Source organism: Halalkalibacter sp. APA_J-10(15), assembly GCF_023017105.1.
Classification (GTDB): Bacteria; Bacillota; Bacilli; order Bacillales; family Bacillaceae_D; genus Halalkalibacter.
Genome location: NZ_JALKEV010000004.1, coordinates 115,344 through 230,686, shown reverse-complemented (window position 1 = coordinate 230,686; position 115,343 = coordinate 115,344). Strand labels below are relative to the sequence as shown.

Below are 115,343 nucleotides of genomic sequence, written 5' to 3'. Positions count from 1 at the left end.
AAAGTGTTATTTTCTCAAGCGGCAGCAAATCTAGACGGCATCGGTTTTCATTTAGGGTATTTATTTGAGCAAATGACCCATCAGGCGAAAATTTCTGCTGTTGGAACGTTATCGATTAATGAATGGAATGGTCACATAAAGCCACAATTAATGCTAGAGGATTTGGCGGTTCATACCTGGCAGCTATTTGATTGGCGAAGTGCACAACAGGCTAAGTTGAAGGAGAGACTTGAGGGAATAGCTGAAGAAGAACGCTTGTTAGTCGTATTTCAAAATGAGACGATTGATGATTTAGCTCTTCATGACTTAGACGTGACGCTTGCTCAAAATGTGAGAACGACTGATGATCGTTATCTCGTATTACTTGATGCTCCTAAACATTTGCAACAGTTAAAGGAATTACTTAAAAAAGGGAAGCCGAACAGGATTTATGTTGTTTTTCATCAAAAAGAGGATCATTTTTTCTCAACTCAGCCTAACCGTGAACAGTTTAAATGGTTTTATGCTTTTTTAATCAAACGAACGATATTTCCATTAAATCAGAGCCATGATTTGGCGAAGCATAAAGGCTGGTCCAAGGATACGGTAGAGTTTATGATAAAAGTGTTTTGTGAGCTAGGATTTGCTACAATAGAAGGTGAGAGCTTATCAGTTGTTTCGAATCCAGAAAAGAAGCATTTAGAGGATTCTGCTAGCTTTAGACATAGATTAGAGCAAACGAAAATTGAAAATGAGCTTATTTATTCTTCCTACGATCAATTAAAGCTATGGTTTGAACAAGAATTGGAATATGATCAAATGAAAATCAAGGAGACGGTGTAAGATGGATTTTAAACAATTTATTACGATTGTCGAGGACTATCCAAAAGAAGGTATTCGTTTCAAGGATATTACAACATTAATGCAAAACGGTGAAGCTTATAAGAAGGCCATTGATGAAATGGTTCAATTTGCTTCGCAGAAAAAGGCAGATGTCATTGTTGGACCTGAGGCGCGAGGGTTTGTGGTTGGGTGTCCTATGTCCTATGCGCTTGAAGCCGGGTTTGTTCCTGTGCGCAAACCAGGGAAGTTACCACGTGAAGTGATTTCGCAAGGCTATGGACTTGAATATGGGAAAGACGAATTAACACTACATCGCGACTCGATTCAGAAAGGACAACGTGTTGTGATTGCGGATGATTTATTGGCAACAGGTGGTACGATTGAAGCAACGGTTAAATTAGTCGAGCAACTCGGCGGTGAAGTCGTTGGGATTGCGTTTATGATTGAATTAGGTTATCTAAATGGTAGACAACGATTAGATGGGTATGACGTATTCTCATTAATGACATACAACTAAGAAATGAAGGAAAGGTTCCGCAATTGTGGTGCCTTTTTCTTGTATACATGTTGGTATTGTAACGTTTTGGTTAGAATCTTGAAACGTTCTTAAAGAATAGTATGTGAATGAAAAGGCGAACTTCATAATTGTTTTCGATTTTTCTCTTTACATAAGCGACAAACTTCACCATAATATAAAGAAATATCGAATCGTAAAAAATTAGGTGATTCCATGACTTTAGATCAAGTATTAGAGCAAGCGGGTCTTTATTTAAATGAAAAAGATGTCGCTTTTATACGAAAGGCCTATGAATTTGCTGAAAGAGCCCATGAAGGTCAATATCGTAAATCAGGTGAACCATATATTCTTCATCCTATTCAGGTGGCAGGCATTGTCGTTGATCTTCAACTTGATCCGAACTCAGTGGCAGCAGCATTTCTCCATGATGTTGTTGAAGATACGGATATTACCGTTGAGAAGATTGAAGAGGAATTTAACGATCAAGTGGCTATGCTCGTTGATGGTGTAACGAAGCTGAAGAAGTTTAAGTACAAGTCAAAAGAAGAGCAGCAAGCAGAAAACCATCGTAAAATGCTGATTGCCATGGCAAAGGATATACGCGTCATTATGATTAAACTTGCTGATCGCCTTCATAATATGAGAACGTTGAAGTTTATGCCACCACATAAACAGCAAATTACGTCAAATGAAACGTTAGAAATCTTTGCGCCACTTGCTCATCGATTAGGGATTTCGAAAATAAAGTGGGAGCTTGAAGATACCGCACTTCGCTATTTAGACCCTCAACAATACTATCGGATCGTTAATCTAATGAAACGAAAACGCGCGGAACGAGAGCAGTACCTTTCTGAAGTCATGGATACAATTAATGAAAATTTAGATGACGTACATGTAAAGGCAGAAATATCGGGACGGCCGAAGCATCTTTATAGTATTTATCGAAAAATGAATTTGCAGCATAAACAATTTAACGAAATCTATGATTTGTTAGCTGTTCGCATTATCGTTGGAAGTATAAAGGACTGCTATGCCGTTCTTGGCGTAATCCATACATCATGGAAGCCAATGCCTGGTCGCTTTAAGGATTATATTGCGATGCCAAAGGCGAATATGTATCAGTCCATTCATACGACCGTTGTCGGTCCATATGGTGATCCATTAGAGGTTCAAATCAGAACTCAGGATATGCATCAAATAGCAGAATTCGGGGTTGCTGCTCACTGGGCTTATAAGGAAGGCAAGACGATTAACCCAAATAAGAATACATTTGAGGATCGATTGACATGGTTTAGAGATGTAATTGAATCACAAACGGATACGAATGATGCACAGGAATTTATGGAATCATTAAAGATGGATTTGTTCTCAGATATGGTATTTGTCTTTACACCAAATGGTGATGTAATGGAGCTTCCACAAGGCTCGATTCCAATCGATTTTGCCTACCGCATTCATAGTGAGATCGGAAATCGCTGCATTGGAGCGAAGGTAAATGGCAAGATGGTTCCGCTTGATCACGAGTTAAATACCGGTGATATTATTGAAGTGATGACATCGAAGCATTCATACGGGCCAAGTCAGGATTGGTTGAAAATTGCTAAGTCGTCACATGCGAAAAATAAAATAAGACAATGGTTTAAAAAGGAACGTCGTGAAGAAAATATTGAAAAAGGTCGCGAATTAATCGAAAAGGAAATACGCGAACGTGATTTTGATGTGAAGGTCGTTCTGACGGAAGAAAATATTGCTGATGCCGCTCATAAGTTTAGCTTTGTTGGTGAAGAGGATATGTTTGCTGCAACTGGTTATGGCGGTGTAAGTGTTAAGCAAATTGTTAATCGATTAACGGAAAAGCTTCAAAAGCAAATCGATCAAGAGCAAGAAGAACAATCATTAGCTGAAGCGATCTCTGATGTGCAAACGAAAGGGACGCAAAAAAAAGCAACCTCAGGTGTTCGTGTGAAAGGCGTAGACAATTTATTGACACGCTTATCACGGTGCTGTACCCCCGTACCCGGTGATGATATCATTGGGTACATAACAAAAGGTCGTGGTGTATCTGTTCACCGGGCAGATTGTCCTAATATTCAAAATGAGTCAGAGGAACGATTACTAGAAGTGGAGTGGGAAGGTAATCAACGCGAAGGAAAAGCCTATAATGTTGACATTGAAATAACAGGCTTTGATCGCAATGGATTATTAAATGAAATCTTATATGCTGTGTCTGAATCACGAACACCGATTAATAAAGTGTCGGGACAATCAGATAATCGACAAAAGCTCGCAACAGTTCATTTAACGATTTCAATTACAAACATAGATCACTTGCATAAGATTGTTGAAAAGATTAAACAGCTACGGGATATCTACTCAGTTCGCAGAGTGACACATTAAGGTAAGGTTTTGTGTCGTAAGGAGAAGGAACGATGAAGGTTGTATTACAACGTACGAAGGAAGCAGCAGTACATGTTGATGGAGAATGTGTTGGCCGCATCAAACGTGGGGTGATGCTTTTAGTCGGAGTAACCCATGAAGACACGATCGCGGATGCAGCGTATTTAGCTGAAAAAATTGCCCATCTTCGTATATTTGAAGATGAAAATGGAAAAATGAATCATTCTTTAAAGAATGTAGGAGGAGAAGCGTTATCTGTTTCGCAATTCACATTGTATGGTGATACTCGCAAAGGTAGAAGACCAAATTTTATGAATGCAGCAAAGCCTGATTGTGCTAAAGAATTATACAAGCATTTTAATCAGCTTTTGCAAGAAAAGGGCATACATGTAGAAACAGGAACGTTCGGAGCTATGATGGATGTTTCATTAGTTAATGATGGGCCTGTTACATTAATTTTAGAAAGTAAATAGAATGTAACTTTCCTCTGTTTTTGGGCAAGCTAGTAAAAAACGGAGGAATGAGAATGCGCTCTAATAAAAGACAGCTTGCTCAACAAAAGGCCGGACCATTGTTTCAAATGAATGCTCATAACGAGAAGCAAGATTGTCATGTAGAACTGACTTGTGAGTTGGGTTTGTCACGAGAAGAAGTTCAGCTATTGAAAAATCAGCTATCTCGTAATTAAGCATTGACAGTTGATTGGACAATTCGTATGATGTATACATCATCATTTTGAATCCATTGAAGAGGAATAGTAATTAAGAGATCAAGTAGTCTAGAGAGGAAAGGTCGTGGCTGAGAGCCTTCCCTATTTGTCTTAATGAAAGAACACCTCTGAGGAGTTTCTCTGAACGACTTCTAGCTAGTAGGAGAAAACGTGAACAGGCGTTAACTGTTTAAAGTGGAAGCGTAGGCTTCAAGTAAGGGTGGCACCACGGGTATAACTCTCGTCCCTGATGTATGTTAGGCATCAGTGGCGGGAGTTTTTTATATTTTTGAAAAAGAGGAGTGAGAGGATGAGTATTCATATTCCACGTGGGACACAGGATATTCTACCTGGTGACGTAGAGTTATGGCAATACATAGAAGCGAAGGCAAAAGAGGTGTGTCGTACGTATCATTATAAAGAAATTCGTACACCAATATTTGAACATACGGAGCTGTTTCAACGTGGTGTCGGTGACACGACAGATATTGTTCAAAAGGAGATGTACACATTCACTGATCGTGGTGATCGGAGTCTGACCCTTCGTCCTGAGGGAACTGCAGGAGTTGCACGGTCATTTGTTGAGAAGAAAATGTTTGGAAACCCGAATCAGCCTGTTAAGCTATATTACCAAGGGCCTATGTTCCGCTATGAACGTCCTCAATCAGGAAGAATGCGGCAGTTTGTTCAATTTGGTGTTGAAGCGATTGGCAGTTCAGATCCGACGATTGATGCGGAGGTTTTGGCACTAGCGATGAGTATTTATGAAGAGCTTGGATTAACAGATGTCAAGCTCGTCTTAAATAGCTTAGGTGATAAGGAAAGTCGTGATGCGCATCGACAGGCTTTAATCGATCATTTTAAACCAAACATACACGAGTTTTGTGAAGATTGTCAATCAAGATTGGAGAAAAATCCGTTACGTATTCTTGATTGTAAGAAGGATCGTGAGCACCCATTAATGCAAACAGCGCCTTCAATTCTCGATCATCTTAATGATGAATCAAGAGCTTACTTTGAAAAGGTTCGTAATATTTTAGATCAATTAGGCATTCAGTATGAGGTGGACCCAACACTCGTTCGAGGGCTTGATTATTATTATCATACAGCTTTTGAAATTATGGCTGATGGTGAAGGATTTGGTGCCATTACGACACTATGCGGTGGTGGTCGTTACACTGGACTAGTTGAGGATTTAGGTGGGCCGTCTGCACCAGGAATTGGGTTTGCTTTTAGTATTGAACGTTTGATTATGGCTTTAAAAGCCAAAGGGTTGGACAAGCCGTCTGTTGAAACGCTTGATTGCTTTATTGTAGCACTTGGTGATGAGGCGAAGGATAAAGCAGCAGAGCTTCTCTATCAATTGCGCAAAGCTGGAGTGAGCTGTGATAAAGACTATCTCGATCGCAAAATGAAAGCACAATTTAAATCGGCAGATCGCTATCAAGCTCGTTATACAGCTATTCTAGGTGAAAATGAATTAAAGCAAGGTCTTATTAACGTAAAAGTAATGGAATCAGGTGAACAAAAAGCAGTAGCTTTAACAGAGTTTATTCAATATATGCAGGATCAACGATAAATAAGGGGGAAGAAGAATGAGTCAAAGAACACATCATTGTGGTAACATTCGTGAAGAACAAGTTGGAGAAGTCGTATCGTTAAAAGGGTGGGTCCAACGTCGTCGTGACCTAGGACAAGTCGTATTTTTAGATTTACGTGATCGTTCGGGAATTGTTCAAGTTGTATTTAGCCCAGAAGTAGATAAGGATGCCCTAGCTATTGCTGATCGTGTTCGAAATGAATATGTATTAGAACTAGAGGGCAAGGTTGTGAAGCGTGATCCAAGTACGGTTAATGAGAAGCTCGAAACAGGTACGGTTGAGGTTCATGCGACATCTGTGGCTATTTTGAATGCTTCAAAATCATTACCGTTCCAAATTGAAGCCGATACAGATGCTTCAGAAGATATTCGGTTAAAATACCGCTATTTGGATTTACGACGTCCTGATATGCAAGAGACGATGATCTTACGTCATAAGACGACAAAGCTTATACGTGATTTCTTGGATGAGAAAGCGTTCCTTGAAATTGAAACACCGATGCTAACGAAAAGCACACCAGAAGGAGCGCGTGATTATTTAGTTCCGAGTCGTGTGCACCATGGTGAATTTTATGCGTTACCACAATCGCCGCAGCTTTTTAAACAAATGCTGATGGTTTCAGGGTTTGAGCGTTACTTCCAAGTTGTTCGCTGTTTCCGTGATGAAGATTTACGAGCAGATCGTCAGCCTGAATTTACACAAGTGGATATTGAGACATCCTTTATGGATAAGGAAGAGCTACTAGCGATGGCTGAAGAAATGATGGCAAAAGTATTAAAAGAGCTAAAAGGAGTAGAGGTAACAACGCCATTTCCACGATTAACGTATGATGAAGCCATGAATCGATATGGATCAGATAAGCCTGACGTTCGTTTTGACATGGAGCTTGTTGAGTTATCTGAGATTGTGAAGGATGCTAACTTTAAAGTATTCCAAGGAGCCATTTCTAGTGGAGGAATTGTAAAAGGGTTAAACTTAAAAGGCGGTGCGGATAAGCTTTCTCGTAAAGAAATTGATGGACTAACGGATTTTGTGAAGCAATACGGAGCAAAAGGGTTAGCCTGGCTAAAAGTCGAAGAGGATGGCCTAAAAGGACCGATTGCGAAATTCTTTGAAGAAGACGTACAAGAAGCGATGAAGGCCGCGTTAAATGCTGAAGCTGGTGACTTATTGTTCTTTGGTGCTGACAAGCATCAAATTGTTTTCGATAGCTTAGGAGCTCTTCGTCTACGCTTCGGGAAAGAGTTTGGTTTGATTGATAAAACGAGATTCAATTTCCTATGGGTCGTAGATTTTCCATTAGTCGAGTATGATGAAGCAGCAAAGCGCTATGTAGCATTGCACCACCCATTCACAAGTCCACGAAAAGAAGACCTTGAATTGCTTGAAACAGATCCAGCAAGTGTTCGAGCAAATGCGTATGACCTTGTCTTAAATGGATATGAGCTTGGTGGTGGATCACAACGTATTTATCAGCGTAATGTACAAGAGCAGATGTTTAAGGCGCTAGGTTTTACGGAGGAACAAGCGAAAGAAGAATTTGGTTTCTTACTTGAGGCATTTGAATACGGTACACCTCCACATGGAGGCATTGCCTTTGGATTAGATCGCCTTGTTATGTTGCTTGCTGGACGGACAAACTTACGAGATACGATTGCTTTCCCGAAAACAGCAAGTGCGAGTGATTTATTAACGGATGCTCCTGGTGAAGTAAGTGTTGAACAATTAATTGATTTAAATTTATCAATTATTGGTAAGAAGGTTGAGCGTACAGAAGGATAATCGTGTAGAAGTAGTTGTCTCATTTGCTCTAAGGTTGGAGTAATGAGACAACTTCTTTCAAGTTTTGAGTGCACAGATAGAGAAACGTGTAGCAGAGGTAGGGGATTATCGATGATACAAGTGGGGTTAATTGGCTATGGGACTGTTGGGAGCGGTGTTTATGAGCGTATACATCAGTCAGAGGAATTAGAATTATTACTTGGTGAGCCAGTTGAAGTGAAGGCTATTTTAGTGAAAGATCGGCAAAAGCAGAGAGCGATTCATATTCCAGCTATCGTGACGTCAGAGTGGGAGCAGTTTTGTGAAGTGGCTCATTATGATGTTATTTTTGAGGCAATCGGTGGAATTGAGTCTGCTTATTTATATACAAAGCATTGGCTTCAAAAAGGGGTTCCAGTCATAACAGCTAATAAGAAGCTCGTAGCCGAGAAAGGAAAAGAGCTTGAGGTATTGGCTAGCAATCAACATACGTATTACGGGTATGAAGCATCGGTTGGTGGTGGTATTCCGATTATTAATGCATTAAAGGGAACGTTGAGCGCAACTGCCATTTCACGCGTTTCAGGAATCTTAAATGGGACAACTAACTATGTACTTACGGAGATGACTGAGCATAATCGTTTATTAGCAGAAGCGTTAGAGGATGCTAGAGAAAAAGGCTATACAGAATCAAATCCGAGTGAAGATTTAGACGGGTATGATTCATGGTATAAAATTCGTATATTAAGCCGGCTTTGCTTTGGAGAGTGGCCGAATGGGTTGCAGCTAATCCGTCAGGGGATATCAGAATTAGAGGATTGGCATGTTGAAGCTGGAGAAAAGTTTGGTTTTACAATAAAGCTAATAGGTGAAGCCTGGAAACAGGGCAGCTCGATTGTTGGTGGCGTATATCCTGCTTTCCTATGTCAATCGGAGCAGCTTACTTATGTGAATGGAGTCACAAATGGAATATCGATTGAAGGAGAACAAATCGACCAGTTATTGTTTATCGGTCCGGGTGCCGGAAAGGGTGCAACAGCTAATAGCATGATTGAAGATTTTCTTTTCCACCATCGGTTCGGTCAATGGCAGCGTTCGTATTCATCTTCAGCCCTATTAGAGCACCCATATTCACATATGTTAGTTTGTGTAACACACACCCAAAGGGAAAAGGCTCTGCAATGGGTGAAGGAAACTGGCATTGAAGTGTTAGATACGTATACGCATCATGATGGTGAAGGCTGGATTATCGCCAATTGGAATAAAGGTGATCTGCCATATCCGCATTATCCAATTTACGGTGATGTTTCTTTAAGAAAACGAGTCAAAGCCTTATATTCAGCGCAATTCGGGACGATCTAACTTAAGTTGTTGATAAGCACTTAATAATGAGGTCGGTTCTTCTTTAATATAGAAAGTCCGTACTCCATTTGCAGTGTGTAAATAAAGAAAGCCCATATCTTGCGAGTGAGGCTTCTTTCGATACGAAATATCAAAAATCGAAGTAAGTGGGAAACGCTCTTGTTTGACGGTTATACATTCATCGTATAATTTCATTTCATAGACCGTTTCAACTGTGACTTTCTCTGTCCACTTTATTTGTTGTTCAATTTCAATACAATGCTGAGTAGCTAGCAAATCCATGAATGACACCTCACTGAATGATTGTTCTACTGTAAGTGTATCATAACTTAAAATGGATTGCTTTTTTTGACACGATGGAAATGTTACATAATAAGGGATGAAAGGAGAATAGAATGTTACATCAATTTTCACGAAATGAACTGGCGATTGGTCATGATGGTTTAGAACGCTTAAAAGGAAGTACGGTAGCAGTATTAGGGATTGGAGGTGTTGGTTCCTTTTCAGCAGAGGCGTTAGCACGTTCAGGAGTTGGCAAGCTTGTACTCGTTGATAAGGATGATGTAGATATTACGAATGTGAATCGTCAAATTCATGCATTACTATCAACAGTTGGAAAGCAAAAGGTTGAATTAATGAAAGAGCGTATTATGGATATTAACTCAGAATGCGAAGTCGTCGCTTTGAAAATGTTTTATACGGAGGAAACGTATGAACAATTCTTCAGCTATGATATAGATTATGTGATTGATGCAAGTGATACGATTTCGTATAAAATTCACTTAATGAAGGAATGTCTTAATCGAAACATCCCAATCATTTCTAGCATGGGGGCAGCAAATAAAATGGACCCAACACGTTTGCGAATTACGGATATTTCCAAGACTACTCATGATCCGATTGCAAAAGTGATTCGAACGAGACTACGTAAGGAAGGGATTCGAAAAGGAATTGAAGTTGTGTATTCGGATGAGCAACCTATTCGAATTCGTGAGGACATTCGAAAAGAGATTGTCCCAGAAGCAGCAGAAGCAGGAAAGATTCGTAAGGCCAAAATGCCTCCATCATCAAATGCATTTGTTCCTTCAGTAGCCGGACTTATAATGGCTGGTCATGTTGTTACGAATTTGCTTGCAGGAATAGAAATTAATAGAGGATGAAGTGAGCATTCTCTTTTCTGTGGATTGAAAGTAATGAGGAGCTATATGTCAGGCCTGTTATTCTAGTTCGTAACAGACCTGACATTTGTTTGTCTTCTGTTTATTTAATGGGGCTCTTTGTGAGTTGCCATATTTCTGATGCGTACTGTTGAATGGTTCGATCGCTCGAGAACTTTCCAGAATAAGCAATGTTTGTAATGCTTTTATTAAGCCATATTGAACGATCGCGGTAAGCTTGCTCTACAAGCTCGTGAGTTTCAATATAGGGATCGAAATCCTTTAAAACAAAGTATGGATCATTATGATATAAAATATTATAGTAGAGGTCCTTAAATTCCATTTCTTGTTCACCAAATACACCACTGTTTAACTGATCTAGGATTCGACTAATTCGATCATCGGTATTATAAATGTCTCGTGCCGAATAACCTCCATGCTCATAATAGTGGAGTACTTCATCAGAAGTAAGTCCGAACATAAAAATGTGTTGATCTCCTACTAAATCACGTATTTCAATATTCGCTCCATCCATCGTGCCTACTGTTAATGCTCCGTTCATCATCATTTTCATATTCCCAGTACCAGAAGCTTCCTTACTAGCGGTGGAAATTTGTTCACTAATATCCGCTGCCGGTATAATTTTTTCCGCTAAACTAACATTATAGTTTTCTAAAAAAATTACCTTAATTCTATCCGCAACGTCAGGGTCATGGTTTACTAAAGAAGCGACCGTATGAATGAGTTTAATGACTTCTTTTGCAAGATGATAGCTAGGAGCCGCTTTTGCTCCAAAAATAAAGGTACGTGGTGTAAGGTCAAGCTTGGGATTATCCTTTAATTCATTGTATAAGTAAATGACATGGAAAATGTTCAAAAGCTGACGCTTGTATTCATGAAGTCGTTTAATTTGAACATCAAAGATGGACTTCTCGTTCACTTTTATTCCCATTCTGTCATAAATAAATTGAGCTAGTGTTCGTTTGTTTTGTAATTTGACCTGCTCTATTTGTTGGAGAAAGGCTGCATCGTTCGAATAACGAAGTAAGCTAATAAGCTGATTTGGACGTTTAATCCATGCTGGACCGATGACATCTGTTATGACGTTAGCTAGGTGCGGGTTCACTTGAAGAAGCCATCTTCTGTGTGTAATGCCGTTTGTTTTATTATTAAATCGTTTCGGGAAAAGCTGATAAAAAAGCTTCATTTCTTTCTTCTTTAAAATCTCTGTATGGAGCCTAGCAACACCGTTAACACTATAGCTTCCAACGATAGCTAAACGTGCCATGTGAATTTGTTCATCAGCGATAATCGCTAGCTCGGGAATATGGTCTCGTAACTCAGGATAATCAAACCATAAGCCTTGGCAAAAACGTTCATTTATTTCATCAATAATCATGTATATTCTTGGAAGAAGGCTTTGAACCATCCCTTTTGGCCACTTTTCGAGGGCTTCACTTAGTGTTGTATGATTTGTATAAGCAATCGTCTTATGAGTTGTTTCCCACGCTTGGTCCCAATCAAGATCGTAAATATCCATTAACAGTCTCATTAACTCAGGAATCGCTAAACTAGGGTGTGTATCATTAATTTGAATGACAATATGATCGGATAATTGTGTAAGTGAGCCGCGTCCTTCGTTTAAGTATTGACGTAATATATTCTGAATACTTGCTGAAACGAGAAAGTATTGCTGTTTCAAACGAAGCTCTTTACCCTCATAGCTCGAGTCGTCAGGATATAAGAAACCGGATATTTGGTCAATGGAGTGAGTATGATCAAGCGCATGATAATATTGATCATTGTGATTTGCGACACCATTTCTATCTTGTGATTCGGCACTCCAGAGTCGTAACGTATTAACCGTATGATTATGATAACCACTGATCGGAATGTCGTATGGAACAGCAATAACTTCATCGGTATTTTCGTAACGGAATTCTAAAGAACCGTTTGCACGATGATGCATGTGTACACTCCCACCAAAATAAACATAAATACGCTCTTCTGACTTTCGAGTTTCCCAAGGATACTCTTCTTTTAACCAGTAGTCAGGCAATTCGATTTGATGGCCATGAATGATCCGTTGTTCAAATAACCCATAACGGTAACGAATGCCGCAGCCGTGTCCTGGATATTGAAGTGAGGCAAGTGAATCGAGAAAGCAGGCGGCTAAACGTCCTAAGCCACCATTTCCAAGTCCAGCATCATGCTCATGAATAAATACCGCATCTCGTGTAAAACCAAGTTTTTTCAAAGCGTTGTTCGTAATATCTAGAAGCCCACAATTTAGTAAATTGCTTTCAAGAAGTCGACCGATCAAGAACTCCATTGATAAGTAATAGACCTTTTTTACTTTTTTTTGCTCGTAATGCCCATTTGTTTTATGCCAATGGGGATGCATTTCATCGTTGACGATGGATGCAAGAGCATAATAGAGGTCTTTTTCGTTAACGTCGTTTAACTCTTTATCGAAAAGTGTGCGAATCTTTTCAGTTATTTGGCTGATGAATTCATCCACATTTTGATAGGTCAATTTTGACTCACTCCTTGTTCTGTCAACACTTTTGTGTATAAACGAGTATATTCAGCTGCTGAATGCTTCCAGTCGTATTTGCATTTGTTTATGTTTTTACATAGTTGCTTCCAATTTCCGTCATCGTGAAAGATTCGCAATGAGTAGTGAAGAACGGTTAGCAAATCATGGGCATTATAATTAGTGAAACTAAATCCATTTCCTTCACCTGTAAGTTCATTATAAGAAGAAACCGTATCCTTTAAGCCACCCGTTTCTCTAACGATTGGTACCGTCTTATACTGGAGAGCGATAAGCTGAGATAATCCACACGGTTCAAATAGAGAAGGCATGAGAAAAAAGTCAGCGCTGGCATATAACTTGCGTGAGAGAGCCTCATCAAAGGTTAAAATTGCTGCTGACTTGGATGGGTATTTATTAGCTAGATAAGAAAAGTAATGTTCAAATTCTCGTTCACCGGTTCCTAATACGATAAATTGAATGTCCTCTTGTAAAAACTCTTCTAAAATACATTGAATTAAGTGAAGTCCTTTTTGCTCAACTAAACGTGTAACCATAACATATAACGGTTTTTCTTCACTCATTTGAAGATTAAGCTCCTCTTGAAGAGCTAACTTATTTAATTTCTTCTTTGCACGGGAGTAGCTATATGGTACATCTACATGTGGATCCTTTAGTGGATTATACTCATCCGTATTAATACCATTTAAAATTCCACAGAAGTCAGCTTTACGATCATTTAATAAAGGATGAAGTCCTTCACTATAGTAAGGGTTTTTCAGTTCATTCGCGTAGCTCGGGCTAACGGTTGTTATTTTATCAGCATGAAACATACCTGCTTTTAAACAATTCAGCATTCCATTCCATTCCATCCCTCCGATATGCTCTCTCGGTAGAGAAAAGAAATCTTCATACATATCAAGTGGTATCAGACCTTGATATTTCATATTGTGTATAGTGAAAACCGTTTTCATCTCTTCAATAGGCTGATAAATTTTTGCGAAGGCTATTGCTAGCCCCGCTTGCCAATCATGAGCATGGAGAATATTAGGGACGAAATCTAAGTAATCAAGTGATGAAATGACAGCCTTGCTAAAGAATAAGAATCTTTCACCATCATCATAGTAGCCATAGACCCCTTTTCTTTCATAATAAAATGTGTTTGCTAGGAAGTAATAGTGTACACCTTCATAATTTAAACAATAAAGCTCAGCTGTTTGATTGCGCCAACCAATTTCTACAGGGACAATCGCTTTAAATTCCATTTGATTCTTCCAATCTTGAGAGATTTCATCATAAAGTGGAAGAATGACGCTAACATTCAGGTGTTCATGAGTTTTTAATGCATGTGGAAGAGATCCTATTACATCAGCTAATCCTCCGGTTTTAATAAAGGGCGTACATTCAGAAGCGACAAATAATACATGATTCATCCGATCTCTTCTCCTTTCAGAATAAGTTTAATGTTGTTTATTACTGATTAAATGATTTTTCGTTTCGGGACAACATATGGTTTATCAACACTTCCCACTAATGTTTGACCGTCTGATATGTTGACATCTTTATCGAGAATAACATTTTCTAAATAGGCGTTAGCTTGAACAGTACAGTTTTGCATAATAATTGAGTTTTTAATCGTCGCTCCTTCTTGAACTTTTACGCCTCGAAATAAGACACTGTTCTTAATATTTCCTTTAATGTCACAACCGTTAGCAAGTAAAGATGATATGACCTTTGCTTCATTACGATACTTAGTCGGAGGTTCATTGCTAATTTTTGTTAAAACAAAAGGTTTTTGATAAAAGAGACTTTTATAATGGTCTGTAGAGAGTAAATTCATGTTATGACGATAATAGCTTTCAATTGAATCGATAAAAGAGCTATATCCTCTATGTTTGTAAGATTGAACAATTAATGAATCTAGGTTGGCAATGATCCCATTAGTGAAAAGGTTCTCTTTATGATAAGCAATACATTGATCTACAAGTTTCATTAAGCACTTTTTCGTTATAATATATACACCAGTAAATAACTGTGGGTTTGTCGTATCGTGTGTCATATGGGTGACACGATTATGCTCGTCTTGTTCGATACGCATACAAGCTTGATGTTCAGGCTTATCTTCTGCTACATATGTAGTAATAAGCGTTACATCGGCATTTGCTTCTAAATGTAGTTGAAAGGCTTCTTTATAATCACATGTTGCAACAAATTGACTGCCACTTATTAAGATATAATCTGAATTGCTTCGTTCAAAATAATCACGATTGTTATGGAAATGCCTAAGATCGCCTTTTGAAATATCAGTTGGATCATTCCAGTCTGGAGGAAGGATGAATAGGCCTCCATATCTGCGGTCAAGGTTCCAATCAGCACCTGTTCCAAGATGATCCATAAGAGAGCGGTACTTATTTCGTGTGAAGATGGCGACCTCTGTTATATCAGATTGGACCATGTTTGAAAGAGTAAAATCGATTAGGCGATATCGACCGGCAAAAGGAACAGCTGCACCGCAACGGAAATAGGTTAATTCATTTAAAAAATCTCGTTCATTCTCTAAGTTTATAACACCCATCATCGTTTCTATTTGAATTCCTCCTTACAGTTTATTATGATTTCGACATCATTAATTCTAAACTAGATTGGTCTATGACAAGTGGCTCGTTATGAGGAATAGATGAAATGTGAAACCCTTCAGGAATAACGGTATTTTCCATAACGATGACGCGTTCAAGTGTAACATTTTTTCCTACTGTAACATTCGGGTGTAAAATGGATTGTTTGATGGAGCTTTCAATATCAATGGAAACATTTTTTGAAATAATGGAGTGATCAATCGAACCACAAATCCAGCATCCAGAATTGATCAATGAATGTTTTACAACAGCATTTTCTCCTAAAAACTGTGGTGGGAAATTTGAGTCTTGCGTATATGTTCGCCAATTTTTATGGTTTAAGGACAAGGTTAAATCATCATCAAGTAAGTCCATGTTTGCTTCCCAGTAGCTTTGAACCGTACCGACATCTTTCCAATAACCATCAAATCGATATGCATAGAGAGACTGATTATGAAGGAGCATGGAAGGAATAATATTTTTTCCGAAGTCATGAGAAGAATCTTGTTTTATTTGATCATCGAGTAAATATTTTTTTAATGTTTGCCAATTGAATATATAAATTCCCATTGAAGCTAAGTTGCTTTTTGGAGTAGCTGGTTTTTCGTCAAATTCATAAATTCGCAAGTTGTCCATTGTATTTAAGATTCCGAAACGTGAAGCCTCAGCCCAATTCACTTCCATTACGGAGATGGTCGCATCAGCACCAGTCTCTTTATGCTGCTGGAGCATCTCTTGATAATTCATTTGGTAAATATGATCACCTGATATGACTAATAAGTACTCTGGATCATATTGTTCAATATAATGAATGTTTTTATAGATGGCATCAGCCGTACCTGAATACCAGCTTCCACCACCTTTTGCTGTGTAAGGTGATAGGATTGAAACACCATCGTGCTGCCGGTCCAAATCCCAAGGTTTGCCGATTCCAATGTGCTTGTTTAATTCAAATGGAGAATATTGAGTTAATACGCCAACCGTATGAATACCTGAATTCGTACAATTGCTTAACGTAAAATCAATAATTCGATATTTTCCTCCAAAGTGTACGGCTGGCTTTGCTACATTCTTCGTTAATAGTCCTAAACGTTTGCCTTCTCCTCCTGCCAATAGCATCCCGATACATTCTTTTTTCATCCAATATCCTCCTCAAGTACTGACTCCCTTAGATGGTGTTGAAAAAACAGATATGGCTAATGGTGGAATTTTGATTTTGATATGTTGGTTATGACCATGCCACTTCTCAGGGAAGCTGAAATAACGACCAACATTTAATTGATTAGATCCTCCATATTTATCCGCATCTGAATTGAACACCTCTTTATATGTACCTGGGTATGGTACACCGATCTTATAGTCATAATAGACATTCGGGGTGAAATTACAAACAATAATAAGCTCTTCATTAGAAAAATCACCTCGCCTCAAAAAGACTATGATACTTTGATCGATATTATGAGGGTCAATCCAATCAAATCCGTGCACTTCGTGATCACATTCGTATAGAGAGGGTTCGTGCTTATAAAAATGGTTTAGGTCCTTTACGAAATCGAACATCGCTTTATGCAATGGATAGTCGAGTAAATGCCAATCAAGTTGCTCCTTGTCTTTCCATTCAGAGTAAAGGCCTAGCTCTCCACCCATGAATAGTAGCTTCTTACCTGGATGTGTCATCATATAGCCGTATAACAATCTAAGGTTTGCGAATTGTTGCCATTGGTCACCAGGCATTTTGTTCAATAATGATTTCTTTCCATGTACAACTTCATCGTGCGAAAGAGGAAGAAGAAAATTCTCTGAGTACGTGTACATAATTGGGAATGTTAAGCATTGATGATGCCATTTTCGATAAACAGGGTCACACTCCATAAAGTCAAGCGTGTCATTCATCCAGCCCATGTTCCATTTGAAATTGAATCCGAGTCCACCAGAATAAGTGGGGCTTGTTATAAGTGGAATATCTGTACTGTCTTCTGCCATCATCAAGGTGTGAGGTTTATAGTCGAAAACGACTTCATTTAACTTTCTTAAAAAAGCAGCTGCTTCAAGATTTTCTTCTCCACCATAGCTGTTGTACAATTTCTCTTCTTCATCGTAATTGTCAAAGTTTAAGTAGAGCATGCTGGCAACGGCATCGACTCTAAGTCCATCAATATGAAATTCCTTTAACCAAAAGAGAGCGTTTGATATTAAAAAGCTTTGTACTTCTGGTCTGCCAAAATCAAAAGTAAGTGTCCCCCAATTCCGTTTCTCAGCTTTACGTGGATCGGCATATTCGTAGGTTGGGGTTCCATCAAATAGGCGTAAGCCATGATCATCTTTACAAAAGTGCCCCGGTACCCAGTCTAAAATGACACCAATCTCATTTAAGTGGCATTCATTTATAAAGTATTTCAAATCATTAGGATGACCATAGCGTGATGTGACAGAATAATAGCCTGTTTGTTGGTATCCCCAAGACAAATCAAATGGATGTTCACCAAGTGGAAGTAGCTCGATATGGGTGTAGCCGAGAGATTTCACATAAGGAATTAATTCTTTTGCAAGCTCTTTATAGCTGTAAAGTGTACCATCTGCATGTGTTCTCCAAGATCCTATATGGACTTCATAAATATTAATCGGCTTTTTTAAAGGATTGGTTTCTTCTTGTAATAGTTTCCACTGTTTATCATCCCATTGAAATGTTGAATCAGTTGTCAAAATCGAAGCTGTCGCAGGTCTAACCTCAGATTGAAACGCATACGGGTCTGCTTTTAAAAATGGAATATCTGATTCTGAGAGTATTTCATACTTGTATGAAGAACCAGCAGGAATAGAAGGGAAAAAACGATGCCACAGTCCTTGATTAGAAATTTTTTCAAGCTTGAAATGAGAACCTTCCCATTTGTTAAAATCACCGACTACCCTTACTTCCGAGGCGTTTGGAGCCCAAACGGTGAAAAAATATCCTTTTTTAAAATCAACTGTAGCTGGATGTGATCCAAGAAATTGGTAACTTAAGTAATGTGTACCTTGGTGAAATAAGTAGATGTCATGTTCCGTGATGAACTCGTTCATGAAGCAAGAATCTCCTTTCATAGACGAATGTTTACGATTTTTATGGGATTTTTACAATTTAACATGAATCTTGAAAGAAAATGATACGTAGTCGTAGTCGTAGTTGTTTATTGTAGGTATTGTTATGATGAGACTAGAGGTGACAAGCTTGTTTTCAAGTTGATATGAATACATTATAAAGGAAGTTGAAAGAAATGTAAGAAAAAGTGTTAGACAATTTAACGCAGGAATTTAGGGGGTTGTGTCCATTTATGACGAACAAATTATTGAGAAATAGCACTAAATAAAATGATTAAAAATTGAAACAATGTCCAAAATGAAAATAGAAATCTAATCCACTTAATGATGAATTTTGAGAATGAATAACATTAATGAAGTTTTATGAATAACGTAATGTGAGATAAATAAATAAGAAAAGAGGTGTGTCCAGTGTCTTCTACGATCGCTTGGTTAGATGATGTTCATGATTTGAGACTAACGTCAGAAGGGTTAGAGGAGCTATCATTTAATACCCCTCTTCTTATAAAAGGGAAGAAGCAAAATTTTTCTGTGCAATTTGTCGGTATAGAAGGAGAGAACACAGCAAAATTTCATGTGGAAGAACCCCTTCCATTAGGAGAAGAACTATCCCTATACATCGAAGGAAAGCGTTTTCGAATCTATCCTAGAAAAATTATTAGAACGGATTGGTTTGAGCAAAATTATACGAACATTAACATTGAATTAGGAGCAATATGCACGAAAGATGACACTAAATTTAGATTATGGGCACCGACAGCTACATCAGTTAAGTTATATATAAATAATATTATTATGTCACTAAAAAAATATGAAAATGGCATTTGGCAAGAAGAGATTCAAGGAGACATGCATGGGATCCCTTATGAATATGAGCTTGTCGTGAATGGAGAAGTGGTTCGAGCTATTGATCCATACACTAAGGCATTACTTGCTAATAGCGAAAAAGGAGTGGTTGTAGATCTAAAAAGGTTAAAAGGATCAACTAAAGTAGAGAGGAACTGTCACGAAATAGCAGTATTGAATGATGCGATCATTTATGAGATTCACGTTCGGGATGCAACGATTTCTGAAAAGAGTGGAGTTAGGGAAAAGGGCAAATTCATTGGATTAACAGAAACAAAAACAACTACCCCAAACGGATTCTCGACAGGAATATCATATATAAAGGATTTAGGAATCACACATGTGCAATTACTACCAATTAACGATTTTGCTCGGGTGAATGAGCTTGAACCAGAAGAGAGCTATAACTGGGGGTATGACCCATTATTTTTTCAAGTACCCGAAGGTAGCTATTCAACCGATGTTCAAAATCCGATTACTCGACTGGAAGAATGTAAAGAAATGATCTCATCTTTTCATAAGGAAGGATTGGGTGTGATTGTAGATGTCGTCTTTAATCATGTATACATTCGAGAAGAATCCTCATTTGAAAAGATCGTTCCAGGTTATTACTTTAGGTATGATGATAATGGAGAGGTTAGTAATGGAACAGGTGTTGGAAATGATTTTGCAACAGAACGAATAATGGCAAGGAAATTCATATTAGATTCTATTGAATATTGGCTTCAAGAATATCAAGTTGATGGTTTTCGTTTTGATTTAATGGGAGCAATGGATGTAGAAACGATAAAGGCGATTGAAAAAAGGTGTCAAAAAGAAGAGCGCCCGATTCTTTTACTTGGAGAAGGCTGGGATTTACCTACTGCATTACGATACGAATTGAAAACAACACCTGATAAAGCCAAGCAACTACGAAAGGTTGGTTTTTTTAATGATTTATTCCGAGATTCGTTAAAAGGTCAACTATTCAGTGATCAAGATCAAGGCTATGTGAATGGAGAAGGCATTTTTGTAGAAAGGCTACCACACCTTATAACAGGTTCTGTTTTAGAAGAGTATGGAATACCATTTGTTTCAGAGCCGAGTCAATCTATTAATTATGTTGAATGTCATGACAATCATACACTTTGGGACCGTCTCGAAAATACTAATCCCATACACAATGAAGAAACACGAAAACGAATGCACCAATTGGCAACTGGAATCACACTTCTAAGCCAAGGAATCCCATTTCTCCATGCAGGTCAGGAATGGTTCCGTACAAAGCATGGTGATGAAAATAGCTATATATCAGGAGACAAAGTAAATAAGCTTGATTGGGAAAAAAGAGAGGTAGAAGCCGAAAATATAGAATTTATACGAAGGTTAATGACAATAAGAAAAAAATATCCTGTTTTTCGTTTACGTTCGAAGGAACAAATACGCAAACAAATTCATTTTTTGAAAGTGAAATCGCCTATTTTAGGATATATTCTATTAGATGTAAATACAGATTTAGTCGTATTTGTGAATCCGACTGATCAAAAGCACCGTTTGCGTTTGCCTTCTTCAGCATCATGGGAAGTAATAGCATCGAATGATAATCAGGATGATGTCATTTATAAAGGCGAATTTGCAATGATTAAGCCATTTGAGCTATGTGTATTGGAAAAATCACGATTGTAAGAGTGTGAAATATAAATAGTTCTTTACAAAACACGAAGAGGTTGGGACTGAAACAAAATTGCCCCACCTCCTTCGTGTTTTATGATTCTACAAACGTTTAATCAGCATAATAAAGTGAGTTGAAATTTGGATAAGACTAATAATGAAGATTCTCAGGAGGAAAGTAATGCATATTTCCCTTATTAGACATGGGGAATCATACATTAACGAAAAGGTAAGGTAAATAGCGATCAATTTTCTGAATGGATTAAAAAAAATGATCTAGCAAGTGTTAAAAGAGAGGGAGATTCCCCTCCAGCACTTTGGAGGAGGTTGGTCATGCTAAGTAATTATAACTAGCATTCTCTTACGTTCGATTCAATTTGCGAACTTGTTAACGATGGATCGAAGCTATTACTCTGATTCACTATATCGTGAAGTAGAGATGCCAATATTTCCGTGGAAATGGAAATAGTTAAAAATAAAGACGAAGTTGTGATCTGTTCTTATGAGAATTTGTTGTTTTTTTGAGTATTCAAAAGAATGGGGATGTTGTTTTAATTGGTCATGTTTTTTTATCGTTTTGTTGGTAAGGAATTAGTGAAAAGAGGGTGGAGTGGTTCCAGTAAGCCAAGTTCAATCCCTGGAATTGTACATCTTATAACTGTAAACTTAAGAAATGAACAAAGTGAGTGATTCGTGTATAGTGGAATAAGTAAATATGAAGTTAGAAACGCTTTTACTTCTCGAAGCTGTATTTAAATAGTCTAGATGAACTACTATTACTCAATCGATATAGGTGTAATAAACTAGGATAATTTTGATTAAAATAAGACTTGTTTGACCTGTAATGTTTTTGTTGTTTATTAATAGTTTTTGAACATTTTTAGTATATCGTTTCACTTCACATCTTTGTATAATGTACACACTTCTTAGATTACACATTAATAAATTGTAAGCGTTTTAAAGGAGGCACAGTTCATATTGCGTTTTAGAATCCATACTGAGCCAAACGTGTAATGAAAAAGAAGGAGTATGATAGAAAAGGAGTCTTGCCATTTTTATGTTATTTTCAATGTTTTCTAGTGTAGGATCAAGTACTTCAGCTGAAAGTAATGAAGGTGTGAATGATTTAGAAGTGACTCATATAACGGATCATTCGGTCACTTTGAAGTGGTCTGCTTATCATAAAGCTGATGAATATGCTATTTATTGGGCAAATAAAGATACTGAAAACATGCAGTATCAACGTGTCGATACGGTAATGAGCACATCTTATCTATTTGAACGTTCCACACATGTGCCACATTACTTTAAAGTAGCTGCTGTTGTTGGCGAAGAAGAAGTCGCTACTTCTCATACGGTACGATCAGAAATAAAAAAGCAATTTTCAGTTCAATTAGAAGATTTAGATCGTGGTTTAGTAGCAGCCTCAACCTCAGAAGGAGTGTTTCTAAGCTGGCGCCTGCTAGCGGATGAAGTGACAGGTTATTCTGACTTCGGCTTGAGAGGTACTAATTTTCATGTGTATCGTGACGGTGAAAGGATGGCTACTGTTACAAATAGTACAAATTATTTAGATACAGAAGGAACGGATTCTTCACAATATTATGTGAGCGCTGTTGTTGATGGAGAAGAAATTGGTGATGTAAGTGAAGTGGTCACACCTTGGGAACACTCTTATTATGATATACCATTGCAAAAGCCAGAGGACGGTGTGACACCTGTTGGGGAGACTTATACGTATTCAGCAAATGATATGAGTGTTGGTGACGTAAATGGTGACGGTCAGTATGAGTATATTGTTAAATGGGACCCTTCTAATTCCAAGGATGTGTCTCAAGTTGGTTATACAGGCAATACGTATATTGATACGTACAAGCTCGATGGAACGCTTTTGTACAGAATTGATCTAGGTGTTAATATTCGTTCAGGTGCTCATTACACTCAATTTCTCGTGTATGACTTTGATGGGAACGGAAAAGCAGAAATAATGTTCAAGACAGCTCCAGGAACGAAAGTCATTCACTATGATGAGGACGGTAACGTGGTTTCTGAAGAATACATTTCGATACCACAAGGTGATATAGATGCTGGATATAGTCATGAGGATGATTACCGTTTTAGTTCTGAAGATTATTATGAACATGTTGTTGAAATGTTCTTAGGTTGGCATGAGCATGCTGAAGTTGTGGCTGGAAATTGGCCAGCTACTTTAGAAGAAAGTTTCGGGATAGACATTCAATATGAATATCCACTATCTCGTGAGGATGCGGAAGCATTAACGGACTACTTTATGGATGTTTATGCGCCGAGTAGAAGTGAGCGTAATGATTTACGGAATTTTGAAGGGTTTGTTGTAACAGGCCCTGAATATTTGTCCGTGTTTGCTGGTGATACAGGTGCTGAGTTAGAAACGATTCGTTATGAACCTGGACGTGGCGATGATGGTTTATTGTGGGGTGATTATGCTTATCCGCACATTGAACCTGGCAATCGTGTTGATCGATTTAATGCTGGGGTTGCTTACTTAGATGGAGAACGACCATCGGCTTTCTTTAATCGAGGTTATTATACTCGTGCTGTGTTTGCGGCATATAACTGGAATGGCCACCATTTAGAAAAATTATGGATTGCAGATAGTGGTCACGTCGTAATGGAGAACCCATTTAATAGTGGTCCACATGGTGGACCAGGTGCAAATGATCCATTAGCTAGGTTAGCTGGACAAGGTAACCATGCCATTAGTGTTGCGGATGTTGATGGTGATGGCAAGCATGAAATTATTCACGGTGGTGCGACTTTAGATCATGATGGATCATTGTTATACAGTTCAATGGAGGACTTACCAGAAGGAAGCGGGGCACCTGGTGATTATGTCATTTTTGGACATGGTGATGCACTTCATGTCGCGGATGTAAATCCTGATCGGCCAGGGTTGGAAATCTATTCCGTGTTTGAAGCAGGTCCTTGGGCCCCTTATGGCTTTGCGCTTAGAAGTGCCGAAGACGGAGAGGTCCTTTACGGTGAGCACACTGGAGATGACACTGGTCGTGGAATGATTGGTGATGTTGTTCGCGGTGAGAGAGGTCTTGAAACATGGGCTATTAGTCTTCGAACAGCTGATGGCCGTGTATTGGGCGCTAGCCGTCCAGGGACGAATATGAATATCAAGTGGGCCGGAGATATGTCTACGCAAATTATCAATGGTTCTGGAAATCATACTCCTACAATTGATGACTGGGAAGTTGGACGTATGCTGACAGCAGAAGGGACATTGACGAATAACGGTACAAAAGGGAATCCTTCCTTAGTTGCTGATGTCTTTGGAGATTGGCGTGAAGAGTTGCTCGTACGGACGGCGGATAGTACTGCTATTCGGATTTATATGAATACTGAAGTAACTGACCGGAAGCTTTATACGTTAATGCATGATAGTCAATACCGTACGGGAATTGCTTGGCAAAATTCAAGTTACAATCAACCTTCTTATCCAAGCTTCTACTTTGCATCAGATATCGATTGGGGATATGTCCCGATTCCTAATTTCTATGGTGATATAGAGTATATGGAAGAGGAAGGACCTGATTTAGATAAATCAAGGCTTGAAAGCAAGGATGAGGACTTCGTATAGGAGCTGGCAGAAGCATTAGCATGATGATCAGTCACATCCTCAAACCGTAACTAATCTATTTAATGTTTGATTATTGGGTTAATAGTCCTGAAAGCGGGCTTTAGTTTATTATTTGCATGTAAGCGATTTGTGAGATAACAGTGATTATGAAATGAACGTAATAGGGTCGTGCTTAGTTGGTGCCTTAAGAGGTTTGTTGGAACCTTGTAAAGGCACCTTCTTTTAGCATGATAACGGGGCATCAAAGAAGGTAGCTTTTGTAGCGATATAACGTACCTAGTAAATGAATAAGTCTTTTTGCTTATGACAGAAAAAAAACTAGTTAAATAGATGGATGTTTATTAAATTTATGGGATTTAAAGGTATCTATATGTATAATGATATGTAAATAGAAAGAATAAACATCTATCTCATACTTTACTAGACTGATAAAGCTTTCTTGCAGTATTTAAGCTAGTCCTAACTGAAGGGAATGAAAGGTAATGAGTGTACACAAGGATCCCCCATACATTCGTATCTCAAAGCATTACTGTCAGCAAGCAGGGATGAATCCAAATGATGTGAAGCAACCAAATATTGTCATGACAAGTGAAGAATTAATGGAAAAGAGAGAAGAATACAATGAAATACTAGAAGTTGTAAGTTTCTTTTCATATAAATTGTTAAAGGCACTTGAAGGGACACCTATATTGCTTGTTATGTCAGACAAGGATGGATTCATCTTAGATATTGTTGGGGACGAGTCGATTAAAGAAATGGTCACAAAGCTTGGTATTTGTTTGGGAGCCCAATTTACTGAGGAAGAAATGGGTACAAATGTCATTAGTTTAGCTTTAAAGCATCGACATCCAATTCAATTAATTGGTGATGATCACTATTATCGCTTTTTACATGATACAGCATGCTATGGTGTTTCGTTTCATTATACGGACATTGATAATCTTTTAGGAAGCCTCTCCATAATGACAACGACAGAGCAACAAAATCCACTGTTCTTGAATATGCTATCCAATGTTGTCGACTCCATTGAAAGAGAATTACTTCTACGAAAGCAAAATCGAAAGCTCAATATTTTAAATCAAATTATGTTAAGAAGAACGAGAAACGCCATTATCATTACGAATGAAGATGGGACAGTAACTGAATTTAATCAGTTTGCTGAAACGATATCGGGAAATAATCGCGATGATATAATTGGACGGAATATTCTTGATTCCTCTATACTCGGATTGTACTTTGAAAAAGTAATTGAAGATGAACATGTCTTTAAAGACGTGGAGTTGAAATTTACAAATCAAAAAGGCGAGGACATTGTTGCCCTGTTTGATGCTCAACCGATATATGATCATAAAAATGCTAAGATGATAGGATCATTTGCCCAACTTCGTGATATAACCGAACGCTACATGATGGAAGAGAAATACAATTATTTAGCCTATCATGATGAATTAACGGGCCTTCCGAATCGTCGTTACTTTCATACGGAGGTTAGAACGACACTCGAAGAAAAAAATCGAGATGAAGAAATTGCTCTTCTCTTAATTGATTTAGATCGATTCAAATCGATTAATGATACATTTGGCCATAGTAATGGTGATAAATTACTTATTTCTGTAACTGAACGAGTGAAGCGTTGCTTACGGCAAGAGGATATGTTAGCGAGAATAAGTGGTGATGAATTTATCGTCCTGCTTAAAAATATAGGAGGTGAGGATGAAGCAAAAAAAGTAGCTAGTCGTATTATAGAAGAGTTTCAACAACCATTTATTATTAATCATTTTCATTTTCACACAACAGCAAGTATTGGAATAGCTTTATACCCGAAAGAAAATATTGATATTGAAGATTTTATGGTACAGGTCGATCTAGCTATGTATCAAGCGAAGGCGCATGGTAAGAATGGTTATGTTTTTTATAAAAATGATATGCATCAAGATGCAAGTGATGAATTCTCACTTGAAAACCATTTAAGAAAGGCACTTGAACAAAATGAGTTTGAATTGTTCTATCAAGCGCAAATCAATAGTCAAACAGGTGAAGTGATAGGTGTTGAGGCGTTATTACGTTGGAATCACCCTGAACTAGGAATGATTTTGCCGAATATTTTTATCCCATTAGCTGAGAAAATCGGATTGATTGTTCCAATCGGCGAGTGGGTCATTATGGAAGCTTGCAGGCAAAATAAAATGTGGCAAGAAAATGGTCTTCCTTATATGAAAGTGAGTGTGAATTTATCAACACAGCAATTTTTAAAGCAAAACCTAGTTGATGTCGTTCAACAAGTATTGCAATCAACACAATTAAATCCACAATTTCTAGAGCTTGAAATTACTGAATCGATGGCTATGGATTATAAATATGCTCGTAAAGTTATTGATCAATTGAGAGGTTTAGGAGTAGCTGTTAGTATTGATGATTTTGGTACTGGATACAGTTCGTTAAAAAACTTGAAGTGCTTCGCGATCAATCGTATTAAAATCGATAAGTGCTTTGTTATGAATGTTCTTCATAATCAAAATGATGAACAAATTGTTAGCGCGATTATAGCTATGGCTCATGGATTAGGGGTGAATGTCGTTGCTGAAGGTGTCGAAAATGAGGAACAGCTTCATTATCTACACTCTCAGGAATGCTATAACATACAAGGTTATTATTTTATGAAACCACTACCTGCCTATGAATTCACAGATCAATATCCACAATTGGTAGAGGAATTCAAAAAGAAAAAGGAGATTATTCATGAAAAAAGTAGCCACTATTTTAGCTGAGCAGTTTAGGAGTTGGGGAGTCTCACATGTTTTTGGTATTCCAGGGAAAGCAGTCGTTCCACTAGCAGTTGAGATTGATAAAGCGGGCTTATCATTTGTCGCAAGCAGACATGAATGTGGAGCAGGGTATGAAGCTACTGGATTTTCATTACTTAGTGAGAAGTTGGGTGTAGCAGTTGGAACGTCTGGTCCAGGTGGAACGAATTTAATTACAGCAGCGGGACAAGCTATGGCGTCTCATATTCCGCTACTCATTATTACGGGGCATCCTTCTATGAGTGATACGGGTAAGGCCTTAGGGCAAGATTCTACAGCATTTGGTACAGATGTTGTAGAAATGTTTAAGCCTGTAACTAAGTTTAGTGCAAGAATTGAACGCTCAGACTTAGTTGAATCGTATGTAAGACATGCATTAGAAAAAGCATTTATTGGTATAAAAGGCCCTGTTCACTTATCGATTCCAGCCGACGTACTGCTTGCTGAGATCGAATCATTTCAACTAGACCTTCCAAAGGAACAGCATGTGATATCACCGAATTTAGAAGAGGTGATAGATCTATTAGAACAAGCCGAACGGCCACTCTTATTTTTAGGTAAAGGTGTTCATTCAAGTAAGGCATATGAAGAAGTTCAAGTATTTGCTGAAACTTGGAATATTCCCGTTATGACTACACCAGGAGGTAAAGGATCCTTTGTCAGCTATCATTCCTTGTCATTAGGTGCGTTTGGATTAGGTGGTCATGAACAAGCCCATAGCTATTTGGAGGAAGGCGTTGATGTGATGGTTGTTATGGGGACCAAATTAAGTGATATGTCAGTGGCTGGATTATCAGAAGAGCATTTTCCAGAAAAAGTAATTCAATTTGACTACGATCCAATGTTTGTTGGGAAAACCATTACAGTGCCAACCTTATTTATTTATGGAGATCTTAAAATGAATGTGGCCACATTACTGCAAAAGAAAGGAATTGAATTGTTACAAAGGCAGGAGATTGTAGGGGTCGAGAGTGTAGAGCATTTGGGGTATCGCAAGCTTGAGCTGCATGATTTTCCGTTTAGTGATGAGTGGCAAAGGTCCGCAGTACAAACAAAGGAAGAACATTTCTTCCATGAGGATGCAACATCTGAAGAAAGTGGGCAAGCTCTTGCATTAAAGGAACGAGAGCAGGAGTTTATGTCGTCAGCTCATGCTCTTACGATTTTGGACAACTATTTACCTGCAAACACGATTATGTTCGGTGATGCTGGTAGCCACTCATTTTATGCGATTAAGCACTATGGAATTAAAAAACATGGGACGTTCTTCTTTGATGATGTTTTTGGAGCAATGGGTCATGCGATTGGCTATTCGATCGGTGCTAAGCTAGCTGCACCTGAAGTTCCCATTGTTTGTTTAACTGGAGATGGCTGCTTTATGATGCATGGAACGGAGCTTTCGACAGCTGTAAATGCTGGCTCAAATGTACTGTTTATTATTTTAAATAATGAAGGGTTGGACATGGTTGATAAAGGGATGAAGGCTCATGTTGGGAGGTCTGTTGGGACAATGCTTGACCATCCGGTTGATATCCAACAATTTGCTCATTCTTTTGGGGCAAATGCATACAAATGTCGCACAGAAGAAGAGTTAACATTTGCTTTAAATCAAGTTATTACGGCTGAGTTTAGTGAACCGAATGTGATTGAAGTGATAGTGGACACAAATGAAATCCCGCCAACTATGAGAAGGGGCTAAAGGAGTGAGTGGTGTGAGTATACGAGATGAAAGCTATGAAAAAGGGATGGATATATTAAGACAGATTAGAGGCGAGCAAGGGATAGATCAAGTTCAACGCTTTCAAAGTATTCATCCTGCTTTTGAGGAAATGATGATGTCATTTGGGTATGGTGAGGTTTGGTCGCGAACAGAGCTTGATCATAAACAACGAGCGCTCATCACATTGTCGTCACTTGTGACACAAGGAATTCCAGAAGCATTAAGGTTTCATGTTCATACTGCTATTCATGTAGGTGTGACACCGAAAGAGATTTTAGAGCTTGTTTTACATTGTGCCGCGTATGCTGGTTTTCCGAAATCAGTGGCTGCTTTTCCAGTTATATTAGAAGTCTTTGAAGAAATTGGTGTGGAAGTAGACTGGTGACAAGTTAAAGGTTTACAAGGGGGCTCAAGCTTTTGGGCGCCCTTTCTTACATTAAATAGTAGTCATAGGAAGCTTTATATAACATCCTTGTTTATCAATTCATAAGAAACGTTTATACTAAAGATGTAGAAATTACTTCAGACACAGGGAATGAAGTCGTATGGTAGAGAAGGTCTTAATTGTAGAAGGTACCAATGATCGTAAAAGAGTGAAAAAGGTGTTACATGAAAAGGTTACGATTATTTGTACACATGGTACATTAAGTAACGAGAAGCTTGAGGAATTCATTTTACCAATAGAGAATGAAGATGTGTATGTTTTAGTTGATGCGGATGATTCAGGGGATAAGATTCGGAAGCAATTGAAGCGTGAATTACCGAATGCTGTTCATCTTTATACGATAAGAGAATATGGTCAAGTTGAAACGACACCCCTTGACTATTTAGCACAAATACTGAGAGCCCACTTTCAAGTGAAAGAAAAGGTGGAAAAGAAGTTTACAAGTAGGAGCCTCGAATGAAAGTCGTCCCCTTTCATTCGAGGTTCTCATTCATACATACTTTTATGATTGCTTATACGGATCAATGGTTTGAATGGTTCCGTCTTCGTTGTAATGGAGCTCAGTAAATTTGACAGAGCGTTTATGATTGACGCCATCAGACAACGAACAGTCATGATAGAATAAATACCACTTATTATTAAATTCGACGATTGAATGATGAGTCGTCCAACCAATGACAGGATTTAAAATCGTTCCTTTGAACTCAAAAGGCCCCTCTGGACTTTTGCTTATTGCGTAAACAATTTTATGAGTCGTTCCTGTTGAATAGGATAAATAATAATAGTCATTATACTTATGAATCCAAGGGCCTTCGAAGTAACGTCGGTCCTCATCACCTGCTACAATAGGCTTTCCATCTTCATCGACAATTGAAATTTCTTTAGGTTCTGTCTTAAATGAAAGCATGTCCTCGCTTAATTCGGCAACGCGTGGTCCAATTGCTGGTTGATCTATTGCGGGGCCTTCTTCTACATGTGGAAGGAAGGTTCCTGTTTGCCACTTTTCTAATTGGCCTCCCCACAAACCACCGAAGTAACAGTATGCTCGATTATCTTGATCAACAAATACAGCAGGATCGATACTATAGCTTCCTTCAATGTAATTCTCTTCAGGCTTAAATGGTCCCGTTGGTGATTGGCTTGTTGCGACACCAATTCGAAAAACTCCATCATGATCTCGAGCTGGGAAGTAAAAATAGTATGTTCCATTTTTGTAAGCAGCATCAGGAGCCCACATTTGCTTTGATGCCCATGGAACATCACGAACATGAAGCGCTTCATCGTGATCTTCAACAGGGCCGTCAATCGATTTCATTGATAAAACGTGATAATCCTCCATGCGGTATTGGTCACCATTATCATTATCTGGCCCATCATGATCGAGGTCATGCGAAGGATAAATGTACAATTTACCATCAAATACATGGGCAGATGGGTCTGCTGTGTACAAATGAGTTACAATTGGTTCATTTTGATGTACTTTTTTCGTCACTGCACGTCTCTCCTATCGATTAAGAAGTTTATACAGTGCCTAATTATAAGGAGGGTGTAACACAATGTAAACGGTTAAACTATAGATTTTATCTAAAAAAGAATAGATGGAAACGAGTAACGTATGAGACCACTGAAATGTTATGAAAACTTTTTCAGTGGCCACCCTGAATTGAATATATAAGAGGGCGTCAAGTAACCATCCTAACCATGTTGAGATAAGGACATCTTTGTCTTTTCTCATTATTGTGCTCCTTCCCTACTCTTCAAATGAAAGGTTAATCGGTTCATGGTTTACTTGTGAAGTATAATCAATATTTGTGGTCGGGGTTCGGTTATCAACAATACTAAGCGATAGACTATCCATCCATAATTGACCTTTACCAGATAGAAGAGCTCCAAAAGAAATGATCCCACTATCTTGAGGAACATCTAATACAATTGAATGATGATTCCAATCACAGTCCGTTGTAATGGGACGATCTGCCATGTTATCAAATTGCAATATGTCTCCGTAGGTACTGTCTACTCTCATCCAAAAACCACAGAAACCTTCAATATCCTTTGCCTTTAAAAATCCAGAAAATTTCAATCGCTTATTTCGATAATGGTCAGCTTTCACTTGCTGCATAATGGTCGCGAATTCGTGCTCTGACTCTGTTGAAATTGATTTTAATGTGGCTGAGCGTCTACCTTGATGAAAGACTTCTTCGTCTATATCGATTTTGAAGTGAAACGGGTGACTTCCACTTAAAAACCAACCTTTTATTTTTTGTGGCTCCATTGAGGTATTCTCCTTTTTTTGTAATTTTAATTTTGACATGAGCTTTCGATATTGTCCAGGTGGCAGGTGATAGGCTTTTTTAAAGGATCGAGTAAAGGATTCCTGTGATTCAAAGCGAAAATAAAAGGCGATATCAATAATTTTCTCGTCAGACTGTAATAAAAGATGAGCTGCATTTGCAAGTCGACGAGATCGTACATAGTCCATGACAGATTGCCCGATTTCCTTATAAAAAAGACGATGAAAATGATATTTAGAAAAGCCAGCATGTTTAGCAATGGACTCTAGAGAAAGTCGCTCATGTAAGTTGTTTTCGATGAATGCGATGATTTGTTTACTGATTGTATAATGGTTCATCATGACCTCCTGTATGATTAATGTACCATAATGTACCGTTTGATTTTTGACCTGTATTGCTTTATGAATTGAAGTATCTGTATAAAAATTGTGTTGAAAAACGTCAAGAGTAAAAGAATTGATGAAAAAAGATGAGTTTTTTTATAACTTACCTAACTTTTCTTCATTTTAATGTAAGCGATTACAAAATAGAATAGAAGTATCACAAGAAAGGGGGAAATATGATGAAGAAGCTCATGTATGTGTTTGGAATCTGTTTGTTTTTACTATTGATTGCAGCTTGTAATTCACAAAGTGAAGAGGCTGATGCACCGTCAACAGGAGGGGAAGAGGAAATACCTAATGAAGAGGTACAAACAAATGGTGATGAGGAAGAAATTGAACTAAGGATTACTTGGTGGGGCGGACAAGAGAGACATGATCGTACGTTGAAGGTCATTGAGTTGTATGAAGAACAGAATCCGCATGTCACGATTGTACCCGAATATTCTGGGTTTGATGGGTATTTTGATAAGCTTTCAACACAGCTTGCAGCAGGAAATGCACCTGATATTGTTCAGTATGGAGGTAATTTAAACGACTTCGTTGCTCGTGGTACAGTACTTCCACTAGATGATTATGTTGGAAATGAGCTTGATTTAAGTCAGCATGATCAAAGTATGATTGACGCTGCTACATTTGATGGACAGTTTTATGGAGTAACATTGGGGACGAATGCAAGAGGGGTTCTGTTAAATAAAACGTTATTCGATGAAGCTGGTGTAGCGCTTCCGAGTGAAGATTGGTCATGGGAAGATTTTCATGAGATTGCTAATGAGTTATCAGCAGCGTTGGATGGTATTTATGGGACGGCTGACTTTGAAGAGGATGGGTTTGGAACCTTTTTAGCACAACGGGATAAATGGACATATTTAGATGGTGAGATTGGTTTTGAATCACAAGATGTAAAGGATTGGTTTTCACTTTGGAAGGAGTTAAGAGAAGCTGGAGGTGCTGCAATTCCAGAGGTTCAAGTAACAGCGACTCAGACACCAGAACAGTCATTAATTGTGCAACGTACCGTAGCAATGGAAGCGATTGCGAGTAATCAGCTAGGGGCCTATCAAGGTGCCACTGAAGATGAGTTGATCTTATTTATTAATCCTTACAATAGTGAATCAGGTCAGAATGGAGTAGGGCTAAGGCCAAGTCAATTTTTAGCAGGTACAAATACGACCGATCACCCGGAAGAGGTGGCTAAGTTCTTAGGTTTCTTTGTCAATGATTTAGAGGCAACTGAAATTCTCGGGAATGATCGTGGAGCACCGGTCAATGCCGAAGTTCGTGACTCTCTCTTAGATTCAGGGGATGTTGTAGATCAAGAAATATTTGCTTATATTGACTGGGTTAGCTCAACATCGGATGCACCATATATTCCGAATTTACCTGGCTACAACGAGAATACTCAACTTTTTCAAGAGACAGCTGAGCGAATCTACTTTGAACAATCGACTGTTGAAGAGGCTTCAGAAAATTACTTCAATGAATTAATAGCTAATATTGAACGGTATTCGGAAGAATAATAGAATGATCGAGTGGCTCAGGTTCAATCTAATAATGAGAGTGAAGTGGAGCCACTCTCAACATGTAATAAAGAAATTTGAATTCGTTTAAAAAATAGAGAGTAGGAGGGATCGTTGTGGAGAACCCTACGGAAAAGATAAATCCGATTATCCAAATAAAAGCAGTAACGAAACAAAAACGAGATCGAAAGCATAGCTTCATTGCATATATGTTTTTATTACCATGGCTAATTGGCTTTTTCGGATTAGTATTAGGCCCGATGATTAGTTCATTGTACTTGTCATTTACTCGCTTCGACTTAATGAATCCACCGCGATGGATTGGTCTAGCCAATTATCAAAATCTCTTTCAAGATCAACGTTTTTGGGATTCTGTGCAAGTGACAGCTACGTTTGTGATTATTGCTGTCCCAACCCAGCTAATAGCTGCTTTGTTAGTAGCTATTTTGTTGAATCGTAGTATGAAAGGGATTGGCATTTATCGAACCGTTTATTATATTCCTTCGTTATTAGGAGGAAGTGTTGCGATAGCTTTATTATGGAAAAATATTTTTGGCATTGATGGTTTAGTGAATCAAGTACTTGCTTTTTTAAATATTACGGGAAAGGGTTGGGTTGCTCACCCGGACTTTGCATTAGGAACATTAATCATTTTAGCAACGTGGCAGTTCGGTGCCTCGATGGTGATCTTTCTTGCGGGCTTGAAGCAAATTCCGTCCGAGCTTTATGAAGCAGCATCGGTTGATGGAGCGAACAATATAAGTAAGTTTTTTAAGATTACATTACCACTGTTAACTCCTGTATTGTTCTTTAACTTAGTCATTGAGCTCATTAAATCGATTCAAGTATTCACCTCTTCCTACATTATTAGTGAAGGGACAGGTGGGCCAATTAACTCGACTTTGTTCTACACACTGTATTTATATCAAAAAGGGTTTTCTCATTTTGAAATGGGATACGCTTCAGCAATGGCTTGGATTCTAGTTATGGTACTAGGAACATTGACTGCGTTTATCTTTATCTCATCTAAATATTGGGTCTACTATGAGGATGGAGGGAAATCATAAATGAGGAGAAAAGTTAGTGGAAAGCGAATCGTCGTTCATATATTTATCATTTCCTTCGGTCTTCTTATGCTCTATCCTGTTTTATGGATGATTTCAAGCTCGTTAAAGCCAGAGTATTTAATTTTCTCATCACCAGGGCTATGGCCGACAGAAATAACGCTCGATAATTATTTAAATGGTTGGAATGTTGTAAGAGATGTGACCTTTGGCTCTTTTTTCAAAAATTCCTTCTTAATTAGTTCAATTAGCGTCATTGCGAATATTGTTACGTGTTCAATGGCAGCATACGCCTTTTCTCGTTTGAAATTCCCGTTAAAGAAGCTGTTGTTTGCATGTATGCTGATGACCATTATGCTACCGGCTCACGTTACATTAGTACCGCAATATACGATCTTTCATCAGCTTGATTGGATTAATACAATCTTACCATTAACAGTACCAAAGCTATTAGCAACGGATGCTTTCTTTATCTTTTTAATGGTGCAGTTCTTCCGAGGAATTCCTCGTGAATTAGATGAAAGTGCAACGATGGATGGATGTGGTATCATTCAAATTTATTTTCGAATTATCATTCCACTAGCGTTGCCTGTGTTAATTACAACAGCGATCTTTACCTTTATTTGGACATGGGATGATTTCTTTAGTCAAATTCTTTATTTAAATACGATTGATCAATTTACGGTGCCCTTAGGCCTACGTCTTTTCTTAGATTCACAAGGACAATCCTCTTGGGGGGCAGTGTTTGCGATGTCTGTTCTTTCTTTAATACCTATTTCTACGGTCTTCTTTATCTTTCAAAAGTATATTGTTGAAGGGATTGCGACAACAGGTCTGAAAGGGTAGAATGCAAGAAAGCGTTTTCTTTGCTAAATAAAGAAAAAAGGATGGCCATCTCTAATGTTCAAAAAATTAACGACGATAATGGTAATAAGTTTTGTATTAGTGAATGGAGTTTTTCTCGCGGCACTTAGCATGGCTTCTTATCGCTCCTTTTTTAACTTTACGTCCGAGGAAATTAGTGAAACGAGACTGACATTGTTGAATGAAAGTGCTAAAAAGCTTGCTGGATTTATTTCAAGTGTCAGTGAGGCAGGTGTATACATTGCTATTAATCGTAACGTTATTGAAATGTTTTCTGATGAGCCAGACAATGCTTATGACGCGATAAGTGATCAACGAGAATTAATTAGCATTATGAATGGTGTCACAAGTATGAAGACTTTTATTCATTCTATCGAAGTTTACACAAACCATTATGAGGACTATCCAATTGTTTCTAGTGAAGTGGTTCAACCGATTAATCATGTGATGAATGAAAAGTGGTTCCCTTCTCTTTTTTCAAAAGCAGATTATGCATGGATTCCTAAGCATGAATCCATTTATTCGAATGAGGAGTTCATTAGTTATATGCATAGACTGATGAATCAACGTGGTGAGACAGTTGGTTATATTAAAGTGAATGTAACAGCCGAAGCGTTTTTTGAATATATGTCGGATAAAGAGTTGCTAAATCAAACGAGTGAACCTCTTATTCTTGTAAATACGGGTAGCAGAATTGTAGCGGAGACTCACACATCAGAAGCGTTTCCTGTCCTTGATCGAGTAGTCTCATCTATGAAAGATGAACCGTTCTCAACATTAACAGAAGACTATCAACAAATAACGAATCATCATGAGTTAATTAGGTATGATAATGACTACTTTCTATTGTTGTTATCAGAGCCTAATTATGATCAGTGGAGGTTAGCCCAAGTAATTCCGGTCGATGGTTTATATACAGAAACGAGACAAATGGGTATTATGATCTTTGCTATGGGCTTACTCGGCCTGTTGATTTCCATACCGATTGTTTACTGGATCGGAAAACGGTTTTCTCTACCAATCTCAAATTTAATTAAAGGAATGAGAAGTATTGAAAAAGGAGATTTCAATCAGAAGGTTGGGCCTTATTACATTGAAGAATATGATGTTCTTGCTTCTAATTTCAACAGAATGACAAAGGAATTGAATGAATCTGTTAAACGGTTGAAAGCTGAAAGCGGTTATAGGAGAGAGGCGGAAATCCGTGCCTTACAAAGTCAAATTATGCCTCATTTCTTATATAACACGCTAGATATGATCAGATGGAAGGCGATGGACCATCGTGCAGATGATATTAGTGATATGGTCAATCAGCTCAGCAGAATGCTACGAATTGGATTGAGTGGTGGTAATAAGTTTATCCTGCTTCGTGATGAATTAGAGCATGTGAAAAGCTATATTCAAATACAGCAGACAAGGCTTACAAGCCAGGTTCATTATCATGAAAGAGTAAAGGCGTCATTGAAGGATTTATATGTCCCGAAAATCATTTTACAGCCTTTCATCGAAAATAGTATAAGACACGGGTATCCATCATCGTATAAAGAAACGATTCATATTGGGGTAGAAGGAAGGATAATTGAAGAAGATCATCAACCCATGTTAGAGTTATTTGTTTCAGATAAGGGAATTGGACTTGCAGATGAGTGGAGCATTGAGACATGTACTGGAATTGGAATTAAAAATGTAGAAGAACGGATTTGGATGTATTGTGGAGATCCTTATCGGATTCAAATTCGAAATCGATGTGAGGGAGGGGTAGGCGTTCAAATCGTCTTACCGATTATTGAAGGGGAACATGCGTTACAGCAATGGATATGTAAGCAGCAAGAATGGCTTGATGGTTATAAGGGAGGTCAGTCATGAAGACGGTATATATTATCGATGATGATAAAGTAATTCGTGATGGCTTAGTTAAGCATGTACGCTGGCAAGAGCTTGGCTTTGAAATTGTGGAAACAGCTAAGGATGGCTTAGAGGCATTACACAAAATTGAACATAATCCTCCTGATGTCGTCATTACTGATATATATATGCCAAACATGACTGGACTAGAATTAACGAAAAAGTTATACGATCAATTTCCATCTATTCAAATCATTATCCAAAGTGGTTATGATCATTTTGAGAATGCACGTGAAGCGATTCAATATGGTGTTAAACACTTTTTCTTAAAGCCAGCCCCTATTCAAGAAATTGAGAACGTCTTAATTGAAATTAAACAAAAAATAGAAAGTGAAGAAAAGCAAAGAAAGCTACTAGCAAGCTATGAGAATCAACGTACGGAATATTTAATTTATACAAAAGATGCTCTTATTCGTGACATGTTAACGAAGCGATATAAGAAGGGAGCGATCCCGACAGAGAAACTTAAACTTTTACATATATCTCCTTTACAAAAAGTCATTGTTAGTACGTTAACGGTTATTCGTCCAGCCTATTTAACGAAAGCCCATGAGCGTGATTGGCAGCTAATGAAATTCAGTGTTCAAAATATCATTACAGAGTTAATTGAAACGGATAAGCGGACGAATAAGGTTGACCTTCATGTTGTCGACTATTCAGATTCAACATTTGTTCTCGTAGTTTTTGAGAATGAATATAAGGACTGCCTTGAGAAGTTATGTGAGGAGCTTGCGAATGAATTGATGAGTACATTGCTTTTCTATTTGAAGGTTTCAGTCATAATCGGAATTGGTCGTGTGAAACAAGGAATTCACGAGATGATCGACTCTTATCTTGAGAGTCAGCGAGCGTTAGAGGCTGCTGAGTATCAAGAGGTGAATAAAGTGTTCACTCTGTCTGAGGTTGAAACATATGGGTCTTCTCCGGTATATTCGTATCCATTTGAGATGATCACATCGATTCAAAGTGCTATTCAACAAAAAGATACAGAGCTTGTCTATTCTATTTGGATGAAGTTTACAGAAGAAATAAAAAGTGAACAAAGCATTCCATTGCTGATCGTTCAAAATGTATGTGTAACGATTTTGAATGCACTCATGTTTGATGCACAGCTTCGTGAACAATGGCACAGTAAGGATTTGTCCAAATTAATTGGAACAGTGTATGCTCATCGTACGATTCATCAGTTGACTGAATGGATGAACCTGCACATAGAAGAATGGATTCAGCAGGTGAAGGAAGAATTAACTGGACGTAAAAGCTATAAATTAATCGTTGGTGTGAAGGGGTATGTGCATGAGTATTATGATCAGGAGATTACATTGGCTGAAATTGCAGAGTCATTGTATGTGAACCGGAATTATTTGTCCCAGTTATTTAAGAAGGTGACAGGTGAGACATTTGTAAACTACCTTAATCATTTTCGAATTGAAAAAGCAAAGGACTACTTGCGTCAAAAAAAGTATATGGTCTATGAAGTGAGTGAAATGGTAGGCTATCAAAATCCTACTTATTTCAGTCAAGTATTTAAGTCGATGACAGGCGTAAGCCCATCAGAATATCACTAAGAGGAGGATCGTATGGTCAAAAAAGAAGAGATTCAGCTACGAGATCCGTTTGTTTTTGTTGATAATGAAACGAATAAATACTACTTGTTTGGTAGTACTGATCCTAATATTTGGGAAGAGGGTATTGGATTTGATGTCTATATAAGTGAGGATTTAGAATATTGGGATGGACCATTTCCTGTTTTTCGTCCCAGTGATACGTTTTATTCTAAGGAGAATTTTTGGGCACCTGAAGTACATGAGCATAAGGGAAAATATTTTACGTTTGCGACGTTTCTAAGAAAGGGGAGCAGAATACGTGGTACAGGAATTCTTTGCTCTAACTCGTTAACAGGTCCGTTCTTACCCCATAGCGAAGGTCCAGTTACACCGGAGGATTGGCACTGTCTAGATGGTACATTACATGTTGATGGTGCAGGAGAACCTTGGATTGTTTTTTGTCATGAATGGGTTCAAATTGCCGATGGTGAGTTATGTGCTCAAAGGTTATCAACAAATTTGAAACATACGATTGGAAAACCTATTACGTTATTTAAAGCATCTGAAGCACCATGGACAACCGCTTTTAAACATCGTAGATTTCCGAACAGAAATAATTATGTAACAGATGGTCCGTATTTGTTTCACTCTCAAAGTGGTGAACTGATGATGCTATGGTCGAGCTTCATTGATCATGTTTACGCACAAGGGATTGCTAGGTCAACAACTGGACAAGTGTTAGGACCGTGGGTGCAAGAGGAGGAGGCGTTGCTTAGTAATGATGGTGGCCATGGAATGGTCTTTTCGACTTTTGAAGGGCAACGAATGTTAACCCTACATACGCCTAATAAAACGCCATTGGAGCGTCCGATTTTCATTAAGCTAGACGAAGTAAATGGGCAAATAGTCGTGAGGAGGGACTAGTATGGCAATTGATCGAAAAGAAGTCGTACAACGACATTTTCCGAAAGTGACAGAAGTAGTTCCCCATTCGCCACTTAGTGTTGGGAATGGTGAGTTTGCCTTCACGGCAGATATAACAGGATTACAATCATTTCCAGATGCGTATGAAGTTCCATTAAGTACGCAGTCGAATTGGGGCTGGCATTCATCAAATGGGCATCATGTATATACGATTGATGATGTCGATCAACAAGAGTTGCATACGAATGGACGATTTGTTAAATATCCATTGTATCCAGGTCAAACACTTGAAGCTTATCACTGGTTACGCCAAAATCCACATCGACTACAGTTAGGGCAGCTTTCCTTTCAATTTTGTAAAGAGGATGGCACTTTAGCAAAGATAGAAGATATAAAGCAGATCGAGCAAACACTAAATATATGGGAGGGGTGTTTATATAGCTATTTCACTATTGAAGGTTATCCTGTCAAAGTGAAGACTGTCTGTCATCCATCGAAGGATGAATTAGCTATAAAAGTCGAATCCCCTCTATTAAAGACAAGACGCTTATGTGTTCAATTAACGTTTCCCAATCCTGAAGTTGCCTCAAATGAATGGGATCAAGCCATTGATCTGAGGTGGGATCATCCAGAACGCCATCGCACAAATGTCATTCAGCAACTTGCTAATGAGCTTTTGCTACGAAGATGTATGGATGATGATCATTATGATGTTCGATTAAGGTGGAATGTTGGAGAAATCGAACAAACTTCCGTTCATCAATTCTCACTTAGGCCAACTACTGGAGATCAGCTTGATTTATGTGTGGCATTTGGTCTATCTGAGGTTGCGGTTAGTCGTACGGTAAATGATGCCATTCAAGCAAGTCAAGTTTATTGGCAAAAATTTTGGCTAAAGGGAGGCATGCTTGATTTTTCAAAGTGTACGGATAAACGAGCACCTGAACTAGAAAGGCGAGTTATTTTATCCCAGTTTTTATTAGCGATTCATTCAAGTGGGAGTGTTCCACCTCAAGAGACGGGCTTTATGTACAATAGTTGGTTCGGTAAATTTCATCTTGAAATGCATTATTGGCATGCAGCACACTTTCCATTGTGGGGCAGAGGGGAGCTGTTAGAGAAGAGTTTAGGTTGGTATAAAAGGATATTGCCAAAAGCGAAAGAGCTAGCTCAATCACAGGGATATGCAGGGGCACGATGGCCGAAGATGGTTGGACCTGATGGAAACCAAAGCCCTTCACCAATTGCAGTCGCTCTTATTTGGCAACAGCCGCATCCAATTACGTTAGCTGAGCTTTGTTATCGTGTGAATAAACGAGATGATTTTTTAAAGGAGTATAAGGATCTCGTTTTTGAATCGGCTCATTTTATGGCGTCTTTTGCTGAATGGGATGTAGGGAGAGCTCAGTACGTCCTTGGACCACCACTTATTCCTGCACAAGAAAACCATCAACCAGAAGTTAGTATAAATCCTCCATATGAACTTGAATATTGGAAGTATGGGTTAGATTTAGCGATACAGTGGGCAGAGCGATTAAACGAGCCAGTGCCAAAGAAGTGGGAGGAAGTTGCAAACCATTTAGCTGATTCACCACATAAAGAGGGTGTCTATTTAGCACATGAGCAATGTCCATCGACTTTTACACAGTTTCAACATGATCATCCGTCGATGGTGGCATCGTTAGGGGTGTTACCAGGAGAGCGGATCAACCACCCTCGTATGAGACAAACGTTAAAAAAAGTAAAAGATGAGTGGGATTGGGATAGTGCTTGGGGATGGGATTTCCCAATGTGTGCAATGACAGCAGCAAGGTTAGGTGAGACGGAATGGGCAGTCGATTTTTTGTTAATGGATGGGATGAAAAATACGTATTTACAAAATGGACATAACTATCAACGTATAGGGCTAACGAGTTACTTACCAGGGAATGGAGCGCTCTTATTAGCAGTTGCCATGATGGCTGCAGGCTATGATGGGCATGAGGAGACGTTACTCGGGTTTCCGAAAAATGGTGAATGGAAAGTTGAGATGGAGGGGATACACCCGATTTTATAAGCAGTGCTAATTGAATCAGCGAATGTTTCGATAAAATCATAAACAGAAGAACATGGGTGTTGGCGCATCACTGGTCTTAATTGAATAGTTTTGAAAATAATCCACCTAGCCTGTCAGACCAAGGGTGGGTTATTTTTACCTTTGTAAGCTAATAGAGTGTGACTAACGAAGCATAGATAAAGCGAGATAGATTCAAGAAGGTCATATGGCATCCCCTTTTAGTTTAGGTTGCTACCCATTCGAGAGAAGTCATATTCTACTAGTTCGTGATCGTATAGTAGAGATTTCACACAAGTTCTTTTTAGGGTGTTTAACTTTATGTTAGAATGGCCTCATAGGGGGGAGATGTATTTTGAATCCTATGAAAGGGTTATTCGGATTATTGGTCGTTAGTGTGCTTATTAATATTTATTTAGTAGTGAATATAAATCAATTATCGAACGAGGTCGAGCATTTAATTGGTCTTCATTTCAATAATGAACGGAATATGGAGAACCGATTATCTTCTATTGATCGTGAGTTACTTGAATTAAATGAACAGAACCAGTGGGTAACAAATATGAGGTTTCGTCCAGAAGTTGAAGAATCGTCTTCAGAAGAAATTGTGTTGCAGAGTGAATGGACATTTCGTGAAATAGGAGAAGACGCTCATGTTACAATGATGTATAGAAAAGAGAATAGTAGTAACTGGAATGAAGCAGAGGCGACATTAGAAGCAGGCACAATTTATTCAAGTGAATTACGATTAAATCCAAATGAAAGTTATGTCTATCAAATCGTTTCAGAGGGGGGAATGAACAGAACGACAAATGAGGAAAGAATTCCAGAACACGTATATCAAAGACAATCACTTCAACTGAGTAAATCAACATCGCGTGGTGGAGCTAATATACCAATGTTGTTTAGTGCAACCATTCATGAGAGTGAGGCACTCTTTCCATTCTATGAAATTGAATCCGCTACCGCGACGTTTCGGTTAGAAGATGGAAGCGAAATAATCGAACCATTTCTAAAGAACCCGAACGAATCAGAAATGAATTCACAAAACGAATCATCAAGGTATACATCCACTTCCGTAACATCTTCCTCTTCATTACAAACAGATACTGCTATAGATGAAGGTGTAGTTGAAGAAGCAAACATATGGTATGTACAATTACAAGAAGTAGGGATAGGTTCAGTTGAAATTGAAGTGACCTATGTCGATGGGTATAAGCTTAGTGAGACGTATCATAAGTAATAGGAAGCGAAAAAGCGTTCAACGTATATTATTTGAACGCTTTTTCTTGATGAATGTGAATCCGATGTGTCAAATGGGCTCTTTATGAGCTTTTGTAATGGCTTCCGTACAACGCAATTAAGAAAAGACGCTGTCGCGTTTTTCTTATAAAATCGTATAGTCAATTTCCTGAAAACGTTCAACTTCTACTTTCCAGCGTTCTTCTACGAAAGAGACATGGCTAGGATGATTGTTATATGTATCGTAATCTTCTTGATTAGCAAATTCCATAGAAAAGCCGAAATCAAAGTCCGTTTTTGGGCTCGTCTGTCGTAATACTTCAAAATTATTTACGACAGGGATTGCACTTAGAATGGCTTGGCCATCTTTTAAAAATGTTTCTGTTGCTTGGTCGCTAAGAGAGTGTTTAAGGGTGAAAAATGCCATATGCTTGATTGTGCCTTTTTCCATATCGATCGCTCCTTCAAAGTAGTTTAATCTTATTATTGCATAAATTTAGAAGATTAGCGATTTATTTGATTTGATGTATATGTCGAACGGAGTGCTATAGAACTAGCACTCTGTTATAAACGTACTAGTATTTGTAGGAAATGGGTTAAATTGAAGTGGAATCAGAGGGTTATTGTCTTTTTATTTTTGCAATTTCTCTTTCGTTTCGAGAAGCTTTCTCCCAAATATGGTCTTGATCTGCTTCAATACTATCTAATCGCTGTATAACTTCTTTGTATTGAGACCTTGTTTCTTCTCTATGTGCTTGGATGTCCGCACGTAGCAAAGTCTGCCCTTCTTTTAAAGAACAAATATCTTCACGCATTGAAGATTGCTCCTTCTTTATGAAGGAGAGTTCCTGTTGCATTGAAGCCTGTCCGTGCTTTATAGAGGCTTGTTCTTCTTTCATAGATTGGAGTTCTGAATTTGTTTTTCCGACTGATGTGACGAGTTGTGTTAGTAAGTTTTCCATTCGATCAAGCTGTTCTTTTGACATTTGTGTCACCTCCTTTTCTTTTATTATAATTTACTCATTGACGCATGGCTAGAAAGAGATAAGTCCCCTTAGTTGATTATTTGTTCATTTTGATTGATGATTAAGGAGCGCTATTAATTTGATATAGAAATATTGGAGGGATATAGATGGAAATAGGAATTAGTACATTTGTCGAGACGACACCAACATTAAAAGATGGGAAAGCGCCGAGTCATGCTGAGCGGATTAGAGAAGTTGTGGAGGAAATCGTGTTAGCTGACCAAGTTGGACTGGATGTATTTGGTGTAGGTGAGCATCATCGTCACGATTTTGCTGCGTCTTCGCCTGCGGTTGTTTTAGCAGCAGCAGCGGCTCAGACAGAGAGGATTCGTTTAACAAGTGCGGTAACTGTACTTTCTTCCGCTGACCCTGTTCGGGTATTTCAAGATTTTGCAACCGTTGATGCGATCTCGAATGGTCGAGCTGAGATTATGGCAGGTAGAGGTTCTTTTATCGAATCATTTCCACTCTTCGGTTATGACTTGAATGATTATAATGAGCTGTTTGATGAAAAGCTAGAGCTTTTGTTAAAAATTCGTGAATCTGAAAAAGTAACATGGAGTGGGAAACATCGCTCAGCTATTCAAGGATTAGGTGTTTACCCTAGACCCGTACAAGAGCCGCTTCCTGTTTGGATAGGCAGTGGAGGGAATTCAGAATCGGTTGTGCGTGCTGGAGTTCTCGGGTTGCCGCTCGTATTAGCAATCATAGGCGGTAGTCCGCTACAGTTTGAACCGCTTGTCCGATTATATAAACGAGCAGCCGAGCATGCAGGACATGATGTATCAAAACTACCAGTTGCTTCGCATTCACATGGCTTTATTGCTGAGACGAATGCTGCAGCAGCAGATGATTTTTATCCATCAACAAAGTATGTCATGAGTCAACTAGGGCGTGAACGAGGCTGGCCCCCATATACGAGGGATACGTTTGATGCAGCGAGGAGCTTTGAAGGGGCTTTATATGTAGGTGATGTGCAAACCGTTGCGAAAAAAATTATTCATTTACGTAAAGAGGTTGGCATCACTCGTTTTATGTTACATGTTCCAGTCGGATCGATGCCACATGAAAAAGTGATGAGAGCGATTGAGCTATTAGGAAAAGAAGTTGCACCGCTTGTCCAAGAAGAGATTAAGAAGTGGGAGGAGAATGTCGGTCAATAAGTGCTTTGATTTGATTTTGTTAGAAAAAAGCTTTATTAACTCAAATAGAGTGTCTATAAAGTCATGTATACTTTGAGACACTTTTTTTGAGTACAAAAAAGAACAATGAGTTACATACATCAGGATAGTGTTCTTACGCAATAAGAGTTTTAGGAATTAGCTAACTGGAATTCGTTTCTTAGATAATTTAATGTAAGAGTTAACGAACTGTGTTTTATACTATCGGTTTTATCGATTAAATATGTATATAAACACTTCGAAAGAGTAGTTTCAGCCGTTCATAACCAATGCTCTGGTGTTGTAACGGTTTGTGGCAGCTTAGTATTTTTATCACCATTTGCTGATTGCACTTGTGCCTGTGTTAAGAAGAGACAGTCTCTTAGATCAGCTCCACAGATATTCGCGTCTCGTAAATCAGCGCCGATCATGTCTGCCATACGTAAGTCTGCTTTACGCAAATCTGCAGCAATTAATAAGGCACCTCTAAAATTAAAACCGCTTAAATTAGCTCCACGTAATTTAGCACCTATTAGATCATGGCCTTTCTTGATATTTGGATGAGTGTTCTTACGTTTTACTTTGGCACGAAATCGTTCACTTGTTTGCAATAGTACATCATTCACATTGGCTCTATGTTTAGAAATATCAAGTGCTAGAATATTAGTTGGAGAGAGGTTTGTTAGCTGATTTATTTCGTGAATGGCTAGCTTAATATCATGATGGAATGGTTTAGCTATCTCTAGGCCAAAGGCTTCATGTAAATACCGTAGCATTTCATGTAGTTGCTGCATAATCGGAAAGACTTCAAACATTTCGTTAGCTGTATCACCGTTTGTTCTCCAATCGTTTTGACTGTATGTTTGCTGTGAAACTTTCTGACCAGCACCGAAGCATTCATAGACCGAGCAGCCACGAAAGCCTTCTTCTCTTAACTGGTCATGTATACGACAGCGATAATTGCCAAGTAAATGGCGACAAGGTTCTCCGCTATCCTTATGAAAAGGGAAATCTGCTGACTTCGCATATGGTAAAGCAACGCAGCATAATCCAAAACAATTGTTGCAATCAGAGCTTAAGCTTTCAGGGATCGGAAATTCTGTTGAACGATTCAATGTGTTCAACTCCTTATGACTAAAATGAACTTTTACTAGTTTGTGTTTAGTGTAGCATAATTTCATAGAGAATGGATTTGTGTGAGAAAAAAGGAAATCTCTATTTAACTTACATAGTATCCTAATTTTGACTAAACCCTATCTTCCTCTTCAATTCTTTTAGAAAAGGCGTTGCTATCGATCTTGCATTTTCAGCTCCCTGTAACAAAATTTCATCTAATTTATGCGGTGATGCAATCAGCTCTTTGTATTTTTCTCTCGGTTCTTCTAAAAATCGATTTAAGACATGGAATAACTCTGCTTTCACTTCGCCCCAGCTTACACCAGTTTGATAGCTTTCTCTCATGCTTTCCACTTCTAAAGGAGTAGCAAACTCTTTATAAAGAGTAAATAAACTTGACGTAGTTGAGTTCTTAGGTGCTTCTGGCGGGAGAGAATCGGTTTTAATTTTGTTAATTAGCTTTTGTAGTTTGTTTGGATGAATAAATAGCGGAATCGTATTATGATAGCTTTTGCTCATCTTACGTCCGTCTAGGCCTGGTAGTATGGCTGTATGTTGTTGAACCTTGTATTCGGGTAGTTTTAATGTTTGTCCGTATTGGTGGTTGAATACTTCAGCAATATCTCTTGCGATTTCGATATGTTGAATTTGGTCTTTTCCAACGGGTACGATGTCAGCTTGGAGCATTAATATATCTGCAGCCATTAATATGGGGTAGGTGAATGTCCCCATGTTGACTCCGTAATCATTATCTCTTTCCAGTTCGTTATTTTGATCGACTAGCGCTTTATACGCATGAGCACGATTCATTAGTCCCTTAGATGAAAAGCACGATAATATCCAAGTTAGCTCAAAGATTTCTGGAATGTCGCTCTGGCGATAAAAAATAACTTTACTTGGATCGAGTCCGAGAGCTAACCAAGTGGCAGCAACTCCATAGGATAGTTGTTTAAGCTCATTCTGATCATGGATTTTCGTTAACCCATGGTAATCGGCAATGAAATAAGCTGGCTGATAGTCAGCAGCTTTCGCTAGTTCTAATGCTGGCTTAATAGCCCCGATATAATTGCCTAAATGAATTTGTCCTGTCGGTTTAATTCCGGTTAGTACGGTTTTTTTCATGACTTCCTCCCACCTTAAATATAAAATTAAAAGACAAAAAGGGCTACTCATCCATCAAAAGGACGAGTAACCCGTGGTGCCACCTTCATTCGTTTATGTTCATACCATAAACGCACTTAATTTGTACGGAAACAAAATAGAAGTTTCGATACATAGTCTTTTTTATCGGTAAGACATCCGCTAGACCTACTGTTCGTTCAGTCTAGGAGCTCAGAAACCCATTCAACATAAACGCTGTACGAATTTTCACCACCCATTCGCTCTCTGAAACGTTGTCCATGCCTACTCTTTTTCTTCATTGCTCGAAATATTATGTTGATTTTAAAGGAGGAAAATGGAAAAGTCAAGTGTTTATATGCTCCATTTCAAAAGAATGCCAGAATAAGCTAAGCCGCCACCGAATCCAAAGAGTAGCATCGTATCTCCTTTTTTTATTTTTCCATCATCTACACCCTGATCTAAAGCTAATGGAATGGTCGCAGCAGAGGTGTTTCCGTAGTAAACGAGGCTGTGTAAGGTCTTATCAATAGGGAACGGGCTTTTTTCACAAATAGATTCAATCATACGCAAATTAGCGCTATGTGGGATAAACCAATCTATATCATTCAGAGTATAGGATGTATGATGGAGTAAGGATCTCATTCCTTTCGGTACTGTATTGACAGCCCATTTGTATACGTCACGACCATTTTGTACAACCTTCCCTGATGAGGATAAAGCTTCGTCTGACATTTTTGTAGAAAGGTTCGTCGCGTATAAATGCTTCCCCATTTCCCCTTCAGATCCTAAATGAGAGGCAAGAAAGCTATCTGCTTGTTCATGATGTTCGACAAGTACGGCTCCGCCTCCGTCCCCAAATAATATACAAGTCGTTCGGTCAGTATAATCAACGATTTTAGATAACGTTTCTGCCCCGATAACAAGCACCTTTTTGTTTAAGCCTGCTGTAATTAAACCATTGGCGATATGCAGTCCATAGGTGAAGCCTGCACAGGCAGCGTTTAAGTCGATGGCACCTGTGTGTGGTATGCCTAGTTTCGCTTGAACGAGTGAGGCAACACTAGGTGTTTTGAAGTCAGGCGTTAGTGTGCAGACAATGATCATATCGACATCATTGATTGCTTTATCATATTTTGTGATTAAATTCTCAACAGCTTTCACACAAATGTCACTAGTAAATTCATCGTCATTAGCGATGCGTCTTTCCTTAATGCCCGTTCGTTTGACGATCCATTCATCATTTGTTTTGACTAGCTTCTCTAAATCAGCATTCGTTAATCGTTTCGCTGGAACATATGAGCCAATTGCGGTAATACGCGCTTTCGATTGCATTCATTTCACCTCATTAATTATTGGATTGAATTAATTATAGCACTAGATATTAGTATCTGGTACTAAAACGAGTTGATAAAAAGGAATTTCTGTGAGAAGAGAGAATCATTCATGATGCTGTAAATATGAAAAAGGAAGGATTGAAGGTCATATGAGTAAAAAGCGATTACATGTCATTATTACAGTATGTATGCTCATCTTTGGATTGTATATCGTATATCAATGGAATGTCGCTAATGAAAACTTGATGGGCAAAGTAACTAATATACATATAGAAGGGGAGGAGGTTCTAGGTGTTGAAATTAAGGCAAATTTGTTTTCAAAATATAATCAAGTTACGATCATAATCGATCATGAAACGAAATTAATTTCAGATGGGAGTACTATTTCATTCGTAGAGTTAAGAGATACAATGGATATTGGTGATCGAATCAAGGTAGAGACAACGGAAACGACTTTGCTATCAGATCCACCAATTGTTCGTGCTCTAAGTGTGGAGCTTTGATAGTTTGAATGTTGCTCATCGTGATAATAATCGACTAGTAGGAGAAGGCACTGAAAAAGTTGATATATCCTTTTTCAGTGCCTTAATATGTTTATAGATGTCGCCTATGATCAATCCTCAAATAATTCCTTTAGCATACGCTCTCGATTTTGTAAAAAGTAGCTCGTAACTTGATAATGATCAGTTTGCTCGTATTCTACTTCCTGGATCGTATGACTGTCGAAGCTTAAAATAGTCGCATTTGGATAGCCTAGCAGAATGGGTGAATGTGTAGCGATGATAAACTGACTATTCCCTGATGTGACAAGGTCATGAATCATTCGTAAAAAGGAAAGCTGGCGTTGTGGCGAGAGTGCTGCCTCAGGCTCATCTAATAAATAGAGAGCATTCCCGTTAAAACGATTTGTGAAAAGGGAAAAAAACGATTCTCCATGAGATTGCTCATGCAATGAGAGCCCACCATATGAGTCAGTGGCGCCAATGTCATCAATGTGTGAAGCGAATTGGTAAAATGATTCGGCCCGAAGAAAGAAACCCTTTGTTGCTTTTGGCATCCATGAAAGCCTAACGTACGGTCCGAGTGCTGATTGAGAAGCGTGTAAATCGTATGTATGATTTCTTCCACCACCTGCTGTATTAAATTCACACTTATCCGCTATCGCTTCTAGTAAAGTTGATTTTCCTGAACCATTCTCCCCGACGAAAAAGGTCACGTCGTTCGTAATTTCGAGTAGATTGAAGTTTTTTATAGTAGGTATGGAAAAAGGATATTGTCTAAAAGAATCGATTTTTTCACGCTGAAGCTGAACCCTTTTTAAAAACATTGGATCACCTGTTTGTCTTTTTTCTTATCGTAACATGTAAGAGGTGATTCATCTATGCATAACGAAACCTTTTTTATCCATAATAATCATGACTAATCATTAGGAGATGAAGTGATGAAAAAGAGTGGATGGTTTGTTGTAATCGCCATGTTTGTTTTTGGATTACTATTGTCAGGTGGTGTGTTTGCAAATGAGGATATGGATCAGCAGTTTTGGTGGAAGAAGGATCGTGAAAAGGAGGATTTCCCTGATTTAAGAGGAGGACCAGAAGATCCTGAACGAAATCGTCAGCAACCGGTAGACATGAACGTATTGCAGCAACAGTATCCAGATACATTTATTCAACAAGGACCGACTGAATCAAATCGAATCGCACTGACATTTGATGATGGTCCAGATCCTCGCTTCTCGGAGGATGTGCTGAATGTTCTAAGTGAATATAATGTGCCAGCTACGTTTTTTGTTTTAGGATCTCGTGCTGTTGCTTATCCTGAAATTGTTGAGAGGATGAATAATGAAGGTCACGTGATCGCTAATCATACATATTTCCACCCTAATCTCGTGAAAGAGGGCGACATTCCAACGTTAGAGCGTGAAGTGACGAGAACGGAGGATGCACTTAATGAGATCGTTGGATATCGAACAAGCCTATTCCGTCCACCGTATGGATTTTTGTATGGAGAATTAGTTGAAAAGCTAGCAGAAATGCAATATCTTGTCATTGGTTGGTCGGTTGATTCGTTGGATTGGCAAGAGGAACCACCAGAGGTCATTGCAACAAATGTTATTGATAATGTCGGACCAGGGGCGATTATCTTAATGCATGATGGAGCAGATTGGGATGGTGATCGAACAAATACGATCGAATCATTGCGACAGATTATCCCGACATTACAAGAACAAGGGTATGAATTTGTGACAGTACCTGAATTGTTGAATGTTCCCTTTGCACGATGATTATTCAACTTAGGAATCAGAATTTATAATTATGGTAGAAATAAGCAGGGAAGTATTGAGAAATGTAGGCGAATCTACATGGTGTTGGCCTCGTGCGTTACAACGTTTTTAAGATATGAAAAAGCGTAGAGAAAAGTCTCTATGCTTTTTTGAATGCGAAAAACATGCAATGCTGAATAGACTTTCACTACTATGATAAGATGGAAGAGGTTATCAGTAACATGATACAAAAATTTCGGAGGGGATACATTGGTCAAGGCGGTTTTGTTTGATTTAGATGGGACGTTATTAAATCGAGATGAATCGGTAACTCGATTCATTCAACATCAATACGAAAGACTAGTGAAGCATGTTGGGCATATTCCAAAGGATCAGTACATTAGTAGGTTCATCGAGCTAGATCAACGTGGGTACGTATGGAAAGATCGAGTATATCAGCAATTAGTCGAAGAATATTCGATTAATAGCCTGTCAGCAGAGGAACTGCTGCAAGATTATGTAAGTGAATTCAAGCATCATTGCGTTCCATTTGCAAATGTACGGGCAATGCTAGATGACTTAAAACGTAATAATTTCATATTAGGCATGATTACAAATGGTTATGGCTCCTTTCAAATGGCTAACATTCGTGCTTTAGAAATTGAAGGTTATTTTGAAGCGATCTTCGTATCGGAATGGGAAGGAATGAAGAAGCCTGAACCTAGAATATTTAAGAAAGCGATTAAGCGATTTGGTGTTCAAGCGAGTGAATGTATATTTGTTGGTGACCATCCACTAAATGATGTGAAGGCAGCTCAGCAAGTAGGGATGAAAGCAATTTGGAAAAAGGATGATCAATGGGAGGATGTTCAAGCAGATGCGGTTGTTCATGATTTAGCTGATGTGATTGATATGGTGAATAGTCTATGATTAAAAATCACCACTATTTAAAATACGGTGCATTTCTATTTGTCTGTAGTCCCATGTTAGCCATTGCGCTTCTCTTTGATGGTATGCAAAATGGACTAATGATTTTTGTCGTGCTCCTATTTTTTACTACGATTAGGGCTATTACCTTGATGTTATTTGGTTATTATAAAGGGACTTCCACAAATTGATCGTGAGAGTCCCTTAAGTGTTACAATTTTTTTTGAGTTTGCTGTAAGATGAAAATTAATACAATTCCGCTGACAAATGTAATCAGCGACGCGAGGATGACTTGACTATTTATTACCCCATCAAGCTCGTTTAATATAGCAAAGATCGATCCACTTACGAGCCCCACCATTGCTGAATATGTTTCAGACGTATAATGCTTTAACAAGTAGCGAATGAGCTTACTTGTTAACAATACTCCTAGAAGAATCCCTGAACCAACTGCAAAAAGAATCGGCCAATTTAATGCGATGAGAGAGGCGGTCATTGCTTCATATAAGCCTAAAATAGTTAAAATTAGCGCACCACTAATTCCAGGAAGGACGAGAGCTGTACTAGCAATGAATCCGGCGATTATAAAGAATACATAATCGAAAAAGGTTAAGTGATTCCAATCAATGAAATGAAGGCTACCTAACACTTGTGAGCCTACTACAATCCCAAAAAAGAACAGCATGATGACATAATGTTTTACTCGTAATTTTGATTGAGCGTGTTTAATGGTATCGTGCCAAAGGTACGGTAAAAATCCGACGATAATACCGACGAAAAAAAGGAAAGTAGGTGTGCGATACGTTTCTAATAAAAACTTAATGATAAATATCGAGCAACCAAACCCTAATACCATTCCAACACCAAAGGTTAAAAGGAATGGTATAGCTTCTTTTCTTTTATTTGTTGTAAGGATGCTTAATGAATAAATCAATCGTTCATATATACCGACAATCATCGCAACAGTACTACCACTAATACCAGGTACAGTTTCGGTCATGCCGACAGCCATTCCGCGAAGAATTAATTTCACCATACATTTTCCACCTATCTTAAAAGAATATTTCCTGTTTAACTTTACCATAGGAAGGTGCTTTTGTGGGAAGGATATTTTGTATTTTTGTGGAAATTTATAATAAAGAGATAACTTGGTTCACCGATGTATATCAGCATGTTAAGAGTTGTAAAATGCTCTATTTGTAAAGATTTATCTGTTCTGGTGAGTATTTTTATATATATGAGAATTTTAGAAAACTATTTTTATGTATAGTCCATAAAGAAAGGAAGGTTTATATGCAATTGGGGAAGCGAATAGGTGAGGGTAGTAACTCAGAAGTGTCTGAGTGGGGTGACGGGAACAAAGTTATTAAACTAGGCAATGAGAATACAAGCAAACGAGATTTTGAAAGAGAGTATCATCATCACCTTATAGCTTGGAGGATTGGTTTGCCTGTTCCACAACCTTTTAAATTAGTAGAGTTTGATAATCGGCCTGGTATTGTGTTTGAACGTATTTATGGAGAAACGTTGACAGAGCATTTATTCAAACGATTAATGGATCAGCATCATAGGAGAGAAAGGGTTTTTGATTGGCATAATGTTCGATTAACAGCACGACTATTAAGTGAAATCCATCAGCTAACTAATAATGACATGTCGCCACAAAAAGAATTTTTAATCTATCAGATAAATAGTGTGAATGAATTTGAAGAGAGCGAAAAGAATGCTGTCATAGCTCTTCTGAACGATTTGCCTGTTAAAAATCAAGTCTGTCATGGTGATCCTAATCCGAACAATATCCTTATTCATAATGAAAAACCGGTACTGATAGATTGGTCAAATGCTGCTAGAGGTAATCCTGAAGTGGACATAGCTGAATATGTGCTTATGATTCGATATGCCGTCTTACCTTCTGATACGCCACAAGTGTTAATGAATTTTTTTGATGCTAATAGGGAGATCATTATTAATGAATTTATGAAAGAGTATAGCTTTCACACTGGTATGACCTATGAAGAGATCGAACCTTGGATAGTTCCAATTGCTGCACGAAAACTCTCTGGAGACGGAATAATTGAGGAAGAAAAGCAATTATTACTAAAGGAGATCCGATCAAAGTTAAAGGAAATTGGAAAATAAGGGTGCGGTTGTGAGTCATAATTGTTCTGATTAAGTAGAGAATATACATACTACCAAATGAAAAAGATGTTAAGCCAAGGGTTACTATCCTTGGCTTTTTAGTTGGTTTGAAGCTACTAAAAGGCGAACTCATAGAATCAGACCACATTCCTATCGTATTAATGCTCCAGTATATATAGGGGGAGGATAGTAACCATGTAATCGAGAAAAATACTTCGTTCGACCGAATACAAAAAGTAGATGATTTTTTATAAATATCATTCTACAATTAATCACTACTTAGTATGGTGTATATACTTATTTCACCAACATTTAGAAAATGTTAATAACATTCATTGACATTTTTCATCTCACTGACATATACTTATATACATAACTATATAACCATATAAATGAGTGGGGTGTGGTTGAGAAAAAGGTGGTGAGGATGGTTGAGTCAATTTCACGATAAGAAGCCGATCTTTTTGCAAATTAAAGAAAAGATCGAGGATCAGATTTTTAAGGGGCAATTGCAGGAGCATGAACAGATTCCATCAACGACACAAATGGTTCATTTTTACAAGGTGAATCATATTACCATTTCTAAAGGGATCAATTTATTAGTGGATGAAGGGATTATTTATAAGAAAAGAGGTGTCGGTATGTTTGTCGCAGAGGGAGCCAAGGAGCAGTTAGTCGAACAACGTAAAGGGTTATTTGAAAGTCAATACGTCTTACCGATGATAGAAGAAGCTGAAAAATTAGATTTAACAGAAGCGGAAATAAATCGAATGATTCGCAAAGTAAAGGAGCGTGAAAGTAAATGAATCTTAATGTAAAAGCAACCAACCTCTCACTTCAATATAAAGAATTCGAAGCATTAAAGGATGTCTCATTTTCACTTGAACAAGGCAAAATATATGGCTTGATTGGTAGGAATGGGGCGGGAAAGACGACTTTGCTTTCGATCCTATCTTCATTCATGGAACGATCATCAGGGACTCTTGAGATTGGTGGAGAAGATCCATTTGAAAATAGAAGGATCATGCCCCATGTCAATTTTGTCTATGAAACAGATTATAGTGAGGAATATGAGCCAATTAAGCGCTATTTTGATTTCGCAGAGCGTTATCGATTAACCTTTGATCGAGAGTATGCGAAGGATTTGGCTGCTCGATTTAAATTACCTTTGGATAAACCTATTAAGAAGCTGTCGAGTGGGATGCAGTCCGCCTTAAATGTGACGATTGGGTTAGCTAGCCGTTCACCTATTACGATTTTTGATGAATCCTACCGTGGAATGGATGCACCTACGAGAGAATTATTTTATAAAGAAGTCTTAGAGGAACAAGCACGACATCCACGAATAATGATTTTGTCGACACATCTCGTCTCGGAGATGGATTATTTATTTGATCATGTGCTGATTCTAGATCGAGGAGCTTTACTAGTAGATGAACCCTACGACGAGATCATTAGTCGTGGGGCATCTATAACAGGTGAGGCGAACAACGTTGATCAGTTTGTAAATGGAATGAATCAGCTAAGTAGGAAGCAGCTTGGAAGTACAAAATCAGTAATGGTGTACGGAGAGTTAACTGAAAAGGAAGTACGTTTAGCTGAAGAGCTTGGTCTTGAGATTGGCCCCGTTTCTCTTCAGGAGCTATTTATTCATTTAACAGAAGAGGAGGGGCATCATGAAAACAAACAGTAAAGAAGTTATTGCTAAGTTGTCACAAGATATTTTCTCCATTCAAATGAAATGGTCTTTATGGTATATGCCAATTGTTCTTCTCATTTATTTTGGTAGTATGTTCTTTCCGGACGTTCGAGAAGCGAATATAGGACTGATGAATTTCTATTATGAGCCATCAAAGATTTACATGCTTGTCATTGGTATTATTTTTCCTTTGGCTATGCTTAGTCATTTTGTGAGGTATGGAATGACTCGAAAAGACTATATGATCAGTTCGGCCATTGCCTCTGTAGGTATAGCCTTTAGTCTAATGATCATCGCAGCTATATTATCAGCTATTTTACAATTATTTGAAACGTTTTCAGGAGCTAACGATGTCTCTTTTATTGAGTCTCAATCAAGTTGGCTCATTCCAATAGTTGTGCTAAGTTTAATCTTAATTTGCTATAATATTGCTGGCTGGATGATTGCGATGGGGTTCTATCGATTTGGTGCTTGGGGTGGTATGGGCTTCGTTGTCATTGCGCTTGTCTTTATTGCACTAATTGATATTCTATGGGAAAGAGAATTAAGCGAATTAGCGACGACTTATCTACCTTTTTCCATTCCGGATCTTTCAATAGGGTGGTCCATTATCGGAACGGCTGTATTAATTGGAGTTGGATTAACCATTATTCGCCGTATAATGAAACGGGTAAGGATTAAGTTGGAATAGATGGACAAAGCTAAATCGTTCGGAGATAGATGAGCCGAACGATTTTTTTGTTTAGGAAAATAAAACATAATCTTGTGGATAACTAGTGTTTTAATATAGTTTTGACAAAGTAATTGTATACATTCCTTGTTACTTTAAAGCTAATGCTACATATTTAAGTTATTAATGGTTTGAATATGATTTCGTTTGAATGACTTCTGTTTTAACAATAAGATCATACAGGGATTGCTTCTTGTTCGTAAAGATGGCAGTTAATAAATAAGCAAAAATAAGTGCATAGATAAGAATACCGATTATTGTATATAAAAAAGGTATATCACCATCACCTATATAGATTAGTCGATAAACAAGAAAGTGAGATAGCTCCCATGGTAAAAACTTCAAAATGACTCGTAAAGCTGACTGTGAAAGTGAGATAGCTTCCCCGTAATGATTGACTACTTTTATACCGAGCTTCTTCTTACCAATAGACTGCCCGACTATGTTCGAATCAAAAATGATAAAGTAGACTGACACGGGAACGGTGAGCATAAAAAAACCAGTGAGTTGAGCTGAGAATAGTGAATGTGTATAAAGCTCTTGAATGTTAGGAAATAGAAACGTACTAATGATAAAAAGTGTAGCCATGTATATAAGGATAAATAAATAATCAATCATAAATGCTTTTAACCGGAGGGGAAATGTAGCGTTTAATTGTTGTCTTGGAATCATTTATTTGAACTCCTCTCATAGCATGGATTGATGGTTTTATTTTATCACGACTAGGTAGATAAAACGATATTGGCTTAAAGATCGTAAATGTTTAAAGGATTTCGGAAGGGGTTTGGTATTTTTATTTTGTTGTTGATCGCTGTCGTTGTTAGGGAATCGTATGATGGATTCGTCATTCTGCTCCGTATTTTTTTGTATTCATCCATCAAGATGATGATTTAAATTCATAAAAAGCCTTAAAGTTGGGAAAATGAATATGTAGGAAATGATGATAAAAAGGAGACGAAACGAATGGCGAATATTAAATTAGCAGTGATCTATTACAGTTCAACAGGTACGAATTACCAGCTCGCTAAGTGGGCAGAAGCAGGTGGAAAAGAAGCAGGAGCTGAGGTTAAGGTATTAAAAATACCTGAGCTTGCGCCTGAGGAAGCGATTAATGCAAATGAGGCGTGGAAAGCCCACCTTGAACAGACAAAGGATATGCCAGAGGTGACATTAAATGATTTAGAATGGGCAGACGCAATTATTTTCAGTGCTCCAACGCGTTTTGGCAATCTGCCGGCGCAAATGAAGCAATTTTTAGATACAACTGGTGGTCTATGGTTTAACGGGAAATTGGTTAATAAAGTCGTCAGTGCGATGACGTCTGCTTCCAATGCTCACGGTGGTCAAGAGGAAACCATTCTATCGTTATACACCACCATGTACCATTGGGGCGCGATTGTTGCTGCACCTGGCTATACGGATCCGGTTCAGTTTACTTCAGGTGGGAATCCATATGGGGTGAGCGTAACGGTCACTCAGGACGGAAAGATGGTCGAGGATGTAGAAGCTGCTGTGAAGCATCAAGCGAAGCGTACTGTCACGGTAGCCAGCTTAGTTAAGCAAGGGAATTAGGGATTGTTAGGGTAAGTATAAGCTGCTAATAGAGGAGATTGCTCCTTTGTTAGTGGCTTTTTATGTGGAGGTATATCGTTGAAAAGAATTTGTTTGAAAAAGAGAAGGATTTTCACTAAATGTGGAGAACGATTCTAATGATTAGAAAAGATAAGGAGTGAATGGAAATGGTGGAAAGTCCTTCATTATTTAGCCGAGTCGGCTATGTGTATATGCCAACAACGAATATGGATGAATCAATTCGGTGGTATGAGGAGAACCTTGGATTTACGTTGGAGGGGAATAAATTTCGAGACGGCTCTAATGATTTTGATGTTGCTGTTCTGATGCTGCCAGAAGGGAACACAGTTGTGCTTTTAGTGGAAATACACAATCAATCGTTTGAGAATCAAGACAAGACCGTTCCGACATTGGCGCTGACGTGTCCAGATCTTCAGAGTACCCATCATATGTTGCAGGAAAGAGGAGTGGATGTGAGTGAGATTATAGTTCGAAGTGAAGATGCGAAGTATTTCATCATTAAAGATCCTTCAGGAAATGTCATCGAAGCAGCTTGGTCTATTTGGGATTAGGAAAGGTATTGAGGAGGTGTATTTTAAAGCTACTGAAAAAGTGAAATTTTTCAGTAGCTTTGATTTGACTGTAATGGCTTCACATATTACTTAAAGAGAATTAGTATTTACGAAAAAGAAAAGAAGTACCCCTTATATTGCAAAACTTGTTCAAAGCCGAGCTTTTCGACGACTGCAACAGAAGGTTTGTTTTCCTCCATACAATCCCAATAAGGAACGAAATTATGTTTAAGGCTATGTTGGACGAAATGATAGGCGACCGCTTGAGCCAGCTTTCTCTCGCGATGAGCCTCCTCTGTTTTTATGGCTACACAGTGTATATGACCAGCGACATATGTTGAGAGACAGATGCTAACGGACTGATTACGGTGTGTGGCGATAAAACCGAAACCATTAGCAAAGAATTGATCAAGTGATGGCCAGAACTCTAATATCGTCTCTTTTACATAGTCATCTTCTACAAAAGAGTCATGCTGGACTAGCATGACGACGTCATAGTCATCTGGTAAAGTGGGTGCTATCTTTCCTTGGAAATGGTTTGGGTCAATTTCATACACGCGTTGATTCCAGCTTTCTAAATGGCGATGACCAAGTGCATTTTCGATTGATTGATTCCAAGTAGGGTGATCACCGATTGCTTCGAAGCATTCTAAATGAACACGCTTTGCTTCTGGGATGATGAGATGATCGATGAAGGAGTTAAGTTCACATAAAAACGATTTGTTGTTCGCGTCGCCAATAAAGATAAATCCATCGTTATTGCCAAGCCATACGATAGCGGTTGTTGGTGTCAACGTATCGTCGACAAAGATACGACCGGGATTCATACCATTTATAATGGCTAGTGATTCTTTCAAGCTTCGTTCGTGGAGTAATCGTTTGCATTTGTGGAAATCTTGTTTGGGAATTTCAGTAATCATAATAGATTCTCCTTCAAAAAGATAAGTTTAGTATAAAGCTATCTTTTGATAACAAAGTTTAACATGTATTTAAAATAGACGAGAAACTCCCCCTTCATGTGTTTAACGGTAAGGGGGAGTTCTCTGCCTCCGGACAAGTATCAGTGGCTAAAGATATGAAAACCACTAAGTTAAAAAAGGAAAACAATTTATCACAACCAATCGAACATTATGAATTCTGATCCGTCATTGGTTGGAGAATGTTAGGTTGCAATAAAATCAGTGAAAGCGACTTTTTTTAACATCATATCCTTTGTAAGAAGAAAAGTGATTGCTAACTCTATCCAAGGGAAAAATGTATACCTTGAACATACTGAAGCGAATCATGTATCTGGTGAAAATGTATATATAGGTAAAAATGTAAAATTGAAGAAGTATTCTACAAGCAGAGATTAAAAATTCATTCAAGCGCTTTAGTAAGAAAGAGTACTAGAATTTAACGGGAGGATGTTATGTATTCAAGTGCAATGGTCTTTAAAAGAATTGTTAGTTTAGTTGCTATTCCTATATTAAGTGTTTTATCGATAGGATTAAGTATGTGTTCAATCATTGTTGTTGTCGGTGGTATACTTTATACTATTGGCGTAGACATGAGGATGGAATTTTGGCCTGATGTATCTGTCCCTCCATATCTTGGTGTACCTACAGGTTTTTTATTTGGAGCCCTCTTATTAGCAATCGCTTTTCTATCATGGCGTTTGTTAAAATACTTGATTGCTTTTTGGAAAATATAATATACGTAAAGTGAAATTTTAAAAAAGGAAAGTTGGAACGGTCAAATTCCATTAATGTAAGTTGTTAAATGATGAGCGTTTTTATGATAGATGCTTTCAAGCGATAACTACATATCTAATTCATAAAGAGGAGGTTACAATCATGAAGCGAGCCAAAGATGCTTTCAGCCAGTCTAGTAAATGGATGAAGAGATTTGCCAGGCCACTTGAATGTGCACGATGGGAGTATGAATTTGAAGGAGGTTCCCGAGAAAATATTATTCACAGCTTACGAGCATTTCAAAATGATGATGGTGGCTTCGGGCATGGGATTGAGCCAGACTTTTGGTTGCCGCTATCATCCCCAATGGCAACATGGTCAGCAGGGCAGATCATGGTAGAAATAGACATAGAGCGTAAGCATGATTTAGTTCAATCAATGCTTACTTACTTGGTTCGGACTTATGATAAAGAAGTAGGATTTTGGAGGTCAGTTTTACAAGAGAATAATGATTACCCACATGCGCCGTGGTGGCATTGGAAGGAAGGAGTACAGGAAAATTGGATGTATAATCCGAGTGCAGAGCTTGCTGGTTTTTTGATTCATTGGTCTGAGAAAGGAAGCGAAGCAGAACAGCTTGGTTGGAAAGTTGCAAACCGGGCAGTTGACTATTTGATGGATCAGGAAGAGGTGGAGCACCATCAGTTGTCGAATTTTCATGAGATGATAAAGATGATTCAGAAGCAGCAAGAGGGAGATTTTAAGCTCTCTCACTCTTTATCAGCTATTAAGGAGAAAGTGATGACTTTAATTGAACAATGTGTCGATCGTGATGTAGAGAATTGGGCAACAGGCTACAAGCCGCTTCCGCTCGATTTTATTCAGTCACCTAATGACCCGTTATGTACCCGTTTCGGTCAATTAACTGAACAAAACCTGCAGTTTTATGTCGAGCAATTGTCAGAGGATGGAACGTGGGAACCTTCGTGGAAATGGGGAAGCTACCCAGAAGCTTTTCCAATTGCTAGACGTGATTGGCAAGGGATTTTACTAGTGAATCGATATAAAATATTGAAAGAGTTTGGCTTGTTATCGTAACCTTAGAATAAAAAATAGGTAGGTGATGTGAGATGGAACCTAAGTGGATAGAATGGGCGAAGCAACTTCAAGCGATTGCCCAGGCAGGGTTAACGTACTCGAAGGATGTTTATGACTTGGAACGGTTTGAAATGATTAGAAATCTTAGTGTTGAAATAATGGCTGAGTATACTGAAGTCGATCAGGATAGGATTAAAGAGTTGTTTACGAATGAAACGGGTTATGCGACGCCAAAGGTCGACATTCGTGCGGTTGTTTTTCAAGAGAATAAAATCTTAATGGTTAAAGAAAAAGCGGATAGTCAATGGGCTTTACCCGGTGGCTGGGGTGATATTGGCTTAACACCAAGTGAGGTAGCAGTAAAAGAGGCGAAAGAGGAATCCGGATTTGAAGTGAAACCTGTTAAACTAATTGGAATACTTGATAAAAAGTGTCACCCTCATCCGCCATCTCCTTATCACGTCTATAAAATCTTTATTCAATGTGAGATTATTCGTGGACAAGCAAAGAAAGGAATGGAAACGAGTGAAGTTGAATTCTTTGCGGAGAATGAACTACCACCTTTATCAATAGAAAGAAATACTGAATCACAAATTCACTGGGTGTTTAAGCATTTACATCACCCAGAAGAGCCGGTGTATGTTGATTGATTCTAGAAGAACATATCCTGAAAGATATCTTAAAACATTCATTCCCTAAAAAATTACTAGAGGCTGGGACATAACTAAAGTGTCTATCTGGAAACCCGAACAAAAGATGAACGTAGCCAAGTATATTTCAGGAGCGTTTACGTCCACCATCTATCATTGTTCGGCTTTTCTTTTAGTTCAACCACTTTTGTCCCAGCCTCACTATAACTTAAAAAAGAAATAGTGGGTAAGATCACCCGTCGATGACCTTACCCACTAATCTTAGTATGTTTTATTGTTTACTCAAAATGGAGTCGTCTTATATTAGTCCCGTCTTGATTGACAACAAACCACCCGAGCTCTGAGCTAGAAATTGGTTTTTGATAAAAGACTAAGTCTTCAATAATATGAATGGCAAAGCCGCTGTCGTCGATTTTTACCAATTCTTGTGTTTCTAAATCGAGCTTATACAATGCAAAGTCGTCACTTGCATTTGTAAAAAAGATGCTATCATCAGTGACGTGGAAATCTTGTGATTCAGCGTCTAGTAGCTTTTCAATGCCATGACCATCTATGGGACTGCGGTAAATGCTATGACCATCAGATCGGTTTTGGTAATACATATAGTTATCCTTTATTTGAAATAATCCGACTAAATGTACGGTGAATAAATGACTAGATTGGCTATGTGGATCGAGATCGGTTACATATAATTGAAAATTATCTGTTTGATAATAAGCGTTTCCTTGATGAACAGTAAAACGTGAAATATTGTCTGCGAGTGAGAAAGTAGTCGTAATGGAACCGTCTATCTGAGCTTGTTGTAAAGAAGGTGGTCCAACTTCGCTAAAATTTTTATAGTAAAGGACATCATCAATGACTCGTAAATTGGCAATTCTGTAATGGATCTGTTTTTCTATCTCTGAACCATCTTTTTTCATTCGGTAGACGTTGAAGTCGTCTGTTGGGTCTTGATAGTAAAGCCAATCATCCGTCACATTTAAATAGGATGCACTGACGTCTGCTATTTTTTCGATTTGGTTATCAATGTCAGCTTGTTTAAAGCGATACACTCCATCACCCACAACGAAGTCATCAGAAAAATAAATCCAGTCATCATCTGTTGTAAAATGAGCACCGTTGAAATAGTTCCCATCAGAAATACCTTTCTGATGCTCTGTATACTCATCCTGTTTATTCAATAGGTCTTCTACGTCCTTTTCTTCAAAAGGAAGTTCTTTGATTGTTTTAGGAATGAGAATCGGTTCAATCTTAGAATAATCATATGTAATATGAATTTGTTCGACAAACATCTTATTTTGAGTTCCGTCTTCGCCAATGTTAATGTGAAGCTCAATGGTTGCTGACGTCTTTTTGAAAGTCTCCTTATTTATCGTAAAGTCATAGGAAATACGATCGATTTGTCCCATTTCTCGAATCAGATGGAGCATTAGCTCGTTAGTCATGCTGTCACTTATGTGAAAAAAAGGGATAATGTCTAATGCGAATGAATGAAAGTCTTCATCAGAAGCCGTTAATGAAAAATGATAATAGTCCTTTTCGGCATTGAAGCTGAATAAATCACTAAATTCATTCATTAGAGACATTTGTTCATACGGTGATATTGGCGTTTCTAGGAGTGGTCTTACTTCCCATTCTTCCTCGTCTTGCAAACTATTTTTATAGAAAAAGGTTTCGTCTGTAATATACACTTCTGCATCTGCTCGGGTATCTTCATCATATTCATTTATAACCGTTATATAGGAAATAAGCGGGTCATGTTGAACGGAACCTTCACTGTACTTTGTTGCTATTAGGTTATCGGTTTCTTCTGCTTGAGACTCTAGGGTGAAGGTATATTCAGTAACATTGTTCATTGATTCAATGGAACGTTTCCATACTTCTGATGCGTTCAAGTTGGGTTCGCTACAAGCACTTGTGATTAACAAAAAGAATGTAAAGAATAAATACTTTTTCATATCAAATCCTCCAATTATATTCCATTAAGAATAGCAAAATAAAGAAAGTAATTCTATTAATGTGTGAGAGTAATTTTGACTTTGTCATATTAAAGTTTTATAAAATCATAACTCACTCTCTTCTTTTTTATCAATACCCTGTATATTGAAGGGATTCAAAAGTCTCTAATTTCAACTAAATACAATTTATGATTCCTTTCCTTATAGATTATGGTAAAATTAGGATTGGTTTGAAACCGAAGACATCACTAAGGAGGGATTCTTTTGGAAGCAATATTGACTCTACTTCCAATACTATTTCTTGCAGCTGTGCTAGCTGTATTTTGGGTCGTCATTTATTTTATTTTTAAGAAGCTATTATCTAATACGTTTGTGAGTAAATCGAGATTAGAGGAGACCGAACGGGAAGTGAAGGAGCTGTCGAAAGAGCTCGAGTTGTTGAAGAAGGCAAAGTGATAGAAGAAAAGAATCAAATGTTAAAACAATATATTTTAAAAAAAGGGTGATGTTTAAGCTTAAAGCAAATATCACCGGATAAATTCTTATTGCGAGGGCAACGAAAAAAGTTAGAATCCAAACTTTTTAAGTGTCCTTCTTATTGTTTAGTACGTGCTTAACAGCTATTTAGTAGAAAATGAGATATGACTTTTCATTATTTCTGGCTTTCCACTGTCCCACCCATATAAGTGTAAAAAATGAGAGGTGATAAGATGAAGGAACGTATAAGAGGAGTGTTTGACCAACTTGCTTCAGTATATGAAAATAATATTGATAAAAAAGGTTTGTATAATAGTGAGTATGAAAGACCTGCGATGATGAGACTGCTGCCTAACAATCTAAGTGATAAGACGGTATTAGATGCAGGTTGTGCAGCTGGCTGGTATACTCAGCAATTAATGAATCGAGGGGCTACTACTGTCGCAACGGATATAAGCCTTGAAATGGTCAATGCTACGAGAAGACGCGTCGGAGAAAAGGCTAAGGTCCATAGGTTAGATTTAGGTGAAAAGCTACCATTCGAAAGTCAGTCATTTGATCTCATTCTAAGCTCACTGACTTTGCATTATATTAAGGATTGGGAGCGAACGTTTAGTGAATTCCAGCGTGTGCTGAAACCGAATGGGATGTTTTTGTTTTCCGTTCACCACCCTTTTGCAGATATAGCTTTTCTAAAAGATCCTCATTACTTCTCAATTGAATTAATCTTTGATCAATGGAACAAAGAAGGTAAAGTATATGAAGTCCCGTTCTACCGTAGGCCGTTAAGCGAAATTGTTAATTGTACCTCAGCTTATTTTTCTATTGAGGAACTGATTGAGCCTCAGCCGACGATGTCATTTAAGGAGCAAGCCCCAGAAAAATATGATCGGCTTATGAAAAGGCCGCAATTCCTAATGATAAAGGCGATCAATCATTAGGGGAAATAGAAAGCTTTTTTGTGCAATTCTTTCAGTATAAAAGGATTGCGCTTTTATTTGTTTTAAAATTATGTGAGCGATGATAAAATAAATCAATATTATATAATTGTAAGGTGTTTAGATGGAGGAAGAAGAATCCACTTCAACTGCTAAACAACTAGAATATGACCGTTAGGAAGTGTGATTAATGGAAAAGGAACTAGCGGTGAAAGAATACTCATCAAAGAACCAAAATCAAGTGATTGAGTTAATTCTTCACATTCAACAAAAGGAATATGACATAGCGATTACGAAAGAAGACCAGCCTGATTTGTTTACGATAGAAGACTCCTATCAGAAGGGTAACGGAAACTTTTGGGTTGCTCTCTATGATGGGGAAGTCGTTGGTACAATTAGTTTGTTAGACATTGGCAACCAGCATGTTGCCTTAAGAAAGATGTTTGTACAAAAAGAATTTCGAGGTGCAACGTTTAAAACGGCGTGGTTGCTATTACAAACAGCTCTTATATGGGCAAAGGAACGTTCAATTGAAATCGTGTACCTTGGTACAACAGAACAATTTTTAGCAGCTCATCGATTCTATGAAAAGAATGGATTTATTCCTATTGATATGGATGATTTACCAAAGGCATTCCCAGTGTTGGAGGTGGATCGGAAATTTTATAAGTATGTCGTTAAGTAAACAGAAAGAGCTTTGTATGAGCTAATTAAATAAGTGAGGTGATTTTAGTTGAGTGTTCATATTAGAGATATTGAAAATAGTAAATATGATCTAGTGTTCTTAACGGATATGATGTACGAAGCGATTCACATTCCTGAAAATAAGCCTCCAAAAGAGGAATTGTTACATTTGCCACAAAATAAAATATATAGCGAAGGCTGGGGCAGACAAGGTGATCGAGCATTAGTAGCCGTAAACGAGGAGGGGATTCCTGTAGGTGCAGCTTGGTATCGACTATTTACAGGGAGTAAAAAAGGATATGGTTATGTTAATGATCAAACGCCCGAATTAGGAATAGCGTTAACGAAAGGTGCACGAGGGAAGCGATTTGGAACTCAACTGATGACAAGGTTATTTGAAGAGGCTACAAATGATGGTTATGCAGCACTTTCCTTAAGTGTTGATCCACAGAACTACCAAGCCTTAAAGCTTTATCAAAAGCTTGGATTTAAGAGGTGTGGTTTATCAGGGACATCTTGGACGATGATTTATGAATTGGAACAGGTACGCTGTGACTAGTACCTGTTCGTTTATAGAAAGATAAGACTTGATAAAAATCTTAGGAACTTAATCACGTTGGTTGTGAATTCAGAGAAGTGCTTAGGCTTCGCTTGTTACACGCTCTACTTTCAGAAAATCCTCAAGCTTTTCGTTGAAAACCTATTCTGATTCCGATGTCGAAACACTAGTATATTTCTGGAAGGTTGGTACTTGTGAGAAAATGAAATGTGTAACGGTTTGTGCGTATGGATTCACTTCTTCTATAAATTTCTCTGCTTGAGAAAAGTTTTCAAAGTGTATTTTAAGCATAAAGCATGCATCTCCGGCTATGCGATAACAAAAATCTATATTTGGAAGTGTTTGAATGAATCTTTTAAAAGCTTCATAATCTCCGTTTTTCACGGTTGCTTCGACGATACATTGAATGGGTAAGCCTAATTGGTGATAGTCAAGTTCTAATGTATAGTTCTTAATAATACCGAATGATTCCATTTGTCTTACTCGTTCTGTAACAGAAGGTGATGACAAATGGACTCTTCTTCCGAGTTCACTCATTGATAAGCGACTATTCCTGTTTAATTCATCAATTATTTGTCTATCAATTTCATCGATTTTCATTTTGAAAGTAAAACTCCTTTATTAATTATTTTTTTAAATGAAATGACCATTTAATCATATTGAATTTAATGTGAATTAAGTGATTTGTTTTCTATAATTAATATAACAAGGAGGGGTAGTAAATGACAAGAATTCAGAAATCAAGCTTTGGAAATACATCATTTCAACAACTTTTAGGTCATAATATCGATGTCATGAATAGCTGGTCAGATTTAGGGAGTGTGCTAGAGAGAGATGCTTTGCTATCTTCTAATTTAAAGGAACAAGTAAGAAGAACGTTAGCACAAAGTAATGGGTGTGAGTATTGTAAAGCAAAAGGAAAGCCTGATCCCAACAAATTTGACTTAAAAACGTCTATTGCAGTAGGTTTTGCAGAGGTGTTTTTAAAGCAAAGGTCTTCGATACCAGACTCATCATTTAATATTTTACAGCAGTATTTGACCGAGGAAGAAATTAGTGAGTTGTGTGCCTTTATCGCTTTTACTACGGCATCACAATTTTTTGGTGCAATGATGAAGTTGAAAGAGGAATAGAATCAATACGATTTAATTTGTAAAGAGTTAAGGTTTATACTTATTATTGTAATATGTGTAAATGTTTACAGAAGGGGAAGAGTTGTAGATGAACATGTCTAAGAATGGATACACGGAGCAGCATGTCATACGATTAAACAATAGCTTTAAACGATGGATCGGTCGAGATTTAATACCTTTAGATAAAAATAAAAACTATTTACAGCAGTTCATGGAAAGTAAAACAGTGATCTTGTCACATGGAATTGAAGCTGATCCTATACTTAATTTTGGTAATCAAGCTGCACTGACATTATGGGAAATGGATCGAGCCACTTTCTTAGAAACCCCATCACGCCTGACTGCTGAACCTACGGAAAGAACGGCGAGAGAGCATTTCATTAGACAAGTAAAAGAAAATAATTTTGTTGATCATTATACAGGGATTCGGATTTCGAATACGGGGAAGAGATTCTATATTAAACAAGCGATAGTTTGGAACATGATTGATGAGAAAGATCATTATTATGGGCAAGCTGCAGCATTTGCAGATTATGAATACGTATAAGTATTTTAGAATCCCATGAAAAAAAGGAGGAAATCATGATTACACTAAAAAGTGAAAGGGAAATTCGTTTCATGCATGAAGCAGGTAAGTTACTCGCTTCATGTCATAAGGAAATTGCAAAAATGATCAAGCCTGGGATGACAACTTTGGAAATTGATCAATTTGTAGAAAAATATTTACTGAAACATGGTGCAACGCCGGAGCAAAAGGGCTTTAATGATTATCAATTTGCAACGTGTGCTTCAATTAATGATGAAATTTGTCATGGTTTTCCTAGAGCTCAGCCTTTGCGTAATGGTGATCTTGTGACAATAGATATGGTCGTGAATTTACATGGTGGTTTAGCTGATTCGGCATGGAGTTATATAGTTGGAACTGTTCCTGACAAAACGAGAAGGCTGTTGGAGGTCACTAAAGAGTCTCTTTATAAAGGAATTGAAAAAGCCTATGTCGGAAATCGGTTAGGAGACATCGGACACGCTATTCAAACATACGTAGAGAGTGAAGGCTTTTCGGTTGTCCGTGATTTCACAGGGCATGGTATAGGTCCAACTTTGCATGAGCCACCACAAGTTCTCCATTTCGGTGAACCAGATACAGGAAGGAAGCTAAAGGAAGGCATGGTCATTACTATCGAACCAATGGTAAATGAGGGAAGTTGGCATAGTCAAATGGATATAAATGGATGGACTGCTAGAACTAGAGATCGCAAGCTTTCGGCACAGTTTGAACATACGATTGCTATTACGAAGAAGGGACCTTTGATACTAACGGAGCAGTAAATGATAGTGACAGAGGTCCCTTGATTGATTATGAAATACTTAACTAAAAGAATGATTTTGATAAGCTAAGAAAAGAATGAAGTCATATCATAATATGATTGATGAGTAGAATGAAGGATAAAAGCATTTCTAGATGGTAATTCAGTTGCAGGGCTATTGCCTTCTAGCAATTTTAAATCCGTTATCAATAGGTTTAAAACCAATTTTCGGATAATAGTCCATAGCTGTTGGGGAAGATAAGAGAATCAGTGCCACTTCCTTGCTAAGCTCTGCCTGTACGTATCGTATTAGTTCAGTCCCGATCCCGTGATGCTGATAGTCTTTATCAACTGCTAGATCAGATAAGTAACAGCAATAGCTGTAGTCTGTTATGGCACGTGCTATACCGATGAGTCGATTTTGATGTCGAGCTGTTATGAGAATATCAGCATTGTCAATCATTTTTTGCAATCGAATTAGGTCATCGGTAGGTCTTTTAATGCCAGAGTTTTTGAACACACTAGATAATTCACCTGCTGAAATGTGTCTTTCATTTTGGTATGTTATGTTGATTGGATGGCTCATTTTTGCATCCCCCTTTATTGTCCATTTATATTTTACCATATTTAGGTTAAATATAGACAGAGGGTTAGTACTCTATGAAAGAAGATCCTGAAAGAGTTGTCTCGTTTAAGCAATGAGTTACGTGTGAGGCTTTAAATTATTCCAATAGTATAAAATAATTAACGTCCGGTTAAGCTGGGACGTTTTTTTATTTTGGGACAATATTTTGAAATGAAAAGATAGGGATTTCAATCATAATAAGGGGGGGGTATTTATACCATATTACTTTGACAGACACAGTTGTAGGTGTGAAGAAGCCGTCTTATTGTAAAGACGGCTCAAACAAATTGTGCATATGAATCCTAATTGGCGTTAGGATAATGGTGAGAAGTGTTGGTGCACTTCTCACATAATTATACAGAAACTTCGCCTGAATTTCTAGAATGCAGGATTACTATAGGACACAACAACAGTTAAATGTTTCCCCAAACCAAATCTCTTGCTGTTATTTAGCTATTTTCACTGCGAGTAAGAAGTGTTCAACCTCACAAAAAGGTTGCTGTAGACCCACACGATATTCATCTGATAGGATGTAAAAGCACCTAGAAAAAGGGTGAAGATCGTATCGAAGTGGGGTGTATAAAAAGGTGGATAATCAGTTTAAACAAGCGGAGGTAGCGACATGGATAGGGATTGTGGTTAATGCATTGTTAGCTATCATGAAAGGTATCGTTGGCTGGCTTTCAGGGAGTCGGGCGCTTATTGCTGATGCTGCTCATTCTGCATCGGATGTAGCGGGTTCAATTGCCGTACTAGCTGGGCTGCGTACTGCACAAAAGCCTCCTGATAAAGATCATCCGTATGGTCACGGAAAAGCAGAAAATGTCGCTACGATTATTGTTGCCCTGCTTTTGATTATCGTAGGAATTGAGATTGCGGTATCCTCTGTGCAAGGGGTGTGGGGACAGGCTCCTCAAGCACCGGGCGGAATAGCCCTCATCGCGATTGTGATCTCGATTGTTGCCAAAGAAGTGATGTTTCAATACAAATATCGCTTAGCGAAAAAAATAAATAGCTCCGTTTTGTTAGCTGAAGCATGGCATCATCGTTCAGATGTTCTTTCTTCCATCGCGGCATTTGTTGGGGTATTAGGAGCGATATTTGGTGAATATCTAAATATCCCTATTTTAATTTACTTAGACCCGATTGCGGGTATTCTCGTTTCACTATTGGTTATAAAAATTGGCTACAGCTTAGCAAAGGAATCAAGCATGATTATGATGGAGCAAGTACTAGCCCCGGAGAAGACAACTCCATTTTTACAGACGGTTCGTTCGGTGAAAGGTGTTATGAGAGTCGATGAATTGTTAGCAAGAACACACGGCCATTATATTGTAATTGACTTGAAGGTAAGTGTAGGATCTCACTTAAGTGTTGAGGAAGGGCATCGTATTTCGAAATTAGTTAAAGAAGCGCTAATGTCGGAACATTCAACGGTTAAGAAGGTCATGATCCACATTAATCCTTATCAAATGGATCGTCCTGCTACATAACTGGCCTGAGCCTTATTTTATATTTATTAAGAAAATATTGACAGCATAGACATTCTGCTGTAGCATTTGCATTGTTAATTAAATACCTCGTTAGGTGAGGCTCCTGTGCAGGAGATACGCTGCTGCCCAAAAACGTCCAAAGACGCCAATGGGTCAACAGGAACTATCGACATAAGGTGGTTCTTAATGTAGCTGGATCATAGATCCTATGCCGCACAGTGCTAAAGCTCTACGAATGGAGGGAATAGACGCTTAGTTTGCTGTGTCTGAATGGTTGGCATGTTTATGTTGATCGCTGGATACTGCCTAATTTTGCTGCGTGTAAAGACATCTTCATTCGTTGAAGATGTCTTTTTTTTGTTGGCTTCCTTTCAATACTTAGCGAGGCAGTTGGAGGTGATGTGAATTGGATAGTGGTCCTGAACCCGAGTCATGTATGAACGATGTGAAGGAAAATGAAAATAAAGATGACATGAAGTCCAATTCATGTCAAATTTGAAAAGTGGAAGAAGCATTTAGGGAAAGAAGTACTTGTCGGGATTAGTATGGGGTCGGTTCTAGGGATAGCAGCTTGTTTCATCGCTTACTTTTGGCAAGGGATATTTGCACTAGGATTGGTCGTTGGTCTCTCTTTATTCTTTACGATTACAATTGCGACAACGATTGGTTTTTTAATTCCATACATCCTAGTTAAATTGGGCTTTGATCAAGCAGCTGGTTCTGACCCTTTCATTACGACTATTAAAGATGTTACAGGTCTGTTCATTTACTTTGGCTTAGCAACCACACTATTAGCGCATGTGATGTAAAAAAATGACAAATACTTTTGGGTATTTGTGGTTCGAAGTTTAAATCTAATCATTTCGATCTCATACGAATAGCTTTTGTTTTGAAACATGCTAAAAGGGAATTCCTTATAAACGTCATTTTTAAATTGTAATTGTGTTTTGTGAATATGAAGGTGTGGTATGAAGAGATGATGGAAGTATAAATCATCGCTTCAGAAAAAGACTATGAAAGAGGGTTCCTTTCTCATGTTTAACGAGGGGCATGAAATTGTAACGATATTAATCGTGCCGTGTGTTTATTGGTAGGAAGGAACCCTATGAAGGAGGATTCATTATGGTTAAATTAAATGCACAAAACCGTGAGCAATATGAACAGCTCATTTTAGATACACTCGAAGCCGGGGATCATAAACAATTTTTAGAAACCTTTTTAGAATTGCATCCAACTGATCAGGTCGATTTCTTTATTAAATTAGAGGATGCTAGAAGAAAACGTGTTTATGACTATTTAACAGCTGAAGATTTTTCTCATATTTTTGAAGGATTAGAAATTGATGACCAGAAGCGTATTTATCAAGAGTTAGATGAACAGTACTCATCTGAGATGTTTAACAATATGTTTGCTGATGATGTCGCTGATTTCTTAGAAGTTATGACAGGTGGAAAAGCAGAAGATATTTTACAGAGAATGGATCAAGAAGAGGCGCAGGAAGTAAAAGAATTGTTGGCATATGCTCCTGAAACAGCAGGTGCTGTCATGACGAAGGAGTTTGTTAGTATTACATCAACTGAAGTAGTATCAAATGTCATTGATACGCTAAGAAAGGATGCTCCTGATGCGGAAACGATCTATTATTTATATGTCGTTGATGATGTAAAAAAATTAGTTGGTGTTATTTCTTTAAGAGATTTAATTACAGCACAGCCGACTGAAACGATTGAAAATGTGATGGGGACAAGAGTCGTTTCTGTCGATGATGATATGGACCAAGAGGACGTTGCTCAATTAATTAAGAAATATGATTTCTTAGCTGTTCCTGTTGTTTCCAAGCAAAATCATTTAGTCGGAATTATTACGGTAGATGATGTCATTGATATTCTTGAAGAAGAGGCAACGGAGGATTTTGGAGAAATTTCAGCAGCAAAAGGGGCAACGGATGTAAATGTTAGTTCGTTAAAGGCCGCTCGCAGACGTTCGCCATGGATTATTATGCTCATGTTTTTTGGACTTATTACAGCTGGGGTCATTGGGCAATTTGAAGAAACATTAGAAGAAATTGTCTTATTGGCAGTCTTTATCCCGCTTATTATGGATTCAGCTGGTAATACGGGTACACAATCACTAGCTGTTGCAGTCCGTGGTTTAGCACTTGGCACGATTAAAAAAGGGAGTATTGGAAAGATGGTTCGCCGAGAGTTCGGTACAGGTATTATGCTCGGCTTAATATGTATGGCTGTATTAGCGATTACCGTTACGATTATGTATCAGCACTGGGTGCTCGCGCTGATTGTTGGGTTTTCAATTTTCTGTACACTTAGTATAGCGACTGTGATCGGAGCGACCGTTCCATTAATCATTAATAAGTTAAAGCTTGATCCTGCTATCGCCTCAGGTCCATTTATTACGACAGTTAACGATATCCTTGGATTGTTAATTTATTTCTCAATTGCAACGGCACTTCTTGATTTCTTGTAAATCGGTTATGTTGTATTTTTCTAAAATGTATGCATCTCACATTCAAGAGGGAGTTCGCTTATTCGTAAAAGGTCACTGGAAATGAATGATGCTTCTTTTTCAGTGATCTTAGTTATATATATTATGGAAAATGAGATGGGAGAGTCCTATCTTATTGATGGGAGAAGGTGAGTTCAATGTTATTTGAAGTAGAAATTGTCATGAAGTTAGCTCTTGCTTTGTTCTTAGGTTTGCTGATTGGGATAGATCGTCAATTGAAGCATAAGCCATTAGGGTTAAAAACGTGTATGATCATTTGCGTGGCGAGCTGTATGATTACAATTGTTTCAATTGAATCCTTTCACAAATTCGCTACTCCGACCTATCATGCAATGGATCCTATGCGTTTGACTGCTCAAATTGTGAGTGGTGTTGGTTTCTTAGGGGCCGGTGTCATATTGCGAAGAAATAACGATATCATTTCGGGGTTAACAAGCGCTGCGGTTATTTGGGCAGCTTCTGGATTAGGCATTGCTGTTGGGGCTGGTTTTTATTTTCTGCCTATTACCGCTATAGTGTTGATGATTTTAGCGATTAATGTCATTCCTCCTGTCTTAAAAATCATTGGACCACCTGCCTTACGTCAACGAGACGTCCTTGTAAAAGTCATAATGGAGCCGAACTTGAAGATTACGGAATTAGTTAAAGCTATTGAACATAAAGATCAGGGCCTATCTGAGCAAGAAAAAAGTGACATTACGATCCGAAACCTGAAGTTGAAGGATTTAGAGAACGGCAATCAAAAAATAGAATTGAAGGTATCAGCACCAGAAAAACAATATACAACTGAAATTTATTATTTGATTAAAAAAATTGATCATGTCATCTCTGTTGAAATTGAACATTGATGATCAATTGATAGAAAGGAGGTAGGGTAGATTTAGCTGTACCTGTCGTTAGTGAAGAGGATCAGTTGATCGGAATTATAACGGTTGATGATGTGCTTGATGTGCTTGATGATGAGGTGAGTGAAGACATTGGCGAGTTCGCTGCAGCTAAGCTAGAGGAGCTTTAGATCTAGATGTAAGTTCATTGGTAGCAACAAAGAAGCGCTTGCCGTGGTTAGTTCTGTTACTATTAATTGGAATGCTAACAGCAGGCTTAATTGGAACGTTTGAGGCTACTTTAGCTGAAGTTGCTTTATTAGCGATGTTTATTCCACTCATTGCTGAGATGGCAGGCAATACAGGAACACAATCACTTGCTGTCGTAGTTCGTGGCTTAGCATTAAATCATTTTGATCGAGATTCTATCATCCGATTAATAAAAAGGGAAACAGCCACTGGTCTAATGATGGGAATTGTATGTGGAATAATCGTATCGTTGATTGCACTATTTTTATCACAAGGAAGTCCAATATTAGGCTTCGTTATTGGTGTTTCTCTATTTGTCACGATTTTGTTTTCCACTCTTTCGGGAACGATCATCCCATTACTCATTCATAAGTTAAAAATTGATCCAGTTGTTGCATCTGGCCCTTTTATTACGACAATTAATGATATTATCGGGTTGTTTGTGTATTTTTCAATTGCAACGTCCTTACTACATTATTTTTGAATGTGTGTGTATTTGCTATTGGAAACCTGAGTATAATCTAGTAAACTAATAGGGAACTGGAAAATTGTAGCTAGGGTTCCGCTAGTAATGAGGTCTGTGACCGAGGGCTACATCTTTTACGATAAGTAAAAGGCACCTATTGACATAAAAGGTCCGAGGGGAAAGGTTCAGTGTATTTGTCATACACTGATTTCTTTCTTTTCGGATCTTTTTTTGTCGTATTCAAAAGGAGGATAAGGATATGAAGAAAATTGATGAGATTCGAGCAGGTGTTGCAGTTGTAGTATTGGATAAGGATCAAAGAGTTCTCCTGCAAAAAAGAGCAGATGTAGGGTTATGGGGGATTCCTTCTGGTCATATTGAAAAAGGTGAAACGGTGGCAGAGGCCGCGATCCGTGAAGTGAAGGAAGAAGCGAACTTGGATATAAAAATTGTGAAACTGATTGGTGTATATTCAGAACCGGAATCGCAATTGTTTATATATCCGAATGGAAGAGTCGTACATTTTATTACGACATGCTTTTTAGCGGAAGTTGTAGGTGGCTCGTTATGTTGCTATTCGGATGAATCGTTGGATATGGATTTTTTTGATCAAAAAGAGATACCAGAGAATTTACTCACGATGCACCCTAGATGGTTGGAGGATGCGATGGCTGAGCGAGATTTAGCTTTTATTCGCTAATTTTTCATGATAACGTCCATGAGGAAAGGGACTGAACCGACTCAGTACCCTTATACAGAGAGATCTCAACGATTTGTTCGTTATTAGACCCTTATTTTGAAGGGCAAGTCATATATCGATAATAGGGAGAATTTTTTGGCATTTGCTTAATGAGAGACAGGATGCTTGAATCGATTGAATGAAGAACGTGTGTCCCTATCCAGCTTCCTGGTAAGAATTCAGGTGGAAGCATAGGGTCTATTTCGATCAATTCATTGCGCATTTCAGTTAACAATAAATAATGAGATAAGAGCGTTGAAGGCTCATTTGAAACTAGTGAATCTTTGCACGGGTATGTTTGTTTTAAATATTGCTGCTTTTCTATATATGCTTGTTCAATTTGATTGAGGTTCCAAATCTTACTTGCTTGATTGGAACCCGATCCCCCTTCAGGGCTAATGGAATTAAAGTGAAACGTATCGCTTGATAAGATCGTGACATAGTTTTCTATTTCAAGGGAATCTATGATTGTTAATACTTTTGATGTGACATCCCAAGGATAGATATATACGCTTTTATATAGCTGACCAAAGCCAAGTTGAGTAATCTTAATACGAAATGCATCACGCTTTTTTCGGATTGCTTCTGGAATTTCAATAAAAACAAGGTGCCACCTTTGATCCCACTTTTTTTCGTAAAAATTCTCTTTGCCGTTAAAGAGTTGGTATACCTCAAATCCGTTTGCAGTAATGGAGTAAATACCTCGCTTTGGCGAAGATATGTACGATTGCTTTTTTAATTTGGATAATGAGTTTCGAATCGATTGTGGTGTGTAGTTCATTGATTCTAATATGGTAATTAGTTCTTTTCCTGATATGTCAGTGTTCATGGAAAGTAAGTGCAATATTTGCTTTTCTACAGCCACCTTATTCACCTCTTATTTCAAATCATAACGGATTTCGCTAATTATTCAAGTGTGAAAGGTGAAAGAATCATTGACATCCTTTCAGTTATTATATAATATAATTTAAAACGATCGTATTAAAATTAATTATAAAAAGGATGTGGATAATGTGAAAGGCAGACAAGGTAGTGAACATTTATATGAGCGAATTCAGCTAATTAGTGAAGATGGCGATCTATTAAATCGTGATAGATTGCCAGATATGAAAGAGGAGGAGCTTAAGCTATTAATGAAAAGAATGGTATACACACGTACAATTGACCAAAGGTGTATTTCATTAAATAGGCAAGGTCGATTAGGCTTTTATGCTCCTGTTTCTGGACAAGAGGCGACGATGGTGGGTACACATTTTGCTTTGGAGAGGGAAGATTGGATTTTACCTGGTTACCGCGATTTACCACAGTTGCTCTTCCACGGAGTCCCATTATCTCAACTATTTCTTTGGTCAAAGGGCCATTTTAAAGGTGGGCAAAAGCCAGACGATGTCAATGTAACACCCCCACAAATTATTATCGGGGCACAAATTGTTCAAGCAGCTGGTGTTGGTCTTGGACTTAAAAAGAAAAAGAAGCAGAGTATTGCGATTACATATACAGGAGATGGTGGGTCGTCTCAAGGGGATTTTTACGAGGGGCTTAATTTTGCTGGTGTTTACTGTGCACCTGTCATTTTTGTCGTACAGAATAACCAATTTGCCATTTCGACGCCAGTTGAAAAACAAACAGCTTCACAATCGATAGCTCAGAAGTCTGTTGCAGCGGGCATCAAAGGTATTCAAGTAGATGGAATGGATGTGTTGGCAACGTATTTAGTAACAAAGGAGGCAAGAGCAAGGGCGATAGCGGGGAAGGGGCCAACCTTAATTGAAGCGATTAACTATCGATTTGGACCACACTCAACCTCTGGCGATGATCCAACTAAATACCGAACCGAGGAGTTAGATCAAGAGTGGTCGAAAAAAGATCCGATTGTGCGGTTTCGTACATTTCTAGAAAGGCGAGGTCTCTGGTCGAACGAGCAAGAGCAATCGGTAATTGAACAAGCTAAGGAAGATGTAAAGGAAGCAATTAATAAAGCTGAATTAGAAAAGAAGCAAACAGTTGCTGATTTGATGAAACATATGTATGAATAGATGCCTAAGCATATAGAAGAATAATGAACAGAGAGATAGAGGGTATGCGTAAGATTTATTCATTGATTAAGAGAGAATGGGTGACTAGAATAGATTTATAATGAAGAACGAATGATGGTAGGTGTCGCGATGATCTTTTTTGATATTGATGGGACGTTGCTTGATCACGATCGTGCGGAGGAGCTAGCAGCCGTAGCCTTTTATCGTGAATATAGCCAGGTAATACAGTTAGCTGAAATTGATTTTGTCTCACGTTGGAAAGAAGTTTCTGAGTACTATTACAATCGCTTTCTTGAACAGAAGCTATCCTTTCAAGAGCAAAGACGAGAGCGTGTAAGAGAGATTTTATTGAGACAAGTTAATGATGAAGAAGCGGACGTAGCCTTTGGTTCGTATGTTGATGCGTATAAACAGAATTGGTCTGCTTATGACGATGTGAATCTATGCTTACAACAGTTAATAGCAAATGGCCATTCACTTGGTGTGATTAGTAATGGAGATCTTCTTCAACAAAAGGAGAAGTTGAAACAAGTCGAGCTTGAGCATTAATTTAGCTGCATCGTCACGTCTAGCGAAGTAGGTGTATCCAAGCCTGACCAGGAAATATTTGTAGCTGCTTGTAATAAGGCTGATGTAGAAGTAGAGCGTTGTTATTACATTGGTGATCGATTAGACATTGATGCGCTAGCAAGTATACAGGCAGGGATGAAAGGATTTTGGCTTAACCGCAAGGGGGAAGAGCCTCACACTGTTGTTCGCATGATTCATGGATTAGAAGAATTTAGTGAAATGATTGAATGAGTAGGTTGAGGAAGAAGTAGATGGATTCGCGGGTGGCGCTGGCTTCGCACGTTACCCGTTTTTCTGAAAGAACCTAACCCAACTTTCATAAAAACAAGAAACCGCTGTAACGTCTCTGTACGCCTCTATAAGGAAAGGAAGCTGTTGCGTTCTTTCTTATTTCAATCTTTCTTCACAATTACATGCTAAAATGAGGAAGTATGGGTTATTGAAAGGTTGTTATGTGTAAATTCTAAAGTAGGAGGACACTATGAAGCGTTTTGTTATAGTAGTCGCTTTTTTTCTTATCGTGTTAAGTAGTTGTGATGAGCAACGGCTGGAAACGCCGAGTGAAGCTCCTTTTTTGATGGCTGCACATGTGAAGGAAGAGTCGCTAGTGTTTATTGATACAGACCGTTATGAGGTACTACTGAAGGATGAAAGCCCTGTTGCGATCACTGAGATGGTGAGTATTGGGGATGGACAAGTATTAGTGACAAGCAAAGAGGGAGAAGCGTTAATGGTCATTCATTTTCAGGAAGGCACGATATCTCCATTTGTTCATCTAAATGAGGGATTAACGTCACTACTTTATGATGAAGAGAAAAGCCAAGCGTATGTTGCAGATACAGCCAATCATGCTGTGCATTTGATTGACGTGAGCCAACAGGAACGATTGGCGAGTATGGAAATAGGGGCACACCCAGTTGACTTTGTGTTATCGAAAGATGAGCTATTTGTACTTAGTGGAGATGAGCATGAAGTGAGAGTCGTTGATCGACACTTACAGGAGGGCTTGCGTGCGTTTTCAGTCGTCGAACGACCAGCAGGAGTGTTTCATGATGGAGAACAGTTATGGGTTGGGGGACATGGTCCTTTCGGTGAGTTGAATCGCCACATTTATTCGTATGATCCGAATAGTGGTGAGCTTATGGACGAAATTGAAGTAGGACTAATGCCAATTGCCTTCTATGGAGATGGTACATCTCCATATTTCTACGTGCTTTGCCATGGCGAGCACGCCATTTATCAAATTGACTCAAGTTCGAATGATGTCGTGAATAAACTCGAGGTAGGGCAAAATCCGAATCAGATAATCGGAAATGAAACGTATTTGTACGTATCCAATTTGGATAGTGATACCATTTCGATTATTGATCGAGAAACATTTGAAGTGATTACGGAGCTTGCGGTGTCAGCAGGGCCGTATGCAATGGTGTTGGAGGAATAAATGGATGAGCGAGCTTACGTATGTATTAGTTGTTGATGATGAAGTGGAGCTATTAGAGCTAGTGAAGACCTATTTACGAAAAGAATCCTATGCAGTGCTGACAGCAACGAGTGGGCGTGAAGCGATAAACCTCATGCACCGATATAAAGTTGAGTTTGTTGTACTAGATGTGATGATGGATGATATGGATGGGTTTACGGCGTGTGAGCGAATAAGGTCTTTTTCACAGGTGCCGATTTTAATGTTAACAGCAAGAAGTGGTGAAGAGGATAAAGTAAAAGGACTTAAGCTTGGTGCGGATGATTATATGGTGAAGCCATTTAGCCCTCGTGAGCTTATTGCGAGGATAGAAGCGGTGCTGCGACGATCCGAACGAATGAACGTGCAGTTGAATCGGTTAAAGATGAATGAGCTTGAGGTTGATGTGAATGGGAGGGTAGTATTTGTTAATCAAGAGCCAGTGCGACTGACACGAAAGGAATATGACTTGTTACTGTTCTTACTTGAGCATCGGGGACAAGTATTTACTAGAGAGCATCTTCATGAACGAATATGGGGAATGGATACGGAAATGGGGACGTTACGTACGGTGGATACACATGTGAAAACGATACGCCTAAAGCTAAAATCAGCAGGGGCACTTCTGCAAACAGTTTGGGGTGTCGGTTATAAAATTGAGGAGTCCTCATGAAACAGAGGTCGATTCAATTCAAGGTGTGGTTCGCTATCGTTGCGATCATCGTCGTCGTTATTGGTGCAGCAGTTTGGCTTATTTCGTTTTTGTATGATGAGCTTTATATTGATAAGCAAATGGAATTGCTTATTACCGAAGGAGAGCATTTAGCTGCCTATTATGAAAGGTACGGGATGACGGATGCTTTCCTTGAACGTTTGGAATGGTCTGGTGAAAATAGTGGATCGGATGTTATCTTTTCAAATGATCCGATGGAACTTGGAAGTGGCTCTCCCTTTGAACCTTCTTCAGATGAACATATGATTACGTTTACTGAACGGCAGTCATTACTCGATGGTGAGAAGGTTGTGATGGTACGACCTCATCCTCATTTTAATCAAGATATTCTAGGGGTGGCCATTCCGCTATTTGAAGAAGGTCAATTGTCAGGCTCTATTTTATTATCGATGCCGCTATCAGAAGTGTATGAACCGTTTGAGCAAATTCGAACTCTTTTAATCGTGTCGATTCTGATCGTAATGGTCGTGATTGTATTTATCGCTACAAGAGGTATTCACCACGTTGTCGCTCCCATTAGTGAAATGAAGCGTGTTTCCATACGGATGGCTGAGGGGGATTTCTCAGAACGGATCGAAGTAAAGAGTACGGATGAGCTAGGTGAGTTAGCTGATTCGTTTAACCGATTGTCACAAGCACTTGAGGAAGTAGAGGATAGCCGACGTGCTTTTTTGGCGAATGTCTCCCATGAGCTTCGCACCCCATTAAGCTATATGAAAGGATATGCAGAAGCGTTGGAGGAAGGGGTTATTGCACAGGATAAAGGGTTGAGTATGATTCAGTCTGAATCCAAGCGTTTAGAGAGACTCGTCAATGATTTGCTCGATTTGGCTCAACTTGAAGGCGAGTCATATCCATTATCCATAGAACCTATTGCTCTTGCGCAACTTGTGCATGATGTTCTTGAGTCGATCGAAGTGGCAGTTAAACAGAAGCATTTGCAGCTTGAATTAAAGCTGGATGAGGGGAGCATTATTGAAGCTGATCGTGATCGAATCGAACAAGTCATTCGGAACTTAATGGATAATGCGATTCGCTATACGGTATCCCATAAGAAAATTAATGTGACTTTACACGTTAAGGATCAGTGGAGTGAGTTAACGGTTGCTGATGAGGGTATTGGTATTCCAGAGAATGAACTGAAGGCGGTAACGGAGCGCTTTTACCGCGTGAATCAAGCGAGATCACGAAAAAGTGGTGGAACGGGACTCGGTCTTGCGATCGTATCGGAAATTGTGAAGAAGCATAATGGAGAGTTTGAGCTTCATTCTGTTGAAGGAGAAGGGACTCATGCGGTTGTTCGATTAAGAAATTTAAAGTAAGAGGTCGATATGACCTCTTACTTGTATAATAAGAAGTTTGGCTATTCTAAGAAAGTCAGTATGTTTTTTAGAGTATAGCTTTTCTTATCATTTTTGTTCCTCATTCTGCTTCTTAATTTCTCCTAAATAATTGAGGATTAAGTAATTTTGTTCCATGATTTTATGGTTTTGTTCTCGTAATCTAGCATAAGCCCAGATGAATATAAGTAAACAAATAAGCAGTAAAATAAAAAACATGTAATCCTCCCACATAATATGTTGTTCATCTTTAGTTATGTTAACATATTTAGGAAGAGATAGCATGATTCTCAATCCTCCAGTATGTTAACCATCGATAAAAAGTGGTTAACCTTTTTACGGATAAGTGTTGGAAATGTATGATAGTAAGTAAATCACTTCTTTTTTAAGGACTTCATTTTTATTTCACATTCTTATTTTACACTTTAACCATGAGGAATGATTTAGTTGTGGAGACTTGATGAGAAGACGAGTCACTCTCGCTTCCTCAGGATCTCCGCTAAAGACGAAGGATGATAGCAGGAGGGTGATCTATTTCATTATGCTTGCTTTTGGTATAGTGATGCCAATGGTACGTATTTCGATTGTTATAGTTGTAAAGGCGAGTTATTCTTAATATAGAGAGAAGAAAGGGTTTTAGTGAACATGAAAAAAGCTAGTTGGAGTGTCGTATTATTAGTGATGGTATGTTTGTTAGTGGCTTGTGGTGGAGAGGAGCAGGAGGACGTTCAAAATGATGGGGTTCCTGAAGTTGTTGAAGTCGATATTATGCTGCCAGAGATTACTCCTGGAGAAGAAGTGATTCTTCAAACAAAGGTTACACAAGGTGATGAGAATGTTGACGATGCCGACGAAGTGGAGTTTGAAGTTTGGGAGCATGGAAAAAAGGATGAAAGTGACATGATTTCAGGTGAGCACCAAGGTGACGGAGTTTATGAGATTTCATATATGTTTGCTGATGATGGGATATACAATGTGACGAGTCACGTAACAGCAAGAGGGATGCATGTGATGCCAACGAAGCAAGTGATTATTGGAGATGTTTCTGAGGAAGAGTTGGAACAGTTAGAGGAAGAGCATGCACATGATGAAGATAACGAACATGAACATCATCATTAGAACTTAAGTGGGAAATCAATGAGTGTACCTCTATCCGGAAACGGTCAGATTTCCTCCTTCTTATTGGGGGAAATCAGTTAACATTTCTGGTTTACAATTGACATCGCGCGTGGGGATAACATGTTTACAAAAGAGAATGGTGAGTGGGAGCACTGTGAAAAGTTTGGTTATTAACTTTTTTTGGTGCAATTAAAGCAATACGCGAAACCGTTGCAGCCTGATACGAGTGGACTTATCGAATCAGGCTGCAACGAATGAAGCCATTACTACTCAAATGAAAGGCACTGGTAGGATGATGTTTTATATAAGCTTGTACGTTATATTTTTCACTTTTCTTCTTGTTGTCGTTGGTCTCACCTCTTACAAAATGATTAAATCTAAAACGATTCCTGATAATAACTTTACGCCATTTGATTATATAATGGCACAATCTCCTGTTGAACTTCATGAAGAGAAGGAACTTAGAGAAGAAGAGGATGAACAGGGAGATGGTAATGGCCCGTTTATAAAGAACAAATAAAGTAAGCTCTCTCATCTTTGTAGAATAGAGAGCTTTTTTGTTCGAGCCAATTGATGAATGAAAAGAAGTCTTCGTAATGAGAACTATTACAATAATGATGTGATTATTACATGAGAATGTTCTTGTACTCTATATCAACTTTCAAAAAATACTGATATAATCTTAACTTCATAGGATATTTATGAAACAACGGTTATGTCATAATTCAGTTGTAAGCGATTACAAATGAATTGGGGGAGATGCACGATGAAAGTGAAAGGATTAAATAAGGTCTTATTATTAGGGTTGTTCGCTATGTTGGTTGCCCTTTTAGTGGCATGTGGTGGGGAAGATGCTAGTTCAGATGGAGATGAAGGTACCGCTGATGATACGAATAATAGTAATGATGGAGGAGAAGTGATCGAGCTAAGCTTTTGGGCTTCTGCCAATCCAGACCGTGATGATTTCATTTTTACGATGGATCAAGTCGAGAAATTTAATGAGGAACATGATCATATTCATTTAAATGTCGAGACAACGGCTCATGCTGATTACCGTACAAGGTTAAATACACAAGCGGCTGGTGGGCAATTACCTGATATTTTTCAAGTGTTTCCTGGTGCTGAATTAAGTCCACTTGTAGATGGAGGAGCCGTTCATTCACTTAATCACATTAGAGATCATTGGCTTGAGGATGGATTGTTAGATGAAGTGGCACTTGAAGATTTTAGCTTTGATGGGGAGACCTATGCGATACCATCTGTACAAAATCCAACAAGCTTTGTGTTCTATGATAAGGATATGATTGCTGAGCTTGGTTATAGTGAATTTCCAGATACGTATGATGATTTCTTGTCATTAATCGTTGATTTACGAGATTCAGGTACAACGCCAATTTCACTTGGTAATTCTGCGCCTTGGGTGCTGCAGTCAGTATACATTTCAACGATTGCTGATCGATTTACAGGAAACGATTTCTTAGAAGATGTTTTTGCAGGAGAGCGTGCTTTTACAGATCCTGATTTTGTTAGTGCGCTTGCAGTCATTGAAGAGCTAACGGAGATGGGTGCATTTAATGAAGATTTAAATACAATGGATTCCAATCAGATGATTGAATATTTCTTGCAAGGGCGTTCAGGTATGGTGATTGACGGAAACTGGGGTGCGATTAGTATCCTAGCAAATATGCCTGAAGATAAAAATGTGGGAATAGCAATTATTCCATTAGGTGATACAAATACCGTTTCAACGGTATACGGAAATGCATGGTCATTAAATTCTAACTTAGAAGGAGAAGAGCTTGAAGCAGCAGAAACGTTCATGAAGTGGATGTTTAGTGAAGATCATTATCAAGGTCTAATTGGTTTAGGAAGGGTAGTAGCAGCAGATGTCGATGTTCCTGACGATATTGAATTTGATGAATTGTTTGCTGATATGCTAGAGCTAACGAATACAGCGCCACCAGCACCTGTATATGACGCTGTTCTACCACAGGCGGTTAATAATGTCCTTGAAAATGAGCTACAAGCCATTACGATTGGACGGTCAACACCTGAAGAATCTGCTCAGAAAATTCAAGAGCAAGTGAATACAGAGTGATATAATAGATGCTAAAGTAGAGTATTTCTTATTGGGAGTACTCTACTTTTACTAAATGAGGCCAGGAGAATCGCGCATGAATAGATGGAACCCTTTTTATCATTGGAGCTTAAAGAGAAAGTCGATGGTTATTATGCTGTGCTTTATTTTTTTACCGACGTTGATTGTTAGCTTATTAATTTATTATCAATCGAATCAATTATTTAAACAGCAAGTGATTGATCGAACTCAGCAAAATTTAAACAATATGGAATCAAGTTTGGTATCGATCATGGAGGATGTAGAGGATATATCTGGCTATATCATTTTTAGTAATGAATTCCGAGACTTTATGACCCTACCAATGGATGATCAAAATTATTATGAAGATATTCATCGTCTTCAAGATCATATTAAGGGTTTTTTTACATTTCATTTAAATAATAAAAGTTATTTTGACTCGGCGAGTATTCAAGGTGTCAATGGTACGGATTTACATGTTGGTGAACGCTTAAATAGTGATGAAACACATTGGGATCAGCTAGCGATTGAGCGTGAAGGACGTATTTTCTGGAGCGAGCCATATGAGGTCTCTAGAACTGGATGGGGATATGATGGTCAACAAGTGATTTCATTAGTTCGTGTGATTAATGATAATTATGAAATTAAGAAGCCGAATGGTTTAGTTCGAATTCGTTTAGATTCACGCGAATTAATGAAATCAGTTACAAATGGTTATGTTGATGAAAGCAATGAAACCTTTTTATTAAGAGATAATGGTGTCGTCATGTTTCATCAAGACCAAAGCAAAGTGGGGAAACCTTTTCCGAATCAAAAGTTAGTTGAGGTCGTTGACCAGAACGAGGCTGTCGTAACCTTCCAGCATAATGGAGAAGATTATTATGCGGTCATTCGTAACGTCAATGATCAGCATATTGGAATGTCATTAGTTTCATTAGTGAGAGAAGATTACATCTTAGGAGAATTTGCTGGCATTCGTTATACGATGGTTGTAGTGATTTCAATTGTAATGCTGTTGACGATTGTTGCGTTTGTCGGATTTGTATGGACAATCGTTAAGCCAATTATTGAACTGACAGAGCAAACGAAGCGATTTGAATATGGCAATTTTAATGCCAATGTAAAGGTAAGAACAAATGATGAAATTGGTAAGCTTGGCTCGCATTTTAATGCAGCAGTTTCTCATATTCAACGATTAATTGAGACGAAGTATAAGCTAGAATTGCAAAATAAAGAATCAGAGCTAAAGGCATTGCAAAGTCAAATTAACCCACACTTTTTATATAACACATTAGATATGATTCGTTGGACAGCACGAATTGAGAATGCACCTGATACAGGGAAAAGTATAGAAGATCTTTCTAGACTGTTTCGAATCAGCTTAAGTGAAGGTAGAGTGTGGATTTCTCTCAAGGATGAATTCGCATATGTTCAAAGTTACCTTGAGCTTCAGAAAAGACGGCTAGCCGGTCAACTTCATTACTTTATAGCAGTCGAAGCAGGAATCGAGCAGGCACTTGTGATGAAAATTATCATTCAACCATTAGCGGAAAATAGTATACAGCATGGCTTTAAACGAACCCATCCAAATAAACGAATGTATATACGAGCTTACCGTACGAAGCAAGGGGTAGCGATTGATGTGATTGACAATGGAATAGGGATGAATGTGAATGAAATCAAGCATTCTTTATTTCATTCACAAAATGAACGAGATGGGGGAGGATACGCATTACGAAATATTCACAATCGAATTGTTCATGCGTTTGGAAAAAAGTACGGATTAGAATTGATTCATCAAGAAATAGGAGCATGCATCCGGATTCATTTACCTTTTATAGAAAAAGACTATGAGTTACTAAGAATACTTGAGGGGGAGGATGTCAATGATGATTAAAATGTTGATTGTCGATGATGAGCCCATTATATGCCAAGGGTTGGCGACGACAATTCCATGGGAGACGCTTGGGATAGATTTAATTGGAATGGCACATGATGGGAACGAAGCGCTACCTTTTTTAGAAGATGGGGTCGATCTCATACTTACGGATGTTTGTATGGAGGAAATGGATGGCTTAGAGCTTTCAAAATATGTCTGTGAGAATTTTCCAAATACAAAAATTGTGATGATTAGTGGCTATGATGAATTTCAATATGCGAGGCAGGCGATTCGCTTAGGGGTTGAGGACTATTTATTAAAGCCTGTGAACATTGATGAGCTTGTTGAGCTAACAACGAAATTGAAGCAAGAAATTATCGAAAAGCAAAAATTGAGTCAAGCTGAGCAACCGAAGCGTATTTCTGAATATGTGATGCATCACCTTTTCGATACTCCCTTTTCTTCTAGCAGTTTAAAGGATAAGGAGCTGTTAACTTCTCCTTATCGGTTAATGATAACAGAGTGTGTCGATTATCATTACTTATTGGAAGTACTATCGAAAGGGGAGCTAGACCAGCTTAAGGATGACTTTAGAGTTTCACTTGATGAAATGTTGACTGAGTTCGAGGTTGAGCATGTGACATTTTCAGGGAATGAGAATGAATGGGTAACGGTTTGCTATTGTCCTGATGAACGTATGCTCGATTTGAGTCAATTTCAACAGCTATGTGATAAGCTGCAAAAAAAAGTAACTCATCCTCTTCGCTTTGGCATCTCTAACCTTGAAATGGAATTATCGAATGTATTACGTGTATATGAACAGGTATCGGATGTGCTTACAGATGGACGAAGTGAGAATACATCATTATTTTCTGTTCATATGCACAGATCTGAAAAGAAGGAGCTTTCCTATCCGAAGGAGATGGAAGCTCAGCTGCGACAAGCGATCATGGCCGGAGATGAATCGTTACTACAGGAAACGGTTGATCAGTTGTTTATTATGTGGCAGGAGCAAGGTGTGATATTAGAGCAAATATTATATACGTGTCGTGAGATGGAATTAATGTTGAAAAGTCGGATCAAGGAGCTCACTTCTTCAAGTAAAATGGATCAAGTCATCTTTCATCTCCAAGAGAGAGTTGATTTGCACATTGTCAATTCAATGTCAGCAATGAAGCGGTTATTCATAGGTGATTTGCATTGTTTGTTGCAAAGCATCACCCATCATGAAGGAGACAACTGGATGATGATTCAAATACAAGATTATATAAAAAAACATTTTCAACTCGATTTGAAAGCGGCTGATATTGCTGAAAAGCATTTTATAACACCAAACTATTTTAGTGTGCTTTTTAAACAAGAAACAGGAAAGAGCTTCTCGGAATATGTAAATTCTTTACGCATTAGAAGAGCGAGTGAGCTGTTATCAGAAACATCGAATAAAGTATTTGAAATAGCTGAATACGTCGGTTATAAGGAGTATAAGTACTTTGTACAAGTGTTTAAAAAGCATGTAGGTGTAACACCGACTCAATTTAGACGTATGCATGCGAATAAATAAGAAAAATACAGATGTTTTCTTAATTATGAGGATTTTTTGTTATGGATGTCGCCTTTATAATGGTTTTATGAAAACGTTTACAGATCATTGTAAGGGAGTGAGAAGATGCATTTATTAAAAAGTCCGTGGAAAATTGGATTGGGGATTATTCCTGCATTACTTATTTATTGTGTGTTTAGTATTATTCCGATTTTTATATCGTTTTACTATTCATTTATGAGCTGGGATGGATTTTCTCCAATGCAGTTTGTTGGTTTAGATAACTTTCGGATGCTATTGAATGACCAAATCTTTTGGTTGTCAGTTCGGAATAACCTTTTAGTTGTTGCCTTTTCCGTGTTTGGACAAATTCCGATTGCGTTAGGGTTGGCACTGCTATTAAATCGTAAAGTGAGAGGAGCTAAATTCTTTCGTACGATCGCATTTATACCGGTGGTTATTTCAACCGTGGTTATTTCCTTAACGTGGAGAATGATCTTCAATGCGGAGCAAGGGATGTTGAATAACTTATTATCAAATATTGGGTTAGAAGCATTAACTCGAAATTGGCTTGGTAATCCAGATTATTCGATGTATGCGATTGGAGTCGTGATTATTTGGCAATTCGTAGGGCTTTACTTTATTATTTTCCTCTCAGCACTACAAACGGTTTCTAAGGATATTCTAGAGGCTGCAGAGTTAGATGGTGCAACGGAATGGCAAAAAACTCGCCACGTTATTATTCCTTCAATCTGGAATATTATACTTATTGCGATCGTGCTTTGTATTAGTGGAAGCTTAAAAACATTTGATTTGATTTATGTGATGACGGGCGGTGGCCCAGCTCATGCGACAGAAGTGATGGCGACGTATATGTATAGTGAAACATTTAGAGGGTTGAAATATGGATACGGAAGTGCCATATCGGTTCTGATTTTTATATTTAGTATCACGTTAATTCTCCTATGTCAAAGATTATTGAGAAGACGAGATTCTTAGAAAGGTGGTAAAAAAATGGAGCCTACTCTAAATAAAAGTACGGGACCAAAATTGAAACGGAATGAGCATTTCGACCGTGGAGCACGTACGAAAAAAAGAATATCACGAGTGCTCATATATGGTGTGTTAATCGTTTTTGCACTCATTAATTCATACCCTATTTTATGGATGATCATGAACTCTTTTAAAACGGGTCAAGATTTTGCGTTAAATCCATTTGGTCTACCGAATGAATGGATTTTAACGAACTATGTGGATGCATGGGTGACAGCAAATATTGATACGTATTTCTTTAATAGTGTTTTTGTCTCGATTGTAGCTGTGATCGTAACGATTCTTGTAGGTGCCTTGGCCTCCTTTTTCTTGGCGAGGTTTGATTTTAGAGGGCGGAAATTATTGTATGGCTTTTTCGTTTTAGGCCTTCTTGTACCCATTCATGCAACGCTTGTACCGATGTTCATTTTAATGCAGAGACTTGGACTTATTGATACGTATTTGGCGTTAATCTTTCCATATATTGCTTTCAATTTACCGATTACGATCTTCTTATTAACAAGCTTTATGAGCTCATTTCCTAAGGAAATTGAGGAATCGGCTATTATGGATGGATGTGGCGTATTAAGAGTATTTTGGTCGATTATTTTGCCGATGACAAGGCCAGCTTTAGCAACAGCGATTATTTTGAATTTTATTAATAACTGGAATGAGTTTTCTTTTGCGCTCGTTTTAATTAATAATGATGAGCTAAGGACTTTACCACTTGGTTTGGCGAACTTTGCTGGACAGTATGGAACGAATTATACGGCGCAAATGTCCGCATTAACGATTGTTCTCATTCCGACAATTATTTTTTATCTTGTGATGGAAAAGCAAATTGTTCAAGGGATGACTCAAGGTGCAGTGAAGGGATAATAACGGTTGATAGCGGAGGTGTTATATATGGAGAAGGTCGTTGTTTTCTATGATGAGACGTTCCCGTATGAAGGGGAGCGTCCTTCAAAAGAAATAATTGAGAGATTAAGAGAAAGTTGTATCATTGCTGATGCCCAATCATTGGATCAGTCATTGGATGAAGCATCTTGTATTATTCATATGCACGGAGCCTTTTTCCCGAAGAATAGTTGGACAGAGATTTTACGTTTTTTAAATAATGGAAATGGGCTCGTATATCTTGGAGGTGCTCCTTTCAAAATTCCAGTATATGAGGAAGAAGGGGAATGGAAACTAGAGGTTGAACAACTAGGCTATCATCGGCAGCTTCATATTCTTGAGACGTTAGAAGTAGCAGGTGATCGAATTAATCATTATGTGGCAAATGAAGATTTTGATTTGTTTCAGGGGAAAGAGTCTTTATTTGACGTAAGGTCAACGTATAGCATGCAGCTTCACGTTACTCGTACAAAAGACGTGCCGAATGAAAATGGCTCTGGTGGGCCGATGGATGCACATTTCTATCCGCTATTAAAAGGGGTATCAAAAGAGGGGCGTCATGTAGCTGCTCCAGCAGTATTGCTAGAGCATACGAAGGGAGAGTTTACAGGCGGACGTTGGATGTTCGTGAATCAGGAGGTAACCTCAACCTTTTGGGAGAAAGGTGGGGTTGAGGCATTAGTTGAATGGGCTGAATTTACGAGTAAGGGAGTAACGGAAATATGGGTGAAGCCAAACTACGCAAGCTACTTTCCTGGTGAGAAAATTCGTCTTCTTATCCAAATACAGGAGCTTCAAAAGAAAAATCAAGGTCAAGAGTGGACGTTTCGTCTTCAATTAACGTCTGAAAAAACAACGTATAAATGGAGCGAAGCAGTGAAGATCAGCTCTAGTAGCGAAATCCAATATATTCAACATTCAATTCCTTTTGAAATTGAACCAGGATATTATGATCTTATGTGTCAGCTTGAAGCTACTGATGGGCAAAGACGGACGTTACATCAAGGGATTTGGGGTTATGATCAAGATTTGCTAATGAAAGGAGAACCTCTATCATGTGGACGTGATTATTTCGAGAAGGAGGGGAAGCCCTTTCCTATTGTTGGTATGACATACATGACGTCAGATGTGGCGAGGAAATATTTATTCTTACCTAATGCAGCGACATGGGATCGTGATATGCGCCATATGAAGGAGGCAGGTATAAATTATATTCGTACAGGATTATGGACTGGCTGGCGACAGGTGATGTTTGTCGATGGACATCCTTATGAAGAAGTGATGCGTGCGATCGATGCGTTTATACTAACAGCAAAAAAGCATGATCTAGAAGTGACATTTAATTTCTTTTCATTTACTCCTGAACGATGGGAAGGGGAGAATCCGTATCTAGATCCCCGTAGTGTAGAGGCACAGAAGCGCTTTATTTCAGCGGTTGTTATGCGACATAAGGAAACGACTAATATTCAATGGGATTTAATCAATGAGCCTTCCATGTTTGATGAGAAACGAATTTTTAAAGGACCTATGACGTCAGGTGATCGCTTTGAGCGTGAGGCATTTAGGGGTTGGTTACGAGAGCGACACTCAACGATTCAACAGCTTCAAGAGCATTGGGATATGACACCAAATGAAGTAACGAGCTTTGAAGAAGTAGAATTACCCGAGTATGACGAGATAAACTTTAGTACTACTAACAAATTAGAGAAAAAAGGAAATCGTTGGCTTGATTACTCGCTATTTTCGATGGACATGCACAATCAATGGGCACGAGAGCTAACGAAAACGATAAAGACCATTGCTCCGCAACAGCTAGTGACAGTTGGACAGGATGAAGCACTTGGAGGGAGACGACCTTCTCCACTCTTTTATGCAGAGGCTGTCGATTATACGACGGTTCATTCGTGGTGGTTAATGGATCATTTAGTATGGGACAGTCTTTTTACGAAAGATCCGTTAAAGCCAAATGTCGTTCAAGAAACGGGGATCATGCATGTGGAGCGACCGGATGGCCGTTCAAAACGATCAGAGATAGAGCTGAAGTCCATCCTAGAGCGGAAATATGCTTATGGATTTGCGACTGGTGGGGCTGGAGCTGTGCAATGGTTATGGAACACGAATCACTATATGGATAATATAAATGAATCGAATATTGGTGCGATCCGTTCTGATCAAACAGAGAAGCCAGAGACTGATGTTTCATATGACTTTGGTTCATTTATAAAAGAGGTTTCTGAGCTATTTCGTAGCCGTAAGTTAGAAGAGGTTGCAGTTATATACCCTTATTCGAATGACCTATCTAACCGAGAGTTTGCCTTCTCAGCAACCGCAAAATTAACGCGTGTCTTAACCTATGATTTACGTATTCCGTTCCGAGCATTTAGTGAATATCATTTAGATGCTTTAAATGATAATCCTCCAAAACTAATCATCGTACCAAGTGCTCATAATTTCCATACAGCGGCTTATGAGAAGCTATGTGAGCATGTTAGAAAATATGGAGGAATGATTTTGTGGACAGGTCCTCTTCACTTAGATGAATATTGGCGTCATCGTCCACGGACAACAATGTTTGGTAAGACGATTTCAAGAAATATAATACGAGAGGAAAGGTTAGAGGTTGATGGGGAAATATATCCCGTATCCTTCTTAACTGACCAGCAGTTATCTGTTACGTTTGGCAAAAACCGTTTAGCCGAGCTTGAAACAGAGATTGGAGTGGATGAACAGAAATCAAAAAGCCGAGCTACGCAGCTCCGTACACAGGAAATGGGAAAAGGAACATTTGTATGGTGCCCATTACCAATTGAATTAAATAATCGAGATGATTCACTTCGAGCTCTTTATGAAAAAGTACTGGATGATGCTAATGTTACGAAGGATTTGCACTGGGAAAAGGGAAGCAACTATTTAGGCGTATATGGACGAAAGTTGACATTTGCTCGAGGGAATTTATTTGTATTTGTGTCGGAGGAAGCCCATGATGTAGAGGTGCAAGTGGAGGATCCAGAGACTGGGATTTCTTATCAATTTACGCTTGAAAGTGATCGTTCGGTTTTATTTGCCACGAATTTAAATGGGGAAATAACAGCCGTTTATCGTCCAAATGAGGTTGAAATTAGTGCGCTATAACAATAGGATGAATTGATAAGAGGGTGGTGCAAGTTTAGTTTAATCATTGCACCACCCTCTTGTTTTCTTATTCCTCGTCTTTAAATCCACCAGCTATCAAGTCATATTTTAATCTTTGTTTAAAAATGAGCTTCTTGTTGATATACACTTTACAAATTAAGCTGAACCAGCCACCTAATTTAACCTTAACAGCAATTGGAGTGTTTGTGCCCTCAATGCTTGCTTTTAACGTTTGATATGGGATGCCCCATGAATACCATTGACCTCTTGTCGATTCTGATACGAGCTTTCCATCAATGAATAACTGCTCTTTATTATATTTATTAACGATATGGAGACTGTGATTTTCATATGTAAGGTCCCATGATCTTTCGAAGTCTTTTTTCACTTCTTCCATCATCGCACTCCATGATTCAGGATCCTCTTCTTTAGTTTCTTTTGAGGGTGTTTTTTTCTGAATAGACGAAAAGATGGATTCGACCACGAAAATAAAAATGAAAAGAGAAAGCAGCATGATAAAAAAGTTATCAAAGAAAGTATCTTTTGTTAATGATCCATATGCATATCCAATGAAAAAGAGAGCGGCTATGTAAATTGCGAACTTTGTTGCCTGTAACATATTCGTTTAAACTCCTCGTTGTATAAAATTTCCTGTTTATTATATCATTGCATTAGAAATTCGCGAAGAGGTGAATTTTTGAGAATATTAGATTTGTATGAAACCTTTTTTCTTTTCTTTCGTAAAAAATAGGTAGACAAACAATTGGTGATCCTTTTGCATAGTAGGAGGGAAAGGATGTTGAATATAAAAAGTGGTGAAGGTGATGAGTAACCAAGGATTGGTATCTATTATGATCTTTTTAATTGTCATGATTTTTACAGGTTGCATATCTCTTTCGTTTGATGAAGGTGAGATGGAAGACTTAGGAAAGGAAATAGTTGAGCTACTTATTAAGCAAGAATATGAAGTTGTTTATGATGAATATGGTGCTAATGAATGGATAGAATCAACGTCACTTTCAAGTGTCATTTCTAATTGGGAGAAGCAAATTGATTTAGAAGGTCGTTATGTTCAATTGACATCAATCGATGCTTCTGAGCGGGGAGAGCATAGTGTAGTAGAAATAGAAATTCAATATACAAATATGAGTGTGGATGTTCGAATGATATTTAATAAGGAGCAGGAGCTGGTCGGCTTACATAGAGCAAGTGGAGAGGTCAGTGCAGTGGTACCTAAGTCGATTATTGAAGAGGAACTGATTGTGGGAGAAGGTACGAAATTCGAACTTGAAGGCGTTCTCACAATGCCAAGTGAGATCGATCAAGCTCTACCTGCAGTTGTTCTCGTGCATGGGTCAGGACCGAGCGATCGAGATTCAGCTGTTCACTCATATAAGCCGTTTCGAGACATTGCATGGGGACTGGCGGAGCGTGGAATTGCAGTATTACGCTATGATAAGCGTACGTATTCATATGGAGATCAATTAACACCAGAAGAAATGACTCATTTTACCGTACATGAAGAAACAGTGGAAGATGCAGTTCGAGCTAGCAACCTTTTAAAGTCTGATGAACGGATTGATTCAACAAATGTTTATGTGGCCGGTCATAGTCAAGGTGGGATGTTAGCTCCGAGAGTTGACGATTCTGGAGGATACTTTGCTGGGATTATGATTTTAGCTGGTTCTCCTCGTCCAATGTGGGAAATTGTCTATGATCAAAATATCGCCTTTCTTGATAGTGATGTGATTGATGAGTCAGAGCGAGAGTCTTTAATAACAGAGGTCGAGCAGCATTATGAACTTGCGCAAAGGTTAGATGATTTATCTCTCAAAGAAATTGAATCAACTCAAGTGTTTGGGCTCCCAGCTTATTATTTACTCGATATGGACAAATATAATCCGGTTGAGCTGTTAGAAGGCAGTAGTAAACCGGTACTGATCCTACATGGGGAAACCGACTTTCAAGTCACCTATGAAGCTGACTTCTTGGCATGGCAAGAAGCGTTAGAAAGCCGAGAGAAAGTTACTTTTAAAAGTTATCCACAATTAAATCATTTTTTTATTGAATCACGAGGTGACAATCAAGGTACGATCGGTGAATATGAGCAACCAGGTATAGTAGCTGACGAAGTCATAGAAGATATGGCCCAGTGGGTATGGATTCAATCCGATTAAGAAAAAGGGAGGAAGTAGAATGAACATGAAGAAATATGTATCTGTTTTTGCAGCAGGATTAATCGCGTTAATGTTAGCTAGTTGTAGTAATGAAGAAGGCGATACAGGGAATACAGAAGGTACGGAAGGGAAAGAGCGAATAGCAGAATCCTTTATTCAGCAATTAGCTGATGGAAGCTATAACGAAGCAGCTGAGCAATTTGATGAAACAATGAGTGAAGCAATTTCTGAAGCGGAATTAGCACAGACATGGGAAGAGATTGAGTTGCAATTAGGTGCGTATATTGATCACAGATATCAGTCAACAGAAGAGGCTGAGGGGTACTCAATTGTCATATTAGAAGGATTATTTGAGGGACAAGATGTGATTATTAGTGTATCTATTAATGAACATGAAGAAATTTCTGGTTTTTACATTCATGAAAACTAAGTAAATCTAAATGGAATAAATACGCCAGTTCAAACAGGTGATAAGAAAAATAATAAGGGAAGAGCAGCGAGGTCACTGAAAAAGTCCTTTCTAGTAACTCAAGGAAGAGTAATGGCTCCGCTCGTTGCGCGCCTTGCTATGAGAAACCCACTCATTGCAAGGCTTTCAAAATCGGGCAACGGCTACGCACATTACTTCAAAGCCACTGAAAAAGTTAAAACCAAACTTTTTCAGTGGCCTCAGAGCAGTTGCTTTGTATGTATTCTTGTTCGTCATTGATAAAACAAAAGGTGAGAGCATTAAAAGGTTTAATAGTTAACTTTTTATAGTGCTCTCGATTAAAGTAGGTGTAAAAGGGAGTGTATGAGGTTTAAAGGCACTCCCTTTTCTTGTATTATTTAACCGATACTGATCCGTTGTTTACAACACGAATTGTAGCAATGATGCTTCGACAAAGAAGGAATTTAATAGCTAAACTGCATAAAGAATGGTACCAGGTCCAACCTTTTTTCCAATTAATTAAGTGCGATTTCTTAGCAGCCCACGTCTCGACAATAACTAGAGGGATGATAAAAGGAAACAGCTTTAAGATACTAATAAAAGGCTTGTTGTGAAGAGTCCACTGGTTATAATATAGAAGCATTAATGGATAGTGGATAAAATCAAATGGGAAATGAATGGAGAACAGCTTTTTAAACGGTCTCACATTGTAACCTAAGTAGCCTTTAGAGACTAAGTAACGATCGATAAACGAATTACCGATGACACTTACTAAATATACAATGATCCAATCCTTAAAAGAACGTTTGATGATGGCAAAAGGAAGGAATACAATGGAAATGACTGTTATGATGAAAAGAAAGCTTTGCTCTTGTTTTTTTGACATAATGATTCACCTCCTGTTGTTAGAGTGAGTTGTTTTTGTAAAGTTATACATCCATTGATTAAAAGACGAGTGAATGAGCGAAGTATCCATCGGAAAATCGATCTCTTTAGGAAAGTAAAAGTCGATTGAAGAGAAATTTTCTAACGCAAAATAAGAAAAGAGTAGGGATCATTGTCATGAAAGACGAGTTACGGCTTCTTTTAGATTTATACTTGCAAATTGCAAATAAATGCTATATAATTAAAAGTGAGGTAGGTGATAAGAATGGAAAATGTTCGCGAACTATTTCAAATCATGACGCGCCGATTCGGCTTTCTTGATAAAAATTGCTGTTCGGTCGGTGGTACTGATATTTCGTTAATTCAAAGCCATATTCTTTATGAAATCGACCGACAGCATCACCCGTCGATTCAGCAGGTAGCCGAAGCTTTGGGAACGGATATAACCACGTTCAGTAGACAGATTCAATCCTTAATTAAGATGAACTTGGTGCAGAAAACGCCCGATCCAGCTGACCGCAGAGTATCAATACTTTCCTTGACGACAGAGGGGAAATATGTGGCGACAACCATTGACGAACAAATGAAGATGTATTTGAACGAAATTTTCTCCCACATGAATGAATTTGAAAAAGAAACGGTGATCCGTTCCATCAAGCTACTTAATGACGCTATGGCCAAATCTGGAACGTGCTGTACGCCCCCAGTGGGGTGATTCTTTTGCCTTATATTTGTAAAATGCAAATAATTAGTTGGAGGTAGATACTCGACTTCTAGACTCATTCAGTCAATTACTCAAAAGGCGGTATGCTAGCATATGACAGAAAAAGGTTTAAAACTTTCAGCACCGTCGTCGCAGGTGAAATTTGCGGCGTTCATAACGGCAATATGTTTATTGGGAGACATGATGCTTTATGTGGTTTTACCGATTCATTGGGAGCAATTTGGTTTGTTGTCATTGTGGGAAGTAGGAGTTTTACTATCGATTAACCGTTTTGTACGGATTCCTTTACATCCAATTGTGAATCAATTTTATAAGAAGTTTAGTTTAAAACAAGGCTTTATGATCGGACTAGTCTTAACGGTATTGTCTACAATAGCTTATGGTGTATTGAAATCATTTTGGCCTCTGTTGCTTGCAAGGGTTTTATGGGGGATTGCATGGACGTTTTTAAGACAAGGCGGACAATTGATCGTCGTTGAAGCGGCGATGAAGACGGGTGATGCCGGAAGATTGTCAGGGCTATATAACGGGTTGTCTCGCTCAGGTGCTTTGGTTGGCATGTTGGTGGGGGGAGCTTGCGTCGACTTAATTGGAGTAGAATGGATTTCGCTTATTTTCGGAATCGTTGCGCTGATCTGCATTCCCTTATTGATAACCTCAAATTTTGGATATAGCGTCAATTATGATGAGATGGCACATTCAAGCAACGATGCACACCACCTAAAAAAGAAGCAAGTCTTTATTTATCTTCTCATCAGCACGTTCTTTATCACCTTTATTTTTCAAGGTGTATTAAAATCTACGCTCGGGTTATGGGTAGATGAACGGGATTTTACAACGTTGCTTCTGCTTGGCGCATTAGGCCCTGCGGCACTAACGGCTGTGTTGCTAACCTTTAGCTGGGGAATGGAACCTTTGATATCGCCTTTAGTTGGAAAATGGAGAGATCGTTCACGCGCAAAAGAGAGGTGGCTCATCACCGGACTCGGTTTGGCAGCTGTATTCTATGCCATCGTTCCGCTTTCTCTGCCCGTTAGCACTTGGATCATGGTCATAATCATTTTATTAATTCTCTCTACATTGATCACCATGCTACTAGATGCAACGATGGCCGAGTATGCAGTTACAGCGAAAACATCGAAACACAAAGTCATTTCAAACTACTTAATGGTCTCTGATCTGGGAGCTGCTGCTGGCCCAATGCTTGGTTTTATGATTATTGAAATGGCAGGGGCTTCAATGGTTGCATGGGGGGCTGCAGGACTGATATTAACGGTAGCTCTTATTTTAGGGAAAGTGGAACGGAGCAGTAATGCATCTAAGTAAACGTATCTAATACTTGTAAAATGCAAATGAAATAAGGGGGGATTTTGATGAATAAAATGTGGGATGTCATTGTTATTGGAGGGGGGCAAGCGGGGCTTGCTTCCGGTTATTATTTAAAAAAGAAGAAGCTACGGTTTTTGATACTGGAGGCTAGCCATGGGGCTCTCGGATCGTGGCCTCGTTATTACGACAGCTTGAAGCTCTTTTCGCCCGCACAGCTCTCGTCTATGCCTGGGCTAAAAATGCCAGGACACCGCACCCATTATCCTTTGCGAGATGAGGTCATTCAGTATTTAAAGAATTACGCTAAAGCCTTCGATTTGCCGATTCAGCCGAATCAAAAGGTCATCCGGATCGAGAAGGGCAACGGGTTTACGATTCATACGGAAGCAGGGGCCGTTTACCAGACAAAAACGATAATTAACGCTACTGGATCGTTCCACAATCCGTTTACTCCGAATATTACGGGAAGAGAGATTTTTAAAGGGGAAATTCTTCATTCCTCCGCGTATCGCAATCCGGATCGTTACAAGGATCAACGAGTTTTGGTAGTCGGAAGAGGGAATTCAGCGGTTCAAATTGCGATGGAACTGACCGAGAGCAGCCATACTTCCTTAGCTGTTCTACAGCCTGTAAAGCTTGTGAACCAGAAAGTATTTGGCATTGACTTGCACTTTTGGATTAAGGCTATTGGCTTAGATACCTTTCAATTCTGGCGTTTCGGTAAGCAAGCGCCGATCCCCACTGCCGCGGCTGACTTAGGTGACTACAAAGCGCGATTAGAAGCAGGAAAGCCCGATCAACGGGATATGTTCGTTGCTTTTACCGAATCCGGAGTCATTTGGCCGGACGGGTTACAGGAGAAAGTCGATGCGGTCATCTTTGCTACCGGATACCGCCCGGGACTTACGTACTTTCAGGAAATTGGTGCACTTGATGGGGAAGGAAGGCCATTGCATACGGCGGGCATTAGCCAGACCGTACCGGGGCTGTACTATGTAGGCTTGGAAGGTCAGCGTTCCTTTGCTTCTGCAACCTTAAGGGGGGTGGGGCCTGACGCGAAATACGTTGTTCGTCATATCGGACGTTTCTTGCAAACAGGATGATGGACAGGAAGGAGAAGGAAATCATGAAGATTCTCGTAAATATTGCGCATCCCAATATGCAATGCTCACGTGTAAACGCTAGCTGGAAGCAAGAGTTGGAGCAGTCCCAGGCTGTTACGATTAATGATCTGTATGAACAATATCCGGATGAAACGATCAACGTTTCTCGCGAGCAACAATTGTTGTTGGCTCATGATCGAATTGTGTTTCAATTTCCGTTGTTTTGGTACAGCTCCCCCCCTTTGCTTAAAAAATGGATGGATGATGTCTTGATGTATGGTTGGGCATATGGAACTGGCGGTAGCGCTTTACATGGCAAAGAATTGGTTCTAGCGATCTCGATAGGTGGCCAAGAACAAGACTACCGAGCAGGCGGAAAAAATCTTTTTACTGTAAGCGAATTGACAAGGCCGTTCCAGGCGACGGCGAATTTAACCGGGATGAATTTTTTAGTTCATTTTGTGCTACATGGAGCTGTTTGGCTTGATTCTGCCTCGATCACGAAGAGCGCAGCAGCATACGTTGAACATATTACCGATAGACAGCTTAAACCCCTTAACGCATAGCAGACGTGCGTGAGGGTAATCCAAAATAAAAGGAGAGTTAATTTTATGAGTCAGGAAGTAAGCAAAGATCAAATCCGTCAAAATGTACGGAGTCGTTACAAAGAAATTGCAGTTCAAGAAATGGGAGCCTCTTCGTGCTGTAGTGATTCCCGAAATGTCACATCAACGAGTGGTGCATCGGCTCAATTGGGGTATTCACCTGAAGAATTAACGATGGTGCCAGACGGGGCAAACCTTGGGTTAGGTTGTGGCAATCCGCAAGCAATTGCTGCCTTGAAGCCAGGTGAAGTTGTGCTGGATTTGGGCAGCGGCGGGGGATTCGATTGTTTTCTCGCTTCTAGAAAAGTGGGCCAGACGGGGCGTGTGATCGGCGTCGATATGACACCAGAAATGGTAAGTCGTGCGCGTCATAATGCGAATAAAGGCGGGTTTGTGAATACGGAATTTCGGATAGGGGAAATTGAATATCTGCCGGTACCGGATCAGACGGTGGATGTCATCATGTCCAATTGCGTCATTAATCTTTCTACAGACAAACAACTGGTATTCGATGAAGCGTTTCGAGTTCTAAACTCCGGCGGTCGCCTTGCGATTTCCGACATTGTAACGACAGCCGAGCTGCCTGACCCGATCAAAAATGATCAAGATCAAATGTATGCGGGTTGCATATCCGGTGCTTCGTCTATCAATGAAATAAAGCGTATGTTAATCCAGAGCGGTTTTCAAGATATTGAGATTGAAACGAAGAATGAATCAAAAGCGTTTATTAAAGATTGGGTTCCTGGACAGCAGATCGAAAATTATATCATTTCGGCTGTTATTCAAGCCGTTAAACCACAAATATAATGTGAACAAACGCACCGTAAACTGCTGCCTGTCTACTTCTAGCGATAGTTTACGTGTTAGCGCATAGAAGTGACGGACGTTTGCGGTTGCAATGTTTGTATTTAATATTGGATAACGTAATTAATTTATTTCGGTCTTGGCTTTCGGTTAGAATTGTTTCTAGATCATCTAACAGATCGTTGGCAAGTGTCGACATATTCATGTATGGCTGTTCCTAGGCTAAAGTTCGGAGCGCCAGCGTAACTTAAAGAAGAGTAATGGCTCCACTCGTTGCGCGCCTTGCTATGAGAAACCCACTCATTACAAGGCTTTCAAAATCGGGCAACGGCTACGCACATTACTTAAAGGTCACTGAAAAAGTGCGATTTTCACTTTTTCAGTGGCTTCTGTTCGGGCAGCATTAAAGCTGCCCATTTTTTATTTCCTTGATAACATATGAAAGGTATCAAAATTTATATATATATGACTATGATCTTAGCTTTTTTGACAATTTTACTTGTCAAAAAAGCTAAGATCATTTACAATGTAATGGAGGTGATCATAAATGAAAAGTCGGTTAAAGGAGTTAAGGGCACGTGATCGTATGAATCAAACGCAGCTAGCAAAGCTTGCAAAAGTATCCCGCCAAACGATCAGTCTAATCGAACGTGAGGAATTTATCCCTTCCTTGCTTATCGCTGTACGAATTGCTCGCATTTTTAGTGAGCCTGTTGAACAAGTATTTTTCTTTGAGGAGGATGAATTATAAATGAAGGCATTAGCAAGAACATTACAGCAGTTTGCAATCGGTGGTGTTTTAGGGTTTTTAGGAGCAATGATTATTTTAGGCAATTTTGCTATCGATCTTTCTCAATATACGAATGAAATTGTCATCTTTCTTTTTGCTAGTATTGTTGTATTCCTTATAGCAACAACTATTTCATTCAGACAAGTGAAGAAGCTTAATGCTATGGATTTTGAAGGAGAGGAGGAAGATAAGGTTGATGTCCTAAAATACCGAAAAGGTGCCGATCAATCTATATTAATCTATACAAGTACGATTATCGCGATTTTAACGTTAAGTATTGGAATTATTATGTCATTGCATATCGCTTATACGATCATTTCGATTGTCCTTATAATTGTCAGTTACAGCTTTACGGCTTATATGATGCATTTAATGAGAGTCAGTTATCCTGAGAGAAACTTACCAAAGCTTTCTGATCCCGATTATACAGAAAAATTATTAGCAGCATCTGACGATGGTGAAAGACATGTGATGCTAAATGGACTGTATAAAGCATACCATTTACTACCAGTAGCATTAATTATCGCAATTATTTTTTCGGTGCTTTATTCAATTTTGACAGAACATAATCAGTTGTTTTCGGTTATTGCGATGAGTATTGTTTTAATTATTGTGCAAGGAAAGTATTTTTTGGCGATTCGCAATAAGTAGACCTTTATGAAGTAATTAAAAACTATTTAGCCTAATGAAATCAATATATCGCTCCAATTGGATTGTAGTGAAGAAAGAGGGCATTGAAAAAGTTTTTCTACCTTTTTCAATGCCCTTAAATATGTGATTGTAGCTTATAAGTCGGTTTGTTCACATGCTAATGTTGAATAAAGAGCTAGGTCATGAAACGTCCCTTCATACTTTTCAACCTGTCTTAAAAGCCCCTCATAAGTGAAGTTTAGTCGCTCCAATAGCTTAATTGAAGGCTGATTTTCAAGCTCGACTTTGGCTTCGATTCGATTTAATAATAATTCTTTAAAACCATAATGGATGATAGTTGATATGGCTTCATTTGCATATCCTTGTCCCCAATATTGCTTTCCTAATTCGTAGCCAATCTCTGCTCGTTCATTTGTAAAGTCAAAGTGGTTGAATCCGCATGAGCCAATAATATCTCCAGTCTTTTGGAGAATAATGGAATAGCGAATCGCTTGATTTTCATTAGCTAGTTGATTGAGGTGAGTAATCATCGTTGTGGCTTGCTCGACAGAATCAAAACCACTAATATTCATATACCTTGTTACGGTCGGGTCTGACCAAATGCTGAAAAGGTGTGGTGCATCAGATGTTTTCATCTTCCGTAATTGTAATCGTTCTGTTTCCAATGTTGTTTTCATTCATTTTCCCTCCATTATCTTTTTATTCTAGAAAAAGATATGGCTACCTGGCATCGTTCACCCCTTTCTGGAAGGATAAAAAAGCTTTTACTAATTCTGTACTTTATAGCATGCTCCAGCTCCTGTTAGTGCGGCTACGATATTTTTCGCAGCTAACATCGCCATAGCATCTCGCGTTTCGCTTGTAGCGGAACCGATATGAGGTAATGTAACGACATTTTTTAAGTTTAGTAACGGGTTAGTTGGATGGATTGGCTCTTGCTCATACACATCTAACCCTGCTGCTAAAATTTCTCCTGTTAATAGTGCTTCTGTCATCGCTTCCTCATCGACTGTTTGTCCTCTCGAAGCATTGATGAAAATCGATGTTGGCTTCATTAACGTAAATTCGTGTGCGCCAATAAATTGTTTCGTTTCATTTGTTAGTGGAACCATGAGTACGATGAAGTCTGACTCACTAAGTAATACTTCTAATTCTTGATAGTGAAGACCGAGCTGCTGTTCCACATCCTCTTTCCGATTTCGATTAAAATAAGAAACATCCATATCAAATCCAAATTTTGCTCGTTTCGCAATTTTCTCTCCAATTCTCCCCATACCAATAATTCCAAGCTTCTTATGGTGAACATCGACCCCAAATAGCTGTCTAGAGTCTCCTTTTTTCCAACAACCACTTTTCGTTAGAGCATCGAGTTCAGGAATTCGTCGTGCTGTAGCTAACATTAAGCTTAAAACAAGGTCAGCAACAGTATCATCGAGAACGTATGGAGTATGTGTTCCGATAATTTGATGCTTTCTCATCGCATCTAGATCAAAATGATCATAGCCAACCGAAATGGTACTAACTGCACGAAGGCTATGAGTTTTTTGAAGAAACTCCTCATTAATCAGTTCACCACTTGTCATAAATCCATCTACACCCTGAAGCTTCTCAAATAGTTGTTCCCTCTTTAGTTTGTGCGCCTCTTCCCACATCGTTAGTTTGACGTGATTTGCGAGATAGGTTTGAATCTCTTTAGAAAGTGGTTTGTCAGAAAATACAATTGGTTGACTCATCGTTTGCCCCTCCAAAGTAAAATCGTTTTCTACATAATTCTATTTTAAAGGGTGATGAAACAAAATGCGATGTTTTTATTAGAAACAGAGTCGATCTAACCTAGAAATTACAGGGCTAAATTAAAAGCAATTGACAGGTTGTTGGTAGATCATGCACACGATACACTTTCTTGAGAATACTTCGGGAGGTGTATTTGTAATACGTTATAAATGATCTGTTCGTTTGTTTAATGAGAGAGGCTTTGAAAAAATGACTAGGAGTTGACCATATAAAATGAAGAAACACATACAAGTAAATGCAGTGAATGGAAAAAAGAACGATAACGATGTTCAGGTAGCTAGTGCGATCGGGAAAGTTCCTCGAAATGGTAATCCGATTACGGCACATAAATTCGGTGCTGATCCTTATGCACTCGTCTTTGAGAATCGTGTGTATTTATATGCGACGAATGATGTACTAGAATACGATGATAATAATCAAGTTCTTGAAAATTCATATGGATCAATAAATAAATTGAGTGTCGTTTCATCTGATGATTTAGTGAATTGGACAGATCATGGAATCATCAATGCGGCAGGCCAAGAGGGTGCTGCCAAATGGGCCACCCAATCATGGGCTCCAGCAGCTGCACATAAAGTCATTAATGGTAAGGACAAATTCTTTCTTTATTTTGCTAATAATGCAAGCGGTATAGGTCTACTAACGAGTGACAGCCCGACAGGCCCGTGGGAGGACCCAATTGGGAAGGCTCTTATTTTAAGAAGTACTCCAGGTGTAGAAGATGTGACGTGGCTTTTCGATCCAGCGGTTCTCGTAGATGATGATGGGAAAGCCTACATATACTTTGGTGGTGGTGTGCCTGAAGGACAATATGAATGGCCAGATACAGCTCGAGTTATGGAGCTTGGAGAAGATATGACGAGTGTCGTAGGTAAGGCTGTTCCTATTTCTGCTCCTTTTATGTTTGAGGATGCAGGAATTAATAAAGTTGGCAATACGTATTACTTTACTTATTGCTCAAACTTTTATGATGGCGATCGCCCAACAGGAAGTCCACCAGCAGGTGAGATTGCCTATATGACAAGTCAAAGTCCAATGGGGCCATGGACATACGAAGGGACAATATTAAAAAATCCTGGTCACTTTTTTGGGACGAGTGGAAATAATCATCATGCCATTTTTAAATTCCGTGATCAGTGGTATATTGCTTATCATGCACAAACTCTCTCTAAAGCAATGGGATTTTCAAAGGGTTATCGTTCGACACATTTAAATCAAGTTTCGTTTCATGCAGATGGGTTAATTCAGGCCATTACAGCTGATATGGAGGGCGTTGAACCACTCAAATGCTTAGATCCATACACACGTGTTGAGGCAGAGACGATGGCATGGAGTGCCGGTATTCAGGTAGAACCTGTGTCTAATAGTGATTTAGCTGTTACGGCGTTGGAAAATGGAGCATGGACAGCAGTAGCTAACGTTGATTTCGGTGAAGGAGCTTCAACATTTACAGCAAGAATATGTAATGAATCGGATGTAGGAGGTCTTGAGCTAAGGTTAGATCATCCCAATGGGATCGTAATAGGTAACGTATCCTTACCACTTGTAGATAGCTCAGAACATTGGCAAACCGTAAGTATTGAGGTCCGAGGAGTAAAGGGAATTCATGATTTGTACATTATTTATACCGGTATTCAAGCTGATAAGTTATGTAAGATGGACTATTGGCAGTTTGAGCAATAATGGTTTAAGAGGCTGGGACATAACAAAAGTGTTTAGCTGAGAATCCGAACATGTAGAGCACGTAGCGAAGTATATTGCAGAAGCGGTGGATGTGCTCCATTCTAGACTTGTTCGGTTTCTCATTTTTTAAAATACTTTTGACCAGCCTCTTTGTTTTCTTCATCATGATAACGGTAGTCTGAAATCATTAGCTTGATATTTTTTATTACTGTGCTTTGCTTTGTAATTTTCTATATTCAGAGGCGCTGACTCCAGTGTAGAGCTTAAATTTTTTATAGAACCAGTCTAAGTCCGTATAGCCGACATTGTAAGAAATTTCATAGATTTTCATGTTTGTATGGTGAAGTAAGTATTTTGCTTTTTCCATTCGACGTTGAAGCAAGTATTCATTAAAGGTCATGTTTTCTTGACTTTTAAATTTTTGACCTAAGTAGGAGCAGTTGTAATGTAAAGTGTCTGAAATCTCCTTTAACGTAATATTCTCATTGATAGCTTCTTCCACAAAGTCTTTTACCCTTTCAATAATATTCGTTGTTCGCTTAGGTGAATCGAATACTCTTTTGGCAGTCTTCGCATTTCGATTACTAGAAAAAAGCTTCCTCTCAATGGCTTGTTTGACTGTAAGTAAACTAGCTGAAAGCTCATCTGGGTTCACTGGATTTGGCAAGTAATCATTAACTTGAAGGTTAAGTGCCTTTCGAACAAGCTGGAAGTCCTTATTTCCTCCGATTAATAAAATAGGAATAGAGCTTATCTCGCGAATTCGTTCACATACAAGTAAACCTTTATCCTTCATTTGAGTCATGTTGATGATAATAATTGAATAATGTCGTTCGTTAAATAAATTCAGGGCGCTTATCTCGGTCTCTGCGTAGTCTTGAAAGGTGAAGCCGTAATGATTCCAATCGAGCATTTTCATTATATTATTCCTTGTATTGTGTTCTGGATCAACAAGCAGCACCTTATACACAAGCTTCCCTCCTTCAGTAACATTTGATATGAATTCACAATGAATACGCTTTCATTATGAAGAATGTGATAGCGAAAAAAAATAGGCTTTTCTTTATATTGCACACAAATCTTTATAACTTAAATAAAAAAGATTAATCGACCAAAAAAATAAAAATACAAACTAGAATTAGACCGGTTTTTAACTAATTATTGGCAGGTTGTTACCTTTTTATGAAAGCGCTATATTTATCGGTGTATCAACAAATAAAACGATTGAGGGGGATTTAAATGAGATTTTTTAAAACAATGCTATACATGTTGGTTTTGGTCTTATTATTAATTGCTTGTAGTGACAACGCAGCAGATGGTGATGTTGAACGTGATGTGATCAACGATGCTGAAGATACTTCTGAAAATGGTGATATAGAGGAAACAGATGATGAAGCATCACAAGAGGATGAGGTGTATCGAACACCAGAAATGGATTTTGACTTGGGTGGCCAAACGATTAAGGTTGTATCTTGGTGGGATATGACAATTGATACAGATAACCCAGATAATATTCAGCGTCAGGAAAATCTAGAGGAATTAATGGATAAGCATAATTTTGAAATTGAATATATTGCGATTGATTATGAAGAATATCAAGAGCGTGTCACAGCTTCTCTCTTAGCTGGTGAACCAATTGGAGATATTGTTAGACTAGGCAAAACCTATACAATACCAGCACTCGTACAACAAGATTTACTATGGCCAATCGATGAGTATACGCAAAACTCTAATGCATTTAATCAACTTATGACTAACGAGCTTTACACATATGAAGGTCGGGGATATGGATTTACAGAAGATCAAACTAATTTAGTGCAAGGGATTTTCTATAATCGGACGTTAATGAATGAGCTTGGGATGAAGCCTCTTCAAGAATACGTAGATGAAGATAATTGGAATTGGGATACATTTATTGATGTTGCCAAAGAAGCTAATAAAGATACGAATAACGATGGAAGTGTCGATACGTGGGGACTTGCAAATGCTGGGCTACTTGTACATGCATTGTATTCAAACAATACGGGATTAACGGATGGAAATCAAGAGATTCTAGAAGACCCGGCTACACTTGAAGCACTCAATTTCACTTCTCAACTTGCAACGGAACAAGTGCCTAGACCGTCGGAAGGTGGAGATTGGACGGAGCCTGGGCAATTCTTTAGACAGGGTAATACTTTAATGTACGCGGGTGCCTTACATGAATTGTCTGGCATCCAAGCTGATATGGCTGATTATGATATAGGGTTTGTACCATTTCCAAAAGGACCTAGCGCAGATACGTATCACTCAGCTGAGGCATTATTACAAGCATTAACGATTCCAAAAGCAGTTGGAAATCCAGAACAGCTCCTTTATATCTGGGAGAAGATAAACGATATTGATTCAATATATGATTACCCAGGTCAAGCTTCATATGAGTCATTATTTGTTAACGAAGAAGATATTGAAAATGTTTTGATGGTTGCTCCTAATTTGATTGTGCTTGATCATCATACATTTCCGAATTTAGAGTATTACGAGTTTGAGGGTGAACTAAATGAAGGAACATCCGTATCGACTGTTGTTGAAACATATAAATCATCATTCCAAGCAGCAATTGATGAAGTATATGGTACGGAGTAACAAGGTTACATGCCTATTGGGGTATGAAAACCAAGTTCTTGTATGTCACTGACATTGAATGAAATGAAGATAATTTAATGTCAGTCTCTTGCAGTGGGAGGGGAGAGAGTTGTACATGATGAAGAAAAAATATGTCCGTGTCATATTCGTTCTTGTTTTATTTATATCACTCATTTCGGTTTATTCCTATTTGAATTCAAATGATGGGAAGTATATTCAAGTGATGGCTGATTTTGAAGCTATTGTTGACGAAACCGCTGAAGAGGGCTATGACCAATATTTACATCAGCATTTGAATGCCGACAGACCTAATGAAATCGTTCGTATCGAGGGCGAGGATTATGTGAAAACGAGCGGTGATGGCTTTGAAATCGTGGAACAGTATGAAGGATTAGATGGTCATGCAGTTCTTACGCCGGAGGAAGGAACCATAAGCTGGGATGTTCAAATTGAACATCCGGGCTTATACAATGTTAGAGTTCACTATTACCCGATGGAAGGAAAAAGCTCTTCAATTGAAAGGGAGTTCTCCATTAACGGAGAGATCCCTTTTGATGGTGCTGAAATTCTTTTATTTGATCGCCTTTGGGATAACCTTTTAGACGAAATTTTAAAGGATGACCAAGGAAATGAATTGCGTCCCCGTCAAGTTGAACGACCAGAATGGACGATGAAAACATTCATGGATAGTGAAGGTTACTATGATGAACCTTTTTTATTTTATTTTCCTAAAGGGAAGCAACAAATATCGTTAACGTCATTACGCGAACCAATGGCTATTGATTATATTGAACTTTATCAAGAACCAGTTGCTAAGCCTTATGATGAGGTAAAGAGACAATATGAAGAAGCAGGAATTGAACCAACAACAGGTCAATTTATTAAAGTTCAAGCAGAGGATGCGGTTAGAAAATCTTCACCTACGTTATATCCTTTAACAGATCGTTCAAGTCCATTGGTTGAGCCTTACCATGTTTCTAATCTTAGGATTAATACAATAGGTGGTTTCAACTGGAAACAGCCAGGTCAGTGGATTGAATGGGAAGTAGAAGTAGAAGAGGAAGGATTATACCATATAGGTTTGAAGCAGAAGCAAGATCTGCTTAGAGGTATTTATTCGACTAGAAGTCTTACGATTAATGGAGAAAGCCCCTTTGAAGAAGTGAATCGAATCCGTTTTCATTATTCATTAGATTGGCAAATGGAGGCGATTGGAGGCGAAGAGCCTTATTTATTTCATTTGACTGAAGGTACTCATCGAATACGAATGATGGTTTCACTTGGAGATGTTGCTCCTCTAATAAGGACAATTGAATCGAGTGTTCTTCAGCTTAACGAGATGTATAGGCAAATACTGATGATAACATCGAACACTCCTGATCCATTAAGAGATTATCAATTAGAAAGACGAATTCCTCACATGATAGACGTTTTTACAGAACAAGCTGAAGTGATAGAAAGCGTTGCTGCTTATCTTGAAGAATCTACTGGAGAAAAAAGTGATAAAGTCGCTGTTCTTCATTCAATGGTTAGACAATTAGAGGATATGGTAGAGAATCCTGATACGATTGCAAGAAGACTCGATACGTATAAATTAAATGTTGGAGGTTTGGGTACTTGGCTACAGACCGTTCGAGAACAACCACTTACTCTCGATTATTTGGTCGTGGCTTCACCTGACCAGGAGCTTCCAAGAGCACAGGCTACATTTTTTGAAAAAGCCCAACATGAAATAGGTGCCTTCTTTGCTTCGTATACCGAGGACTACGACAGTATAGGGAATATAGAAGAGTTGGATCGATCGATTACTGTTTGGATCACAACAGGACGTGATCAGGCGCAAATATTAAAGAGTTTAATTGATGATACATTTACTCCGGAATCGAATATCTCTGTACATTTAAGGCTAGTTCCACCTGAGATTTTATTACCGGCTACTCTCGCAAATGAAGGGCCGGATGTAGCTTTACAAATGGGTGAAGACGTTCCTGTCAATTACGCTATGAGAAGTGCTGCAGCGGATCTAAGTATTTACGAAGATTTTGATGAAGTTTCCGAGCGATTCCGTGAAAGTGCGATTTTACCTTACCGATATGAAGGAGGCGTATATGCTCTTCCAGAGACGCAGATGTTTCCGATGTTGTTCTATCGAAAAGACATTCTTGAAGAGTTGGAATTGGAGCCACCTGAAACGTGGGAAGAAGTTTATCATATGATTTCTGTTTTACAACGTCATAATTTGGAGTTCTTTTTACCAATTGAAGATCCAATGGCACAAGAAAATCAAACATTAGTACCTAATGCTGCATTTTCAATGTTGCTTTATCAAAATGATGGTGAATTTTACCAGGGGGATTTAACAGCAAGTGCACTTGATTCAGAAATTTCCATTGACACATTTAACAAGTGGACACAATTTTATACAAATTATAAGTTTCCATTAATGGCTGATTTCCCTAATAGATTCAGAGTTGGTGAAATGCCAATTGGAGTGGCTGATTACAATACGTACAATATGCTATCAGTATTAGCTCCAGAAATTAGAGGGATGTGGGACTTTACGATCGTGCCAGGTACAGAAATGGAAGATGGCTCAATTCGTCATGATGTGTCTAGTTATACCACCGCAGCAGTTATGCTCGATAATGCAGAAGACAAAGATGCGTCATGGGAATTTTTGAAATGGTGGACAAATAAAGAAACACAAATACATTTTGGTAGAGAGATGGAAAGTTTGTTAGGTGAGGCTGCGCGTTACCCGACAGCGAATATTGAAGCACTGGAAGAACTTCCATGGCCAGTTGAAGATTATAACAATTTAGATAGTCAGTGGGAGTGGGTTCGTGGAATACCACAAGTTCCGGGTGGCTATTTTACAGGAAGACATCTAGACAATGCGTTTAGACGTGTTGTAAATGCAAATGAAAATCCACGGGAAGCTCTAGCCGATTATATTAGATATATTAACGAAGAAATTGATATTAAGAGAAGAGAATTTAATTTACCTCAATGAGGATAGGAGGTGGAAGCAGGTGGAAGTAAAACCAGTCCAACAACCAGTAAAAAACCCCATCTATTCGACTAAGGAAACGAGAATGATGAAAATAAAAAAGGAGCTTAAGAGAGGGAAGCATTATTATATTTTAATGGCTCCTTATATGATTATTTTCTTTATGTTTACAATTATTCCAGTCGTGATTTCATTTGGGCTAAGCTTCTTTTCATTTAACATGTTAGAGTTGCCTAAATTTATCGGTTGGGATAATTACTCTAGATTATTCCTAAATGATGATATTTTTATGATTGCTTTAAGAAATACGTTTATTTTTGCAGCAATAACGGGGCCAATCAGTTATATTGCTTGCTTTATATTCGCATGGATTATCAATGAGCTTTCACCGAAAGTACGTGCGTTTATGACATTAGTATTTTATGCACCCTCTATTTCTGGAAATGTGTTTTTCATTTGGCTCATTATTTTTTCTGGAGATACGTACGGGTATTTAAATGGTTTCCTTATGCAGGCAGGCTTTATTTTAGAGCCTATTCAATGGCTAAAAGACGAACAATATATATTGGCAGTTGTCATTATCGTTCAGCTATGGTTGAGCTTAGGAACAAGTTTTTTGGCATTTATTGCAGGACTTCAAACGATTGATCGTTCGATTATTGAAGCTGGTGCGGTAGATGGTATTAAAAACAGATGGCAAGAGCTGTGGTTTATTACATTACCATCAATGAAACCGCAGTTATTATTTGGTGCTGTCCTACAAATAACGATGGCCTTTGCTGTTGCAGATATTTCCATTGCTCTTGCAGGGTTTCCAAGTGTTAATTATGCGGCACATACGGTTGTGACCCATCTAATGGATTTCGGCACGATTCGATTTGAAATGGGCTATGCTTCTGCGATTGCAACTGTATTGTTTGCGATTATGGTAGGAACGAATATGATTGTCCAAAAAATACTAAGAAAGGTAGGTGATTGATGTTGAGAATAAAGGGGAGAAAAATATCGATTTTCAGAAAAAAACTTAATCGTTCATTTACTGTCACATTCTTATTATTTGCATTCCTTGGTCTGTTCGGAGCATTTATGGCATTACCGCTAGTTTATGCGATCAATAATGCTTTTAAACCATTGGATGAACTATTTATTTTTCCACCACGTTTTTTCGTCAGAAATCCTACCTTGGATAATTTCTTTGATCTTATTGCTGTAATGGGGGATTCTTGGGTACCATTGTCGCGGTATTTTGCTAATACGATCATTATTACATTGATAGGAACAGCAGGGCACATTATCTTAGCATCGGCAGCAGCTTATCCGCTGGCTAAGTATCGATTCCCGGGTTCAAAGCTTATATTCTCAGTTGTTGTATTGTCATTGATGTTCTCACCTCATGTAACCGCGATTCCAAACTACATGGTGATGTCTTGGTTAGGATGGATAAATACACATGCGTCTCTCATCATTCCGTCAATGGCCTTTCCATTAGGATTATTCTTGATGAAGCAGTTTATGGAGCAGCTTCCAGATCCAATGCTTGAAGCGGCTAAAATTGATGGAGCTAGTGAGTATCGAATTTTTTGGACAATTGTTATGCCTAATGTGAAACCTGCATGGTTAACATTATTAATCTTATTATTTCCTATGTTGTGGGGTTCTAATGGAGGGAACTTTATTTATAGTGAGGACTTAAAGACATTAAATTATGCATTAGAACAAATTACACTTGGAGGAATTGCTCGGGCTGGGGTTGGAGCAGCAGTTGCATTATTTCTTATGAGTGTACCTATTATCATGTTCCTTATCTCCCAGAGTAGTGTCATTCAAACCATGTCCAATTCTGGGATGAAAGATTAGAAGGGAGCGGTGATTTGATAGTGAAAACGATTAAGAGAGTGAACATCTATCTTCTTATGATCATGATTCTATTGGTGGCTATAGGTACTGAAGTGAGCACAGTACAAGCTGCCAATCAGCCAGCTTCCTATAATTACTCATTTTGGGGGGAGTCCGTACATGCACCTGCAGCTTACCATCCGACGAGGCTAGTCGATGGAGAAGGATTAGGAATTGGTATGTTAAATAGTCCGACTGATTTCCATGTCTCAGAAGATAACTTGATTTATATATTGGATACAGGAAATAATCGTATTGTCGTCTTGAATGAACAATTTCAATTAGTAGAAACCATTCAATCTTTTGATAAGGAGGGAGAATTAGAAACATTCTCTAATCCGCGAGGTTTGTTTGTGACAAATGAGAATGACATTTTTATTGCTGATACAGATAATCAGCGTGTTGTTCATTTGGATGAAGACTTAAATTTGGTCAAAATCATCGATGACCCACAATCTGAGCTGATTAATGAGAGTTTTGCCTTTCATCCCTTGAATGTTGTTGTG

General features: G+C 38.5%; 103 protein-coding genes, 1 pseudogene, 1 riboswitch and 2 other annotated features (2 of these 107 cut by a window edge). Of the genes and pseudogenes, 78 read left to right on the top strand and 26 right to left on the bottom strand.

All coding sequences use genetic code 11. From position 1 onward, the window contains the following. From recJ to MW695_RS06840, 8 genes are all read left to right on the top strand, one after another. Positions 1–822, top strand: partial view of a single-stranded-DNA-specific exonuclease RecJ gene (gene recJ / locus MW695_RS06875; protein ID WP_247104409.1) — the 3' portion only. 1,521 nt of this gene lie to the left of the window's left edge; 822 of the gene's 2,343 nt are visible here — the last part of the coding sequence; the start codon falls outside the window, past its left edge; it ends in the stop codon at positions 820–822. Position 823: 1 nt separating this feature from the next. Then, a complete protein-coding gene (locus tag MW695_RS06870) occupies positions 824–1,339 on the top strand; it encodes an adenine phosphoribosyltransferase (RefSeq protein WP_247104407.1) in 516 nt (171 codons plus the stop codon). Between the two features lie 213 nt (positions 1,340–1,552). Continuing rightward, on the top strand, positions 1,553–3,736 hold the full coding sequence (locus tag MW695_RS06865; RefSeq protein WP_247104405.1) for a RelA/SpoT family protein: 2,184 nt from the start codon (positions 1,553–1,555) through the stop codon (positions 3,734–3,736). Between the two features lie 32 nt (positions 3,737–3,768). Beyond that, positions 3,769–4,209, top strand: a complete 441-nt coding sequence (dtd, locus tag MW695_RS06860; RefSeq protein WP_247104404.1) for a D-aminoacyl-tRNA deacylase — start codon at positions 3,769–3,771, stop codon at positions 4,207–4,209. 53 nt (positions 4,210–4,262) lie between these two features. After that, positions 4,263–4,424: a hypothetical protein gene (locus tag MW695_RS06855; RefSeq protein WP_247104403.1), complete on the top strand. Its 162-nt coding sequence runs from the start codon at positions 4,263–4,265 to the stop codon at positions 4,422–4,424. Positions 4,425–4,471: 47 nt separating this feature from the next. Further along, positions 4,472–4,697 (top strand) — a binding site (T-box leader). Positions 4,698–4,755: 58 nt separating this feature from the next. Further along, positions 4,756–6,024 carry a histidine--tRNA ligase gene (gene hisS / locus MW695_RS06850; RefSeq protein ID WP_247104402.1) on the top strand — a complete coding sequence of 423 codons (1,269 nt, stop codon included), beginning with the start codon at positions 4,756–4,758 and terminating at the stop codon, positions 6,022–6,024. Between the two features lie 16 nt (positions 6,025–6,040). Next, positions 6,041–7,828 carry an aspartate--tRNA ligase gene (aspS, locus tag MW695_RS06845; protein ID WP_247104401.1) on the top strand — a complete coding sequence of 596 codons (1,788 nt, stop codon included), beginning with the start codon at positions 6,041–6,043 and terminating at the stop codon, positions 7,826–7,828. 111 nt (positions 7,829–7,939) lie between these two features. Then, on the top strand, positions 7,940–9,169 hold the full coding sequence (locus tag MW695_RS06840; protein WP_247104400.1) for a homoserine dehydrogenase: 1,230 nt from the start codon (positions 7,940–7,942) through the stop codon (positions 9,167–9,169). Here the strand turns inward: MW695_RS06840 and MW695_RS06835 are convergent. Then, positions 9,146–9,583: a hypothetical protein gene (locus MW695_RS06835; protein ID WP_247104397.1), complete on the bottom strand. Its 438-nt coding sequence runs from the start codon at positions 9,581–9,583 to the stop codon at positions 9,146–9,148. The two genes, MW695_RS06840 and MW695_RS06835, sit on opposite strands and share 24 nt — an antisense overlap. Here MW695_RS06835 and MW695_RS06830 point away from each other — a divergent pair. After that, positions 9,565–10,329 carry a tRNA threonylcarbamoyladenosine dehydratase gene (locus MW695_RS06830; protein ID WP_247104395.1) on the top strand — a complete coding sequence of 255 codons (765 nt, stop codon included), beginning with the start codon at positions 9,565–9,567 and terminating at the stop codon, positions 10,327–10,329. The genes MW695_RS06835 and MW695_RS06830 overlap by 19 nt on opposite strands. A 100-nt stretch (positions 10,330–10,429) precedes the next feature. On the opposite strand, the gene MW695_RS06825 is transcribed toward MW695_RS06830, so the two are convergent. From MW695_RS06825 to glgB, 5 genes are read right to left on the bottom strand one after another with little or no spacing between them, the layout of a single operon-like run. Next, on the bottom strand, positions 10,430–12,862 hold the full coding sequence (locus MW695_RS06825; protein WP_247104393.1) for a glycogen/starch/alpha-glucan phosphorylase: 2,433 nt from the start codon (positions 12,860–12,862) through the stop codon (positions 10,430–10,432). Further along, positions 12,859–14,295 (bottom strand): glycogen synthase, encoded by a 1,437-nt coding sequence (locus MW695_RS06820; protein ID WP_247104391.1) that lies wholly within the window; start codon positions 14,293–14,295, stop codon positions 12,859–12,861. Before MW695_RS06820 ends, MW695_RS06825 begins: the two co-directional genes overlap by 4 nt. Positions 14,296–14,342: 47 nt before the next feature. Continuing rightward, complete coding sequence (gene glgD, locus MW695_RS06815; RefSeq protein ID WP_252120672.1) at positions 14,343–15,437, bottom strand: glucose-1-phosphate adenylyltransferase subunit GlgD; 1,095 nt, start codon at positions 15,435–15,437, stop codon at positions 14,343–14,345. 34 nt (positions 15,438–15,471) lie between these two features. Beyond that, positions 15,472–16,617, bottom strand: coding sequence for a glucose-1-phosphate adenylyltransferase (locus MW695_RS06810; protein WP_247104389.1), 1,146 nt, complete (start codon positions 16,615–16,617; stop codon positions 15,472–15,474). 12 nt (positions 16,618–16,629) lie between these two features. Beyond that, a complete protein-coding gene (glgB, locus tag MW695_RS06805; protein ID WP_247104387.1) occupies positions 16,630–18,537 on the bottom strand; it encodes a 1,4-alpha-glucan branching protein GlgB in 1,908 nt (635 codons plus the stop codon). A gap of 429 nt (positions 18,538–18,966) precedes the next feature. Here glgB and pulA point away from each other — a divergent pair, with 429 nt between their 5' ends. The 6 genes from pulA (at position 18,967) to MW695_RS06775 (ending at position 30,108) form a co-directional block, all read left to right on the top strand. Then, complete coding sequence (gene pulA, locus MW695_RS06800; RefSeq protein ID WP_247104386.1) at positions 18,967–21,066, top strand: type I pullulanase; 2,100 nt, start codon at positions 18,967–18,969, stop codon at positions 21,064–21,066. A gap of 1,042 nt (positions 21,067–22,108) precedes the next feature. Beyond that, on the top strand, positions 22,109–24,679 hold the full coding sequence (locus MW695_RS06795; RefSeq protein ID WP_247104385.1) for a rhamnogalacturonan lyase family protein: 2,571 nt from the start codon (positions 22,109–22,111) through the stop codon (positions 24,677–24,679). A gap of 482 nt (positions 24,680–25,161) precedes the next feature. Then, positions 25,162–27,447: a putative bifunctional diguanylate cyclase/phosphodiesterase gene (locus MW695_RS06790; RefSeq protein WP_247104384.1), complete on the top strand. Its 2,286-nt coding sequence runs from the start codon at positions 25,162–25,164 to the stop codon at positions 27,445–27,447. After that, positions 27,419–29,182 carry a thiamine pyrophosphate-binding protein gene (locus tag MW695_RS06785; protein WP_247104383.1) on the top strand — a complete coding sequence of 588 codons (1,764 nt, stop codon included), beginning with the start codon at positions 27,419–27,421 and terminating at the stop codon, positions 29,180–29,182. Before MW695_RS06790 ends, MW695_RS06785 begins: the two co-directional genes overlap by 29 nt. 13 nt (positions 29,183–29,195) lie before the next feature. After that, entirely contained in the window at positions 29,196–29,588 is a 393-nt protein-coding gene (locus tag MW695_RS06780) for a carboxymuconolactone decarboxylase family protein (protein ID WP_247104382.1), read from the top strand. A gap of 160 nt (positions 29,589–29,748) precedes the next feature. Continuing rightward, positions 29,749–30,108 carry a toprim domain-containing protein gene (locus MW695_RS06775; RefSeq protein ID WP_247104381.1) on the top strand — a complete coding sequence of 120 codons (360 nt, stop codon included), beginning with the start codon at positions 29,749–29,751 and terminating at the stop codon, positions 30,106–30,108. A gap of 42 nt (positions 30,109–30,150) precedes the next feature. On the opposite strand, the gene MW695_RS06770 is transcribed toward MW695_RS06775, so the two are convergent. Together MW695_RS06770 and MW695_RS06765 are read right to left on the bottom strand one after the other, a co-directional pair. After that, on the bottom strand, positions 30,151–31,140 hold the full coding sequence (locus MW695_RS06770; protein WP_247104380.1) for a glycoside hydrolase family 43 protein: 990 nt from the start codon (positions 31,138–31,140) through the stop codon (positions 30,151–30,153). A gap of 258 nt (positions 31,141–31,398) precedes the next feature. Then, entirely contained in the window at positions 31,399–32,280 is an 882-nt protein-coding gene (locus MW695_RS06765; protein WP_247104379.1) for a helix-turn-helix transcriptional regulator, read from the bottom strand. A 224-nt stretch (positions 32,281–32,504) separates the two neighbouring features. Here MW695_RS06765 and MW695_RS06760 point away from each other — a divergent pair, with 224 nt between their 5' ends. The 8 genes from MW695_RS06760 (at position 32,505) to MW695_RS06725 (ending at position 43,442) form a co-directional block, all read left to right on the top strand. Further along, on the top strand, positions 32,505–33,842 hold the full coding sequence (locus MW695_RS06760; protein WP_247104378.1) for an ABC transporter substrate-binding protein: 1,338 nt from the start codon (positions 32,505–32,507) through the stop codon (positions 33,840–33,842). 209 nt (positions 33,843–34,051) lie between these two features. Further along, positions 34,052–34,909 carry a carbohydrate ABC transporter permease gene (locus MW695_RS06755; RefSeq protein ID WP_247104509.1) on the top strand — a complete coding sequence of 286 codons (858 nt, stop codon included), beginning with the start codon at positions 34,052–34,054 and terminating at the stop codon, positions 34,907–34,909. Continuing rightward, on the top strand, positions 34,910–35,752 hold the full coding sequence (locus MW695_RS06750) for a carbohydrate ABC transporter permease (RefSeq protein WP_247104377.1): 843 nt from the start codon (positions 34,910–34,912) through the stop codon (positions 35,750–35,752). Between the two features lie 54 nt (positions 35,753–35,806). Next, positions 35,807–37,636: a cache domain-containing sensor histidine kinase gene (locus tag MW695_RS06745; protein ID WP_247104376.1), complete on the top strand. Its 1,830-nt coding sequence runs from the start codon at positions 35,807–35,809 to the stop codon at positions 37,634–37,636. Beyond that, positions 37,633–39,243: a response regulator gene (locus MW695_RS06740; protein ID WP_247104375.1), complete on the top strand. Its 1,611-nt coding sequence runs from the start codon at positions 37,633–37,635 to the stop codon at positions 39,241–39,243. Before MW695_RS06745 ends, MW695_RS06740 begins: the two co-directional genes overlap by 4 nt. A 12-nt stretch (positions 39,244–39,255) precedes the next feature. Next, complete coding sequence (locus MW695_RS06735; RefSeq protein ID WP_247104374.1) at positions 39,256–40,146, top strand: glycoside hydrolase family 43 protein; 891 nt, start codon at positions 39,256–39,258, stop codon at positions 40,144–40,146. Between the two features lies 1 nt (position 40,147). Next, entirely contained in the window at positions 40,148–42,202 is a 2,055-nt protein-coding gene (locus MW695_RS06730; RefSeq protein ID WP_247104373.1) for a glycoside hydrolase family 65, read from the top strand. Between the two features lie 352 nt (positions 42,203–42,554). Then, positions 42,555–43,442: a hypothetical protein gene (locus MW695_RS06725; protein ID WP_247104372.1), complete on the top strand. Its 888-nt coding sequence runs from the start codon at positions 42,555–42,557 to the stop codon at positions 43,440–43,442. Positions 43,443–43,586: 144 nt separating this feature from the next. Here the strand turns inward: MW695_RS06725 and MW695_RS06720 are convergent, their stop codons facing one another. Continuing rightward, positions 43,587–43,892 carry a Dabb family protein gene (locus tag MW695_RS06720; protein ID WP_247104370.1) on the bottom strand — a complete coding sequence of 102 codons (306 nt, stop codon included), beginning with the start codon at positions 43,890–43,892 and terminating at the stop codon, positions 43,587–43,589. 169 nt (positions 43,893–44,061) lie between these two features. After that, a complete protein-coding gene (locus tag MW695_RS06715; protein WP_247104368.1) occupies positions 44,062–44,427 on the bottom strand; it encodes a hypothetical protein in 366 nt (121 codons plus the stop codon). A gap of 146 nt (positions 44,428–44,573) precedes the next feature. On the opposite strand from MW695_RS06715, the gene MW695_RS06710 reads away from it, so the two are divergent. Next, positions 44,574–45,629, top strand: a complete 1,056-nt coding sequence (locus MW695_RS06710; protein ID WP_247104367.1) for an LLM class flavin-dependent oxidoreductase — start codon at positions 44,574–44,576, stop codon at positions 45,627–45,629. A gap of 278 nt (positions 45,630–45,907) precedes the next feature. On the opposite strand, the gene MW695_RS06705 is transcribed toward MW695_RS06710, so the two are convergent. From MW695_RS06705 to MW695_RS06695, 3 genes are all read right to left on the bottom strand, one after another. Continuing rightward, on the bottom strand, positions 45,908–46,741 hold the full coding sequence (locus MW695_RS06705; RefSeq protein WP_247104365.1) for a pentapeptide repeat-containing protein: 834 nt from the start codon (positions 46,739–46,741) through the stop codon (positions 45,908–45,910). A gap of 121 nt (positions 46,742–46,862) precedes the next feature. Continuing rightward, positions 46,863–47,864 carry a tryptophan--tRNA ligase gene (locus tag MW695_RS06700; RefSeq protein WP_247104363.1) on the bottom strand — a complete coding sequence of 334 codons (1,002 nt, stop codon included), beginning with the start codon at positions 47,862–47,864 and terminating at the stop codon, positions 46,863–46,865. A 55-nt stretch (positions 47,865–47,919) separates the two neighbouring features. Continuing rightward, positions 47,920–48,172 (bottom strand) — a binding site (T-box leader). A 43-nt stretch (positions 48,173–48,215) separates the two neighbouring features. Beyond that, positions 48,216–49,196 (bottom strand): ketoacyl-ACP synthase III, encoded by a 981-nt coding sequence (locus tag MW695_RS06695; protein WP_247104362.1) that lies wholly within the window; start codon positions 49,194–49,196, stop codon positions 48,216–48,218. 151 nt (positions 49,197–49,347) lie between these two features. On the opposite strand from MW695_RS06695, the gene MW695_RS06690 reads away from it, so the two are divergent. Next, complete coding sequence (locus MW695_RS06690) at positions 49,348–49,701, top strand: hypothetical protein (RefSeq protein WP_247104361.1); 354 nt, start codon at positions 49,348–49,350, stop codon at positions 49,699–49,701. Between the two features lie 110 nt (positions 49,702–49,811). Here the strand turns inward: MW695_RS06690 and MW695_RS06685 are convergent, their stop codons facing one another. Next, positions 49,812–50,525, bottom strand: coding sequence for an AAA family ATPase (locus tag MW695_RS06685; protein ID WP_247104360.1), 714 nt, complete (start codon positions 50,523–50,525; stop codon positions 49,812–49,814). Between the two features lie 114 nt (positions 50,526–50,639). Here MW695_RS06685 and MW695_RS06680 point away from each other — a divergent pair, with 114 nt between their 5' ends. After that, on the top strand, positions 50,640–51,482 hold the full coding sequence (locus MW695_RS06680) for a polysaccharide deacetylase family protein (protein ID WP_247104359.1): 843 nt from the start codon (positions 50,640–50,642) through the stop codon (positions 51,480–51,482). Positions 51,483–51,731: 249 nt separating this feature from the next. After that, complete coding sequence (locus MW695_RS06675; RefSeq protein ID WP_247104358.1) at positions 51,732–52,391, top strand: HAD family hydrolase; 660 nt, start codon at positions 51,732–51,734, stop codon at positions 52,389–52,391. 208 nt (positions 52,392–52,599) lie between these two features. Here MW695_RS06675 and MW695_RS06670 read toward each other — a convergent pair whose 3' ends face one another. Further along, positions 52,600–53,424 (bottom strand): DUF368 domain-containing protein, encoded by an 825-nt coding sequence (locus MW695_RS06670; RefSeq protein WP_247104357.1) that lies wholly within the window; start codon positions 53,422–53,424, stop codon positions 52,600–52,602. A 263-nt stretch (positions 53,425–53,687) separates the two neighbouring features. Here MW695_RS06670 and MW695_RS06665 point away from each other — a divergent pair, with 263 nt between their 5' ends. The 4 genes from MW695_RS06665 to MW695_RS06650 all read left to right on the top strand — a co-directional run bounded on the left by MW695_RS06665 (position 53,688) and on the right by MW695_RS06650 (position 56,917). Next, positions 53,688–54,527: a phosphotransferase gene (locus MW695_RS06665; RefSeq protein ID WP_483299848.1), complete on the top strand. Its 840-nt coding sequence runs from the start codon at positions 53,688–53,690 to the stop codon at positions 54,525–54,527. 431 nt (positions 54,528–54,958) lie between these two features. After that, a complete protein-coding gene (locus MW695_RS06660; RefSeq protein WP_247104355.1) occupies positions 54,959–55,333 on the top strand; it encodes a GntR family transcriptional regulator in 375 nt (124 codons plus the stop codon). Next, positions 55,330–56,220: an ATP-binding cassette domain-containing protein gene (locus MW695_RS06655; RefSeq protein ID WP_247104354.1), complete on the top strand. Its 891-nt coding sequence runs from the start codon at positions 55,330–55,332 to the stop codon at positions 56,218–56,220. The genes MW695_RS06660 and MW695_RS06655 overlap by 4 nt, the downstream gene beginning before the upstream one ends. Then, entirely contained in the window at positions 56,204–56,917 is a 714-nt protein-coding gene (locus tag MW695_RS06650; protein WP_247104353.1) for a hypothetical protein, read from the top strand. Before MW695_RS06655 ends, MW695_RS06650 begins: the two co-directional genes overlap by 17 nt. Positions 56,918–57,079: 162 nt before the next feature. Here the strand turns inward: MW695_RS06650 and MW695_RS06645 are convergent, their stop codons facing one another. Continuing rightward, complete coding sequence (locus MW695_RS06645) at positions 57,080–57,628, bottom strand: RDD family protein (protein ID WP_247104352.1); 549 nt, start codon at positions 57,626–57,628, stop codon at positions 57,080–57,082. A gap of 291 nt (positions 57,629–57,919) precedes the next feature. Between MW695_RS06645 and wrbA the strand changes: the two genes are divergently transcribed. Further along, positions 57,920–58,528, top strand: a complete 609-nt coding sequence (gene wrbA, locus MW695_RS06640; RefSeq protein WP_247104351.1) for an NAD(P)H:quinone oxidoreductase — start codon at positions 57,920–57,922, stop codon at positions 58,526–58,528. A gap of 167 nt (positions 58,529–58,695) precedes the next feature. After that, entirely contained in the window at positions 58,696–59,100 is a 405-nt protein-coding gene (locus tag MW695_RS06635; RefSeq protein WP_247104350.1) for a VOC family protein, read from the top strand. Positions 59,101–59,207: 107 nt separating this feature from the next. Here MW695_RS06635 and MW695_RS06630 read toward each other — a convergent pair whose 3' ends face one another. Beyond that, complete coding sequence (locus MW695_RS06630) at positions 59,208–60,020, bottom strand: GNAT family N-acetyltransferase (protein WP_247104349.1); 813 nt, start codon at positions 60,018–60,020, stop codon at positions 59,208–59,210. Between the two features lie 491 nt (positions 60,021–60,511). Between MW695_RS06630 and MW695_RS06625 the strand changes: the two genes are divergently transcribed. From MW695_RS06625 to MW695_RS06615, 3 genes are all read left to right on the top strand, one after another. Continuing rightward, positions 60,512–60,793, top strand: coding sequence for a hypothetical protein (locus MW695_RS06625; RefSeq protein ID WP_247104347.1), 282 nt, complete (start codon positions 60,512–60,514; stop codon positions 60,791–60,793). 142 nt (positions 60,794–60,935) lie between these two features. Further along, complete coding sequence (locus tag MW695_RS06620) at positions 60,936–61,871, top strand: hypothetical protein (protein ID WP_247104345.1); 936 nt, start codon at positions 60,936–60,938, stop codon at positions 61,869–61,871. 32 nt (positions 61,872–61,903) lie between these two features. After that, on the top strand, positions 61,904–62,521 hold the full coding sequence (locus MW695_RS06615; RefSeq protein ID WP_247104344.1) for an NUDIX hydrolase: 618 nt from the start codon (positions 61,904–61,906) through the stop codon (positions 62,519–62,521). A 278-nt stretch (positions 62,522–62,799) separates the two neighbouring features. Here MW695_RS06615 and MW695_RS06610 read toward each other — a convergent pair whose 3' ends face one another. Further along, entirely contained in the window at positions 62,800–64,479 is a 1,680-nt protein-coding gene (locus MW695_RS06610; protein ID WP_247104343.1) for a DUF6612 family protein, read from the bottom strand. A 264-nt stretch (positions 64,480–64,743) separates the two neighbouring features. Between MW695_RS06610 and MW695_RS06605 the strand changes: the two genes are divergently transcribed. From MW695_RS06605 to MW695_RS06590, 4 genes are all read left to right on the top strand, one after another. Then, positions 64,744–64,935: a hypothetical protein gene (locus MW695_RS06605; protein WP_247104342.1), complete on the top strand. Its 192-nt coding sequence runs from the start codon at positions 64,744–64,746 to the stop codon at positions 64,933–64,935. A 254-nt stretch (positions 64,936–65,189) separates the two neighbouring features. Next, positions 65,190–65,897 (top strand): class I SAM-dependent methyltransferase, encoded by a 708-nt coding sequence (locus MW695_RS06600; RefSeq protein WP_247104341.1) that lies wholly within the window; start codon positions 65,190–65,192, stop codon positions 65,895–65,897. Between the two features lie 187 nt (positions 65,898–66,084). Next, entirely contained in the window at positions 66,085–66,579 is a 495-nt protein-coding gene (locus MW695_RS06595) for a GNAT family N-acetyltransferase (RefSeq protein ID WP_247104340.1), read from the top strand. Between the two features lie 48 nt (positions 66,580–66,627). Continuing rightward, a complete protein-coding gene (locus tag MW695_RS06590) occupies positions 66,628–67,137 on the top strand; it encodes a GNAT family N-acetyltransferase (RefSeq protein ID WP_247104339.1) in 510 nt (169 codons plus the stop codon). A gap of 141 nt (positions 67,138–67,278) precedes the next feature. Here the strand turns inward: MW695_RS06590 and MW695_RS06585 are convergent, their stop codons facing one another. After that, complete coding sequence (locus tag MW695_RS06585) at positions 67,279–67,737, bottom strand: Lrp/AsnC family transcriptional regulator (protein WP_247104338.1); 459 nt, start codon at positions 67,735–67,737, stop codon at positions 67,279–67,281. Positions 67,738–67,859: 122 nt separating this feature from the next. On the opposite strand from MW695_RS06585, the gene MW695_RS06580 reads away from it, so the two are divergent. The 3 genes from MW695_RS06580 to map all read left to right on the top strand — a co-directional run bounded on the left by MW695_RS06580 (position 67,860) and on the right by map (position 69,599). Beyond that, positions 67,860–68,270: a carboxymuconolactone decarboxylase family protein gene (locus MW695_RS06580; protein ID WP_247104336.1), complete on the top strand. Its 411-nt coding sequence runs from the start codon at positions 67,860–67,862 to the stop codon at positions 68,268–68,270. Positions 68,271–68,358: 88 nt separating this feature from the next. After that, complete coding sequence (locus MW695_RS06575) at positions 68,359–68,817, top strand: MEKHLA domain-containing protein (RefSeq protein ID WP_247104334.1); 459 nt, start codon at positions 68,359–68,361, stop codon at positions 68,815–68,817. Between the two features lie 35 nt (positions 68,818–68,852). Then, positions 68,853–69,599, top strand: a complete 747-nt coding sequence (map, locus tag MW695_RS06570; protein ID WP_247104333.1) for a type I methionyl aminopeptidase — start codon at positions 68,853–68,855, stop codon at positions 69,597–69,599. A gap of 153 nt (positions 69,600–69,752) precedes the next feature. On the opposite strand, the gene MW695_RS06565 is transcribed toward map, so the two are convergent. Next, positions 69,753–70,163, bottom strand: a complete 411-nt coding sequence (locus MW695_RS06565) for a GNAT family N-acetyltransferase (RefSeq protein ID WP_247104332.1) — start codon at positions 70,161–70,163, stop codon at positions 69,753–69,755. Between the two features lie 626 nt (positions 70,164–70,789). Between MW695_RS06565 and MW695_RS06560 the strand changes: the two genes are divergently transcribed. The 7 genes from MW695_RS06560 to MW695_RS06535 all read left to right on the top strand — a co-directional run bounded on the left by MW695_RS06560 (position 70,790) and on the right by MW695_RS06535 (position 76,457). Next, on the top strand, positions 70,790–71,695 hold the full coding sequence (locus MW695_RS06560; protein ID WP_247104331.1) for a cation diffusion facilitator family transporter: 906 nt from the start codon (positions 70,790–70,792) through the stop codon (positions 71,693–71,695). Positions 71,696–71,774: 79 nt separating this feature from the next. Next, positions 71,775–71,943: riboswitch (M-box (ykoK) riboswitch) on the top strand. A gap of 234 nt (positions 71,944–72,177) precedes the next feature. Next, positions 72,178–72,504: a magnesium transporter gene (locus tag MW695_RS06555; RefSeq protein WP_308446076.1), complete on the top strand. Its 327-nt coding sequence runs from the start codon at positions 72,178–72,180 to the stop codon at positions 72,502–72,504. 313 nt (positions 72,505–72,817) lie between these two features. Then, a complete protein-coding gene (mgtE, locus tag MW695_RS06550) occupies positions 72,818–74,179 on the top strand; it encodes a magnesium transporter (RefSeq protein ID WP_247104329.1) in 1,362 nt (453 codons plus the stop codon). 176 nt (positions 74,180–74,355) lie between these two features. After that, a complete protein-coding gene (locus MW695_RS06545) occupies positions 74,356–75,066 on the top strand; it encodes an MgtC/SapB family protein (protein ID WP_247104328.1) in 711 nt (236 codons plus the stop codon). 65 nt (positions 75,067–75,131) lie between these two features. After that, the gene (locus tag MW695_RS23080; protein WP_368859655.1) at positions 75,132–75,233 is read left to right on the top strand and encodes a hypothetical protein; all 102 of its coding nucleotides are present in this window, start codon (positions 75,132–75,134) and stop codon (positions 75,231–75,233) included. 17 nt (positions 75,234–75,250) lie between these two features. After that, positions 75,251–75,775: a magnesium transporter gene (locus MW695_RS06540; protein WP_247104326.1), complete on the top strand. Its 525-nt coding sequence runs from the start codon at positions 75,251–75,253 to the stop codon at positions 75,773–75,775. 241 nt (positions 75,776–76,016) lie between these two features. Next, a complete protein-coding gene (locus tag MW695_RS06535) occupies positions 76,017–76,457 on the top strand; it encodes an NUDIX domain-containing protein (protein WP_247104325.1) in 441 nt (146 codons plus the stop codon). Positions 76,458–76,548: 91 nt separating this feature from the next. Here the strand turns inward: MW695_RS06535 and MW695_RS06530 are convergent, their stop codons facing one another. After that, on the bottom strand, positions 76,549–77,361 hold the full coding sequence (locus tag MW695_RS06530) for a PaaX family transcriptional regulator C-terminal domain-containing protein (RefSeq protein ID WP_247104324.1): 813 nt from the start codon (positions 77,359–77,361) through the stop codon (positions 76,549–76,551). Between the two features lie 139 nt (positions 77,362–77,500). Here MW695_RS06530 and pdhA point away from each other — a divergent pair, with 139 nt between their 5' ends. From pdhA to MW695_RS06465, 13 genes and pseudogenes are all read left to right on the top strand, one after another. Continuing rightward, complete coding sequence (gene pdhA / locus MW695_RS06525) at positions 77,501–78,532, top strand: pyruvate dehydrogenase (acetyl-transferring) E1 component subunit alpha (RefSeq protein ID WP_483299847.1); 1,032 nt, start codon at positions 77,501–77,503, stop codon at positions 78,530–78,532. Positions 78,533–78,643: 111 nt separating this feature from the next. Continuing rightward, positions 78,644–79,333, top strand: a pseudogene (locus tag MW695_RS06520) (HAD family hydrolase). 250 nt (positions 79,334–79,583) lie between these two features. Beyond that, a complete protein-coding gene (locus MW695_RS06515; RefSeq protein ID WP_247104322.1) occupies positions 79,584–80,543 on the top strand; it encodes a YncE family protein in 960 nt (319 codons plus the stop codon). Positions 80,544–80,547: 4 nt separating this feature from the next. Further along, positions 80,548–81,234, top strand: coding sequence for a response regulator transcription factor (locus MW695_RS06510; RefSeq protein ID WP_247104321.1), 687 nt, complete (start codon positions 80,548–80,550; stop codon positions 81,232–81,234). Beyond that, positions 81,231–82,616, top strand: coding sequence for a sensor histidine kinase (locus MW695_RS06505; protein ID WP_247104320.1), 1,386 nt, complete (start codon positions 81,231–81,233; stop codon positions 82,614–82,616). Before MW695_RS06510 ends, MW695_RS06505 begins: the two co-directional genes overlap by 4 nt. 663 nt (positions 82,617–83,279) lie before the next feature. Then, entirely contained in the window at positions 83,280–83,753 is a 474-nt protein-coding gene (locus MW695_RS06500; RefSeq protein WP_247104318.1) for a FixH family protein, read from the top strand. Positions 83,754–84,120: 367 nt separating this feature from the next. Next, positions 84,121–84,273 carry a hypothetical protein gene (locus MW695_RS06495; RefSeq protein WP_247104317.1) on the top strand — a complete coding sequence of 51 codons (153 nt, stop codon included), beginning with the start codon at positions 84,121–84,123 and terminating at the stop codon, positions 84,271–84,273. Between the two features lie 246 nt (positions 84,274–84,519). Further along, positions 84,520–85,851: an extracellular solute-binding protein gene (locus MW695_RS06490; protein WP_247104316.1), complete on the top strand. Its 1,332-nt coding sequence runs from the start codon at positions 84,520–84,522 to the stop codon at positions 85,849–85,851. 76 nt (positions 85,852–85,927) lie between these two features. After that, complete coding sequence (locus tag MW695_RS06485; protein WP_247104315.1) at positions 85,928–87,748, top strand: cache domain-containing sensor histidine kinase; 1,821 nt, start codon at positions 85,928–85,930, stop codon at positions 87,746–87,748. Next, positions 87,738–89,291: a response regulator transcription factor gene (locus MW695_RS06480; RefSeq protein WP_247104314.1), complete on the top strand. Its 1,554-nt coding sequence runs from the start codon at positions 87,738–87,740 to the stop codon at positions 89,289–89,291. Before MW695_RS06485 ends, MW695_RS06480 begins: the two co-directional genes overlap by 11 nt. Before the next feature lie 105 nt (positions 89,292–89,396). Further along, on the top strand, positions 89,397–90,269 hold the full coding sequence (locus MW695_RS06475) for a carbohydrate ABC transporter permease (protein WP_247104313.1): 873 nt from the start codon (positions 89,397–89,399) through the stop codon (positions 90,267–90,269). 15 nt (positions 90,270–90,284) lie between these two features. Beyond that, positions 90,285–91,181, top strand: a complete 897-nt coding sequence (locus tag MW695_RS06470) for a carbohydrate ABC transporter permease (protein WP_247104311.1) — start codon at positions 90,285–90,287, stop codon at positions 91,179–91,181. 27 nt (positions 91,182–91,208) lie between these two features. Continuing rightward, positions 91,209–94,331: a beta-galactosidase gene (locus MW695_RS06465; RefSeq protein WP_247104309.1), complete on the top strand. Its 3,123-nt coding sequence runs from the start codon at positions 91,209–91,211 to the stop codon at positions 94,329–94,331. A gap of 67 nt (positions 94,332–94,398) precedes the next feature. Here the strand turns inward: MW695_RS06465 and MW695_RS06460 are convergent, their stop codons facing one another. Beyond that, a complete protein-coding gene (locus MW695_RS06460) occupies positions 94,399–94,950 on the bottom strand; it encodes a hypothetical protein (RefSeq protein ID WP_247104308.1) in 552 nt (183 codons plus the stop codon). Positions 94,951–95,155: 205 nt separating this feature from the next. Here MW695_RS06460 and MW695_RS06455 point away from each other — a divergent pair, with 205 nt between their 5' ends. Both MW695_RS06455 and MW695_RS06450 read left to right on the top strand, forming a co-directional pair. Beyond that, positions 95,156–96,508 (top strand): alpha/beta hydrolase, encoded by a 1,353-nt coding sequence (locus MW695_RS06455; protein ID WP_247104306.1) that lies wholly within the window; start codon positions 95,156–95,158, stop codon positions 96,506–96,508. A gap of 19 nt (positions 96,509–96,527) precedes the next feature. Further along, a complete protein-coding gene (locus MW695_RS06450) occupies positions 96,528–96,938 on the top strand; it encodes a DUF3887 domain-containing protein (protein ID WP_247104305.1) in 411 nt (136 codons plus the stop codon). 394 nt (positions 96,939–97,332) lie between these two features. Here the strand turns inward: MW695_RS06450 and MW695_RS06445 are convergent, their stop codons facing one another. Next, positions 97,333–97,824, bottom strand: coding sequence for a CBO0543 family protein (locus MW695_RS06445; protein WP_247104302.1), 492 nt, complete (start codon positions 97,822–97,824; stop codon positions 97,333–97,335). Between the two features lie 264 nt (positions 97,825–98,088). Here MW695_RS06445 and MW695_RS06440 point away from each other — a divergent pair, with 264 nt between their 5' ends. From MW695_RS06440 to MW695_RS06410, 7 genes are all read left to right on the top strand, one after another. Further along, positions 98,089–98,538 carry a MarR family winged helix-turn-helix transcriptional regulator gene (locus MW695_RS06440; protein WP_247104301.1) on the top strand — a complete coding sequence of 150 codons (450 nt, stop codon included), beginning with the start codon at positions 98,089–98,091 and terminating at the stop codon, positions 98,536–98,538. 102 nt (positions 98,539–98,640) lie between these two features. After that, the gene (locus MW695_RS06435) at positions 98,641–99,873 is read left to right on the top strand and encodes an MFS transporter (protein WP_260505873.1); all 1,233 of its coding nucleotides are present in this window, start codon (positions 98,641–98,643) and stop codon (positions 99,871–99,873) included. Positions 99,874–99,920: 47 nt separating this feature from the next. Continuing rightward, the gene (locus MW695_RS06430; RefSeq protein WP_247104299.1) at positions 99,921–100,979 is read left to right on the top strand and encodes a flavin-containing monooxygenase; all 1,059 of its coding nucleotides are present in this window, start codon (positions 99,921–99,923) and stop codon (positions 100,977–100,979) included. Positions 100,980–101,002: 23 nt separating this feature from the next. Next, a complete protein-coding gene (locus MW695_RS06425; protein WP_247104298.1) occupies positions 101,003–101,545 on the top strand; it encodes an NAD(P)H-dependent oxidoreductase in 543 nt (180 codons plus the stop codon). Positions 101,546–101,590: 45 nt separating this feature from the next. After that, positions 101,591–102,391, top strand: a complete 801-nt coding sequence (locus tag MW695_RS06420) for an arsenite methyltransferase (protein ID WP_247104297.1) — start codon at positions 101,591–101,593, stop codon at positions 102,389–102,391. Positions 102,392–102,935: 544 nt separating this feature from the next. Continuing rightward, positions 102,936–103,139 carry a helix-turn-helix transcriptional regulator gene (locus MW695_RS06415; protein WP_247104296.1) on the top strand — a complete coding sequence of 68 codons (204 nt, stop codon included), beginning with the start codon at positions 102,936–102,938 and terminating at the stop codon, positions 103,137–103,139. Beyond that, positions 103,140–103,829 (top strand): DUF3169 family protein, encoded by a 690-nt coding sequence (locus tag MW695_RS06410; protein WP_247104295.1) that lies wholly within the window; start codon positions 103,140–103,142, stop codon positions 103,827–103,829. It abuts the gene before it with no gap. 134 nt (positions 103,830–103,963) lie between these two features. On the opposite strand, the gene MW695_RS06405 is transcribed toward MW695_RS06410, so the two are convergent. Next, a complete protein-coding gene (locus MW695_RS06405; RefSeq protein WP_247104293.1) occupies positions 103,964–104,506 on the bottom strand; it encodes a GNAT family N-acetyltransferase in 543 nt (180 codons plus the stop codon). A 90-nt stretch (positions 104,507–104,596) separates the two neighbouring features. Next, entirely contained in the window at positions 104,597–105,562 is a 966-nt protein-coding gene (locus tag MW695_RS06400) for a 2-hydroxyacid dehydrogenase (RefSeq protein ID WP_247104291.1), read from the bottom strand. A 274-nt stretch (positions 105,563–105,836) separates the two neighbouring features. Here MW695_RS06400 and MW695_RS06395 point away from each other — a divergent pair, with 274 nt between their 5' ends. Next, positions 105,837–107,306 carry a glycoside hydrolase family 43 protein gene (locus MW695_RS06395; protein WP_247104289.1) on the top strand — a complete coding sequence of 490 codons (1,470 nt, stop codon included), beginning with the start codon at positions 105,837–105,839 and terminating at the stop codon, positions 107,304–107,306. A gap of 205 nt (positions 107,307–107,511) precedes the next feature. Here MW695_RS06395 and MW695_RS06390 read toward each other — a convergent pair whose 3' ends face one another. Next, complete coding sequence (locus MW695_RS06390) at positions 107,512–108,276, bottom strand: response regulator transcription factor (protein WP_247104287.1); 765 nt, start codon at positions 108,274–108,276, stop codon at positions 107,512–107,514. 269 nt (positions 108,277–108,545) lie between these two features. On the opposite strand from MW695_RS06390, the gene MW695_RS06385 reads away from it, so the two are divergent. The 5 genes from MW695_RS06385 to MW695_RS06365 all read left to right on the top strand — a co-directional run. Beyond that, positions 108,546–109,931, top strand: a complete 1,386-nt coding sequence (locus MW695_RS06385) for an ABC transporter substrate-binding protein (RefSeq protein ID WP_247104286.1) — start codon at positions 108,546–108,548, stop codon at positions 109,929–109,931. Between the two features lie 115 nt (positions 109,932–110,046). Further along, a complete protein-coding gene (locus MW695_RS06380; RefSeq protein WP_483299846.1) occupies positions 110,047–112,944 on the top strand; it encodes an extracellular solute-binding protein in 2,898 nt (965 codons plus the stop codon). An 82-nt stretch (positions 112,945–113,026) separates the two neighbouring features. Further along, positions 113,027–113,920, top strand: coding sequence for a carbohydrate ABC transporter permease (locus tag MW695_RS06375; RefSeq protein ID WP_247104507.1), 894 nt, complete (start codon positions 113,027–113,029; stop codon positions 113,918–113,920). Next, the gene (locus tag MW695_RS06370; RefSeq protein WP_247104285.1) at positions 113,920–114,798 is read left to right on the top strand and encodes a carbohydrate ABC transporter permease; all 879 of its coding nucleotides are present in this window, start codon (positions 113,920–113,922) and stop codon (positions 114,796–114,798) included. The genes MW695_RS06375 and MW695_RS06370 overlap by 1 nt, the downstream gene beginning before the upstream one ends. 17 nt (positions 114,799–114,815) lie before the next feature. Further along, positions 114,816–115,343, top strand: partial view of a hypothetical protein gene (locus tag MW695_RS06365; RefSeq protein WP_483299850.1) — the 5' portion only. It continues 933 nt past the right edge of the window; the window shows 528 of its 1,461 coding nt (coding positions 1–528); the start codon lies at positions 114,816–114,818; its stop codon lies off the right edge, out of view.

Excerpts from the sequence above, each read along its gene's own strand:
- MW695_RS06440 (WP_247104301.1), top strand. The coding sequence starts at position 98,089 with ATGGAAAATGTTCGCGAACTATTTCAAATCATGACGCGCCGATTCGGC.
- MW695_RS06615 (WP_247104344.1), top strand. The coding sequence starts at position 61,904 with ATGGAACCTAAGTGGATAGAATGGGCGAAGCAACTTCAAGCGATTGCC.
- MW695_RS06405 (WP_247104293.1), bottom strand. The coding sequence starts at position 104,506 with ATGAAAACAACATTGGAAACAGAACGATTACAATTACGGAAGATGAAA.
- MW695_RS06735 (WP_247104374.1), top strand. The coding sequence starts at position 39,256 with ATGGTCAAAAAAGAAGAGATTCAGCTACGAGATCCGTTTGTTTTTGTT.
- MW695_RS06505 (WP_247104320.1), top strand. The coding sequence starts at position 81,231 with ATGAAACAGAGGTCGATTCAATTCAAGGTGTGGTTCGCTATCGTTGCG.
- aspS (WP_247104401.1), top strand. The coding sequence starts at position 6,041 with ATGAGTCAAAGAACACATCATTGTGGTAACATTCGTGAAGAACAAGTT.
- MW695_RS06575 (WP_247104334.1), top strand. The coding sequence starts at position 68,359 with ATGAACATGTCTAAGAATGGATACACGGAGCAGCATGTCATACGATTA.
- MW695_RS06620 (WP_247104345.1), top strand. The coding sequence starts at position 60,936 with ATGAAGCGAGCCAAAGATGCTTTCAGCCAGTCTAGTAAATGGATGAAG.
- MW695_RS06840 (WP_247104400.1), top strand. The coding sequence starts at position 7,940 with ATGATACAAGTGGGGTTAATTGGCTATGGGACTGTTGGGAGCGGTGTT.
- MW695_RS06600 (WP_247104341.1), top strand. The coding sequence starts at position 65,190 with ATGAAGGAACGTATAAGAGGAGTGTTTGACCAACTTGCTTCAGTATAT.
- MW695_RS06765 (WP_247104379.1), bottom strand. The coding sequence starts at position 32,280 with ATGAACCATTATACAATCAGTAAACAAATCATCGCATTCATCGAAAAC.
- MW695_RS06465 (WP_247104309.1), top strand. The coding sequence starts at position 91,209 with ATGGAGAAGGTCGTTGTTTTCTATGATGAGACGTTCCCGTATGAAGGG.
- MW695_RS06460 (WP_247104308.1), bottom strand. The coding sequence starts at position 94,950 with ATGTTACAGGCAACAAAGTTCGCAATTTACATAGCCGCTCTCTTTTTC.
- MW695_RS06415 (WP_247104296.1), top strand. The coding sequence starts at position 102,936 with ATGAAAAGTCGGTTAAAGGAGTTAAGGGCACGTGATCGTATGAATCAA.
- MW695_RS06435 (WP_260505873.1), top strand. The coding sequence starts at position 98,641 with ATGACAGAAAAAGGTTTAAAACTTTCAGCACCGTCGTCGCAGGTGAAA.
- MW695_RS06515 (WP_247104322.1), top strand. The coding sequence starts at position 79,584 with ATGAAGCGTTTTGTTATAGTAGTCGCTTTTTTTCTTATCGTGTTAAGT.
- MW695_RS06690 (WP_247104361.1), top strand. The coding sequence starts at position 49,348 with ATGAGTAAAAAGCGATTACATGTCATTATTACAGTATGTATGCTCATC.
- MW695_RS06475 (WP_247104313.1), top strand. The coding sequence starts at position 89,397 with ATGCATTTATTAAAAAGTCCGTGGAAAATTGGATTGGGGATTATTCCT.
- MW695_RS06400 (WP_247104291.1), bottom strand. The coding sequence starts at position 105,562 with ATGAGTCAACCAATTGTATTTTCTGACAAACCACTTTCTAAAGAGATT.
- MW695_RS06385 (WP_247104286.1), top strand. The coding sequence starts at position 108,546 with ATGAGATTTTTTAAAACAATGCTATACATGTTGGTTTTGGTCTTATTA.
- MW695_RS06410 (WP_247104295.1), top strand. The coding sequence starts at position 103,140 with ATGAAGGCATTAGCAAGAACATTACAGCAGTTTGCAATCGGTGGTGTT.
- MW695_RS06375 (WP_247104507.1), top strand. The coding sequence starts at position 113,027 with ATGATGAAAATAAAAAAGGAGCTTAAGAGAGGGAAGCATTATTATATT.
- MW695_RS06510 (WP_247104321.1), top strand. The coding sequence starts at position 80,548 with ATGAGCGAGCTTACGTATGTATTAGTTGTTGATGATGAAGTGGAGCTA.
- MW695_RS06820 (WP_247104391.1), bottom strand. The coding sequence starts at position 14,295 with ATGAATCATGTATTATTTGTCGCTTCTGAATGTACGCCCTTTATTAAA.
- mgtE (WP_247104329.1), top strand. The coding sequence starts at position 72,818 with ATGGTTAAATTAAATGCACAAAACCGTGAGCAATATGAACAGCTCATT.
- MW695_RS06700 (WP_247104363.1), bottom strand. The coding sequence starts at position 47,864 with ATGAAAAAAACCGTACTAACCGGAATTAAACCGACAGGACAAATTCAT.
- MW695_RS06425 (WP_247104298.1), top strand. The coding sequence starts at position 101,003 with ATGAAGATTCTCGTAAATATTGCGCATCCCAATATGCAATGCTCACGT.
- MW695_RS06750 (WP_247104377.1), top strand. The coding sequence starts at position 34,910 with ATGAGGAGAAAAGTTAGTGGAAAGCGAATCGTCGTTCATATATTTATC.
- wrbA (WP_247104351.1), top strand. The coding sequence starts at position 57,920 with ATGGCGAATATTAAATTAGCAGTGATCTATTACAGTTCAACAGGTACG.
- MW695_RS06670 (WP_247104357.1), bottom strand. The coding sequence starts at position 53,424 with ATGGTGAAATTAATTCTTCGCGGAATGGCTGTCGGCATGACCGAAACT.
- MW695_RS06580 (WP_247104336.1), top strand. The coding sequence starts at position 67,860 with ATGACAAGAATTCAGAAATCAAGCTTTGGAAATACATCATTTCAACAA.
- MW695_RS06680 (WP_247104359.1), top strand. The coding sequence starts at position 50,640 with ATGAAAAAGAGTGGATGGTTTGTTGTAATCGCCATGTTTGTTTTTGGA.
- MW695_RS06470 (WP_247104311.1), top strand. The coding sequence starts at position 90,285 with ATGGAGCCTACTCTAAATAAAAGTACGGGACCAAAATTGAAACGGAAT.
- MW695_RS06380 (WP_483299846.1), top strand. The coding sequence starts at position 110,047 with ATGATGAAGAAAAAATATGTCCGTGTCATATTCGTTCTTGTTTTATTT.
- MW695_RS06830 (WP_247104395.1), top strand. The coding sequence starts at position 9,565 with ATGTTACATCAATTTTCACGAAATGAACTGGCGATTGGTCATGATGGT.
- MW695_RS06730 (WP_247104373.1), top strand. The coding sequence starts at position 40,148 with ATGGCAATTGATCGAAAAGAAGTCGTACAACGACATTTTCCGAAAGTG.
- MW695_RS06795 (WP_247104385.1), top strand. The coding sequence starts at position 22,109 with ATGTTATTTTCAATGTTTTCTAGTGTAGGATCAAGTACTTCAGCTGAA.
- MW695_RS06420 (WP_247104297.1), top strand. The coding sequence starts at position 101,591 with ATGAGTCAGGAAGTAAGCAAAGATCAAATCCGTCAAAATGTACGGAGT.
- MW695_RS06740 (WP_247104375.1), top strand. The coding sequence starts at position 37,633 with ATGAAGACGGTATATATTATCGATGATGATAAAGTAATTCGTGATGGC.
- MW695_RS06650 (WP_247104353.1), top strand. The coding sequence starts at position 56,204 with ATGAAAACAAACAGTAAAGAAGTTATTGCTAAGTTGTCACAAGATATT.
- MW695_RS06625 (WP_247104347.1), top strand. The coding sequence starts at position 60,512 with ATGTATTCAAGTGCAATGGTCTTTAAAAGAATTGTTAGTTTAGTTGCT.
- MW695_RS06720 (WP_247104370.1), bottom strand. The coding sequence starts at position 43,892 with ATGGAAAAAGGCACAATCAAGCATATGGCATTTTTCACCCTTAAACAC.
- MW695_RS06865 (WP_247104405.1), top strand. The coding sequence starts at position 1,553 with ATGACTTTAGATCAAGTATTAGAGCAAGCGGGTCTTTATTTAAATGAA.
- MW695_RS06695 (WP_247104362.1), bottom strand. The coding sequence starts at position 49,196 with ATGCAATCGAAAGCGCGTATTACCGCAATTGGCTCATATGTTCCAGCG.
- MW695_RS06545 (WP_247104328.1), top strand. The coding sequence starts at position 74,356 with ATGTTATTTGAAGTAGAAATTGTCATGAAGTTAGCTCTTGCTTTGTTC.
- MW695_RS06610 (WP_247104343.1), bottom strand. The coding sequence starts at position 64,479 with ATGAAAAAGTATTTATTCTTTACATTCTTTTTGTTAATCACAAGTGCT.
- MW695_RS06595 (WP_247104340.1), top strand. The coding sequence starts at position 66,085 with ATGGAAAAGGAACTAGCGGTGAAAGAATACTCATCAAAGAACCAAAAT.
- MW695_RS06395 (WP_247104289.1), top strand. The coding sequence starts at position 105,837 with ATGAAGAAACACATACAAGTAAATGCAGTGAATGGAAAAAAGAACGAT.
- MW695_RS06430 (WP_247104299.1), top strand. The coding sequence starts at position 99,921 with ATGAATAAAATGTGGGATGTCATTGTTATTGGAGGGGGGCAAGCGGGG.
- MW695_RS06490 (WP_247104316.1), top strand. The coding sequence starts at position 84,520 with ATGAAAGTGAAAGGATTAAATAAGGTCTTATTATTAGGGTTGTTCGCT.
- MW695_RS06495 (WP_247104317.1), top strand. The coding sequence starts at position 84,121 with ATGATTAAATCTAAAACGATTCCTGATAATAACTTTACGCCATTTGAT.
- MW695_RS06790 (WP_247104384.1), top strand. The coding sequence starts at position 25,162 with ATGAGTGTACACAAGGATCCCCCATACATTCGTATCTCAAAGCATTAC.
- MW695_RS06775 (WP_247104381.1), top strand. The coding sequence starts at position 29,749 with ATGGTAGAGAAGGTCTTAATTGTAGAAGGTACCAATGATCGTAAAAGA.
- MW695_RS06635 (WP_247104350.1), top strand. The coding sequence starts at position 58,696 with ATGGTGGAAAGTCCTTCATTATTTAGCCGAGTCGGCTATGTGTATATG.
- MW695_RS06745 (WP_247104376.1), top strand. The coding sequence starts at position 35,807 with ATGTTCAAAAAATTAACGACGATAATGGTAATAAGTTTTGTATTAGTG.
- MW695_RS06445 (WP_247104302.1), bottom strand. The coding sequence starts at position 97,824 with ATGTCAAAAAAACAAGAGCAAAGCTTTCTTTTCATCATAACAGTCATT.
- MW695_RS06535 (WP_247104325.1), top strand. The coding sequence starts at position 76,017 with ATGAAGAAAATTGATGAGATTCGAGCAGGTGTTGCAGTTGTAGTATTG.
- MW695_RS06760 (WP_247104378.1), top strand. The coding sequence starts at position 32,505 with ATGAAGAAGCTCATGTATGTGTTTGGAATCTGTTTGTTTTTACTATTG.
- glgB (WP_247104387.1), bottom strand. The coding sequence starts at position 18,537 with ATGAACGAGTTCATCACGGAACATGACATCTACTTATTTCACCAAGGT.
- MW695_RS06485 (WP_247104315.1), top strand. The coding sequence starts at position 85,928 with ATGAATAGATGGAACCCTTTTTATCATTGGAGCTTAAAGAGAAAGTCG.
- MW695_RS06785 (WP_247104383.1), top strand. The coding sequence starts at position 27,419 with ATGAAAAAAGTAGCCACTATTTTAGCTGAGCAGTTTAGGAGTTGGGGA.
- MW695_RS06500 (WP_247104318.1), top strand. The coding sequence starts at position 83,280 with ATGAAAAAAGCTAGTTGGAGTGTCGTATTATTAGTGATGGTATGTTTG.
- MW695_RS06370 (WP_247104285.1), top strand. The coding sequence starts at position 113,920 with ATGTTGAGAATAAAGGGGAGAAAAATATCGATTTTCAGAAAAAAACTT.
- MW695_RS06855 (WP_247104403.1), top strand. The coding sequence starts at position 4,263 with ATGCGCTCTAATAAAAGACAGCTTGCTCAACAAAAGGCCGGACCATTG.
- hisS (WP_247104402.1), top strand. The coding sequence starts at position 4,756 with ATGAGTATTCATATTCCACGTGGGACACAGGATATTCTACCTGGTGAC.
- MW695_RS06710 (WP_247104367.1), top strand. The coding sequence starts at position 44,574 with ATGGAAATAGGAATTAGTACATTTGTCGAGACGACACCAACATTAAAA.
- glgD (WP_252120672.1), bottom strand. The coding sequence starts at position 15,437 with ATGGGTGTTATAAACTTAGAGAATGAACGAGATTTTTTAAATGAATTA.
- MW695_RS06455 (WP_247104306.1), top strand. The coding sequence starts at position 95,156 with ATGAGTAACCAAGGATTGGTATCTATTATGATCTTTTTAATTGTCATG.
- MW695_RS06645 (WP_247104352.1), bottom strand. The coding sequence starts at position 57,628 with ATGATTCCAAGACAACAATTAAACGCTACATTTCCCCTCCGGTTAAAA.
- MW695_RS06755 (WP_247104509.1), top strand. The coding sequence starts at position 34,052 with ATGTTTTTATTACCATGGCTAATTGGCTTTTTCGGATTAGTATTAGGC.
- MW695_RS06450 (WP_247104305.1), top strand. The coding sequence starts at position 96,528 with ATGAACATGAAGAAATATGTATCTGTTTTTGCAGCAGGATTAATCGCG.
- MW695_RS06715 (WP_247104368.1), bottom strand. The coding sequence starts at position 44,427 with ATGTCAAAAGAACAGCTTGATCGAATGGAAAACTTACTAACACAACTC.
- MW695_RS06655 (WP_247104354.1), top strand. The coding sequence starts at position 55,330 with ATGAATCTTAATGTAAAAGCAACCAACCTCTCACTTCAATATAAAGAA.
- MW695_RS06585 (WP_247104338.1), bottom strand. The coding sequence starts at position 67,737 with ATGAAAATCGATGAAATTGATAGACAAATAATTGATGAATTAAACAGG.
- MW695_RS06480 (WP_247104314.1), top strand. The coding sequence starts at position 87,738 with ATGATGATTAAAATGTTGATTGTCGATGATGAGCCCATTATATGCCAA.
- MW695_RS06565 (WP_247104332.1), bottom strand. The coding sequence starts at position 70,163 with ATGAGCCATCCAATCAACATAACATACCAAAATGAAAGACACATTTCA.
- MW695_RS06870 (WP_247104407.1), top strand. The coding sequence starts at position 824 with ATGGATTTTAAACAATTTATTACGATTGTCGAGGACTATCCAAAAGAA.
- dtd (WP_247104404.1), top strand. The coding sequence starts at position 3,769 with ATGAAGGTTGTATTACAACGTACGAAGGAAGCAGCAGTACATGTTGAT.
- MW695_RS06810 (WP_247104389.1), bottom strand. The coding sequence starts at position 16,617 with ATGAAAAAAGAATGTATCGGGATGCTATTGGCAGGAGGAGAAGGCAAA.
- MW695_RS06685 (WP_247104360.1), bottom strand. The coding sequence starts at position 50,525 with ATGTTTTTAAAAAGGGTTCAGCTTCAGCGTGAAAAAATCGATTCTTTT.
- map (WP_247104333.1), top strand. The coding sequence starts at position 68,853 with ATGATTACACTAAAAAGTGAAAGGGAAATTCGTTTCATGCATGAAGCA.
- MW695_RS06630 (WP_247104349.1), bottom strand. The coding sequence starts at position 60,020 with ATGATTACTGAAATTCCCAAACAAGATTTCCACAAATGCAAACGATTA.